The organism is Salegentibacter tibetensis, from assembly GCF_020164485.1.
Lineage (GTDB): Bacteria > Bacteroidota > Bacteroidia > Flavobacteriales > Flavobacteriaceae > Salegentibacter > Salegentibacter tibetensis.
Map to the genome: position 1 here is coordinate 1 of NZ_JAIQZA010000013.1, position 102191 is coordinate 102191.

The window sequence follows — 102191 nt, forward strand, 5'->3', positions numbered from 1 at the left end:
TAGAGATTTTTGATGAAAATCTGAACTTAAGTCTGAATCGAAGTATGAATTTGTAAATTCTGAGTGTCTTTAGGGTACTTAAGTTCAGCTCTCTTCTTTTAATTTAGCTTAATATAAATATATTAATGCAAGTCTAAAGGAGTGGTCCCGATGCAATCGGGATTGTATCGAGAAGTGGTAATCGTATTCCTAACCTATTCTCTATACAGTGCTATTTCGCTAAGAATCAAACCCTGCTACCCAAACTGACCTACTGAATTTTTGAGGCAGGTTATTTATTTTATTACTTTCATCTCAATTTTATATTTTTAGCCTTCAGATATAAACTATGGGTGCGTCAAATCTTAACCAGGATAAAAATAAACTTCATTACGAAAAGCTTTATGCCAACTACAACATAAAGAATATCCTCCATTGGATCAATAATCTTGACGGTTTTCTTGCTTCGGCGACCACTACCGAAACCAGCTGGTTCGCACTTTATCAAAGAGAATTTAAGGAAAGAATAAAAGGAAAGAAAGTTTTAGAAATGGGCTGCGGCGATTGTGTAAATGCAGCGGTAATGGCTGCTCTTGGCGCTGAGGTTTATGCCAATGATATAGCAGATTCCAGCGGTAAGATCGTAGAGGCTTTAAATGAAGCCTATAAATTTGAATTTTCTATTCGCTTTGTAAGTGGGGATTTTTTAGAAAATAACCTGGATTCAAAGCAATTCGATTTTGTGGTGGGAAAAGCTTTTTTGCATCATTTAGAATTACCGGTGGAAGAACAATTCTTAAAAGAAACCGCCCGACTCTTAAAAGAAGATGGGGAAGCCCGGTTTTTTGAACCGGCGGTAAACTCAAGATTACTCGATGAGCTTCGGTGGTATATTCCGGTTAAAAACCGGCCATCAAAATTTTATAAAACCGACTTTGCTGAATGGAAAAAAAACGATCCACACCCCGACAGAAGCTTTAGTTCAACGCATTTTGAAAAAGCAGGCAGGAAGTTTTTTGCTGAAGTCGAAACCATTCCGGTAGGGACCCTGGAACGCTTTAGCCGGTTTTTTAAATGGGGAGCGCCAAAAAATAATTTTAAAAAGTGGGCTTTAAAAACGGAAACCAAACTCCCTCGAATCATAAACAGACCCCTAACCCGCAGTCAATTGATTATCTATAAAAAACCAATATCGTTCTAAATTAAAAAGTGGCGCTTGAAAAATAGTTAGTACGGATTGTATCCTAAGTGTAGTTTTATAAGGGAATAACTCAGGTTCTTTCAGATCCTATTTTGGGATCTCTTTTCGTATGTAGTACAGCGTGTATAAAAACCAAATTGTTTTCTATGGTATAGTAAACTGCAAAAGGAAAATTTTTAGTAAAGAGAAGCCTAACTTCATTATACCTTTTTTGAAAATGTTCAGGATTATGCCTTAGTAATTCAATGGCATTGTCAATTTCCTTAAAAACCGTTCAGGAAGATGAGTAGCACGGGTGTGGTACCAATCAACAGCTTCAGTTATGTCCTTTTCTGCCATTGGTTTTACAATAAGCTTATAGCTCATATTGTTTTTTCAAAGTGTCCTGTATTTCCTCCCAGCTCTTTCCTTCATTTGGATTTTCCTGATGGTATTTTAAACGTTTGTCTAAAACTTCTTTATGGGATTGTGGCAATTCATTCTCATCAGCTTCTATGATTGCATTAATAATCATCAACATACGCTCATCAGCATGTTCAATATATTTTTGGATCCGGTTCTTTATTGCTATTGTATCCATTTTATTACTGCTTTCTTTCAAAAATACAAAATTGTTCTATGCTTTATTATTTTTTAGCTGAAATTAGGTATATACTCTTTACCATATATATGCCTCTAGGATCCTAAATTAATTACAAAACCCCATCTTAAATCTGGACTCCTGAATCTTACATGTTTTAAACCTTAAAACCTTGAACTGACAACTGACAACTGACAACTGACAAACCAACCAACAGACCCCAAACAATAAACAGGCTTAAGCCTAAACTATAGACAAAAGACCCTTTTAGAGTAAACTGAGAACTCCGGAAATAAAAATTCTTTTATCTTGGGCAGGTATTTACCGGTTTGGTTCCGGAGAATAGAAAAAGGATGAAAAAAGCATTAATAACAGGAATAACCGGTCAGGATGGAGCTTATTTAAGTGAATTTCTTCTGAAAAAAGGATATGAAGTACATGGAATTAAACGCAGATCTTCACAGTTCAATACCTCCAGGATCGACCACCTTTACCAGGATCCTCATGAGACAAATAGAAATTTTATTCTCCATTACGGAGACATGAGCGATAGTACAAACCTAATCCGTCTCATCAAGGAGATCCAGCCCGACGAGATCTATAACCTGGCTGCGATGAGTCATGTACAGGTTTCATTTGAAATTCCGGAATACACGGGCAATACCGACGGACTCGGCGCTCTCCGGATTCTCGATGCGGTGAGATTACTGGGACTGGAGAAAAAGGTCAGGGTTTACCAGGCTTCCACATCTGAATTGTTTGGGAAGGTTCAGGAAAGTCCGCAATCGGAAACTACCCCTTTTTACCCCCGCAGTCCCTACGGTGTTGCAAAGCTTTACGCATACTGGATCACGGTTAATTACCGTGAGGCATATGGCATGTTTGCCTGTAATGGCATCCTTTTTAACCATGAATCCCCTTTAAGGGGAGAGACTTTTGTAAGCAGGAAGATTACCAGGGCAGCGGCAAGGATTGCTTTAGGGATTCAGGATAAATTCTACCTGGGGAACCTGGATGCACAAAGAGACTGGGGGCATGCAAAAGACTATGTAAGAATGATGTGGATGATCCTGCAGGCCGAAGAAGCTGAAGATTGGGTAATCGCTACCGGCACCACCACCAAAGTAAGGGATTTGGTTAAAATGGCTTTTTCAGAAGTGGGAATAGAACTGGAGTTCAGGGGGGAAGGAGTAGAGGAAAAGGCCCTGGTGAAATCCTGTAAGGATGAGCGTTTTCAGCTTGAAAAAGGAAAAGAAGTTCTGAATATCGACCCGCGATACTTCAGGCCAACCGAAGTTGATCTGCTGGTAGGTGATGCGTCAAAAGCTCATAAAAAGTTAGGCTGGAAACCGGAATATGATTTAACCGAATTGATAAAAGAAATGATGGAAAGCGATCTGATGCTGATGCAGAAGGAACAACACCTGAAAAAGGGAGGCTTTACCACTTTAAATTATTACGAGTAAATGAAAATAGATTACACGGATTAAAACGGATTAAAACGGATTGCACGGATTAAATGGATAGAAATAAAAAAATATATATAGCAGGTCACAGGGGAATGGCTGGTTCGGCTATTTGGAGAAAATTGTCAGGGGCAGGATATACCAATCTTTTAGGGAGAACCTCAGGGGAACTTGACCTCAGGGACAGGATAGCCGTAAACCGGTTTTTTGAAGAGGAAGGTCCGGAGGTGGTGATTCTGGCTGCGGCAAAGGTAGGAGGCATTTGGGCCAATAATGAATTTCCGTATGAATTCCTTATACATAATCTGCAAATACAAAATAATGTTATTGATGCGGCCCACAGCTATGGTATAAAAAAGTTTATTTTCCTCGGAAGCTCCTGTATCTTCCCCAAATATTCTCCTCAACCCATTAAGGAGGAATACCTGTTGTCTGGCGAGCTGGAACCTACCAACCAATGGTATTCCCTGGCAAAGATCGCCGGGATTAAAGCCTGCGAGGCTTTGCGCCGACAATATCAAAAGGATTTTATATGCCTGATGCCGACAAATTTATATGGCCCGGGAGATAATTTCGACCTGAAAACCTCGCATGTGCTTCCGGCAATGTTGAGGAAATTCCATGAAGCAAAAGGTCGGGACCATGCCCCGGTAAAGCTATGGGGAACGGGAAGTCCTATGAGAGAATTTATGCATGTAGATGACCTGGCCTCGGCGGTTTTGTTTTGTCTGGAGCATCAGCTGGAAGAAACTATCTATAATGTGGGAACCGGAAAAGACCTTCGAATAGATGAACTGGCAGTTATGATTCAGCAGATTACCGGCCACAGCGGAGAAATACTCTGGGACGCCTCCAAACCCGACGGCACTCCCCGAAAGTTACTCGATGTCGAAAAGCTTAAAAACAAAGGTTGGCAGGCAGGGATAGCACTGGAAGAAGGGATTAAGCAGACTTATAAGTGGTATCAGGAATCAGTTTAGAAGTTGTTCCCTGATTAATGTAAACTCTTTCTTATATAAATACACACGTTGACTTCGAGTGTTTTTTATGAAGCGGTAGCAGAATAAAAAATGTATCGAGAAGTCTTTTTTAGTTCGTACTCTTAACCTGTTCTCGATACAAATTCAAAATTGCTCCCGCATTTTGAATTCACCCGCCTGTCGGCCGGGCAGGCTCGAACTCAACGGGCAGGATTTAAACTAACTCAAAATCTTCTTTACTTAATTTTAAATTAGGGTTGTCTATTTTTTTAATAGAGGATCTTATTTTTACTCTTTCATCCTGGGGAAGGAATGTAGGAACAAGTTTAGTTAAATCAATCTTTAATAATCTATTTATTACTATTATATCTCTCAATGAAAATGGTCTAACTCCATTCATTAATTCAGAGATGTATGATTTATTTTTATGACCAAGTAAAACTCCAAAATCTTGTTGAGTAAGACCTATTTTTTTAAGTTTTTCAAGAATTATATCTTTTCTTCTCTGAATGAATTGTCTTTCATTCTCAGCAATTGATTCAGCAACATCACTTTCTAATATTCTCTTATTAGAAATTTTTAAGTCTTGAGACCAATTTTTTGATTCATACTTTTCAATTAAATCTCTTAACTTAGATCTAAGCTGCTTTAAAGAAGGATCTTTTTTTGATAAGATTCTAAGTTTTCTATCAGCAATTAAAGCTCTTTCGACCTCCAATTCATTTTTAATTTCTCCTTTTTTAATGAGTTCTTTTATGTCAAATTGTGTTTCCATATTATTCAATCCAATCGTTTGATTTTAACCAGGCTTTAATAGTGTTTTTGTTGTTCTTAAAAGCTGTAGTGTAATCGTTGTGATTCCCTACCCATATTACAGTTGCTTCATTGTCATCAAATTCTATTAATATCATTGTTCTGTCTGCACGAGTAATATCAAAAAAATAAAACCCTACATTATGAACACAATCAGCGTCAATTCTTGTTTCAGTTAATTCAAGTCCATTCTTCCAGTTATTCGATTCAATAGCATCAATTAAATCAATAATTCCTTTAGAAAGGATTTTGTTGCCTCTATTCTTTCTTTTGAACTTCTCTAATTTCTTCTTGTTGATTAGTCTCATTAGTAAGACAAAAATAACAAAAGTTCTTATATAAACTGAACTTTATTCTTTAATATTCCTGTCGAGGTCTGGCCTAATGACCAGTGGCGCTGTCTTAGGAAAGCCTACAACTTAACAGAGTATGTCTTCAGCTTAACCGTAGTTTCTTCTAAGTTTCTTCGTTTCTCCCCCGTAAATACGGACTTTTTACGGAGAAACTTCGAAGAAGTTACGAGGGAGTTATGGAGAAACATAAAGCAAAGTCAAATGCTGAAACGATTAAAATCTAACTTAGGCATAATTACTAAAGGTGAAAAATTATCTATTTTACCGCAAAAATACTACCGCCTAACGACTGACTCATAAAACCCAATATTCTCCTCCACAACAACCTCCGTAGAAAACCTCTCAACAACTCTTTTCCTCGCTGCTTTCCCCATCTTTTCTGCAAGTTCATTATTCTCAAGAAGTTTCAAGACCTTATTTGCATAAGTAGCGTGGTCTTTAGGATCTACGGTATATCCTGTCTCCCCATCAATCATCACTTCCTTTGCCCAGCCTACATTGGAGGTTACCAGTGCTTTCTCCATTGCCATTGCTTCCAGCCAGGTCATAGGTAAGGCTTCAGCAAAGCTGGGAAGCACAATCACTGCCGCTTTGGAGATTTGTGCTTTTATTTCTTCGTAGGGCAAACTCCCCGTCCAGGTAACTTTTTCCCGACTCTCATCATCCAGGATGTCTTCAAACAAGGCACGGGTAGATTTTTCGGTTTTTATATCGAGTACATCCCTGCCGGCCATGATCAAGCTGGTACTGGGATTTTCTTTATTGATGAGGTTAAAGATTTCCGCCAGCTCCAATACCCCTTTTTTTCTGATGACACTCCCAAAATAAAGAATGCTATCTGGCAGCACCTTTTCTCCTGTTGGTTTAAAAACCTCTACATCTACCGAGTTAGGGATAACCTTTATTTCCTTTTTTAGTTCAAAAATCTCTTTGGTTTTTTTAGCTGTAAATTCGCTGACTGAGAGCAGGTGATCTGCATCTTTTAAAGCCAGTTTTTCAAACCAAAAATTTTTCTTTTTCTGCGGCCGACTCTCCAGCCGACAAAAATAGGAGTCGCTGCCGTTCATTCTTATTACCAGCGGACACTTCAGCTTCATAAAAGCACTTATCCCTGTCCAGTCCGGGGCTTCGAGAGCATCTATTTTCTGCTCTTTTATTACCTTATTAATATAGAATTCCAGGTATTTCCTGTACCGATACCAGCCAAAGAAACTATAATGCAGCTGCTTGATAAAATGAAAGCCTATCCCGTTTTTTTGAAAGACCTGATCTTTTTCCTGTCCGTAAACAAAAACCGTGATACGCACATCCCTTTTTACCAACTGATCGGCCAGGTTTTTAATACTGGTGCCAAGACCGCCGGAAGGGGTGGAGTGGGGGTGGGGGTATTCGGGAGTAAGGAAGGATACATGCATATTAATTAAGTATCAAGTCTTCTGTAATGATTTTTGTAAATTCTTGTGCTCCTTCTTTATTCAAATGACCACAATTGAAATAATTTTCTTCTTTATTGTCAAAGATTGAAATATAATTTTTCCAATTGGGAAGTCGCTTTTCAAGAGAATGGATAATATGACGGTTTTCTACTTCATCGCAGTATGGAGCGGTAAAAAAGAGTAATTTGGTGCCACTTTTTTCACTTAAACTAATCATTTTATCTAAATCATTATTATTTCTCTTTAATTTTGAAGGAAAACTTCCTGATACAGCAGTTCCCTGTCCAATTTTAGGGGTAAAACCTAGTGAAAAATCAAGATTATTTTTTCTATTCATTAAAGAAGCTATTAATTCTCTTGTTCCTAAAACTTTATTATAAATTAAGTATCGGTAAAAAGGAATTTTAAAGTATGCGTCTTTTCTGTCTTGACTTGGAATTAAACTTCTAATATCCGATTTATTAATAAATGGGATGATCCCTGCTTTAAAGAAATTTGTTAAGCCAGTATGATTATAATTGTAATCAATTTGCATAAAAGCTTTATCAAATTTTATGTTGTTTAATTCAGCAAATTCCATTAAGATATACATATCCGTAATTGAAGCACCTGATATCCCTAAATTGATACAGGATTTACCTGTGACTCTTTCTACCAATTCACAATCTATATGATTTTCTGTACGAGAAGATCCAAAAAATGCCACATCGTAATGTGTGTTTTTTAACTGTAAAATCTTCTGAACTTTTAAACGTGGTTTCGAGTTCTGATATATATATGAATAAATATGATCCAGACTTACTGCCAGCACAGTGATTAGAATAAGAATTTGCGCAATATATTTTAGAAATTTTCTCATCTAAAATTGAAAATAAATAAATTCCTGATAATCAGAAAATACTCCCAGGCTTAATATCAATAATAGGATAAGGATGATCTTCAAAAATTTAAATCGACCAATAAATGGATGCTCTTCATTTCTTTGAAACCATTCAAGAACCACGAATAAGAAGATTAATAATATAAGTTCAATATTATACCTTTCAATAGATAAATACTGTAATTTAAAATTTTCAAAAGCTATGATTCGCTTGAGGTAATTAATTGCAGTGGAAAATGAGTCAGCACGAAAAAAAATCCAACCTATACTAACTATTCCAAAAGTATAGAGCATTTGAAATGTCTCTTTGATACCTGGTAAGTATCGATTTTTACCCGCAGTGTCCAGATACTTTCTATTTCTGCTTACCAGCAATATAGGTATAAAAAATAAAGCGTGTAGTCCACCCCAAACTATAAAGGCCCAATTTGCACCATGCCATAAACCACTGACCAGAAATATCACAAAAACATTTCTAATAGTATGAATGCGATTATTTCTGGAGCCTCCCAAAGGGATATATAAGTAGTCCCTAAACCAGGTTGAAAGAGAAATATGCCACCTCCTCCAAAATTCTCCAATGTTTCGTGAAAAGTAAGGATAATTGAAATTTTGCATTAATTTTATTCCAAATAAGCGGGCAGTTCCAATTGCCATATCGCTGTATCCTGAGAAATCCCCATAGATTTGAAATGCAAAATAGACTGCTCCTAAAATCAGGCTTAGCGAATTCATGTCTTCATGGTTATCGAATATTTCATTTACATAAATCGCACAACTATCGGCAATTACTACTTTTTTGAAAAGTCCCCAAATAATTAAATGTACACCTTCCCGGGCCTGATAGAAATTAAAATTTCTTTTTTTATTTAATTGTGGCAAGAGGTTTTGAGCTCTTTCTATTGGGCCTGCAATCAGTTGCGGGAAAAAGGCAACATACAAGCTGAAGTTGAAAAAATTCCTCGTAGGTTGCATCCTTTCTTTGTAAACTTCGATGGTATAACTTAAAGTCTGAAAGGTATAAAATGAAATCCCAACCGGGAGGATGATACTCCAGCTTGAATAGTTCATTTCGAAGCCCATTTTTGACCAGGCCTCAGTCCAACTTTCCAGAAAAAAATTAAAATATTTAAAATAAGCAAGTAAGCCTAAATTGGAAATTAAGCTTATTCCTAACCAGGCTTTGCGGGTTTGTTTTCTGGTGCTATGAACGATTTTTAAACTTAAGGTGTAATCTACTAAGCTACTAAAAATGATTAATCCCAGAAACCTGTAATCCCACCAGGCATAGAAAAAATAACTTGCTGCCAAAAGCAGGTAATTTTGAAACTTAGCAGATTTTGTGAATACCTTCCAGTATAGTATAAAAACGACTGGTAAAAATATTAAATAGGGTATGGAGTTAAATAGCATCCTGATTTATTGATTACCGACCACCTTAACAAAATCCCATATCCTTACCGAAGCCTTATCGGCCGGTTCCTGGTTTATTCTATTAAACCATTCCAGAGCTTTTTGTGCTTTCTCGTTTGGATCTTTTAAGGCCTCTTCTAATTTAGACGGGATTTCATCTTTTGAATTCAGCCAGTAAACCTCCTCCCTGATAGGCATCGATCTAAAATGCACAAATTTATAGACCTTTTTGGGATTCCAGTCAACCTGGATTTTTTTTGTTACCTCATAATTAAGATATAAACAGGGCTTATCGAAGATCGCGAAATCGAAGACCATTGAGGAACCTACATTGACCACGGCTTCTGAGTGAAAAATAGTATTGATCTGTAAGCTCAGATCTTCCCTGGTGGGAAGAATGGTGTTCCATTGTTCGCCGGCCTTTTCCCACTTTGGTGTAATTGGGGTTATTAGATTTTTATATTTTTCTAATACTTTATCATATCTATCGGAAAAATCTACAGGACAACGCCTAAAAATAATCCCCAGCTTATGTCCTCTGGAATTTAGGTGCCTTACAGCTTCCGCCAGGTCTTTAAGGTATTGTGGGTCGTGTGGGGAAGTAGTGATATCATCCCCGCTAAAACATATGTATTTTTTAGAAAGCTCCAACCCATGCTCTTTAAAAAATTCTTCCCGGCTATGTCTTAAACTAAGATCGTAATGCGGTTCGAACTGAGGACTCCCGCTTGTAAAAACCTGTTTCTCATAAATATGTGGATAGTAGGTAAGTAATTCCTTTTTCATATAATCGCTCCAAACAAAATAGTGATCGGTTTCCACTACCATTGTGGCTTTTGGCAGGTTATCCCAGGAAAAAATAAAAGAAGCGGTAGAGATACCCAGGTCCTGTGCAGCAGTCAAAGGAGCGATAGCATTAACCGGGCGTTGATTCGTACAAAATACTAGGTCGGGTTGCTCTTTTTCCAGCACAGCTTTGCAATCCCTATAGAGTTCTCCTTTTCTTTCCGAAAGTCTCATCTTTTTTCTAAGTCTCTGTAAACCAGATTCTCCTTTATGAGTTTTAGTCAGGGACCTGACAATCGTATTTTTAACAATGGCTTTAAAACCTTTTTGGGAGTTAGGAAATTTATAGCTTTGGTAAACCGGATCATTAAACTTCTGGCTAAAATGATCAAGTTCTACTTCTATTTTTGCTCTTTTAAGCAAATCGGTTTGAGACCTGGGTTTTCCTTTTAGTTTTATTTCCTTATAATCTAAACCGGTAAGATCAAAAGGGGTATGATTCCAGAATACTACCTCCCAGCCCAATTCTTCTCCTATTTTCACAAAAGAGGTAAAAGCGAAATTCCTAAGGCCAACGCCATCGGGAAGGAGGATAAATATTTTTTTTAGTTTCAATTCAGAAGTTAATGTTAGGTATTTCCAAATATATCAATTTTGAATTGACCCGAGGTTTGAGAATACTAACCTTTTAATGAAAATAATTTATTTTAAAGATTGGCTGGACGTAAATCCAGTCATTTTTTTTATCATATCATTTATTACAAAGGCGATAAAAAGTAATTCAAGACCCACCTGAGGCATTCTAAATCTAAACCCGGAATAAGTTAGAATGGTAATGCCTACTGTAGATAATATCAGGCCAATAGCAAGAGAATATATGAGTTTATTTCTGGTAAAAATTAGTATATATAACAATGCTAATAAAGCAAAAAACTGGAAAAGCCACCTGCCAGTTTCGAGTATGCCAGGCTTTTCGGTTTCAGGAAAGGGGTTAAAAGCACTAAGCAATTTCTGACTTATGATGGGGAAAATTAAGTCTAGATTTGATTTGATAAAATGAATAGTCGCGTTTTTATATAATTGCATTCTTTCTACCTCACCGTAATTTTTTCTCCTGTCATATTCATAATCCAACAACACCAACTCCTCATCTGCAAGATCGCCTTGTGTATTAGTATGTTCTTCCGAAACTTTTGGATTCCAGCCTTTTGCCAGAACCGCCCCAGAGGAAGTGGTAAGAACAATCTCATTGGTCTCCAGAATCACCAAATTCCTGATGATCCAGGTTGAAACTATAGAAGCACAAATAAGCGATGACAGGATGAATATTTTTAATTTAACCTCTTTTTTAAGGTACAATACCATCCAGATAGAAAACGGTAAGAGAATATAATAGGGATGAGATAAAATAAGCACACCTCCTACCACTGCCTGGGGTAAAAACCCGGACTTATTTCTTGCAAATCGTATTAATAAATACAGCCATAAAGTAATAAAGAAAAGGGTAATTGGTTCTGAAAGGAAAACCCGGGAATAAAGCTGCCAGGCGGGGCTTATTCCATATAGAAAACTTGCCGCAATAATAACTGCCTCCTGAAGTTTTAATAATTTAAGAGTCTTATAAAATATGTATAATCCAAGACTGTGTAGTAAGAACTTAAAAATTATAATATAAGTGAGATTATAACCAAAAATGAGAAATATTCCTGAAATTATTAGTGGCCAAACAGGAGGTCTAAAAGCAGTGGAATTAGTGAAAGAGTAATTTTTGGTATTTATCTGGCCAAGTTTAAAATCTTCCAACAGTGAGTCTCTTGATGCATTTAAATGACCGTAATTACCCGTTTTTGCCAGAGTTAGGCCCAGATGAATATAATCCCACGGATCTCCACCAGCCTCATATTTATAATCATTGGCTATTTTAAAATTATACAATAGTAAGATCAGAAAAATAGACCCTAAAACGATTTTTAATATTAGACTTTTCTTCAAGGGAGATTTTTATAATCTTTTTATTTTCTGCCTACTACTATTGTAGAAAGACCTATCCTATTTTTTAGAAGCCTGTCTACTCTTTTCCATAAAGGCACAAGCTTATTATAGATTCTCATTTGGCTAGATGGGATCGTGTCTTTTTTTAACAATCCTCCACTTATATACCATCCAAATACTCCTATAAAATTAAAATATTTCTTATGAATTATTTCTATTCCATTTTTTTCAAAAAGATCTGAAAGGGTTTCTATAGTATATCTTCTGAAATGCCCCAGTTCTTTATCAAACCTATTATAAAGTTTCTGATAAGACGGAACTAAAATTATTAAATGACCACCTTTTCTTAATAATTTTTTGCAATTGCTTATGGCTAAATCGTCATCCTCAATATGTTCAATGACATTCAAAGCAAAAACGGTATCATACTTTTCCAGGTGATTGCTGTAGGCTTGTTCAAATTCCGGATGAATTAAATTAAGTTTATCAATACCCAGTAGATTTTGTTTGGAGCCAAATTTATGCTGAAGAGATAAACAGTATTCTTCCCGAAGATCGGTGAGCATAATTTCATCTTCATTATTTATGAAAAATTCAGAGATATTCCCCAGGCCACTTCCTATTTCTAATATTTTACCAGTTGAAAACGGGTAGATGGTTTGGAACATCCACTTATTAAAAAGATCTGCTTCTCCAACTACATCAAGAGTGTTTTTACCCACTTTATCTGTCACAGGATTTTTCATTATTTAATTAAGTTGTATCTAAAGACGCAATAGATTGCTTTTACCCCATCTTTCCAGTTTATCTTTTTGCCTTCGGCATAAGTTCTTCCATAATAAGAAATTCCAACTTCATAAATTCTTATCTTGGGAATTCTGCAAATTTTTGCTGTTACTTCCGGTTCAAAACCAAAACGCTTCTCCTTTAAGTTTAAACTTTTTAGAATATCTGCTTTAAATAGCTTGTAACAGGTTTCCATGTCGGTTAGGTTAAGATTGGTAAAGGCATTGTTCAAATTAGTAAGGAATTTGTTTCCTATCGTATGCCAATAAAAAAGCACCCGATGCGGATTTCCACCCATAAAACGGGAGCCATAAACCACATCTGCCCGACCGGAGATGATAGGTTTAAGCAATAAATTATACTCCTCTGGATCATATTCTAGGTCGGCATCCTGGATAATTATATAATCTCCGGTAGCTAACTCAATGGCTTTATGAAGTGCTGCTCCCTTTCCCTGATTGAATTCCTGCCTGAAATAAATAATAGGTAGTTCCGGATTTCTATGAATAAACTCTTCAATTAAATCACCTGTTTTATCACCAGAATGATCATCAATAATCACAATTTCTTTGTTCAGGTGAAAGTTAAGTTTTAAATCTTTTAAGGTTTTTAAAATAGGAATGATAGTTTCCTGTTCGTTATAAGCCGGAATAAGGATAGATATTTTTTTCAAGGATTGGTTAACTTTACTTCAAATATATCTTTTTTATAAATACTTGAAATATTAATTTTTTTTACTCTTTTAAATTATCCATTCAGTTTGCAATTTTTCATTAAGAGTATTTACAGATGCTTTTTGGCCCGTTGTGAAGGTGGAATAATTGCTTACAAAGTTTTAATCTATTAATAGATTTCAATTAAACTTCAGAATATCGTAGTGGGAATTCTATTGAGCAAAAGCTGCCCCTACCAACATAGTTATTAGGTAAATGATGAACTGTAGCCTCGTGTGGCGTGATATAACCTTCAGTATCTTCAAGTAAGGGTACTATGGTTCCTTTATATCTATTCATATTTTTCCCATGCCATCCTATAGCAGCTTTTTCTCTAATACCGTAGGCATCGAATTCCAATTTCCATTCCGGGCTTTTAATGAATGCTTTTAATTCCTTCTTATCCATTATCCAGAAGCCGCAATATGGATTATGTCTATTCAATAAAAATTTTTGTCCCTCGAGCTCTATAATTTCTGTAAGTGGCCTGGTCACGTCAGTTAATAACCTTCTGTTTTTTTTATCTATTTCATGCCTGAAAAATCCTAACTTATAATTATTAGACAGAGCTTTTTTATTGAACTTCAGCCAATATTCAAAGTTTTCTTTTTTAAACTCGATATCATCTTCGAGGTAAATTTGAATATCATAGTCATCAACCATTCTTTCAATATAATTCCGGTTTTCCCAGGCCAAATAAAAAGGATGAATAAACCACTTAATTCCGATCTTATCTAAAAAGCTTTTTTTTGAAAATCTAGATATGAGTGATTTTCTATAAGTGAAAATTTTTAAGTTGATATTAGGGATATTCTTATATAAGAGTATTTTTTTATTTGTATAGATATAGATATCAATCCTAGAGTCAATTTCCAGCAAAGCCTCAATAACTTTTTTAAGGTATTGCAATCTCGAGGGATTATAAAAAAATGTTATATGTGCTGCTAATTTCAATAATTTTTTTTGGGGACTAAAATTACAAAATATCTAGATTAAAACTTAAGGTATGACCTTTTTCCACATAAAACCGGAACACATAAAAGCAGAGGGTAGAATGCTGAGCAAATAATTGATTAACCTTATCCAGTTTGTTTTAGCATGAAATAGCGTTTGCAAATAAATTGGAAGGAATATTTTTTACCAGCTTCTAACACTAAAAAAATTTCTTAATTTCACACACTAAATTCATTTTTGCATTGAAACAACCGGAAGATGACTGGCTTTACGAAATAAGTCCTAAACGCAAATTTATATACCTAAATTTTAAAGAGATTTGGGATTACCGGGATTTACTAATCCTATTTGTAAAGCGTGATATTGTTACGGTATATAAGCAAACTATCCTTGGGCCGCTATGGTACTTTATTCAGCCGCTTTTTACCTCTGTGATCTTTACGTTGGTGTTTAATAACATTGCAAATATTCCCACGGGAAATGTGCCACCTTTTCTCTTTAACCTGGCAGGGATCACCGCCTGGAATTATTTTAATCAAAGCCTCACTCAAACTTCTAATACTTTTACTGCCAACGCGGGAATTTTCGGGAAGGTCTATTTTCCACGAGTGATCATGCCTCTAAAAACAGTAATTTCTGGCTTGTTTAAATTCGGAATTCAATTAAGCATCCTGATTGTCTTTTATATTTATTTCCTATTTCAGGGCTATGATTTGCGGCCTAATTCTAACCTCTTACTGTTTCCAGTTTATGTTTTGATGATGGCACTTTTAGGTTTGGGGGCAGGGATGACTATATCGGCTTTTACTACTAAATACAGGGATCTTACGGTTATGGTGGGTTTTGCCACCTCTTTGTTAATGTATATTTCTGCGGTGCCTTATCCTTTAAGTGAGGTGTCTGAGAAGATTCCTGAGTTGGCATGGTTGGTAAAATACAACCCTTTGGCACAAATTATTGAAGGTTTTAGATACATGATTCTAGACACTGGAATTTTTACCTGGAGTGGTTTTTTCTATACCATGACTTTTTCTATTGTCTTATTTTTGGTCGGCCTTGTGGTTTTTAATGGTACTGAGAAAAACTTTATCGATACAGTTTAAATTAGTTTATTAAACAATAGTCGATAATCCGGGAATCGTTAATTGGTTAATTCGGAAGTGTAAAGGCCAGGTGAATGAAATTATAGAGTCTGAACCTGTCAACCGCAAAAAAAAACCATAAAATTTTCTTATTTTTCCGGCGTCAATCTTAGACCGTCAACTGCTTACTTAAATACTGCGTACTAAATCATGAGTGTAATCCTAAAAGCCGAAAACATTTCCAAACAATACCGCCTGGGTACTGTAGGAACCGGTACGCTTAGTCATGATCTAAATCGCTGGTGGCACATGATTCGTGGTAAGGAAGATCCTTATTTGCAGGTGGGCGGAGTGAACGACCGTAGCGCTGTGGCTACTGAAGACTATGTGTGGGCCTTGAGGGATATTAATTTTGAAGTGAAACAAGGAGAAGTACTTGGCATTATTGGTAAAAACGGGGCTGGAAAATCTACTTTACTGAAACTGCTTTCACGAGTGACAGCACCTACTACAGGGACTATAAAAACTAAAGGGCGTATTGCCAGTTTGCTGGAGATAGGCACCGGCTTTCACCCTGAACTCACCGGGCGGGAGAATATTTTTATGAATGGGGCGGTTTTAGGTATGAAACGGGCTGAGATAAAAGCTAAACTTGAGGAGATTATAGCCTTCTCTGGCTGCGAAATGTATATAGATACCCCTGTAAAACGCTATAGCAGCGGGATGACGGTTAGGTTGGGCTTTGCCGTTGCTGCCCATTTAGAACCGGAAATCCTGGTGGTAGATGAGGTGCTGGCAGTAGGAGATGCCGAATTTCAAAAAAAGGCAATTGGGAAAATGCAGGATCTTTCTATGGGGGAAGGTAGAACGGTACTATTTGTAAGTCATAATATGGGTAGCGTGAGATCTTTATGTACCAGGGGTATTGTTCTAAATAATGGAGAATTATTCTTTGAGGGTGAATCCTCAAACGCAATTGACTTTTATTTGAATCAGGATAGTACAGAAGTAGGTTCTGGTAGAATGAATTTTACGAAGGAGAATTTAGGAAATAAAGAACTAAAGCTTTTAGAAGCCTCTATTACTGATAAAATAGGAAGAGTAAGAACTACCTTTTCCCAATCTGAGGGTATAAGAGTACATATTAAATTTGAAGTTTTTAAATCAATTATTGGAATGCGTTTCAATCTTAAAGTTAAAACTACTAGTGGTGAAGATGTTTTTGTGACAAGTTCTCATTTCGTGACAAAAGGCGGTGTAGAAAAAGGAGTTCATGAACTTCAACTTGAAATACCTGCTTTTTTGCTGAATATGAAGAGGTATGTTTTTAGTTTGAATGCAGGGATTCCTGGACATAAAATAATTATCGAACCGATTGATACACTTTTTGTTGATATCGTTGGTGAAAATGCAGGAGGATCTGATTTTGTTGAAAAATGGCCTGGAATAGTTTCACCTAAAATAAAATGGATTTTAAATGAGAAGAATTAAAAAATCTCTACAAAAATTATTGCGACTAGAAGAGCAAGCTAGTGCGATTTCACTAGAAACATTAGCAAAAGAAAAATTTACTCCAATTATTGAAACAAAAGATCATGATATATTTATTATAGGTTATCCAAAATCAGGAAATACCTGGATGCAAAATTTAATTGCAGGAGTACAATATGGCATTGAAACCTCCCTATTACCAGATACACTTACACAGGAATTAATTCCTGATATTCACGGTAAGTATTATTATAAACGATTCTCTGAATGTATGTTTTTTAAGAGTCATAACTTACCTCAGAAAAATATGAAACGTGTTATTCATTTAGTGAGAGATGGCAGGGACGCTATGGCATCATATTATGCGATGAACAAAGCTATGGGTAAAAATACTACCCTTGAAGAAATGATAGTTTACGGGAAAGATATTTACCCTTCAAAGTGGCATGAACATACTAGACAATGGATAAATAACCCTTATAATGCGGAAACATTAATTGTTAAATATGAAGATTTAATAAAGGATCCTTTTACGCAAATAAAAGCTGTGCTTGCATTTGCTCAATTGGACCGTTCAGATGAGGTTATTAACAAGGCAATTCATGGTAATTCCTTTGGTCAAATGAAAAGAAAGGAAGCGGTATTTGGGTGGAACAATAAAAACTGGGATCCTCAACAAGATTTTATTAGAAAGGGAAAAATAGGCACCTATAAAAAGGAGATGCCGGAAAACTTAATCCACATTTTTGAATTAGAATCAAATAAAGAATTAGAATATTTTAATTATTTGTAATATTAAACAAGAAATAAATGATTATTTAAGACTCAAATAATAACTGATGTTTTGATAAAATTGAAAAGATTTATTGCGCCTGAAATTAAAAGATTTATAAAACGAAAATTAGGCTTGTTAGATAAAAACCTACAAAAAGATTCTTTTGAGGAATTGAAAAAGATTCCTCGTTACACTAAAACAAAACTGCAGTTTAAGAAAGGAGAATTAATTATTCCGGACAGTGCTTCTTTCCTTTTTATGCAAAAAGAGATTTTTGAACAACATATATATAAGTTCCAATCGGAAAACATCAAACCTTATATAATTGATGGGGGTGCTAACATAGGTCTTGCGACAATTTATTTAAAACTTTTATATCCATCTTCTACTATTTTAGCTTTTGAACCAGATGCCGAAATTTTTAATATTTTAAAAAAGAATATAGAGTCCTTTAATTTTAAGGGGGTTGGATTAGTTCAAAAAGGGCTTTGGAATGAAGAAACAACCATTTCGTTCAAGTCTGAAGGTGCAGATGCTGGATTTATTTCCACATTAGATGAAACTGTAACCGCAACAAATTCAATAAATGTTGTTTCACTGAAACCGTATTTAAATAGGACGATAGATTTTTTAAAGTTGGATATTGAGGGGGCTGAAACAATAGTTTTAAAGGATATCGCGAATGATTTAGGAAAGGTGAAAAGAATTTTTGTCGAGTACCATTCTTTTGTGGGACAAGTTCAAACACTAAATGAAATTATCAATATACTTACAAAAGCAAATTTTAGAATTTATATGTCTATCCCAGGAAATAATTCTTTAAACTCTCCTTTAATGGGATTGAAAAGTTATAATAATATGGATTTTCAATTGAATATATTTGGATATAAAGAGGGCAATCAATGAAATTACTCAACTTAGGTTGCGGTCAGAACTATCATAAAGATTGGATAAATATTGACTTTGTTTCCAGTAGTGACTATGTTGTACCTCATAATCTCCTGGAAGGTATTCCGTTAAATGATGAATCTGTGAGTGTAGTTTATCACTCCCATGTTTTAGAACATTTCTCGAAAATGGATGGATTAAATTTTATGAAAGAATGTTTTCGAGTTTTAAAACCTAACGGAATTATAAGAATTGCTGTTCCAGATTTGGAAACGATAGCTAAAGAATATTTAAGGAATCTTGAATTGGCAAGTTTAGGGGACATAGGAGGAAAATATAATTACGAATGGATAAAACTAGAACTTTTAGATCAAATGGTTCGAAATGAAAGTGGAGGAGAAATGAAAGAATATTTATTCCAATCCTCAGTTCCAAACGAAAAATATATTTATAGTCGTATTGGATTAGAAGGCAAAACAATCAGGCAAGCTTTTTTGAAAAATCAAAATTTAGTTTCCACACAAATAAATATAACAGCGCCGAAGACATCCCTCCTAAAACGTTTTATGAACAGAATAAAAAAATATATTTCCAATAAATTAAGAAAATCAAAAAACGAAATTTTAACCGTAGAACAAAGAAGAGCCCTTCGTATTGGTAAATTTAGATTGAATGGAGAGATACATCAATGGATGTATGATAGGTACTCTCTTACAGAACTTTTAGAGAAAGTAGGTTTCAAGGAAATTATACTGTGTTCTGCTTTTGAAAGTCAAATTGATAATTGGGAAAAATATCAATTGGATGTTGTTGATGGCGAAATTAGAAAACCAGATTCTCTTTTTATAGAGGCGAAAAAGTCATGAAAATACTCATTGTAAATTCTATCGATAAAGGAGGGGCAGCAAATGCTTGTTTAAGATTGCACGCTGGTTTATTTCAAGAAGGTATTGATTCTAAGGTGCTATTAAGAGAAAAACAAAAGGAAACACTGCACACTTATACTCTAAAGCCCCAACAAAAAAAAGTATCCAAATCTCAAAAAATAGTAAACAAGTTTATAAAAATTTTAAGATCATACGGAATATTAAAAAAAAGACCAATTCCTGAGAAACTGTCCTTTTTAAAAAACAGGGAAAAGGGATTGGAATTTTATAGCTTTCCAGATTCTTCTTTTGATATTACTGCCTCAAAACTGTATAGGAAAGCAGATATTATAAACTTCCATTGGGTAGCTGATTTTCTTGATTTTCAATCATTTTTTAAAAAAAACACTAAACCGGTAGTGTGGACACTACATGATATGAATCCTTTTACTGGCGGTGAGCATTATAAAGAGGAATATTTGGGGATTGACAATACTGGGCGGCCACTTAAGAGAGAAGTAACCAAAGATGAAAAAATTAGATCTGAATCGAATCTTGAATTGAAAAAAGAAGCCCTAAGTAAAATTAAAAATATGAATATAATTGCTCCCTCTCGATGGCTTGCTGATGAAGCAAAAAAAAGCGAACTTTTTAATGCATACCCTGTTCATCACATACCCTATGGTTTGGACTCCCATACTTATAAACCGCTAGATCAAACTTTTGCCCGACGCTTACTGAGTATTCCAGAAAATAAAAAAGTAATTTTATTTGTTGCCGATTCTATAGATAATCAGCGTAAAGGGTTTATTTATTTAAAAAGAGCCTTTAGACAACTTTCTGACAAAAAAGACCTGGTTTTATGTGCAATTGGAAAAACCTCTGAGACTATAAGTGATGATTTAGATATTATAAATTTAGGAGTCATCAAGGATGAGCGGCTAATGAGCGCTGCTTATAATGCAGCAGACGCTTTTGTTATTCCTTCTTTAATGGATAATTTACCAAACACCGTTATTGAATCTTTAATGTGTGGTACACCTGTAATTGGATTTCCTGTGGGAGGTATACCCGAAATGATCAGAGATGGTGAAAATGGTTTTGTGGCAAAAGAGATAAGTGTAAACGCATTAGTTGAATCGTTAAAAACATTTTTAAATACTATGGATAACTTTAATAGGAAAAATATACGGACAAAGGCAGTAGAAAAATACGATTTAAAGATTCAAGCAGGGTCATATATTAAGTTGTTTGAGAGTATATTAAAGTAATATAACTTATAAGGTATTCAGCTAATCATGAAAAAAGCAATAATCACTGGAATCACAGGACAAGATGGTGCATAATTAGCTGAATTCCTTTTAAAATAGAGATATATAGTTCAAAGGATTAAAAAGGAATAGAAAAAGTGTAAAGAGAAAATATCTATAAAGATGCAGGAGAAGCCACAATTGTCAATCATCACGGTAAACCTGAATAATAGGGAAGGGTTAAAGAAAACCATGCAAAGTGTTTTTGAACAAACCTGGCAGGAGTTTGAGTTTATCATTATTGACGGCGGTTCCACTGATGGGAGTAGGGAATATATTGAGCAACATAAGGAAAAATTAAGCTATTGGGTGAGCGAGCCTGATAAAGGGATTTATAATGCGATGAATAAGGGGATTGATAAAGCAAATGGGGAATATCTTTTGTTTTTAAATAGTGGGGATAGTTTTAATAATAAAGAAGTTTTAAAGAATTTTAGTTTACTTAAACCTTTTGAAGATATAATTTATGGAAATTCCTTAATTATATATCCAGATAGCGAACCAGAATTAAAGGTCATGCCTTCAAATTTAGAAGGAATGACAATTTTTTATAGAACACTTAACCATCAATCTGTATTTCATAATAAAAGAATTTTCGAGAAAGGGAAAAGATATAATGAAGAATATGAAGTTTTGGCAGATTGGGTTTTATACAATGAAGTGGTTTTGTTTGAGAATGGGAGCTATCGACATATTGATTTAGTAATTGCAGATTATGACTTAAATGGTTTTAGCAGTAAACCTGAAAATAAGGCTGTAATGCAAAGAGATAGAAATAAATTTTATGCTGCAAATATTGATTTTTTCATAAACCACTTAATTCAAAATTATGAAGATTTAAAAGGTAAGAACAAAATAGCCAAATCAAATTATAAAAGCAAATATTATAAAGCCTTTGTTTTGTTTAAAAAGTCATTAAGAATGATAATAAAGGGTTATTAATATAGAAATAGTATTATAATGCATAAAGGCGTTTCCATAATCATCTGCACCTATAACGGAAAACCCACTTTGACCAAAACCCTGGAGCACCTGACACACCAGAAGTTTCAATGTGCTGTAGAAATTGTGTTGGTTGACAATGCCTCGAATGATGGCACCAAAACCTTTGCAGACGAATGGTGGAATTTACACGGAACGGAAAAATTAGGATATCGCTCTTATATTCAACCTATACCTGGCAAATCTTATGCTCAGGAATTGGGTTATAATAAAGCAAGCTATGAATATCTACTGATTTGTGATGACGATAATTGGCTCAGCCCTCATTATGTTCAAACGGCATTCGAAATTATGAATTCTTATGCCGAAATTGGTGCTTTGGGCGGTTGGTGCGAAGCAAAGTTTGAAGGCAAAAAACCGAAATGGTTTGATGGTTATAAAAAATATTTTGCCGTTGGAAAACAATCAGATATATCTGGAGATATTACTAAAAAAAAAGGTTGTTTATATGGAGCCGGGATGGTCATTAGAAAAAGCCATTGGGTATATTTAAAAGAGTTGGGATTTAAACCCCTTTTGACTTGTAGAAAAGGGGATTCCCTCAGTTCCGGTGGGGATACAGAATATTGTTATGCATTAAGATTATTAGGTTATAAAATATGGTATGATGATAGGCTACATTTTTTCCATTATATGTTGGCAAGAAGGGTAAATTTGGATTATGTATCTAAAGTAAGGAAAGCAATTTCATTTTCTAATTTTGTTTGTGAAGCTTATTTGGATGAATTGGCTGGGAAAGAAAACAGTGTGAATACATTAAATAAAAAGATTAAAAAAGAATTAAAAAACGATGTTTTCAGAAAAACTAAAAACATAATAATAGGAGATTTTGAGGCAAAAGAGAAAAGTAAAGAATTTTTCAGGAGGTTTTATAATTTAAAATTTAGGCAAGTTGAGTATATTGAAAACAGGGGTTCCATTAAAGAATGGTTGTAAAAATGAACCTTTTCGTTTTTGAAACTTATGTAATCAAAACAATATGAGATTAATAAAAAAAATACTTATCAAAACCAAACTTAAAGAACCCTTTAAAAAATTACTTGGAATTAAAAAATCCCCAGATGGATTTGCAGGATCGAAAATATATTGGGAGAACAGATATTTAAGCAACAGAGATTCAGGTCCTGGAAGTTATGGTCGATTAGCTGATTTTAAAGCAGAAGTGCTTAATGATTTTGTAATCAAAAACAACATCAAAAGTATTATAGAGTTTGGATGTGGAGACGGAAATCAATTGTCATTGGCAAATTATCCTAAATATATAGGTACAGATGTTTCAAAAACGGCAATTGAGCTATGTAAATCCAAATTCAAGACTGATACTTCAAAAAGTTTTTATTTGCTAAAAGACTTTAATGGGGAAAAAATAAAAGCAGAGTTGGTACTTTCATTAGATGTCCTTTTTCATCTTATTGAGGATAGTGTTTTTGAAATCTATATGGAAGATCTATTTAACACATCTACGAATTACGTAATTATTTATTCCAGTAATTATGAAGGAAATATTGCTCCACATGTTAAATGCCGAAAGTTTACCGATTGGGTGGATAAATTTCAAATGAATAATTGGGAGCTAAAACAAACCATTAAAAACAAATACCCATTCAATTCTGACGACCCTAATCAAACATCAATGTGTGATTTTTATATATTCAAAAGAAAACTTACGTAAAATAGATATAAAAAACACTCTAAGTTTAAAAAAAAGATAAATTTTAAGATTAAATTTAAAAAGCTATTAAGGGAAAATTTCTTCTTTTAAAGAGAATTACTAAACTTAGCCTCCAGTTTTTTATGAAAATCCGGAAGAAGTTACATATCAGGTATTAGAGCAAGAAAGAAAAATTTGTGAATTTCTAGCTTTTATTAAAGCTTTTGATAAGTACATAAGAAATAAAAATCAGGTAACACATTTAAGGGCTGAGCATAAAGAATAATAGGATGACCAACCTCAGGATCGCATTTTTAGTAACAACTTTTCCCACGGTTTCTGAGACCTTTATTGTAAATCAAATAATAGATTTAAAAAAGCGTGGCCATGAGGTGAAAATTTTTGCTTTTCAGAAGAATGAGAAGGCAATCGCGCATCGCTTAATTCCCGAGTATAATTTATTAGATCACGTTTATTATCAAAAAATACCGGAATATGGAAAAATAGAGCGCTTTTTTAAGCTTTTTGGTTTTCTTAAACGGAAATCACTACAGATAGATTTTAGCAGATTTCTAAGAATTTTCAATTACAGCAAGTTTGGTAAAAAAGCACTTAATCTAAGTTATTTTACCCGGTATAAATGGATTCTGGATCATGATTTAGACATAATCCATGCACATTTTGGTCCTAACGGAGTTTATGCGGCCGAAATGAAAAATTTCGGATTTTTAAAAAAAACAAAACTTGTTACCACTTTTCACGGTTATGATATTCATCCTGCACGAATAGCATCTTATCAAAACACCTATAAAGATCTTTTTAGGTTTTCAGACGCCATTACCTGTAACACTAAATATACTGCAGATCTACTAGCGAAGTTTGACTGTTTTCAAGAGCCTATGATTCTTCCAGTAGGTTTAGACACAGATTTTTTTAAAAGAGGACATTTTCTAAAATCTTCTAAAAACATTCGTTTAATTTTTATTGGAAGATTAATAGCTTTAAAAGGAGCTGAAATTTTAATAAGCATTTTTTATAATTTATATTCTACAGGCTATAAGGATCTTGAATTGGTGATTATAGGCGAGGGGCCTATACAAAAAAAGCTAGTTGAAAAAGTTGAAAATTTAAATTTAAAGAATAAAGTTTCATTTCTGGGAAGTCTTACACAAGAAGAAATAATAGAAGAATTAAGTAAGGCAGATATTTTTGTATTGCCGGGGATAGTGGATGAATCAGGTCGGTCAGAAACACAAGGTTTGGTAATTCAAGAGGCGCAAGCAATGGAGTTACCAGTGGTAGTTTCGGATGCAGGTGGAATGAAATATGGTTTAATCAACGGTGAAACTGGCTACGTTATAGCGTCAGGGAATATTAGTCAATTTTCTAATAAGATTGAGGGTTTGCTTGAAAATTCTGATAAGCGGGAAAAGATGGGGAAAGCCGGAAGGAAATTTGTTGTTGAAAATTATCATTCTAAGATTCTGGGAGATCAACTAGAGAAGATTTATAGAGATCTATAAGATAATTGATGCTTTATACTATTAAACAACTTTTGGAAGTGCTGGAGCATTTTTACTAAAAACGAATGCCTTTTTCTGTCAAAAGATCTTAAATTGGCGGAATAAATCAGCCTTCATGCAGCCCTTTGTATCTATCATTATACCCACTTTTAATCGGGTTCAATTAATTGGAGAAACCTTAGATTCGGTGCTCGCACAAAACTATACGAATTGGGAGTGTATAGTGGTGGATGATGGCTCAACTGATTATACTGATGAGCTGATGGAGTTTTATTGTAACCGAGATTCACGTATTCAATTCCACTACCGGCCTAAAAACTGCCGCAAAGGGGCTAATGCTTGCAGGAATTATGGTTTTGAGATGAGCAAAGGTGAGTATATTAATTGGTTTGATGATGATGATATCATGTTGGAGGATTTTTTAAAGGTGAAAATTTCCAGTTTTACAGATAAATCCAATATGGTAATTTGTTCAGGGTATTATGTAAATGCAGTTTTATTAAACAAAGATCCTATTTTATTAAATAAAAAAATGGAATTGTTTAAAGACTATGTAAGGTGGAAACAACGTATTTTAACTCCATCGGTTTTATTTAGAAGAAGTTTTTTAGAGCAGGATGAATTATTTTCTGAAGTCCTTACAAGAGGACAAGAGGTTGAACTTTTTTCAAGATTGTTTTTTAAAATATCAGATTCAGATTTTATATTAATAAATGACCTGTTGTTTTTATATCGTCAGCATTTAAATTCGAAAACATTTAGGAATAAAAAATTTCGAAGGAATTTTGTGTACTCCCAATCACTAAATATGGCGGAAAATTATAAACGGGGGATCATATTAAGAGATACTGAAGTTATTGAACATTGTTATAAATATTTAATGAAATTTTTTTTTAGTGCTTTAAAAAATAATGATCGAAAAATTTCATTTGATATTTGGATTAAAATTCTGAAGACCGTTCAATACCAAAAATTAATATATTATTTAGAAGTATTTACAGGTGGACTCTTTCTTATTTTTATTAGGAGATCAAGTGTTAAAGTTGAAAAAAGATGGAAAAACTTCAAAGCTCACAATTTTAAATAATCAAAAAATAAAATTTAAGGAGCAGTAATAGTTAATTATGGTGAAGTAAAGCTGGAAAATAGGATATCTGGTTTTGAGGACAAAACCATTCCTAATGTTTCAAAGGTGTATGCGTGTTAAAAGGGATGAGGGAAGAATGAGACTTACACTAAAGAAGTTTAAACCCAATACCTAAATGGGTAGAAGCTGCGAAACAAGGAGTAGAACAATTTTCTATATATCAAATTCAAATAATAGATAAAAAAGTTAGTATAGGGCTTATTTGATCGAAATTATGAGAAAAAAATTAAAGGAAATATTACATCTGTATAGATTTGGAAAGCGGGTTAAAAATGATCTTTTCCATAAGATGGGGAATGACCTCATAAGGTTAGAATTAACAAAAAGACCATCAAGAACAGATGTTATAAATTATTTAATGAGTATTTCAAAAAGAAATGCATTATATCTTGAAATAGGAGTACGTTTTCCAGAAGAAAATTTCAATAAAATAGGTTATTCGAATAAGTATGGTGTGGATCCTGGCTTGGAAAATAAGACAAACCCAGTAGATTTTAAATTAACTAGTGATGATTTTTTCGAAAAAATCAGAATGGGTGATATTTTGAGGAAATCTATAAAATTTGATGTTATATTCATTGATGGCCTCCATCTTGCAGATCAGGTTGATAGAGATATAAAAAATTCCTTAGAGTTTTTAAAGGATGGTGGTTTTATTGTTTTGCACGACTGTAACCCGCCGTCCACTTTCCACGCAAGTGAAATCCATGATTATAAATTATCACCAGCCAAAGGTTATTGGAATGGAACTACATGGAAAGCTTTTTTTAAATACAGGCAATATAAGAATCTCTTTTCCTGCTGTATTGATTCCGATTGGGGAATTGGAGTGATTTCAAAAAAAATAAATATTGGCGAGCCAACCAGAATTGAAAATCCTTTTTTTGAATATAAAGTATTGGAAAAGTATAGAAAGGAAAGCTTAAATTTAATGTCATTTGAGGAATTTAAAAAAGAAATTGCTAAAAGTAGGGTAGAATATTAGAATTAGAAACAACTTGAAACCTTCACAGAAATCAAGTAATTTACCGTAAAACTTAAAATTTGATAGACCTTTCCATCATATACGTAAATTTTAATACAAGAGAATTAACATTATCCTCAATAGCTTCTGTATATTGCTATACGACTCAATATCGTTTTGAAATCATTGTGGTTGATAATGCATCAAGAGACAACTCCGTTTCTGAAATCCAACAAAAATTTCCGGAAGTAAGAATAATCCAAAATAAAAAAAATATTGGCTTTGGAAGAGCAAATAACAAAGGTCTTGAAATAGCAAAAGGGAAGTATGTTTTATTTTTAAATACAGATACCTACCTTGAAGAACCAGCGATTGATGGCCTTCTGTATGAAATGGAGAAAAAGGAATACCAAAAGGTCGCGGTTGCCGGCGCTAAACTTACAAAACCTGATGGCTCATATAATATTTCTTCGGGGCTTTTACCAAGTTTTCAACACTTCATAAAGGGTTCCTTTTATAAAGTGTTTTTTAAGCCTTATTTTTATGAAAATTTACCTGAACGTACTGTACCCATAGATAATAAATCTTATAAAGTAGATTATGTTTCCGGAGCTGATTTTTTAATCAGACGAAAAGTACTAGATAAAATTGGAGGTTTCGATCCCCGCTTTTTTTTATACAATGAAGAGTCTGAATTAACTTTTAGAATTTACAAATACTTTCCGAAGATGATTTCAATGATTTTTCCACAATACAAGATTGTTCATATCAGCCAGGGGTCAAGTCAAACTGATAAATTAGGAAAGAAATTTAAGCACCGCCAGATTAAAAGCAGAGCTATTTATTATAGTATTACCAGGAATAAATTATCTGGTCTAATTTATTATATAACAAGTGTCAAACGCTTGTATTTAAATTGAGGAGGTTTTTAATAATTCGTTCGCCTGCCTTTCCCTCCCATAAATCTGGCATTTCACCTTTTTTCCATTTATCTAAAAAAAGCTTTTCTAAGGCTTCAGTAATATTTTTAGGATCAGTGCCAACAATTTGATTGGTTCCCAGGCTTACGGTTTCGGGACGTTCCGTATTTTCTCTTAAAGTAAGGCAGGGCACACCCAGTACAGTTGTTTCTTCGGTTATCCCACCGGAGTCGGTGAGGACAGCTTTAGCATTTTGAACGAGGTAGTTAAATTCCAGGTATCCCAGGGAATTAGTTAAGTACAGATTATTAGCCTCGAAGTTTAGTTTTTTTAAAATTACTGCGGTTCGGGGATGAACCGGAAAAATAACAGGTAGGTTTCTGGAGTTTTTTATGATAGCATCTATTGTGTTTTTTAATTGCTTCTCTTCATCTACATTACCCGGCCTGTGAAGAGTAAGGAGCAAATATTGTTGCGGTTTGAGATTGAGGTTTTTCCAGATTTCAGTAGTTCTAAATTTGGATTGAAATCTCAGGAGCGAATCTATCATTGTATTGCCTACAAAATAAACCTGATTTTTATCTTTTCCAGAATCAATTAGGTTCTTTGAAGCTCCAAAAGTAGTTGTAAAAAAATAATCAGCTATACTGTCGATAAGCACCCGGTTGACTTCCTCGGGCATTGACCAGTCATAGGAACGTAACCCGGCTTCCACATGAGCTACTTTAATTCCCATTTTTTTAGCGGTTATGGCGCAGGCCATGCTGGAAGTGACATCGCCCACCACCAGGCATAAGTCCGGTTTTTCATGCCGTAAGAGATTTTCATAGGCCAGCATAATCGCTGCCGTTTGTTCAGCCTGACTCCCACTACCCACCCCCAGGTTAAAGTGTGGTGCTGGAAGTTGCAGGTCTTTAAATATATTACCGCTTAGAGTATCGTCATAATGTTGACCGGTATGAATAAAACGATATGTAATTCCATTTCCATAATTCTCAATGGCGTGAATAATAGCCGCGATTTTTACAAAGTTAGGCCGGGTCCCGGCGATAAGGTCAAGTTGCATAGGGCTAAGGTAATAAAAAAGGGGGAACGCGGGTGCTTCGACAACGCGCTTCGGCAGCGTTTGGACAGCGCTTCGACAGGCTCAGCGTGACAGTAGGTTTTAGAAAGTATGTTTTACCCTTGTTGTCAGGCTGAGCCCGACCAGCGGGAGGAGATGTCGAAGCCGGTTTTATTAGTAAAATTTTATATGAAAGTAGTTAAAGGTGATAATTGTACTGCTCTAGCGGCGCTTCGACAAGCTCAGCGAGACAGCTGTATTCAAAAATATTAGAAAGGTATACTTTCTTTCAACATTACTGTCAGGCTGAAGCCGACGTGAGGAGGAGATGTTGGAGACCTTGTTTGTGGAATAAATGGACTTTGATAGGGCCTGCCAGTTTAGATTAATTAGAAAATTGTAACAGCGCTTCGACAAGCTCAGCATGACAATAATTGTAGAGGAGAAAAAAGGATGTTTGTTTCAATTTTACTGTCAGGCTGAGCCCGACCAGCGGGAGGAGATGTCGAAGCCCGTTTGTTTTAAATTCCTTAAATTTAATTATGAAAACGTATTTCGTGTACATTCTTGAGTGTTCTGATCAATCATTTTATACAGGAATCACCAATAATTTAGATAGAAGATTATCAGAGCATAATTCTGGTTATGATAAAAGTTGTTACACCTATTCAAGAAGGCCTGTGAGTCTACTATGGAGGGAAACATTTACTGATGTAAATGGAGCGATTCAAGCAGAAAAACAAATTAAAGGTTGGAGCAGGAGAAAAAAGTTAGCTTTAATAAATGGAAACTGGGATGATTTAATTAGATTTTCACGTAATTATACTGATTTTGGTAAACCGGAGGAGTAGCGCTTTGGTGACGCTTCGGCAGCGCTTCGACAAGCTCAGCGTGACAGTAAGCAAATCCTTGGTGTCAGGCTGAGCCCGACCAGCGGGAGGATTCAGCCTGACCTGAGCCTAGCCGAAGGATCGAAGCCCGGTTTTTTTAGTAAAACTTTCCTGGTAAATTTTTATATCCATATCTAATTTTAGGTGAAGTTTTATATAAAAGTAGTTCGGTAATAGTTGTATTACTTTGGTAGCGCTTCGACAGCGCTTCGACAGGCTCAGCGTGACATTTCTTGCTTTAACCGCGCTTCGATTCTTCGAGTGCTTTGCGTTCAGAAAGGCGGCTCATCTTGACATACCTGAAAACTTTGATTAGTACTTAAAAAGAAATCAGTTGCAAAACTTTAATCAAAGTAATAGCTTTACCGCAAAGCCCGGCCAATTTGGAAAACAATTCAATTAAAAGAATACTCGTAGTTACTGAATCCATAGATGTGGAAGACAGTAGCGGCACCAAAGGAAGGGTAGCTCTTATCAAAAACCTTCAGAAAGCGGGCTTTGAGCTACAGGTATATCATTACACACGAAAGGATATTAAGCTTCCTGGGATAACTTGTTATTCTCTTAAAGAGAACAGACGCGGCCTTTTATTTTTTTTAAGCAGGCTAGAAAGATATATGAGGTACTGGCTAAAAATTAATCCGAATAAATTTATTGAAAACCAGTTCGGATTTTCATTTACATTTTTTAATGACAGTAATAGCATTGCAGCCGGATTAAATAAAATATCAGATTTTGATCCCGACCTGGTATTGACACTGAGTAAAGGCGCCAGTTTCAGGCCTCATCATGCTCTTTTAAAAATTCCGAAATGGCATTCCAGATGGATGGCATATATACACGATCCATATCCTTTTGCCTGTTACCCCCGTCCCTATGATTACGTAGAGTCTGGTCATCAGCAGAAAAGGGACTTCTTTTTAAAAGTAGCCAGGAAAGCAAAATATGTGGCTTATCCAAGTAAACTGCTTGCCGAGTGGATGGAAGGTTATTACAGGCCATTGAAGGGTAAAAGGATAATTATTCCCCATCAAATTGATGAGGAATATACTTCGAATGCATCCCTGCCAGAATTTTTCAGGCCTGAAAAATTCAATATTCTTCACGCGGGCACATTATTATGGGGCCGTGACCCGATGGGACTAATTAAGGGGTTTTTACAATTTTTAAAAGAAACTCCCGGAGCAAGGGAGAATGCAAAATTGCTATTGATTGGAAATAAAAACCATTATTCAAAGGAACTTGAGAAAATAAGTGAACAACATCCTGAAATCTATGTAAGTGAAGACTATATTTCCTTTGATAGTACGCAATTATTGCAGAAAAACACTTCTGTAAATGTTATTCTGGAAGCAAATGGACCTATTAGTCCGTTTTTGCCCGGAAAGTTTCCGCACTGTGTGCAGGCTAAAAGACCAATTTTGTTATTAGGGCCTTATTATAGTGAAAGCAAAAGAATTTTAGGAGAAAACTATAAATACTGGACTGAGATAGATGACATAGAGGGAGTCGCAAGAAATCTGGAAACTCTTTACAATACCTGGTTAGATGAACCTGATAAACTTTATTTGAAGAAACCTGATTTGGTTGATTATTTGTCTTTGGAGCATTTAAAAGAAACCGTAGCTAATTTATAGAACAAAAAATGAAAATTTTAATGATTTCAATGTTCTCTAATCATTTTTTTAGGTGGACAGAGCAACTGAAAAAATCGAATTATGAGATTTATTGGGTAGATGTTTTCGATTCTAATACTAAAGTAAAAAAAATTGACTTTGTAAATCAAATTATTGGCTGGCGTAATAAGGTTAAGTATCCGGGAAAATATTTTATTAAACAAAACCTACCAGGGGTTCACAACCTAATTATTAAAATAAATCAGCGTGATCTATCGACTACTGTTGAAAAAATTATTAATGAAATTAACCCGGACGTAGTTCATAGTTTCATAATGCAATCTGCCACTACGCCACTTATTGAAACAATGAGGAAATTTCCGGAGATTAAATGGGTGTATTCTGCCTGGGGGAATGATTTGTATTATCGACAACAAAACAAGCAAGATCTGGAGAAAATAAAAAAAACACTTCCTGAAATTGATTACATGTTTGCTGATTGTTTAAGAGATTTTTATGTTGCTAAAGAATTCGGATTCAAGGGAACATATTTAGGTACATTTCCTACAGGAGGAGGATATGAATTTGATATATATGATCCATATATAACACCAATAGAAGAGAGAACCACTATCCTAATTAAAGGTTATCAGGGTAAATTAGGGCGGTGCAATTCAGTTCTAAGATCAATAATACCATTACGTAATGATCTAAAAAAGTATAATATTATTGTTTTTGGGGCAACAAAAGAGGTTAGTGATTTTGTGAAAAAAACTGAACTTAATCACTGGAGCAATTTCAAAATGCTGCTCAATATTTCGCATTTGGAAGTACTCAAATTAATGGGACTGGCAAAAATCTATATCGGAAATAATATTTCTGATGGTTTGCCAAATACTTTGCTTGAAGCAATAATAATGGGTGCTTTTCCGATACAATCAAATCCCGGGGGGGCATCAGAAGAAATTATAAATGAAGGAGTTAATGGTTTTCTTATATCTAATCCTGAAGACAGTGAAGAAATTAAAATGCAGATAATTAAAGCTGTCAACCTGCAACAGGAATTGATTAGTGCTGTTAATTATAATTTAGAAAATATTAAACCGAAATTAGAAAGGGAGAGAGTTAAGAACGATGTTATTAAAAAATATCAGCTGATAGAGAACAGATTATGATTCAAGTGGAATTGCCATCCTTACGTGAAGAAAAGAATTGTGTATTTATCACTTCTGAAATTATTGTTAGTGGAAGCCCTTTTTCATTATGGTATAAATTTCCTTTGAAGCTTAAAAATTTTTTAGTAACTGAAAATTTAGATGCATTTCTTGTCGCTATCTTAACTCTCGGATTAAAAAAAGGAGAAGATATTTATCTCAAGGGAGCGTTATCGGCCAGATTGAATTACAGTTTGAATCATTATCTTATTCCAGCTTTGTGCTTAGCAAATCCTAATTTTTCAAAGATCCGAATTTTTACAGAAGATTTAAATGAAGAAGATTTAAACGTGGGTAATATCGCAGGGACCGGTCTTTCATGTGGAATAGACTCCTTTGCTACATATTTTGATCACATAAATGAAAAAGGAGCTTATAAAATAGAATACTTCACCTTTTTTAATGTTGGTTCACACGGAGATTTTGGTGGAGAGAATTCCCGAAAATTATTTCATCGTCGCCTGAAGTCAGTAAAGGAATTTTCTGAAAAAGTAGGTAAAGAAATAATCGATGTGGATTCAAATTTAAGTGAAATTTTAAAAATGAACTTTCAAGAAGCTCATAGTTTTAGAAATATTTCATGCGCTCTACACTTACAAAAACTTTTTAAGAACTATTACTATGCATCTGCATACAGGTTAGACCACTTTCGCTTAAATTTCGCTGATACGAGTGATTCAGATTTATTATACCTTAGTTTTCTTTCTACAGAATCCACTAATTTTTATTCCTCCGTATCTCAGTATTCAAGAGTAGAAAGAACCAAGCTTATTTCTCAATATACAGAAACCTATAATTATTTAAATGTCTGCACAGAACCTAATGAGAATAAAACTTTTATTAATTGTTCAAGGTGTTATAAATGCCTACGTACTCAACTAACCCTTGATCTATTGGGTAAACTAGACTTTTACAGTAACGTCTTTAACCTTAGAGAATACCAAAAAGCTAAAAATAGTTATATTGGTGACATCCTGGAGAAAAATTCTAAATCGCCTTTAGATATTGAACTTATTGAATACTTAAAGAACACAAAGAGTTTTAATGCTTTTTCTGTTGTGCTCTATACTTGCAAAGCGTTTATTAATCTCAGAAAAAAAGCTCTGAGAAAGTTTTTAAAAGTTAAATTTGGTAGGAAATGAATAAGTTTCAAAAGAAAATCATTAGTCGTGTAATTCAAAGGATTTACAAACATTTCCCCAACGATAGATTTCGACTTTTCTTAACGAATTTAAGTGCCAAATTAATAAGTAAGAATAATAGTGTTGAGTATGATTCGAAGGAAAACTTATACTGGCTGAAAGCCGGAAACAAATTTCTCTTTGCCGTGGAAACTCCGTATTTTGATTTCCATAGAAAAAAAATGGATTCGGTTTATGAAGATATATTTTGTTGCCATTACAAGCCTAAAGAAGGTGATACAATTGTAGATGTTGGTGCAGGTATAGGAACAGAATTAAATTATTTTGTAGAACTTATACAAGGTATGGGAAAATTTTACGGGATTGAAGCAAGTCCCAAATGCTATAATAAATTAGAACTTTTAAGTAAAAAAAACGGTTATGATAATGTATATAACTATAACATTGCCCTCTCAGGCATCAATGGCGTACTATGGATTGAGGAACAAGAAAATTACAGGATAAGTCAAATTAACAATAATTCTAAGGGAGTAGAAATCCCTAGCTATACATTAGACAGGTTTGTTAGTGAAAATCAAATTTCCCAAATTCATTTCCTAAAGGTAAATATAGAAGGTGCAGAATTTGATATTATAGACGGGATGAAAAATTCTATCCAAATTATAGAGAATGTAGCAATTTCATGTCACGATTTCCTTTTTTCTAATGGAAATTATAGAATAAGATCGAAAGTGTCAAAATTTTTAATGACAAATAATTTCGAAATTTACCGAAAAGAAAGCGGTAATGAAATTATGGATAGTTGGATTTATGGAAAAAGAAAAAAATAGAAGTTTAAATGAAGAATTCACTATCGATTATTTATCCGTATAGAAATCGGGAATTAGAACGCGTGAAAAGATCCTTGAATTCTCTACAAATGCAGGCTGTGAAAAATTTCACAGTGCTGTTCGTTGACTATGGATCCGAACCTGAAAAGGCCATTAAAGCTAAAGAACTTTGCTCAAACTTTAGTTTTGCAAATTATAATTATCATCCAACAAGATTTCAACCCTGGAATAAAAGCAGGGCATTGAATTCAGTGATAAAAAACCTTACCTCCGATTTTTGTTTTGTAGCCGATGTGGATATGATCTTTCATCCCGATTTTGTTAAAAACGCCGTGAAACTTCAGCAACCTGAAACAACGGTTTATTTTCAGGTTGGATTTTTAAGTCCGGAGGAAGGAGTGGAAGGAAAGAAATATAATGAATTTACTAATTACCGAAATAGTACCTCAGAGGCTACCGGATTAAGTATGTTTCCGGTTAAGGTTTTACAGGAGTTAAGAGGCTTCAATGAGTTTTATCATTTCTGGGGTGCAGAAGATACCGATATGCACATCCGTTTGAAAAATGCTGGTTACCCGGTTGAATATTATGATAAAGAAATTTTAATGCTACATCAATGGCACCCATCTTATAGAAGCAAAGAATCTAAAAAGCTGACTGAAAATCTTCAAATTAACGGGATAGTCCAGTTAAATCATCAACATCTTAAATTTACAATCGAAAATAAGATCAGGGAAACAAATATCAGGAAATGGGGAGAAATCATGTCAGAAACAGATGAGATCGAACTGGAAAATACATCTGTAAATTTCAGAATTCAAACCGAAAAAAGACAGGTGGATGATTTCCTCTACGGACAGTTGCCTGCTTTAAAGAATAAAGTTTTAAAAGTTGTAATTGAACCCGATCCGTTCCAAAATTCTAAGAAATTTCTTGCCAAAAAACTTTTTAAAAAAAAAGTGCCTGTTTATTATAGTTTAAAGGAAGTAAATGATCTTGTGCTTTTACACCTTATATCCTTTTACCGGGATAAAGCTTATATCTATAAGGTTGAAAGTGTGAAAAAGCAAATTATCCTGGGTATTAAATTATGAATAAACAGGAGCAAATTTTATCTGAATATAAAGAGTTTTGTAATGCCGAGGGCAATCAGCATATCGCCAGTGAATATGCCATTCTAAAGTTACAGGAAATAATAGAAAAATTTGGGACTGAAAATGTCCTTGAAGTAGGTTTGGGGATCGGAGCTATCGCCGGCAGCCTGCTTTCGACTAATTCATATCTGGAATATTCGGGAACCGAGCATAATAAATTTTGCCTGGACGCCCTAAAGACGAACCTTGGTGCAGATTACAGGAAATTAGGAGTGTTTTCTAAACTTGTTAAAGTGCCTCAAAGAAAATTTGACCTGATCATAATCGACGGAAAAGACCCAGACCTTGAAAAAATTCAACAGCTGGTTATGGATCGGGGAATTATCGTTATAGAAGGGGACAGGATACCCCAGCAGGAATTGCTAAGAAAGTATTTTCCCGGTCATAAGTATGTTCACTCGATCAGTAACAAAAAAAATGCCTCCTATAGCCCTTTTCCTCTGGGGCATTGGCAGGGAGGTTTGAAGATTATTTTTGTGAACCCTGATTCCAAGCAATTATTATGGTGGGGTAAGGAAAAAATGAAAACTAAATTGAAATATCATTTCAGAAAATGAAGTAGAGTTAATCTTTAGTGGCATAAATCTTAAGCTAAGGATTTATATCTTACAAAAATTAATTTGATATGTCCTTGAAATTAAGACTTAAAGAACGCCTATTCCTCATCTTAGATCTGCTCCCTGAAAAACAGGGTTTTTATTTTTATCATAAAATTCAGGACACGATAAACGGGGAAAATATGTCACAGCGCGTAAAAACCAACGAGCAAAGCTTTGAAGTTTTAAAAAGATTATTACAGCAAAAAGACTTATCCATAGAGGGAAAGAATATTTTAGAGATCGGTTCAGGTTGGGTACCAATAATGCCATATTTCATGCTTTACCGGGGGAAAGCGAAATCAATCTCCACCTTCGATCTCAACCGGCATTTTAGTAAGAATAAAATCAGCAGATTGAATGAAGTCTTTCAATCGGAATATGGGATAAGGGTAACTCAGGATTCAACAAATCCATACCGGTTGCCAAAAAAAATCACGTATTATCCAAATACTGATTTGATTAATGCCGATTTACCGGAAGCAGAGCTGGTGTTTTCCCGCTTTGTGTTGGAGCACGTAAAGCCGGATGATCTTGCTCTGATGCATGAAAAATTCAAAAGAGAATTGAAGCCCGGCAGCCTAATCGTGCACCTTATTTCCCCAAGCGATCATCGCGCTTATGTGGATAAGAATTTGAGTCTGCAAGACTTTTTACAATACAGTGAAGCTGAATGGAAAGGGAAACAAACCAAATTCGATTATCATAACCGCCTGAGACTTCCGCAATATTTGGCTATATTTAAGGCTGCGGGGCTGGAGCTCTTACATGTGGAATACGATAAACCCGGTGCTGATACATTTAAGAGGTTCAGCTCTGTGCCAATTCACGAAGATTTTAAGAACTTTACTGATGAAGAATTGACGGCCGGATCTATTAATGTGGTTTTAAAGCTGTAAAAGCCCTCCTGTTGTGAAAACAGGACATGCTCCGAAGTCTGACTGCCGACAAGGCTGAGGAAAGATAAATGTAGTACTCAAATAAAATATAGAAAATATGTTTTTAATTGCCGAGATTGGTCAGGCACACGAAGGAAGTCTGGGTTTGGCTTTATCTTATGTAGAGGCCCTGGCCGAAACCGGGGTGGATGCTGTGAAATTCCAGGTGCATATAGCAGAGGCCGAAAGCAGCGAGCATGAAACTTTCCGGGTGAAATTTAGCGAGCAGGACAAAACGCGTTTCGATTACTGGAAGCGGATGGAATTCAGTCTGGAACAATGGAAACTCTTAAAGCAAAGATGTGATAAAAAAGGGGTGGAATTCCTGGCTTCTCCTTTTAGCAATGCTGCCGTTGATCTGCTTGAAGAAGTTGGGGTAAATCGCTATAAAGTAGGTTCTGGAGAAGTGAGTAACTTTCTATTACTGGAAAAAATAGCAAAGACCGGTAAGCCGGTGATCCTTTCTTCCGGGATGAGTTCTTTGGAGGAACTGGATAAAACGACAGAGTTTCTAAAAAAACGCAAAGTGGAGTTTTCAATTTTACAATGTACCACAGCCTATCCCACAAGGCCGGAAGACTACGGATTAAATGTGATTAAGCAGCTTAAAGATCGGTACCTTGTGCCGGTGGGTTATTCCGATCATTCCGCCCGGCTTGAGACTTGCATTGCCGCCACTGCTCTGGGTGCTGAGATCCTGGAATTTCACGCGGTTTTCGACCGCCGCAGCTTCGGTCCCGATGCTACTTCTTCCCTGGAGATCGCTGAGATAAAAAACCTGGTGCAGGCGGTAAAAAGCATTGAAACCTCCCTTCTAAATCCCGTTGATAAATCTGATAACTCACGCTTTAGTGAACTAAAGAATATCTTTGAAAAATCCCTGGCAATAAATAAAGATCTTCCCGCCGGCCATAAACTGACTTTCGAGGATCTGGAAGCAAAAAAACCTAAAGGCTATGGGATTGAAGCTTCCCACTTTGAAGAGGTGCTTGGTAAGGTGTTGAAAAGAGATAAAAAGCAGTGGGAGTTTTTGAAGGAGGAAGATGTTGTTTAGTTGGTCGACTTTGAACACTGTCATGCTGAGCCCGACCAGAGGGAGGAAAGTCGAAGCACTTAGAAGTTTAAATGGCACTACCTCAGTACTACCTAACACTTCGATCCCTTCGACTAAGCTCAGGGCAAGCTCTTCGACTCCGCTAAAGCTGTGCTCAGGGCAGGCGCATCGTCTGCTACCGCCGCCTCCTCAGTGTTACAGCGCGTTTTAAAAGAATATTTATGAATAACCAACATTGTCAGGCTGAGCCAGTATAACCGGCCGGGAGGACGGTTTTACTGATGGTCGAAGCCCTTATTTAAAACTTCTGCTTATTCTTTCGACTTTTTATCGGTCTTTCCAAACCTGCTATAATTGCGTGAAAATTTAATTAAGTCATCCCATTCTTCATTAATCAAGGCCTGTTTTTTCCTTCTACTCCAACCTTTTATCTGCTTCTCTAGCATTATTGCATAATTCGGATCCGTAAATTCTTCAAACCATTTTAATACTACTGGTCTTCTGGTATAGGTATATGATTTTTGATCTGAACCGGAATTATGTTCGGATAACCTTCTATTTAGATTGTTGGTTATACCTGTGTAATAGCTAGCATCGCTACATTCAACTATGTATACATAATATAGTTACATACTTCAATTTAATTAATAAAGACGAATATGGAAAAGGATTTTCTAAACTGCTTACATAGTGGCTGCTTACTACCAAGCACTTCGACCATCGCTTCCTTCGTCAGCGGCTCAGTGTGACTCCGCTTTTTAAAATAATTATCAATAAACCAAGAACCAATCTCCAATCCCGTATTAACCAATTCCCAATCTAGGACTACCAAAACATCAATTCTCGTCTCAAGGTCTTGAGTGGCCAGAAACTAAAGACTAACAACTAAAAACTACCGACTAATCTCTAATTTATTTACATTTGTTTAAACCCAAAATACTTCCATGATCCTCATCATTCATCAACATGCTAAAAAGCTTGTCCGCGTTAGCTACAAAGGGGATGAGCTGAAGGTGAAGGAAACTAATCTATGCCGGGTTTTCTGGAAACTGGCTGAAGAATATCCTGATGAGATCATTGCCTGGTGCGAAGAGCAATTTGAAAGTGATATGAATCTGGATTACTGGAATCAGGTTTTTCATCATGATCTAATTATGGCTTCTTACGCATTAAAGACAGATTATTTGCCTAAAACCATAGGATATATTGACCAACTACCATTTGTAAATGTCAACCGTGAAGTAAAATATCCTACCTGGAGAATGAGTACAGATGTTGGCGGTATAAAAGGCAGGGTCTTGTTTCAGTTCCAGGAGATGTTTGGGGTAATCAGGAATTTTGGCTTTTTGCTTAATTCAATTGCAAAATTGGGTCAGCAGAACGGGCTGTTTTGTTATTCAGTACCGGGACTTGTAAGGGAGGGGGGGCTTTCCTTCGACTTACGCTCAGGACAGGCTACTCAGCCTGACATTCTTGGACTGTTGCTTTCAGGGGAAGCCCAGCCTGATCTAGTAAAAAGTGGGAATAAGGAAGGGCTTCGACCATTGCCTTCCAGGCAAGCTCAGCCTGACAATGGGGAAGGGATAAAAATCGCAGCTTCAAAAGAGGAATTGTTCTCTTTTGTTTACGCACATTATAAAAGCATACGGCTCTGGTTGCTGTTCTGGTGTTTTTTGAGATATGAGAAGGAATTTCCAATTGTAGCCTTTATTACTGCCCTTTTTCGGAAAAAATATTTTAAGAAGAATATAGACCTTTCCGGAATAGAATTGCAATCGAATAGCGCCGGAAACCCGGGTAATTCCATAGATGTGATTATTCCCACGCTAGGACGGAAACCGTATCTGCTGCAGGTGCTGGAAGATCTAAAAGTACAGAGCTTGTTACCAAAAAGGGTGATAATAGTGGAACAGAACCCTGATTCCGAATCTCAAAGTGATCTCCCTGAACTACAGACACAATCCTGGCCTTTTAAAATAGTGCATCATTTTACCCATAAGACCGGAGCCTGTAATGCAAGAAATATTGCTTTGGAAGGAGTGACAGCAGGGTGGATATTTTTTGCCGACGATGATATAAGATTTGAAGCAGATCTGCTGCAAAAAAGCCTGGAAGAATTAAAGAAACTGGGCGCAGATTGCCTTAATATTAACTGTAAGCAGGAAGGAGAAAAAACTGTTTTCCCTAAAACTAAACAATGGGGTAGCTTTGGTTCGGGAACCAGTATAGTAAATGCCAATTACTGTAAACATTTGAGTTTCGATGAGGTCTTTGAATATGGTTTTGGGGAAGATCAGGATTACGGGATGCAGCTTCGCAATAATGGTTGTGATATAATCTATCATCCTCATATTGACATTCTGCATTTAAAGGCTCCCCGGGGTGGATTTAGGGATTTAAGCTTGCCTCCCTGGGAGAAGGACAAACCGAAACCTTCCCCCACTTTATTGGTCTACGCAAAGAAATACTATACTGCGGAGCAATTGAAAAGTTATAAGAATGAGCTTTTCCTCAGGTATTACTCTAGACAGCAAATAAGGAATCCTATTAAATACCTTAAAACTATGAGGAAACGTTGGCGAAGAAGCGAGGAGTGGGCAGATAGGTTGATGCGAAATAGTGTGGTGAAAGATAGAGTGGATCGGAGAAGAGAGAATAAAGAAGAGAGAGAGAAAAGAATCAAGAATCAAGATCATCCTCATGACTTTTAGTCTTATAGTATGTACCTATCAGCGTCCTAAGGCTCTACTTAATTTATTAAATTCGGTGGCACAACAAAGCCTGTATCCACATCAAATATTAATAATAGATGGTTCTGTAGATTCTGCGACCAGGGAATCTGTAAACCAGAGAAAATTCCAAAATCTTGAATACTTTAAGGTAACCGAGCAGGATAGGGGACTCACCCGTCAGCGGAATTACGGGATTAGTAAAACTGCGAAAGATGTTGAAACTATCTGTTTCCTGGATGATGATATCATTTTGGAGCCAGATTATTTTGAAAAGCTAATCTCTACTTATTGCACTTATCCCGATGCCATAGGGGTTGGTGGTTATATAACCAATGAAGTGACCTGGAAAGAGAGTGATAATACACCGTCCTTTGAAGAATTTAAGATGGATGGTTATTTTCGAAACCTGGGCAGTAGGAACCTACTTCGGAAAAGGCTGGGGCTATTAAGCGACCGGGCACCGGGAGTAATGCCTGAATTTTCTAACGGGCTTTCCATCGGCTTTTTACCCCCTTCGGGGAAAACATACCCGGTGGAATTCTTTATGGGTGGGGTGGCTTCTTACCGAAAAGGCTTGTTTCAAAACATAGGTTTTTCTGAATATTTTGAGGGTTACGGACTTTATGAGGACATGGATTTCTGTTTACGCACATCCCGGCAGGGGCAGTTATATGTTAACACCGCTGCCCGGGTGGAGCATCACCACGAACAGTCCGGGAGGCCCAATAAATTTAAATATGGCAAAATGGTGATAAGGAACGGTTGGTATGTTTGGCGTGTTAAATATCCCCGTCCCGATTTAAAGGCGAGGTTAAAGTGGCATGGCATTGCATTTTTATTAACTTTAGTGCGACTAGTAAATGTGTTCACAACGCAAAAACGAAATGAGGCATTTACCGAAAGTCTTGGCAGGATTGCCGGATGGTGGAGCCTGCTGCTAAATAAGCCCACACATGGAGTCTGAAAAACGTAAACTTGTAAATGCGAGGCAGAAAGAATTCTACGACACCAAGCAAAAAAATGTTGCTACCCGGCTGTGGTCTTATTTCAGAAATGGGGCTTTAAACCGCATTAAAAAAAACATTGGGGTTGAGCGGGATATTTACGAGCTTCATAAAAACTGGTTCGGAGACCTTTCCAAAAAGAAAGTACTCGACCTGGGCTGTTATGCGGGGAACTCCCTGAGTTTTTATCTGGCACAAAATGCTAGAGAATACCTGGGAATAGACTTAAGCCCAAAGGGTATTAACGATCTGAGCCGGAGACTGGAGAAAATCTCCGGAGCAAGGGCAGAGGTTGTGGACTTCCTTTCAGAGGAGTTCAGGGAAAAGGATTTTGATTTGATATACGCCTATGGTGTCTTACATCATTTTAAGGATGTGGATGAGCTTATAGTAAAGCTTCAGGAGAAACTGAATGAGGGCGGGGAGATCGTAAGTCACGATCCCCTGCAAACCAGTCTACCTATAAAATTTATCAGAAGCATCTATCGACCCTTTCAAAGTGATAAAGCCTGGGAATGGCCTTTTTCCGAAAAAACTTATTATAAGTTCGCAGAAGCCTTTGAGATAAAAGAACGCAGGGCGGTACTGGGTAAGGCTAAATGGAGCGCATTTATCAGTTTTATTCCGATTTCTGAAGAGAAGAGATTGCAAAAGGCTAAAGCATGGCACAGGGATGACTGGGAAAAATCGCTAAAAGAGGATGAGAAAATGTTCGATTGCATGCATTTAAGTCTTTTAATGCAAAAAAAATCTTAGTGATGCGATTCGCAGTATTTACCCACGTGATCCACCACCAACAGGAAGGCAGATTTTATGCCTACAGCCCTTATGTGCGGGAGATGAATTTGTGGATTAAGTATGCCCAAAAAATTGAGGTGGTTGCTCCTTTGGAAGAGGGAAGAATTGGGGAAAAGGAGATGAGGGAAAAAGGGGAGTTTTATGAGCACCCTTGTATTACTTTTACTAAGATTCCGTCTTTCCATCTACTGAATTTACCGGCAGTTTTAGATTCTTTTATAAAGATTCCGGTTATATTTTTTAGGATTTTGGGTGCGATGCGCAGGGCAGATCATTTACATTTAAGGTGTCCGGGGAATATAGGTTTACTGGCGACGATAGCCCAGATTTTTTTTCCGAAGAAAACCAAAACCGTAAAATATGCTGGAAACTGGGATCCCAAAGCTAAGCAGCCATGGACCTATAAACTTCAGAAGAAAATATTAAGCAATACTTTCCTCAGTCGAAATATAAAAGTTTTGGCATACGGGGACTGGCCGAAGCAGTCAGCTAATATATTGCCATTTTTTACCGCAAGCTTTTCAGAAGTAGAAAAAGAAGGGATTCTGAAAGATTTTAAACCTCCATACAAATTTATTTTCACCGGAAACCTGGTGGAGGGGAAAGGAGTTTTTAAAGCTATCAAACTTATCGAAGCTCTTAATAGCAAAAGAGTGAATTCAGAACTTGAGATCTATGGAGATGGACTTTTAAAAGATGACCTTAATAATTTTATTCAAAAGAAAGACTTACAAAAGTTCGTAATGCTAAAAGGCCGAAAAGGCCTGGAAGAATTAAAAGAAGCCTATAAAAAAGCCCATTTTGTGATTCTGCTCTCAAAAAGTGAGGGCTGGCCAAAAACGATTGCTGAAGGTATGTGGTATGGCTGTATTCCGGTGGCTACGGCTGTAAGCTGTGTGCCGTGGATGTTGGGAAATGGAAGCCGTGGAATAATATTCGCTGATGCAGAAAAAAGAAAAGAGAAAAAAGAGAAGAGAGAAGAGAATAAAGAGGAGGGAGGTATTTTACTGAATGATGAATCTCAGAAAAACCTGTTCTCGATACATCCCGACTCCCGTCGGGACACTCGAACTGACGGTTTTTCTGAAACAGATATTAAAAGAATAGTTAGCCTTTTGAAAAATCCCGTAAGACTAGAGGAAATGTCCAGTGCCGCGCAGGAATGGAGTCAGGAATATACTTTGGAGAGGTTTGAAATGGCGATTCAGAATGTTCTCACGCCTTAGCTGAAGAGGGTTCAACTGTCCCGTTCTTGGTTGAAGGTTTGTATAGATTTATTTTTTCCAGCCTCCCTTTAGGGTTGGGGTAAAGCGGGAAAAATTTTTTCAATACCACCCTGTAAAATGAATTAGCTACCTTTTAGGATATAAGGTGTGGGATGGTTTAATTTTATAAATTTAGTGTGATTATAAAAAATTGGTTATGGCTAAGGTTGAGCATTTTGAGGATTTGGAGGTTTGGCAACTTGGAAGGGAAATTTGTAGTGATATCGAAGAGCTTTTTTTAAATACGACACTCGGAAAACGATATAAGCTAAAGGATCAAATGGATAGTAGTTCGGGGTCTATTATGGATAATATCGCGGAAGGATTTGGAAGGGGAGGAAATTTGGAATTCCGTAATTTTCTAAGTTATTCCCGTGGTTCCTGTGCCGAGCTAAAATCGCAGTTGTATCGGGCAAAGGATAAAAACCTTATATCAGAAAAAGAGCTTAAAAATTTATCTGAAAAATGTGAAAAGGAAATCGCCAAAATTACTTCTTTCATTTCATTTTTAAATCGATCGCAATATAAAGGATCAAAATTTAAGAAATAAAGATGTTCAAGGTTCAACGTTTAACGTTTTTTGCAGTTCGACAGCACGTTAAACATTAAACGTTAAACGGGGAACAAAAGAAACGGGGAACTAAAATAAGAAATAAAAATGTTCAAGGTTCAATGTTCAACGTTATTTGCAGTACGTTATCACATTGAACGTTAAACTTTAAACGGGAAACTAATCAAAGAAGTAAAAGTGATCAATTACCAAAAGAAAAATTTACGAATTATCCAATTGGTCGATAGTTTAAACCCCGGCGGAGCCGAACGAATGGCCATAAACCTGGCGAATTCACTGTTGGGAGAAGTAGAGGCATCATATCTATGCTGCACCCGATATGAAGGAATGTTAAAAGAAGAATTGAATGAGAAGGTAGGGTATTGTTTTTTAAACAAAAAACATAGTTTAGACTTTCGAGCCCTTAATAAATTGAGATCTTTTATAAAAAAAGAACAGATAGATCTGGTACATGCGCATGGAACTTCCTGGTTTTGGGGAGTATTGTTGAAGATATCGGGTTTAAAAATAAAACTGGTTTGGCACGATCATTATGGAAATAGGCTTAAGAATAAAAGCAAAAATTTTGCGTTAATACATTCTTCGGCATATTTTGACGGGGTTTTAGTATTAACTGATGAACTACAGAAATGGGCATTGAGGAAACTAAAATGTCAGAACATAATTAAACTTCCAAATTTTATAGTTGATAAGAATAGGGTATCTTTTAAAAGTAAAGATAAGCATAGTCAAAAATTTCTGATCGTAAATGTGGCGAATTTAAGAAAACCGAAAAATCATCTGAATCTACTTAAGGCCTTTAGGGATTTTTCAAAAAAGAAACCCAATGTTTACCTTCAATTAATAGGAAAGGACTATAATGATAAGTATTCTGCAGAGCTTAAGAGATTTATTAAAAATAATTCACTTAGCAATAGAGTGGAGATAATATCCGGAATCACCAGAGTAATGCCTTATTTAAATAATGCCGATTTAGCTGTTTTGTCTTCCGATTGGGAAGCATTACCGCTAAGTGTACTGGAATATGGCCTGTCTGGCCTGCCTGTGGTAGCTACTAATGTTGGGGAATGTTCTCAAATCCTAAAAAACAGGGGATTATTGGTTACTCCGGGAAAAGTGGGAGAATTAGAAAAGGCTATTAGTGAGTATTATACCAATCCACAAAAAAGGAAAGATGACGCTTTGGCTTTACAGTCACATATAAAAAATAATTACACCCGCGCCGCGGTTTTACCAGAATTGATAGAATTTTATTTTAATGTAAGAGGAGAGAAGGAGTATGGCCACAAGTAAAAAATATAGATTTAATTATATTGAATTGCTTCTCATTCATTTTGGAATAGCGTTGGCTATTTATCTTTATCGCCCGGCTTCCCAGTTTATTTTGTTAGGGGTACTGATATATTTTACTTTCCTCATCATAATTAAAGAAAATCGCAATAATGAAGCCTTAATGGCCGCGGCATATATAGCCGGTGCCGAAGTTTTTTTTAGACAAACCGGAGGAATGGTTTTCTATGAAACCGGGAAATATATGGTGATAATTTTCCTGGTGATAGGTATGTTTTTTAAAGGCACTTCTAATCGTACGGTACCATACTGGACTTATCTTCTTATCCTTATCCCTGGCATTGTTGTAGCTTCTATAACTATGAGTTATGAAGCTGAATTCCGAAAACAAATTGCATTTAATCTTAGTGGTCCAGTCGCCTTGGGTGTCTCGGCACTTTACTGTTATTATAAAAAGATAGCAAAAGAAGATTTTCAAAGGGTGATCTTGATGCTTCTCCTGCCATTGCTGGCTCAGATGTTTTTTTTATACCTCTTTACCCCCAGTATGAATGATGTAAAAATTAATTTACAGGGAAACTATTCAGCTACAGCTGGGTATGGGCCAAATCAAATTTCAACGGTTATGGGGATGGGAGTTTTTTTGGTGGCTACAAGATTATTTACCATTAAACATAAGTTTATCAATGTTATAGATTTGGTTTTATTAGGGATGATAGGTTATAGGGCTTTAATAACTTTTTCCCGGGGAGGAGTTTATACAGCAGTAGTATGTGTAATAGCTTTTATAATCATTTACTATTATAAACAGGGACCAAAAGCACAGACAAAACTAAATTTTAAAATTATTCTTTTAGGGATTGCCAGTCTTGGAATATGGTTTTTTTCTCTTATTCAAACCGGAGGTCTATTAAGTAACAGATATAATAATCAGGATGCAGCGGGAAGATTAAAGGAAGATATCACTACAGGAAGGGTGGAATTGTTTACTACCGAATTAGAGGCCTTTATACATCATCCGGTTATAGGTATTGGGGTTGGTAAGGGCAAAGAATACAGGCAGGAAAATATGGGTTTAGAAATCGCTAGCCATAATGAAATTAGTCGTTTGCTTTCTGAACATGGGCTACTTGGTTTAGTTTCATTATTCATCCTTATCTTAGTGCCCATAATTTTCTGGACAAAGTTTAAGAACAATTATTATTTTTTGGCGTTCTTAGCATTTTGGTTTTTAACCATAAATCATTCGGCTATGCGAATTGCCCTCCCGGCTTTCGTTTATGGACTGGCCTTATTATATATAGTAGATGACAAAAAGCCTCCTGTACATAGGAAACGACTTACAGATTAACAGCTTTACGGCTACCTATATCTCTTTTTTTAGCAAAATGTTGCGCAAGGAAGGTTATAAGGTAAAGACAGCTTCTACCCGAAGCAATAAAGCCCTACGCTTAATCGAGATGCTCGGGCTTATTGTGCGTTATCATAAAACCACCGATATTGTTCTTATCGATACGTATGGGGCTATGAATTTCTACTATGCCTACCTGGTGGCAAAAACCTGCCAGGCCTATAAGGTAGAATACATTCCTATTCTCCATGGCGGCAACCTGCCGGAACGTTTAAGCGCTACCAAAAAATATAGTCAAAGCCTCTTCGGAAAGGCAAAAGTCAATATAGCGCCTTCTGAATTTTTATATAAAATTTTTCAGGCAGAAGGTTTTCATAACACCCGGATTATTCCGAATGCGATTCAGATGGAGAATTATCCGTTTAAAAAGCGGGAGAATTTTCAGCCGAAATTGTTATGGGTAAGACGATTTCAAAGACGCTACAATCCGGTAATGGCTTTGGAAGTGCTTTTATTGCTAAAAAAGGATTATCCCGATGCTGAACTTTGCATGGTTGGACCCGATAAAGACGGTACCATGAAAACCTGTAAAAAGTTTGCTAAAAAACATGAGCTTAACCTCAAATTTACGGGAAAGCTAAAGAAAAAAGACTGGGCGAAACTTTCAAAAAACTACGATTTCTTTATCAATACCACCAATATAGATAATACGCCAATTAGTGTGATTGAAGCAATGAGCCTGGGACTGGCCGTTATTTCCACTAATGTGGGCGGGATGCCGGTGCTGATTAAAAATGATTCCGACGGAGTCCTGGTGCCGGTTAATAATGCTAAAACTATGGCTGCTGAAATTGATAACCTCATAAAACATTCTGAAAAAGCACGATCCCTTACCGAAAATGCCCGCAACAAAGTAGAAGCTTTTGCCTGGGAAAAAGTGAAAACCGACTGGAACAGGGTTTTAAACTCATAAAACCAGCATGATGCCGGACTCGAAAATTGGCAACACATAGTAGCATGATTATAAGCCTGTGTCTAACTCCCTTTTTGAGATAAAAATTATAAACAGATGAAAAACCTGCTTTATATTGGCAATAAACTGGAATCAAGGGGCGGCGCACCCACATCTATAGATCGATTAGCTCCCTTATTTAGACAAGAAGGTTTTGAAGTAAAAACTTCTTCCTCGAAGAAAAGTCAGGTGTTGAGGTTATCTGAGATGCTGAAGGCTATAATTATAAATAAATCCTGGGCAGATTTGGTGCTTATAGACACTTACAGCACCCGAAATTTTTGGTATGCCGTACTTACGGCAGAACTTTGCAATCAATTGAAGTTGGATTATATACTCCTGCTTCACGGTGGTGATCTCCCGGATCGGTTAAAAAAGAACCCACAATTATCAGCTTCTTTATTTAAAAAAGCAAAACTGAATATTGCGCCTTCGCGTTACCTATTTGAAGTATTTCAAAAAGCAGGATATATTAATCTTAAGTATATTCCAAATTCCATTTTCCTGAGAAATTATCCAATTAAATCCAGAAGGGCTTTAAAGCCAAAATTGCTTTGGGTACGTGCTTTTGCTGAAATTTATAATCCAATGCTCGCCTTAAAGCTTTTGGAAGCGCTATTAAAGGAATATCCCGAAGCTGAACTATGTATGGTCGGTCCCGAAAAGGATAAGTCTTTTGAAGAATGTGTGAATTACGCTAAGAAAAATAAGTTACCGGTCAAATTCACCGGGAAACTTACAAAATCTGAATGGATCGAGCTTTCAAAAGACTATGATATTTTTCTCAATACTACCAATGTAGATAACACCCCGGTAAGTTTAATTGAAGCCATGGCTTTGGGATTACCAGTCGTTTCCACCAATGTTGGGGGAATTCCTTATTTACTTCAGCATAAAAAAACCGGCTTGCTGGTACCGCCGGATGATAGTGGTACAATGCTAGCTGCCCTAAAACATTTACTCCAACACCCGGATTCAGCTGAAAATCTAAGCCAAAATGCCCGTGACCAGGCAGAAAAATACGATTGGGAACTGGTAAAGCAGGACTGGAAAAACATTTTGCTTTCTGATTGAAGTTTTAATAAGCCGTTCCTCTGGCTTCTGTTTGACAAAAGGAGCGTGTCTGAAAAGATAATAAGGCGTCATCCTGAATTTATTTCAGAGCCTGTCCCGATCTTTTATCGGGGATCTAAGCTGTTATAAAGTAATTACATGTTAGAAGCTGAACCAAGTTCAGCTTGACGAAGATCTGTTTAACAAGAATTTGATTCACTCTACTGCGCAAAAGTCGGAGGGGTTTTTCCATTTCAAGGAAAAACATAAAAAATATTAGTGTATTCGTGGCCCTTGGCTCATCCTTGTGAAATTAACCCCGGTTTTTTAATTCAATTCCGCTCCTCTGGAGCTCTTCTCCTCTAACACTTATTTTTCACTATAAATATATCGCCTTTCTGAGGCTGACAATTTTAAAAGCTTCTCACCTTTCAAAGGGGAGCCCGCCTGAAGGATAAAATCATGATTTTAAAAGTTGAGATTTTTTTTAAACCGTCATCCTGAACTTGTTTCAGGATCTAACATGATCTAAATTAATATCACCCTAAAATCTAGTACGATTACCTCTCGTCTCTACTCTTCATTACGACTAAGGAGCATGGTAATCTTTTGATTCCTGTTTCTGGTTATCAGTTATCATTTCTCTGTTTTGGTTTTTTTTTTGAAGTATTAATAATTTTTACAATTATCGAATTCACAAAAAAGAACCCCTCCGTCTTTTCGTTTTGCAAACGAAAATCCACCTCCCCTTGAAAAAAGGTGAGGAGCTTTTACTTTGCTAAGACCCGTTAGATCAAGCTACCGTTTAAAGACTAAGGTCTACCGACTAAACAAAAGTGTGATAATCTTTGCTCAGAAAGTTTTTTGGACTTGAACAGATTGCTTCAGTCGTTCCTTCTTCGCAATGAAGAGTTTAGTAGATGTTAGAGCTTATTTTACAAATGATTACCGTCTAATCCATATTAACGAATTAACGAACTCCCAACTCACGAATTAACAGAAAAGAACCCCTCCGTCTTTTCGTTTTGCAAACGAAAATCCACCTCCCCTTAAAAAAAGGTGAGGAGCTTTTACTTTGAATAGGCCGGTTAGATCAAGCTACTGTCTAAAGATTAATATCTACCGACTAAGCACGAGCGTGGTAATCTTTGCTCAGAAAGTTTTCGGATTTAAACAGATTGCTTCAGTCGTTCCTCCAATGACGATTTTTTCGTAATATCAGTTTGAAGAATGAAGAGTTTAGTAGATGTTAGAGCCTATTTTACAAATGAATACCGTCTAATCCATATTAACGAATTAACGAACTCCCAACTCACGAATTAACAGAAAAGAACCCCTCCGTCTTTTCGTTTTACAAACGAAAATCCACCTCCCCTTGAAAAAAGGTGAGGAGCTTTTACTTTGCTAAAACCCGTTAGATCAAGCTACCGTCTAAAGACTAAGGTCTACCGACTAAGCAAAAGTGTGATAATCTTTGCTCAGAAAGTTTTTTGGACTTGAACAGATTGCTTCAGTCGTTCCTCCATCCAATGACGGTTTTTTTGTAACCTCATTTTAAAGAAGTATTTGAGGAAATACAAGCAGTTAGTCGTTAGAAGTATTAAACAAATGACTACCGTCTAATGGCCCCGATTCCATATTATCAAATTAATGAATTAACGAACTCCCAACTCACGAACTAACAAAAAAGAACCCCTCCGTCTTTTCGTTTTGCAAACGAAAATCCACCCTGCCCGACTGCGTCATTCAGGCGGGCTCCCCTTGAAAAAAGGTGAGGAGCTTTTACTTTGAATAGGCCGCCTATAGTTTTTCTTACTTCCAACTGGGATTGCACATAGTAAACCAGAAAGCCACAAATTCACGAATTCTTTTAGTCTTTTCTCTTGATTCTTGTCTCTTTTTATTTTACTGCAAACCGGGACTGCGCACTGTAAACTGAAAAGCCATGAATCCACGAATAACTTTAGTCGATAGTCTTTAGTTGTTAGACGTTAAATCTATAAAAAAATAACTACCGGCTAATGACTAAAGACTTTTTCAACAAAGGTTTTCGCTACGAATCCACGAATTTTTTTAGTCTTTTCTCTTGATTCTTGTCTCTTGTTTCTTTTTATTTGAATCGGCTGTTTTTAGTTTTTATTTTACTGCAAACCGGGACTGCTCACTGTAAACTGAAAGGGCATGAATCCACGAATATTTTTAGTCTTGAATCTTGTCTCGTGAATCTTACCTCCAATTTGAAAACCCACCCGTATTTTCCTCTATTAAAAATTGAATAAATCAAAAAAATTCTATCTTTAACCCGTAAGTAGGTAACCTATGACACAACGGCCACTTCTACATTTTGAAATCTCTGAGCGTAAGATATTGTTGCGTTTGTTAGATTCTTTGTGTATCCTAACCTGCCTTAGCCTGATAGGGATTATCTTTAAATTTGATTATTTTAGAATAGATTCTCAAAACTGGCATTGGACGCTGGTATTACTCCTGTATTTTAACCTTTTTTCCAGTATTTTTGAACTTTACGATCTTCAAAAGGCTTCCAATTTTGACAGTGTTTTACAAAATTCGATATTAAGCTCCGGGGCTACGGTTTTGTTCTATATGCTTACCCCTATATTAACCCCCAGTCTTCCTGAAAATCGCTTGCAAATTCTCTTTTTCTTTCTTGCTATTTTGATTCCATTGCTTTTGTGGCGATTTATCTATATTACTTTAATTTCTTCCCCGCGATTTTATAAGCGTGTTCTGGTGGTAGGGAATTCTTTTGACATAAATCTTATAAGTTCCGATCTTCAGAAATCTGATCCTAATTATATGGTGGTGGGTTATATTAAAACTGAAGACAGGATCCAGTCAGAAATTACCGAAGACAACTTAATAAGGTTTGAGGTGGGGGATCTCAGGGAGGCTATAAAAGAACATCATATCAACGAAATTGTGGTGGCCAGCGGATACAAGAAGGGTTTAATGTTGCCTTTATATAATCAACTTAGTTATTTACTGAAAGCCGGCTTCCCTATTAAGGATTATAACCAGGTTTACGAGGAGGTTACCCAGCGGATCCCCGTGCAACACGTAGATAAGGATTTCTACAGGTATTTTCCGTTTAGTCGAAGCAACAAAAATAAATTTTACCAAATTTTCTTTAGAATATTCGATGTTGTTATCGCTTTAATAGGAATGGCTTTTTTGGTTTTGATCCTACCTCTCATTTTAGTCGCCAATTTCCTTGGAAACCGGGGGACTCTTTTTTACCGGCAGGAAAGAATTGGCAAATTTGGAGAGGCCTTCAGGATCTTAAAATTGAGAACCATGGTGAAAGATGCTGAACCAAACGGCCCTCAATATGCCGAAAAGAATGACCTGCGAACTACTCGCTTCGGAAAATTTTTAAGAAGGTCCCGAATAGATGAAATTCCTCAGTTTTATAATGTATTAAAAGGTGAAATGAGCCTGATAGGACCAAGGCCGGAAAGACCTGTTTTTGTTAGTGAATTATCGGAAATGATCCCCTTTTACGAAACCCGGCACGTGGTAAAACCGGGACTAACCGGCTGGGCGCAGGTTAAAGCCGATTATGGAAATGGCCATACTGATAGCCTGGTAAAACTTCAGTATGATCTCTATTATATAAAACACCGCGGCATCTTTCTAGACCTGAATATTATTCTGAAAACCTTAAGTACCGTCATTTTCTTCCGAGGGCAATAGTTCAGTTGGCAGTTTTCAGTTTGCAGTGGGCAATAGCAGTTGGCAGTTAAAAATTACTGGTTGTTTCCTTAACCTTTAGACTTTGCTCAAAACAGACCAGGCCGGAGGGTTAAACATAAACGTCTCGACTGCGCTCGACGTGACATTTTTTGTTAATTTACCTTTTGCAGCTCTATAGAAAATATTTAAGAGGGCCTGTTTCGCTTATATTTCACCACAGCAAATAAGAAAATAAACAAAGCCAGAAATTGTGCGACTCTCGCTAAATAATCTCCGTATTGCACATAGAAAGTTTTCTCTGAATTCAGGTGAATATCAGCTTTGATACTGCCTTGCTTTTCATAAGCCAGACTTTTGGTAACTTCTCCTTTTTGATTGATGAATGCTGAAATACCTGTATTGGCACTTCGCACTATATCGCGACGGGTTTCTATAGCGCGTAATTTCGCATAACTGAGATGTTGCTGGTGGCCCTGAGTGTCATCCCACCAGGCGTCATTGGTGATAATACTAAGAAAATCGGCGCCGTTTTCTACATAACCGGTTACGTATTCTCCATAGACAGATTCATAGCATATTATAGGACCTGTAGCCGAATTGTTATTTAAGACAAAAGCTTCCCGGTCTTCCTGCGTGGTTTTCATCGCTACGGTGCCGCCAAGATCTATCATAACATCTCCTAAAATAGGTTTTAGGATTTCCTGGTATGGAAAATTCTCCACGCCCACCACGAGTTTAGATTTATGGTAAAGCTGCGGAATGTCTTCAGAATTCATTAAAAAAGCCGAATTATAATCGTCATACCAGTCGTTGGGACCTAACTGATTGCTTTGTTCCCGCACTTTGTCCGGATCCTGAAATCTTTCGTAAAACGAAATTCCACTAAGGAAATTCGTTTGGGGATAGCGATTGATTAATTGCCTTGCGAAGAAAGCGGCTTCAGATTTTTCAAAATTTGGCAACACCGTACCATCCGCAAAAACGGTCTCGGGAGCTACAATAAGTTTGGTGTTTTCACTGACCTTCTCTTCACTTAATTTCAGCAGTAATTCCCCAATCCGGGTATCGGTGGTATTGTATTTTTCGGTATACGGATTAATATTTGGCTGCAGGATCATCACTTCCATAGTCTCTCCTTTTTCCTCTACCTGGCTTAGAATGATGTAAGAAGTCCCTATCGGAATTAAAATCAGTAATCCCATTTTAAAGATTCCGCGGTAAATTAAAGTTTTGTCTTTGAATTCCCTGTAAAGCAATATGGCTTTAAAACAAGCGATGTTGACAAGCCAAATCCAAAGTGTGCCGCCAAAAGTGCCTGTATATTCATACCACTGCACCCAGTTTTGAAATTCAGAAAAAGCATTCCCCAGGTTTAACCAGGGCCAGGAAAATTCCCAGGCAAGGTGCAGTTTTTCAAAAACCATCCAGATACTGATCAAAAAGGCGGATGCCGCACTAAATCCGGTACGTTTTGCTACAATATGATACAGCAAAAATACCAGTGCCATAAGCAGGGAGTTTACCAGCACGGCAAATGCGCCGCCAAAAGCAGTAGAAAAATAGAGCCAGTAAGTCGTGATGAGATTCCAGAGGAAAAAACTTAAATAAGCCAGCCCGAAAATCTTCCATTTTATATACTTCTTTTTAGAATTTCTTATTTTAAATTCCGCATAGAGTAGGGGAACAAAAGCAAAAAATAAAAGTAAAGGGAAGCCATAAGTTGGCCAGGCAAGTGCCAGTAACAGTCCACTTGAAATTGCGTAGAGAAGGTTTTTCATACTCAGGAAATTCTGTTCAAAAATAGCAAACTATTATTTTTTAATGGAATTTCATCAATTTCTTTGAAGTTAAAGCTTTTGTAATTATTTATGCCTGAAACAAAAAACCGGGTTTTATAGTTAAAGAGTCTAGAAATTATATTAGTTCTAGTTTAGAGTAGCTATTGCATTTTAAGATTTATTCTTATCTCAAATTAAATCGTCACCCTGAGACCCGTGATAAAAAATTTTATCTAGCGTAGGTAAATGACGTTTCGAGCATAGCGAGTTTTAAACTCCGTGTGTGAGTGTAGCAAATCAGCAGCGTTAAAAATTTTTGAAGCCCTGGAAAAAATTTAGCTGCTGATTTGCGATTTTTTGGCCTTGTTGCCAAAAAAACACCTCCACATAGGACGCCTTTTTTTGTTTCGTTTTTTGGGCGAGCAAAAAATGAAAAGGAAACTTCCAAACCAGTCAAGTTTCTTTTTGAATTATAAAAATATAAAAAACAAGCCTAAATATCAGGGTTTTAAAAATACGTCAATGGTAACTTGTTTCAGTGCCTGCCCCGATTTTTATCGGGGGTCTAAGTTGAACTGAAATACTTTCATGTTAGATGCTGAAACGAGTTCAGCATGACGTTCTCAATAATCTGTGTTTAACCTATAATATCATTGCCAGATTAAACTAAAGCCATTATATTTTAATTTCGAGGCATCACTGCTGTGTGTCTAAATCTCGATTATCGAGAAAAAAACTTGTAGAAACAAGCGGTAATTGATTAGTTTAGTATTTCAGAAATCCAACCTATGAGTATAAAAAGACATATTCCGAATTTAATCACGCTTTTAAATCTTCTTTGCGGAACCATCGCGGTAATCTTTGCGGTGCAGGGAAGTCTCATTATGGCTGCAATTTTTGTAGCCGCCGGAATTTTCTTCGATTTTTTTGATGGACTGGCTGCCAGAAGTCTGAAAGTATCCAGCGAGATAGGTTTGCAGCTCGATTCCCTGGCCGATGTGGTAACCAGCGGTGTGGTTCCCGGGATTGTGATGTATCAGTTGCTGGATAACGCCCTGCCCGGAAGTTCGGGGGTAGAGAATACCGGCTGGGAGGTTAATCCCCTTTGGTGGGACTGGAATTTCAACCCGCTTGCCTTAATTGGTTTGCTAATTTGCCTGGCCTCGGCATACAGACTGGCAAAATTCAATGTAGATGATCGCCAAACCGATTCTTTTATAGGCGTTCCTACCCCGGCAAATGCAATTTTAATTCTGAGTTTTCCGTTAATTCTGACTTTTCAGCCCGATAGTTTTATCACCGGTCTAATATTAAATGAATGGTTTTTAATCGCGATAACAATATTAAGCTGTTACTTGCTGAACGCCGAAATAAAACTTTTTGCCTTAAAATTTTCAAATTGGGGTTTTGCCGATAATAAGCTGAGGTATTTCTTTTTGCTTTTATGTCTGGTGCTAATCCTGGTGTTTCAGTTTGTAGCTGTACCGCTTATTATTTTAAGCTATGTAATTTTATCGGTAGTTTTTCCGAAGAAGGAGGAGGCGTGATAAACACAAACCTCACAGGTTTTTGAAACCTGTGAGGTTTAGTAATTACTTAAACAATTTTTTTCCTAAGCTCGAAGTTTTATGCGGAAATTTAAATTCGGCTAAACTAATTCCTTTTTGTAATCATATAGGAATTCAGGAGCAAAGTCGGCGCCATTCGGCCATTCTATGGTAAAGTGATTTAAGTTGAATTTCCTGAAATAGTCTATATCTTTTAAGGGTTCAAAGATTTCCCCATAGAGTTCTTTCTCCAGATCAATTTTCTTTTCCAGACCATCATTAAATTTCACTTTAATTTTATAGTCTTCGAGATATTCCGCTGCTATTACTCGAATTGTTTTCATTTTTAATCCAGTGGTTCTATTTTAGAAAGTGGTTTTCTTAACGTCATCTTTGTCCAGTTTTCCATAAGTTCATTTTTATGTAAATCAAGCCACTCATAAATCATTTTTAGCGCTCTTCTCGGAAGCTGTCCCGTTACCATACCATTCTCTGTTTCGATTATAGCATCATATCCCTGATAATTCACATGAAAATGAGGTGGGTTATGATCATTGAAGAACATGTAAATAACTATTCCATAAAATCTACTGATCTCTGGCATAGTCTAATATACGAAAAAAGTAAAAAAATGATGAAATTCAATATGCGTTATTCTTATAATAATTTGATGAATTTTTTGAAATGGGAACTCAATGAAAAAACCTCACAGGTTTCTGAAAAGAATTTTTAGGTGGTAGTTTAGAGTAACTATTACCTTTTACAAATTATTGTAAACTTAAGTTAAATCGTCACCCTGAACTGGTTTCAGAGCCTGCCCCGATTTTTATCGGGGGTCTAAGATGAGCTTAAATACTTTCATGTTAGATGCTGAAACAAGTTACCATTGACGTATTTTTAAAACCCTGATATTTAGGTTTGTTTTTTTATAATTCAAAAAGCAACTTACCTGGTTTGGAAGTTTCCTTTTTCATTTTTTGCTCGCCCAAAAAACGAAACAAAAAAGTGCGCCCTATGTGGAGGTGTTTTTTTGGCAACAAGGCCAAAAAATCGCAAATCAGCAGCTAAATTTTTTCCAGGGCCCTTCGACTCCACTCAGGACAAGCTTTCAAAAATTATTAACGCTGCTGATTTGCTACACTCACACACGGAGTTTAAAACTCGCTATGCTCGAAACGTCATTTCCCTCCGTTAGATAAAGCTTCTTTATCACGGGTCTCAGCATGACGTAATCTCATGCTTCCCTTTCAAAAGTTACGATAATTGCAGGATTTAAGTAGTGCGAGTATTAGAGTAAGTTCTAATTTCTATTTAAACAATTTCTTTTTTCTTAACTCAAAATTCTGGCCCAGGTAAACTTTTCTCACCATTTGGTCTTCGGCGAGTTCCTCGGGTTGGCCATGTTTTAGGATACTTCCTTCAAACATCAGGTAAGTTCTGTCGGTAATAGCGAGGGTTTCCTGCACGTTATGATCGGTAATAAGAATTCCGATATTCTTGTCCTTTAACTGCGCAACAATTCTTTGAATATCCTCTACCGCAACCGGGTCTACTCCCGCAAAAGGTTCATCAAGAAGTATAAAATTAGGGTCGGTGGCCAGGGCACGGGCAATTTCTGTACGCCGTCGCTCTCCACCACTTAAAAGATCACCGCGGTTTTTCCGAATATGGCTTAATCCAAATTCTTCGATAAGGGTCTCCATTTTATGGTGGCGTTCCTCTTTAGAAAGATCGGTAAGTTCCAGCACGCTCATAATATTGTCTTCAATACTGAGTTTCCTGAAAACAGAAGCTTCCTGCGCAAGATATCCAATTCCGTGTTGAGCCCTCTTATACATAGGGTATTTGGTGATATTAACCTGGTCTAAAACAATTTTTCCGGAATTTGGTTTTATAAGTCCCACGATCATATAAAAAGAAGTGGTTTTGCCGGCACCGTTTGGGCCCAGTAAACCAACGATCTCTCCCTGGTTAACTTCCAGGGAGATCCCTTTTACAACTTCTTTTCCTTTGTAGGCTTTAACTAAATTCTCGGCGCGTAATTTCATTCAAAAAGCATTTTAGAGCTAAGTTACATTTTTTATGCCAGCCTGTTAATTGCTGGCATTCTCTAAAGCTTCCCAGTATTCGTGAGCTCTCCTAAGATGAGGAATAACAATTGTTCCGCCTATTAAAGTACCAATACTTAAAGTTTCCATAACCTGTTCCCGGGTTAATCCTTCTTTATAACTGGATTCTAAATGGTATTTTACACAATCGTCACAACGTAAAACCAGCGAGGCAACAAGGCCAAGTAATTCTTTGGTTTTTTTGTCTACAGCGCCCTCTGTAAAGGCATTGGTATCTAAATTAAATATCCTTTTGAGCACTTTATTGTTCTCGCCCAGGATCTTATCGTTCATCTGCTGACGGTAAGCATTGAATTCGTCAACTTTATCAATCATAGCTATCTTTTATTTAATTTTCTTTGTTCTTGTTTGTAGATTACTTTTGAAATAAAAATACTTACCTCATAAAGTATCAGTACCGGAATTGCCACAATTATCTGGCTAACAATATCGGGTGGTGTGATTATAGCTGAAAGAATCAGTACAATAACCAATGCGTATTTTCGGTATTTCTTCAGGAATTGCGGAGTTACGACACCAACCCTGGTAAGGAAATAAATTACGATGGGTAATTCAAAAATAAGTCCGCTGGCAAGGACTGAAGCCCTAACCAGGCCAATATAACTACTCAGGTCAAAATCGTTAAAAACGGCTTCACTAACCTGGTATTTTCCGAGGAAATTAATTGATAATGGTGTTACCACGTAGTATCCAAAAATCACTCCAATAAAAAACAATAAGGAAGTTATAAATATGAATCCTTTGGCGTGTTGCCGTTCATTATCGTGCATTGCAGGAGCCACAAACAGCCAAAACTGATAAATCACATATGGGAATGCGATAATAAAACCAGCTGTTATGGATGTCCAGACGTGTGCAGAAAATTGCCCGCCCATAGTTCTACTTTGAATTCTAAAAGGCATTTCGTCAAAACAAAATCCGGCGTCCAGACCAAGCGAAGTGGAAATTCGGCACAGCATATCGTAGGAGAAAAAATCGCCTCTACTGGGGCCGAAAAGTAAAACGTCAAAGATAAATCCCTTTAAAAGAAAAGCGATAGACCCGGCAACAACTATTGCGACAACCGACCTTATTAGGTGCCATCTTAAATCTTCTAAGTGGTCCAAAAAGGACATCTCTGGTTCAGGGGTGCCAATTTGCTTCATTATAAAATTCCTTCTCTAATTAGGTTATGGATATGTACGACACCCGCATAGGCTTGGTTTTTCAGTGCCAGTAATTGCGAAATTTTGTTTTCTTCCAGCATTTCCAGAGCATCTACCGCCAGGGAGTCCTGGTCTATAGTTTTTGGCGTTGCGCTCATAATATCCCGTGCAGTAAGATCTTTAAATTCGGTATTATTTTTAAGCATTCGCCTAATATCTCCATCGGTGATTATACCTATGATCTTATCATTTTCAATTACTGCTGTTACTCCAAGCATTTTTTCTGAAATTTCTATAATCGCATCGGTAACCGAAGTTTCCGGAGCAACTTGCGGTTTCATGTTTTGAGCGGTGATATCGCTTACCCTTAAATATAACTTTTTGCCCAGAGAGCCACCGGGATGATATTTTGCGAAATCCTTTCGGGAAAAGCCTTTAAGTTTTAAAAGGCAAATTGCTAAAGCATCTCCCATTACCATTTGCGCGGTAGTACTGGTTGTAGGCGCAAGATTATTGGGACAGGCTTCTTTTTCAACATAAGAATTCAATACATAATCAGATTCCTTCCCCAGGAAGGATTCTTTATCGGCTGTAATTCCGACAAGCAGATTTTTAAAATCTTTTATGTAAGGCACCAATACTTTAATCTCGGGACTATTTCCACTTTTGGAAATACATATTACTACATCATCTTTTTGTATGGTTCCAAGATCGCCGTGAATAGCATCTGCAGCATGCATAAAAATTGCGGGTGTACCCGTAGAATTTAGTGTAGCTACTATTTTTGTGGCAATCACAGCACTTTTTCCAATACCGGTTACAATTACCCTTCCTTTAGCTTTATAAATTTTTTCTACGGCTTCAGCAAACTCACTATCGATAAAATTTTCCAGGTTTGCAATTGCTTTGGCCTCAATGGAAATCGTTTCTTTTGCTGCAGTAAGAATTTTTTCCTTCAGTTTCAAATTTAGATAAAATTAAGGATTGTGAGTTTAAAGAAATATGTATCTTTAGTTATGCAAATGTATGTAAAATTGTAACACAATTGAATGAGTTTGACGGAAATTGATTTACACCAACAACTTAAGAAGTACTTTGGCTTTAGCCAGTTCAAAGGGCTTCAGGAAGAGGTGATTACCAGTATTGTGAATAAGAACAATTCCTTTGTGGTAATGCCTACCGGAGGAGGGAAATCCCTATGTTACCAACTCCCTGCGTTGATTGAAGAAGGAACCGCAATTGTGGTATCGCCCCTTATCGCTTTAATGAAAAACCAGGTAGATGCTATACGTAGTATTTCCGAAGAGCACGGGGTAGCCCATGTGCTCAATTCCTCATTGAATAAAACCGAAGTTAGGCAGGTAAAAGAAGATATCACCAATGGTGTGACCAAGTTGCTTTATGTAGCGCCCGAATCACTAACCAAAGAAGATCATGTTGAGTTTTTAAAGCAGCAAAAAATCTCTTTCCTGGCTATAGATGAGGCACATTGTATTAGTGAATGGGGCCACGATTTTAGACCGGAATACCGTAATTTGAGAAGCATTATTAAGCGGATTGGAGATAATATTCCTATTATAGCGCTTACAGCCACGGCCACTCCAAAAGTTCAGGAAGATATTTTAAAGAATCTCGGAATTCCCGATGCAAATACATTTAAAGCGAGTTTTAACCGACCGAATTTATATTACGAGGTACGTCCAAAAACAAAGAATGTAAATGCTGATATTATTCGTTTTATAAAACAAAATCATGGTAAATCTGGGATTATCTATTGTTTAAGTAGAAAGAAGGTTGAAGAACTCGCGCAAACGCTGCAGGTAAACGGAGTAAATGCCGTGCCTTACCACGCAGGGCTGGATGCTAAAACCCGAAGTAAACACCAGGACCAGTTTCTTATGGAAGAAATTGACGTGGTGGTGGCGACTATCGCTTTTGGGATGGGAATAGACAAGCCCGATGTTCGGTTTGTAATTCACCATGATATTCCAAAAAGTATAGAAAGTTATTACCAGGAAACCGGTCGTGCCGGCAGGGATGGTGGAGAAGGCCATTGCCTTGCTTTTTATTCCTATAAAGATATTGAAAAGCTCGAGAAATTTATGAGTGGCAAGCCCGTGGCCGAACAGGAGATTGGGCACGCGCTGTTGCAGGAAGTAGTGGCTTATGCTGAAACTTCTATTTCCCGAAGAAAATTCATCCTTCACTATTTTGGAGAAGAATTTGACGGGGTAAATGGAGAAGGAGCTTCAATGGATGATAATGTAAGGTATCCTAAAAAACAACACGAGGCCGGAGAGGAGGTAGAATTGCTTTTAAAAACCATAAAGGAAACCAAGCAGCTTTATAAGTCTAAAGAGGTGGTGAAAACGCTTATCGGTAAATCTAACGCGGTTATTTTATCACATAAAACCGATGCCCATCCGCTCTTTGGAAAAGGTAAAGACCGGGATGGGAAATACTGGATGGCTTTAATTAGACAGGCCCTGGTTGCCGGTTTACTAAAAAAAGATATTGAAACTTACGGTGTTATAAAACTAACCTCTAATGGAGAGGATTTTCTTAAAAATCCTGAATCGTTTATGATGACCGAAGATCATATTTTTGACAGTACTACTGAAGCTGTTCCTACTGCAAGTCAATCTGGAGGCGGTGGTATAGATAAAACGCTGGTGAAGATGCTGAAAGATCTTAGGAAAAAAGTGGCTGTAAAAAATGAAGTTCCACCTTTTGTGGTATTTCAGGATCCTTCACTGGAAGATATGGCTATCAAATACCCTATAAGCATTGAAGAGCTCACTAATATTTTTGGGGTAGGGGAGAATAAGGCCAAAAAGTTTGGAAAAGAGTTTATAGAGCTTATTCAGCGTTATGTTGAAGAAAATGAAATTGTAAGGCCAGATGACCTGGTAGTAAAATCTACCGGGGCCAATTCGGCTTTAAAATTATATATCATCCAGAATGTAGACCGAAAATTGCCTTTAGATGATATTGCTTCTGCCAAAGGAATGGAGATGAAGGAATTTATAAAGGAAATGGAAGCGATTGTTTACAGCGGAACTAAATTAAATATAGATTATTGGATCGATGATATTTTAGACGATGACCAGCAGGAGGAAATTCACGAGTATTTTCTGGAAGCTGAAACCGATAAAATAGATGAGGCTATTGAAGAATTTGACGGCGATTACGACGATGAAGAACTTCGGCTCTATAGAATTAAATTTATCAGTGATGTAGCGAATTAGAGGATGAAGTGGTTAAGAGAAATGTCTTTTTAACGTCAAGCTGAACTAGTTTCAGCTTCTAAGTCGTTTGGAGTTGTAACAATAGGTTAGATCCTGAAATAAATTACCATTGACGTATTAAAAAACAACCAGACAGATTCTTCCGACTTGATTAGAATGACGTCCAAAAAACAACAGATTCTTCTAACCTGATATTGGGTTATTACGATTTGAAATTTCGTACCCCGTACTTCAAACCTTGTACTTTAGAGAACTATCTTCCCCCGGCGGCTTGCAGGTCTCTGATGCAATGTGAGCCTAAGGCAGGTACGCGGCCACCTTCAATTTCATCAATAATTCCGCTTCCAAATTCAATTGAAGCACGCATCAGGCAATCCTCAATATTGCAATGCCCTGCGTTATCTTCATCTTTATGGTCAGATTGTGGTTCAATGCCAATATCTACCAGGCCAAATAAATGCCCAAATTCGTGGTTTAAAACTGCGGCTTCAATATCGCTTTCACTTGGTGCATTGGGTCTTGCAGCAAAATCCTGTATAGTTTTTGCGTAAATAACCATAGATGTATTTCTAAATGCTGAACCTAAGGTGAACTTATTATCTTCATCTTTTTCACTGCTTCCATCAGCTATATAAATATAAACTGCAATTTCATCTCCCGCGTTATAAATGGTTCGGGTTTCTTTTTCTATTTCCACAATATCTTCTATAGAAAATTCGGTTTTACCCGAAGGTGAAACCGCTCTTAGGCTAATATTAATACCATCGGGTTTAAAAGTGCGTTCTTCCAGAAAATTTTTAAAATTGGCCAGGGCTGCTTCGTTGGGTGCATAACCATTAACATAAACTATTTCGATATTCATTGATGTGAAGCTCACATCGCTTAAAAGATCCTCTGCTGAGTCGCCAAGTCCCTGTAAATTGGCTGTTTTGTCTATACCGGGCTCTACATTATCTTCTTCATTTTCTGAGGAACACGAAACACTAAATACCGAAATAAGGAATATGAGGAGTGCGTATTTATATTTGACCATAAAAAGCGATTTTTTGTAAAAATATAAATTTATTATTTCAAAGCTTGTAATTCAGCTAAATAATCGAAATGCTCCCCTTCTTTTATGCGTTTGCAGCTAAAATTATTGGTTTCAGCGGCAAATTTTAAGGTTTGAAAATCTATGTAGAGCCAGTCAAAAAAGTCAGAACTTTCGCCTTTATAACTCACCTTAAATTCCAGTTCTCCGTAATAAGCAGCTTCAGAATCTATCCAGATTCCGCCATCTTCATCACGATCAAATAAATAGCTTAAATCTGAAGAATCTAATAACAGTTTTCCGCCGGGATTTAGCAGTTCTTTAATTTTTTTAAAAAATTTATCGAGGTTATGGAGCTTTCCAATTATTCCGGTGCCATTCATCAGCATTAATATAGTATCTAATTTTTCTTCTTCTAATTCGAAAAAATTAATGTTTCGGGCGTCTTCAATTCCGCGTAGACGGGAAACCTCTACAGCTCCTTCTGAAGTATCAATAGAAGTAACTTCAAGTTTCTTCTTTTCCTGAAGATAAAGTGAATGGCTTCCAGCGCCACAGCCTACATCTAAAACCCGGCCTGTAGCAAGTTGCAAAGCTTTCTGCTCTAAAGGCGGCATTTCAGCATAACTTCTGAATAAATAGGAAACAGGGATTACATCGTCATCAAAATCGGGGGAATGTACCTGAATATCGGTAATATCTTTTTCGTGATAGTAAGTTGAAATCGCTTTTCCAAAAATGTCTTTTACTGAAGTTTGCTGATTCATTTATGCGGTGTAGGTTCGTTTTATATCTTTGCCCAATGGAAGAAATCCTGAAAAATCTACCTGAAAAGGCCAAAGATAAGCATAAGGAAAATAAAAAGTATTTTGCGAGGCTTAGAAAAAAGCCGCCTAAAGATCTGGACCGTGAGATGCAGGAAATGCACGAAGACGAGTTCTCCAGGACTAATTGCCTGGATTGCGCAAATTGCTGTAAAACTACCGGACCGCTTTTTACCAATAAAGATATAGAGCGTATCAGCAAGCATTTAAAACAAAAACCACAACAGTTTATTGAACAGTATTTGCGAATAGATGAGGATAATGATTATGTGCTGCAGCAAGTGCCCTGCACTTTTTTAGCAGCAGATAATTACTGTTTAATTTACGATGTGCGCCCAAAAGCCTGCCGCGAATTTCCGCACACCGACCGAAAGGATTTTCATAAAATTTCTAATCTCACCATTAAAAACACCGCGATCTGCCCGGCTGCATATAATATCGTAGAGGAGATGAAACGCAGGGTCAAAATCTAGGGCCGTTGCCTGTAATGTCTCAACTTTCTCTTTATAAGATTTACTTTCTTATATTCCTTTATGATTAAGAAATATAATATAGGTCCGAAGAAAGGTAGAAAGACTATGATAAGGACCCAGATTAACCGATGACGACCTTTTAAATTTTCCCTTAGTAAACTGGCAAAAGCCAGTACCGGAAGCACAATTAATGCCACCATAAAAGCCGAAAGCCAAAAGCTGGATGTTTCTAACTGGATCATAGGGAAAATTTTCCCTTAATATAATAAATATTTTTCTCGTTTTTCTGAAAATTTTGCTAATCCCGGCTTCCAGTTTTCCCTTATTTTTTCCGCAGATAGACCTTCCTCTATTTGGGATTGTAATTCTTTAGTACCTGCCAGTTTTGTGAAAAAAGCATTGAAGAATTTATCTTTATCTTCTGTATTTTGATAGGCTTCAATTAACCATTTTAAATTAATTTTATTTAGCCTGTCTATTTCGCTAAGGTCTCGTCCATAACATTCTTTTCCTAAATGTTTTGGACTTTTTGCTCCGGGTTTAGATTCCGGGGTATAAATGAAATTGAAATAATCTTTATTTAAAAACGGTGAGCCAAAAACCTGGAATTGTTTATTGGTTCCACGACCGGCATTTACATTGGTTCCTTCAAAAAAACACAAGCTGGGATACAAATTTATAGATTGAACGTTTGGCAAATTTGGCGAAGGCTTTACCGGAAGATCGTAAGCTTTAGAATGATCGTAATTTTCCATTTCAATTACTTTTAAATCACATTGAATTCCTTCCTTTAACCATTTTTCGCCATTGATCATTTTTGCGTATTCCCCCATCGTTAATCCGTGGACCGTGGGAATGGGATGCATTCCTACAAAACTTTTAAATTCGGTTTCTAGAATGGGGCCGTCTATATAATGCCCGTTTGGGTTGGGGCGATCAAAAACAATAAGTTGCACATTGTTTTCGGCACAGGCTTCCATTACATAATGTAGAGAAGAAATATAAGTGTAAAACCGTGTTCCAACATCCTGTAAGTCAAAAATCAATACATCAAGATCTTTTAGTTGTGCTGCTTTCGGTTTTTTATTGTCGCCATATAGGGAAATTACCGGCAACCCGGTTTGCGCATCTTTGCCATCTTCTACAGCTTCACCGGCATCAGCAGTACCGCGAAATCCATGTTCGGGAGCAAAGCCTTTTACCAGGTTTACATCTAAGGCAAGTAACGAATCTACTACGTGGGTAAATCCGCCATCTTTATTTTTCATGATTGAAGTCTGGTTTCCTACAATGCCTACTTTTTTGCCTTCTAGCATTGGGAGATAAGCTTCAGTGCGATTGACTGCCAGAATAATCTCTTTAACCGCCGTTTCCTTTTGATTATTTACTGCAATTTCTTCTGAAGATTGCTCTTTCTTATTTTGGTTTCCGCAGGAAAGAATACCTATAAAAGCGAATAAAAATGTACTTTTGAATAACCTTTTAAGCATCGTGTTAATTTGAATTTCGAATTTTTTGTTGTTAAACGCCTCATTGGCGGTAAGAGCCATAAAAGTAGCATTTCTGCACCTATAATAAAAATAGCGATTGCAGCAATTGCGATTGGGGTGATCATGATGCTGGTTTCTTTTGCCACTGGCCTTGGTTTGCAGGAAAAGATTAGAGATAAAATCGCGGCCTTTAACGGGCATATCAATATTTCCAACTACGATAATAACAGCTCCCAGGTCACGCTAACCCCTGTTGATAAAAACCAGGATTTTTACCCCGAATTTAATTCGGTTGATGGTATTTTCCACGTGCAGGCGGTAGCTACAAAATTTGGGATAATTAGAACCGAAACCGATTTTGAAGGAATTGTGGTGAAAGGTGTGGGAACCGATTACAACTGGAGTTATTTTGAAGAATTTTTAGTTGAAGGTAAACTTCCTGATTTTGATGATAAACTGAATGATGAGGTTTTAATTTCAGCATATTTGGCGAACAGGTTGCAATTGAATGTTGGTGATAAAGTGCCTACCTATTTTCTACGGGAAGGGAGCGAAAGGCCTTTAACCCGTGGTTTTGTGATCACCGGCATATATGATTCCGGATTTATGGAGTTTGATAAACTTTATTTGTTAGCCGATATTAGACATATTCAACGACTTAATCGCTGGGAAGATAACCAGGTGGGGAATTTTGAGGTTTTTCTGAATGATTTTAAGAAAATCGATAAAAAAGGCCAGGAAGTTTATGAGAACACCGGTTCGTTTTTAGATACTCAAACCATTAATCAGAAGTACTATTCAATTTTTGAGTGGCTTGCGCTTTTCGATTTTAATATCGCACTCATAATTGGGATTATGATCCTGGTAGCCGGTATAAATATGATTACCGCATTGCTGGTTTTAATTTTGGAACGTACGCAAATGATAGGTATTTTAAAGGCCCTGGGCGGAAACGACTGGAGTATTAGAAAGATTTTTCTTTACAATGCAGGTTACCTTATTATTAAAGGACTTTTCTGGGGGAATTTAATCGGATTGGGAATTTTATTGCTTCAGAAGTATTTTAAACTCATTCCATTAAATCCTGAAACCTATTATGTGACCGAGGTGCCGGTTTATTTAAGCTGGGATTATATCCTGGCGGTCAACCTGGGAACATTGATTTTATGTATGCTGATGCTGATAATTCCGTCAGTAATAATTTCAAAGATTTCGCCTTCTAGAGCAATTAAGTTTGAATAAAATATACCTTATCAGGAGTTTTTGGTATTTATGTTGAAATAGATTCAAATTTCTACCTTTGCAACTTCAAAAATAAGACAATGGATTACGTAGAAAATATATTGGGCACTATTGGGAACACCCCAATGGTAAAAATGAATAAAATTACCAGCGAAATTGATGCCCTGGTACTGGCTAAATACGAAACTTTTAATCCGGGAAATTCGGTAAAAGATCGTATGGCGGTCAAAATGGTGGAAGAAGCTGAAGCCAGTGGGAAGTTAAAACCCGGCGGAACTATTATTGAAGGAACATCCGGAAATACCGGGATGGGTCTCGCGCTTGTTGCAATTGTAAAAGGTTACAAAATGGTTTGCGTGCTTTCAGATAAACAGAGCAAGGAAAAAATAGATATTTTAAAGGCGGTGGGTTGCGAAGTAGTGGTTTGTCCAACCGATGTTGCTCCCGATGATCCCCGATCTTACTATTCAACTTCTAAAAGAATGGCTGATGAAACTCCAAATTCCTGGTATGTGAATCAGTATGACAATTTAGCGAATACCAAAGCTCATTATGAAAGTACCGGCCCTGAAATTTGGGAACAAACCGACGGAAAAGTAACCCACTTTGTAGTAGGTGTAGGCACGGGTGGAACCATTTCTGGAGTTGGGAAATATTTAAAAGAGAAAAACCCCAATATTAAAGTTTGGGGAATTGATACTTATGGCTCTGTTTTTAAAAAATACCACGAAACAGGCGAATTTGACGAAAAAGAGATCTATCCATATATTACCGAAGGAATTGGAGAAGATATCCTGCCTAAAAATGTAGATTTTAGTGTGATAGACGGATTCACCAAAGTAACCGATAAAGACGCGGCGGTTTACACCAGGAAACTCGCAGAAGAAGAAGGCTTTTTCCTAGGAAATTCGGCTGGAGCTGCGGCAAAAGGTTTACTTCAGCTAAAAGAACATTTCACCAAAGATGATGTGGTAGTGGTTTTATTTCACGATCACGGGAGTCGTTATGTGGGGAAGATTTTCAATGATGAGTGGATGAAAAAACAAGGCTTTTTGGATTAAGAATAAGCTTGATAAATTTACTGAGGCTGTCTAAAAATTTTTTATCTCGTCATCCTGAATTTATTTCAGGATCTAACATGTTAGAAGCTGAAACTAGTTACCATTGACGTATTTTTAATACCCTGTTATTAGGTTTGTTTTTATATTTTTATAATTCAAAAAGAAACTTACCTGATTTAGAAGTTTCCTTTTTTATTTTTTGCGTGTATTCCTCTCACTGCGTTCGTCGGATACAGGTAAAACGAAACAAAAAAAGGCGTCCTATGTGGAGGTGTTTTTTTGGCAACAGGGCCAAAAAATTGCAAATCAGCAGCTAAATTTTTTCCAGGGCTTCAAAAATTATTAACGCTGCTGATTTTCTACACTCACACACGGAGTTTAAAACTCGCTTTGCTCGAAAACGTCATTTTCCTACGCTAGGTAATTTTTTTATCACGGGTCTCAGCTTGACGGCGTTAGAATTTTTTAGACAGTCTCTTTTTATAAACAATCTCAAGGAAGCCTTTGCAGAAAATAAAAGAGAAAACTTCCAATTAAATAAAGTAATACATCAATAATATCGGCGGTATATCTCCAATGTAAAGGAGGGAGTATAATTTCAAAATAAATAGCATACATTACAAATACGGAAAGTACTGTAATAAGATTTAAGCGTAAAGCTTTGTCTTTTTTGAGATGCTGAACTATAAAAAGACAAATGCTCAAAACGATTGGCATACAAAGAAAATTTGCCAGGTAGAATCTAATAAAATCGGGTAGTGGTTGATCTAAATAATAAAGTAGTTGAAGAGCGACGAAAAGGAGGCAAAAAACAATAAATACTGTTTTAAGACTCTTCATAATACTAACAAGGAGACCAGAAAGGCAATTACACCGCCAATTACCATAACTGCAATCCAAATTGAATAACCTACATTAGAAAAGAATCGCCCCGCGGCAGTTTTGGATTCTTCCTTATCTCCGGGGGGGGTGGAAGTGCTGGTTTTTTTATTTCTAATTTTATTGTTCTGGTTAGATTCCATATTCGATTTCCTAATTCAATTAAAAAAGATAAACAAAAAATTCAAAAAGAAATTTCTGTTTCAAGTTTTAACCTGAATTTAGTATAGCCTTAAAATAAATATGAATCTACTCATCTTCCCAACCCCAGGGAGCATCGGGAGTCTCTACCGGATTTGAGAGATCAAACTCTACCGTAAAATTATTTTTAGAACCTATTCTTTTTAGATTGTAACTAAATATTTCTTCATCCAAAGTGATCCACCACACGTTGGTTGCTGCTGCAGGAATAAGTTCAGCCGTTTCCTCATCTGCAGGAAAAACCTGGATGCTTGCCAGGCCGGTATTAGAAGATGTTCCTCCATATTGAGTGATTTTATCTTCATTTCCATCGGGTTGGCGATGATCGTGCTTAAGCTGAATTTTATCTTCTTTGAGCCTTAAGATCCAGGTTCTTGATTTATTTTCTCCCACAAAAAATGGAATTTTTATCTCGTTCTCATCACAGGATCTTATGTGCATTAATAACTTTTTACCATCAAAATCATCATTTTCCATTCCCTCGGTTATATTGCCTTCATAAGATTTTCCACAATGTTGCTGGAGTTGACTCCAAAAAGTTTCTGCCGGAGTTTCCTGGGCGAATAAGGCGGAACTTAAAAAGAATAAAATGTAGTGTAATTTCATATCCTAAATGCTGTAAAAGTTTTAAATTGCTGCAAAATACACTATTTATCCCCTTTAACAGATTTTGAATGAAAAATTTATACTTGCTTTTATTTGCCTTTTCTTTAATTGGCTGTAGTTCTTCTAATTCTATAACCCGAACTACCGAAACCGATAATCCATCGGGTATGGATTATAGCTATCTCGCGCTTGGAGATTCTTATACTATAGGTGAAAGCGTAGCTGAAAGTGAACGCTGGCCGGTGCAAATGGTGGCTCGTTTAAATGAAGATGGCTACAAAGTTGCACCCCCTAAGATTATTGCGGAAACCGGGTGGACCACGGGAAATCTTCTAAGTGCCATGCGGGCTGAATTAAATTATACCCGCAAATTTGATTTGGTCTCTATTCTTATCGGGGTTAATAATCAGTATCAGGGAAAAAGTATTAATGATTATGAAAAAGAATTGCGGGAAATCTTTAAACTGGCGCTTAATCATTCAAAACTCAGAGAAAAAGGAGTTTTTGCATTGAGTATTCCGGATTATGGCGCAACTCCATTTGGAGAAGAAGACGCGGAAACCATTGGAGAGGAAATTGATGAATTTAATGCTGTTTTTAGACAGGTAGCTACTGAATTTGAAGTAGATTTTTATAATATCACTCCAATTTCAAGGGAAGCAGCCCGGGATGAAGCACTTATTGCTGAAGATGGTTTACATCCCAGTGCATTGATGTACCGCTATTGGGTAGATGAGATTATAGATGAAATCCCCCAAATGTTACCGCAATAGCTGAAATGCTTAAGAATGCATCGCATTTTTTTAATTTTAAAAGATGCGTGAAGACTTTTTACATTACCTCTGGAAATACAAGAAATTCGATTTCACCAATGCTGAAACCACGCAGGGAGAAAAAGTACTTCTTATAGATAGCGGAACTCATAATTTTAATTCTGGCCCCGATTTTTTTAATGCCCGTTTAAAAATAGGGGAGCAGGTTTGGGCCGGGAACGTTGAGTTACATATTAAGGCTTCAGATTGGTATTTCCACCAACACGAAAAAGACAGGAATTACGATAATGTTATTCTACACGTTGTGTGGGAAGACGATGTGGAGGTTCAAAGGCCTGATAAAAGCCAAATTCCTGCTTTAAGCTTAAAAAATTTGGTTGATAAAAACCTGATTAAACGCTACCGGCAACTTTTTGCTTCTTCTCAAAACTGGATTAATTGCGAAAAAAACTTTAAGGATATTGATGATTTTACCTTGCGTCACTGGCAGGAACGTTTATACCTGGAGCGTTTAGAAGAAAAATCGGTGCTTATCCTGGATTTATTAGGAAAGTCTGGGAATGATTGGGAGGCTGTTTTATTCCAGCTGTTGGCTAAAAACTTCGGACTAAATCTTAACGGGGATGCTTTTTTAAGTATGGCGCAGAGTTTAGATTTTACGATTGTTCAAAAAGCTTCCCAGAATAATTTACAGCTGGAAGCTTTACTTTTTGGGCAATGTGGGTTACTGGAAAAACAACTCAATATTTCTTATTTTAATCAACTGAAGCAAGAATACTCTTATCTACAACACAAGTATAACCTGGACAATACCGGCATTATTCGTCCGAAATACTTTCGGTTAAGACCAGATAATTTCCCTAACATCAGGCTGTCTCAATTAGCTTCTCTGTATTTTATTCACCAAAATTTATTTTCAGTGCTAATTGCTTCAAAATCTTTAGATGAGGTCTACGAAATTTTAAACGTAGAAACTTCCTTATTTTGGAGAGAACATTTTACATTTCCGAAGAAACATACAGAGAGACAAAAAAGCTTGAGTACTGCATTTAAAGACCTTGTGTTAATCAATACAATTATCCCTCTGCGATTTTGTTATTCGCGAGCCCGGGGCAATGATGGGGTGGATGACCTGCTTTTTTTGATTGAACAAATACCTTCAGAAGAAAATAAGATCATTCAAAATTTTAGGAAACTTCGAAAAAGTTGTGCTGAAAATGCACTGCACTCCCAGGCTATGGTGCAACTAAAGAATACCTATTGCGAAGCTAATAAATGCCTGGACTGCGCCATTGGGGTGAAATTACTGCAGCAAAAGACTTAAAATGCTATATTTGTAGGGATGAAAAAAATGGTTCACAATATTCGTTATTTTTTCGAGAGACATGGTTTTTATGTGTCTTCCCGTGTAGCCGATAAACTGGGAATGCGTGCTAAAAGTGTTCGCCTGTTTTTTATTTATGCCTCTTTTTTTACCCTTGGGTCCTGGTTTATAGTTTATTTAATCCTTGCTTTTTGGTTGAAGCTTAAGGACTTGGTCTACACTAAAAGAACTTCAGTTTTTGATTTATAAGCGGCTTTTAGCTGCATTTTTATTAAAATAAATGGGGGTTAGGGGAGTTTAATCAAATTTAATTTAACAATACCTTTACAATTTAACTCCCAAAAATTTGAAAAAGCCTAATTTTTTAGCATCTTGCTTCGCGGAAATAATCAATCTAAATTAAACAACCAATATTCTATATGAGAAAGTATCTGCTTTCAGTGTTCTTTTTGTTTTCAATTTTAGCGATTAATGCACAAGAACTGGATGTCCAGGCCAAAGTTGGCAATCCTTCAAATGTGATTAATAATGGGTTTATTGACCTCGAAGTAACGGGTGGTGTACCTCCCTACAAATATCAATGGTCAGATCCTGGAACCTCATTAGATTCTTCCCGGGCTGAAGGCCTTACCGAGGGTATTCCTTATGAAGTTACTGTAACCGATAGTCAGGGGAATTCTGTAACGAAGAGTTTTGAGGTAAAGGCAGAAGCTATTACCGAACATTTTAATGGTACTTTTGTCCCTGTAGTAGAAGCTATGACAGCAATACTTTTCTGGGATCCATTTACCGCTATGGGTATCTACGACCCAAAGGTATATGCTGAAAAAGAATACGTTCCCACTCCCAGTTGGACTGCTGATGCAGAAGACAAATTTACTTTAAAAGAGTGGAGAGTAGAAGAAGGGACTCATGTTGATGAAGGTGACCTTATAGCTATTGTAAGTTCGCAAAACAGTGGTGAGTTAGAGGTTTTTGCTAAGGCTAACGGAACAGTCAATTATTTGGTGGGTGAAGGTGAAATGATTTGGGATTATGAAAATAGTTCAGACCTCATTGAAACAAACGCCCATATGCTGGCTCATATAGAATATGATGAGCCGCAATTGTTAACGAACCCTAACGGGACTCCACAAACCCATAATATTCCTTTTATCGTTGTTTGGCTAATTTTTGGTGCTGCTTTTTTTACGGTAAAAATGGGCTTCATTAATTTTAAAGGATTTAGACACTCTATAGACCTTGCGAGGGGAAAATATGACGAACCTAACGCGCCGGGTAGTATTACTCACTTTCAGGCTTTGGCTACAGCAGTTTCTGCAACTGTTGGTCTTGGTAATATCGCTGGTGTTGCTGTGGCAATTTCCCTTGGTGGTGCAGGAGCTACATTTTGGATGATCATTGCCGGATTATTAGGAATGGCTTCAAAATTTGTAGAATGTACCCTTGGTGTAAAATATCGTTTTATTAATTCTGAAGGTAGAATTTTTGGAGGTCCTATGAATTATTTGCGATACGGCCTTGAAAAAAGAAATATGCGCGGTTTGGGTAAATTCCTTGCTGCTTTCTTCGCTATCCTTGGTATTGGAGCCTCGTTTGGAGGAGGAAACATGTTTCAGGCCAACCAGTCTTTTGAAATCCTTTCCGGCCAGTTTGCTTTCTTAATCGGCAATGGTTTTTGGTTTGGGCTTGGAGTAGCAGTTCTTGTAGGGATTGTAATTATTGGAGGTGTTCAGAGTATTGCTAAAGTTACCGGTAGGGTAGTGCCTTTTATGGCAGTAGTATATGTACTTGGTGCTTTAACAGTAATATTTATAAATATTGAGAACATTGTTCCTGCATTTGGAGCTATTTACGATGGAGCATTTAATGCAACAGCGATGAAAGGTGGAATTATTGGGGTGCTTATTGTTGGTTTCCAACGTGCAGCATTCTCTAACGAAGCCGGTGTAGGTTCTGCAGCGATTGCTCACTCGGCCGCGAAAACAAATCACCCGCCATCTGAAGGTTTTGTTGCCTTGTTAGAACCTTTTATAGATACAGTAGTTGTTTGTACGTTAACCGCATTGGTATTAATATTTACCGGAATGCACGAAGTTGATGGCGTAGGTGGAGTTCAATTAACTTCAGATGCTTTTGCAAGTGTTGTTTCCTGGTTCCCATATGTACTGGCAATGGCCGTTTTCTTATTTGCATTTTCTACAATGATTTCCTGGTCTTATTATGGAATGCGTTCCTGGACTTATTTATTCGGAAAGAGTAAGAAAACAGAGTTGGTTTATAAGGTTCTTTTCCTTGTATTTGTTGTTGTTGGGGCTTCTGTAAGTTTAGGAGCCGTGCTGGATTTCTCTGATATGATGATCCTGGCAATGTCTTTTCCTAATATTATTGGGCTTTATATTATGTCTAGCGAAGTTAGAAGGGATCTTAACGAATATTCCAGAAAGCTAAAAGCAGGAGAATTATTCAAGAAACAACGAGAGGCAAAAGCCAGCTAATCTTGTAATAGATATGAAACCGATAAAATCCCATTTTGTGTTCACAAAGAGCCAACAAAATGGGATTTTTCTTTTGGTATGCATTATTATCATACTTCAGGCAATCTATTATTTTTCTGATTTTTATTCTGAAAATTCAGCTGAAGGTTTAACTCAGGAGGAAATTGAAGGTTTTCAGTCTCAAATAGATTCAATAAAACTAGCCAGGGCTGAAGCAGATTCGGTGAAAATCTTTCCTTTTAACCCAAACTATATTACGGATTTTAAAGGCTATACTTTGGGAATGAGTATGGAAGAAATAGATAAACTTCATCAATTTAGAAACGAAAATAAATGGATTAATTCTGCAGAAGATTTTCAGCGGGTTACCGGGGTTTCAGATACTTTACTTGGCGAAATTTCCCCTTATTTTAAATTTCCAGATTGGGTGATTGAAGCTGCAAGAGAAAAAGCTGCAGCCCAAACTGCAACAAGGGTCTTGGTTTCAGATTTAAATAAAGCAGAAGCAGAAGATTTACAAAAAGTAAATGGAATAGGTGAGGTTCTGGCAAATAGGATAGTTAATTACCGGACTAAAATTGCAGGATTTAGAAGTGAGATTCAGTTAAAGGATATTTATGGTTTAAATTATGAAACCCGGGAAAAGCTGGAGCAGCAATTTCGCGTTTTTAAAAACGAAGAATTCAGTTTAACAAATATTAACGAGGCGAAAGTTTTAGACCTTGTAGAAGTACCTTATATTGAATATGAACTTGCCCGGGAGATTATAGATTACCGCCAACTACACGAAGAGATCAACTCTTTTGAAGAATTATCAAAAATAGAAAGTTTTCCTTCAGATAAAATCGATAGAATTCAATTATATTTGAGCTTAGATTGATTATTCGGAAAATTTGTTAATTAAAATATTAGCTAACCGAATAAGCATAGATTTAAAAATTGATTTTATTTTAGTAAACTGGGAGTCTGCTTCCCTTCAGAATAAAAAAAGAAATTAGCATGAACACAATGTATTTTACAGAGGAACATGAACTTTTTAGAAAAAGTTTTCAGGACTTTTTACAAAAAGAAGTGGTACCGCATATTGATAAATGGGAGAAATCTGGAACAATAGAACGCTTTATCTGGAAGAAGTTTGGTGAGATGGGGTATTTTGGCCTTAACCAACCGGAAGAATACGGCGGGATGGACCTCGATATTTTTTATACCGTCATTTTCCTTGAAGAACTTCAAAAAATTAATAGCGGCGGTTTTGCAGCTGCTATGTGGGCACACGCTTATTTAGCGATGACGCACGTAAATAAAGAAGGTGACGATGGGATTAAGACAAAATACCTGACGCCTAGTATTGAAGGCGATAAAATAGGTTGCCTTTGTATTACCGAACCTTTTGGTGGCTCTGATGTTGCCGGAATGCGAAGCACAGCAATTAAAAAAGGAGATAAATACATTCTAAACGGTTCCAAAACCTTTATTACAAACGGGGTTTATTCAGATTACCTGGTGATAGCTGCTAAAACTGATCCCGAAAAGGGAAATAAAGGAATGAGTATTTTTATAGTAGATAGGGATACTCCCGGAATTTCGGCTTCAAAGTTGGATAAACTTGGCTGGAGAGCATCAGATACGGCAGAGCTTGCCTTTGATGATGTTGAAATTCCTGCTGAAAATCTAATGGGTGAAGAAGGAAAAGGTTTTTCTTATATCATGCAGCACTTTGCTTTGGAGCGTTTAATTATGGGGATCAATTCCCACGCGCGAGCAGAATATGCCTTAGATTATACGTTAGGCTATATGGCAGAAAGGGAAGCTTTTGGTCGTACCATAGATAAATTTCAGGCTTTAAGACATTCGGTTGCTGATATGGCCAGCGAGGTAGAGATGAACAAGGAATTTAATTATTCCATCGCTAAACGCCTGGATGATGGACAATATGTGGTAAAAGAAGCAAGTATGTCTAAATTGCTCTCTACCAAAATGGCTGATAAAGTTATTTACGACTGCCTGCAGATGTTAGGTGGTTATGGTTATATGGAAGATTATCCTTTAGCCAGAATGTTCCGTGATAGCCGTCTAGGCCCAATTGGTGGAGGAACTTCTGAAATCTTAAGAGAGATTATCGCTAAAATGGTAATCGACAAGAAAGAGTACAAGCCGGCGGCAAAATAGATTGAATAATAATTAAAATATTAATTGTAGGTTCTAAGATTTAAATTATCTTTGCGGCCTAAAGAAAGGAGGTGATGACACTATGTTAATAATACCAGTAAAAGACGGAGAAAATATAGATAGAGCGCTAAAGCGTTTTAAGCGAAAATTCGATAAAACCGGAACAATGCGCCAGCTGAGAAGCCGCCAGCATTTCACGAAACCTTCTGTTGCGAAGAGAGCTCAGCATCAAAAAGCCGAGTACATCCAGCATTTGAGAGATCAGGAAGATATCTAGAATATCTTTAATCATTTCCGCAATCTGTACTGAATTTATTTCAGTAAAGGCGGAAATATTTGAACCTGATAATTCTCTTACAGATTCAGAATTAAATCCAGGACAGCTTTGTTTCTTGGTAGTGCAATATAACTGTTGATAGATTAAAGTTTGCTAACTTTGTCTATCAACAGTTTTTTTATGCCCTTTTCACAGTTTTTAGATTACCTGCAGTTAGAGAAAAAATATTCTCCCAATACCCTAACCGCCTATAAAACCGATTTAAAATCTTTTTCAGAATTTATTTTTTTTGAATTTGAAGAAAAAGATCTCAGTAAAGTGCATTATTCCCAGATACGGAACTGGATTGTTGCCTTGGTAGATCAGGGTGTTTCTAACAGGAGTATAAACCGAAAAATTTCTTCTTTAAAAGCTTATTATCGCTTTCTGCAGAAAACCGGGGATATAAAATTTTCCCCTCTTGCAAACCATAAAGCTTTAAAAACCGCTTCTAAGATTCAGGTTCCATTTTCTGAAGCTGAAATCACCCAGGTGCTAGAGCAAATCGATACTTCAGATTTTGAAGGATTGCGTGATCGGTTAATCGTAGAGCTTTTTTATACCACCGGGATTAGACGGATAGAACTTATTGCGATCAAACTTCAGGATGTAGATCTGGCCGGGAAGTACATAAAGGTGCTTGGTAAAAGACAAAAGGAAAGAATTATACCGCTTTTGCCGGGTGTGATTTCTAATTTGGAAAACTATTTAAGCAGACGTGCAGATGTAATGGTAGGCGAGGAGGTGTCTTATCTATTTGTCTCTCAAAAAGGTATTAAATTATACGAAAGTCTTGTTTATAGAATTATAAATAATTATTTTAGTAAGGTGTCTGGCAAAATAAAAAGGAGTCCGCATATCCTGCGGCATTCATTTGCGACACATTTATTGAGCCAGGGGGCTAACCTAAACGCTGTAAAAGAATTGCTTGGGCATTCCAGTCTTGCTGCCACGCAAGTGTATACCCATAATAGTATCTCAGAACTCAGTAAGGTGCATCAAATGGCGCATCCCCGGAATAAAAAGACCGACTAAAATATTGTTTAATTTAATTCTACAGAAGATGAAAGTAAATGTGCAGTCTGTTAACTTCAACGCCGATCGAAAATTAATTGATTTCATCCAACGAAAAATGGATAGGCTTGAAAATTATTATGATAAAATTATCTATGCTGATGTCTTTTTAAAAGTTCAAAATACCAGCGGAAAGGATAATAAAATTACTGAAATTTTATTGAGTATACCGGGCGGGGATATCATGGTTAAAAAAACATGTAAAAAATTTGAAGAATGCGTAGACGAATGTGCTTCATCACTACAAAGACAGTTAATTAAACGCAAGGAAAAATTAAGTGCGCACGTTTAAATATTTTTTTTGCAGAATTGTTTTGTGAAAGGAATAATTTATATACATTTGCAGTCCGTTAGAAATAGCGGACTTTTTTATGCTAAAAAAGTAGCGTAAAGGCCGATGTAGCTCAGCTGGCTAGAGCAGCTGATTTGTAATCAGCAGGTCGTGGGTTCGAGTCCCTCCATCGGCTCTTGAAATTTTGAAGTAAGTATTTTTAAGCTTAAGAAAATTAAGCGGCTAAAAGTTTTATAGAAAAATTTTTAAAAATGCTTTGGATGGTGCTGTAAAATTACGTTTATTTGCAGCCGTTAAAAAAAACAAACCATCATAAAGCTTAGCTGGTGCGCCGGCTACGGTTCTATGAAATAGTGGAAAAATAAATTTGGGGAGATACTCAAGCGGCCAACGAGGGCAGACTGTAAATCTGCTGTTTTCAACTTCGCAGGTTCGAATCCTGCTCTCCCCACAACATTTAAAGTTCAAGATTCAAGGATGTGAAAATTCGGAACTTTAAATTTGAAAGCCTTGAATCGATAATGCGGGAGTAGCTCAGTTGGTAGAGCGTCAGCCTTCCAAGCTGAATGTCGCCGGTTCGAACCCGGTCTCCCGCTCTTAATTGGAGAACAGGAAGTTTTGCTTCTTGTTTTCTTGATTTATTTTTCCGGTTTAAGTAACAATTAAACATCCCCGTAAACCAATGTTGGTTTATGGTTTTTCTTGTTTGAACCGGTGAACCTTGAAAGTGTGAACTTTCGGCTTGCCGACGTAGCTCAGGGGTAGAGCGTTTCCTTGGTAAGGAAGAGGTCACGAGTTCAATTCTCGTCGTTGGCTCTAGATTGTATTAAATTGAACACTAATATATAACTAAGATTAAATAAGTATTAATTATGGCAAAGGAAACATACGATCGTTCCAAACCGCACCTTAACATAGGTACAATTGGACACGTAGATCACGGAAAAACGACTTTAACAGCAGCGATTACTAAAGTAATGGCTGATGCTGGATATTCAGAAGCTAGTGCTTTTGATCAAATTGATAATGCTCCTGAAGAAAAAGAAAGAGGTATTACAATTAACTCTTCTCACGTAGAATATCAAACTGCTAACCGTCACTACGCACACGTTGACTGTCCTGGTCACGCCGATTATGTAAAGAACATGGTTACTGGTGCTGCTCAAATGGACGGTGCAATTCTTGTAGTTGCTGCAACTGATGGACCTATGCCGCAAACTCGTGAGCACATTCTTCTAGGACGCCAGGTTGGTATTCCAAGAATCGTTGTGTTCTTGAATAAAGTTGACCTTGTTGATGATGAGGAGCTTTTAGAGCTGGTTGAAATGGAAGTTAGGGATCTTCTTTCTTTCTATGAATATGATGGTGATAACGGTCCTGTAATTTCAGGTTCTGCACTTGGAGCTCTTGAAGGTGATGAGAAGTGGTCTAAAACCGTTCTTGATTTGATGGAAGCTGTTGATAGCTGGATCGAATTACCTGAGCGTGATGTAGATAAGCCTTTCTTGATGCCTATAGAAGATGTATTCTCTATTACAGGTCGTGGTACTGTTGCAACTGGTCGTATTGAGACTGGTGTTGCAAACACAGGAGATCCTGTAGAGATTATTGGTATGGGAGCTGAAAAACTTACTTCTACTATTACTGGTGTTGAGATGTTCCGTAAGATCCTTGATAGAGGTGAAGCTGGAGATAACGTTGGTATCTTGTTAAGAGGTATTGAGAAGTCTCAGATCTCAAGAGGTATGGTAATTACCAAGCCTGGATCTGTAACTCCTCACGCTAAGTTTAAGGCAGAGGTTTATATCCTTAAGAAAGAAGAAGGTGGACGTCACACTCCATTCCACAATAACTACCGTCCTCAGTTCTATGTACGTACAACTGATGTAACAGGAACAATTAGTCTTCCTGATGGAGTTGAAATGGTAATGCCTGGTGATAACCTTACAATTACTGTTGAGCTTATCCAGACTATTGCAATGAATGTTGGTCTACGTTTCGCTATCCGTGAAGGTGGTAGAACTGTAGGTGCTGGACAGGTTACTGAAATTTTAGACTAATTACAGTTTAGATATAAAAAGATTTCCCGCCTTAGCGGGAAATCTTCCTTTATATTATATTTACGGGTTTAGCTCAGTTGGTAGAGCACTGGTCTCCAAAACCAGGTGTCGGGAGTTCGAGCCTCTCAACCCGTGCAGATAAAGCGAGGCGAGAAGCTTGTCCTGAGCATAGTCGAAGGAAGCCTCTGAACCCGTGCAAATACCTTTAGAATCACATGGCAGGAATTGGCAATTATATATCAGAATCTTACAACGAATTAAGAAACCACGTTACCTGGACAAGCTGGCCCGAAGCGCAAAGGCTTACCATTTTAGTAGCGGTTTTTTCTATAATTTTTTCTCTGGCTATTTGGGGAGTAGATACCGTATTTAGTTCGGCTATCGAAGAATATTTCAAATGGATTAAATCTTAAAAATATTAAGATGGCAGAAGGAAAAGAAAAAAAGTGGTATGTAGTTCGTGCCGTTAGCGGTCAGGAAAACAAGGTTAAAGACTATATTGAAAAAGAAGTTGCTCATCTTGGGATGGAGGACTATCTAGATCAAATCTTAGTTCCTACCGAAAAAGTTATCCAGATTAGAAATGGTAAGAAAGTAAACAAAGAACGTGTTTATTTTCCGGGTTATGTAATGATTCAGGCTAGCCTTGACGGTGAAATGCCACACGTGATTAAAAATATCAACGGGGTTATTGGGTTTTTAGGAGAAACTAAAGGAGGAGATCCTGTTCCGCTTAGAAGATCTGAAGTGAACAGAATGCTTGGTAAAGTAGATGAGCTTTCAGTAAAAACCGATAATGTTGCGATACCTTTTACTATTGGAGAAACCATAAAGGTTATAGATGGTCCGTTTAACGGTTTTAATGGTACAGTAGAAAAGATTAATGAAGAAAAGCGTAAGCTTGAGGTAATGGTGAAAATTTTCGGAAGAAAAACACCATTGGAATTAAGCTATATGCAAGTAGAAAAAGTATAAAGATTTTAGTTACATATTTTTTGATGGTTTTTTAAAGCTTCCACTCTAATAAACCATCACCTTAAAAATTTAGAAAATGGCAAAAGAAGTAAGTAAAGTTGTAAAACTACAAGTTCGCGGAGGTGCTGCTAACCCATCACCACCAGTTGGACCTGCTTTGGGTGCTGCCGGGGTAAATATCATGGAATTCTGTAAGCAATTCAATGGTAGAACTCAGGATAAACAAGGTAAAGTATTGCCGGTTGCGATTACGGTTTATTCAGATAAGTCTTTTGACTTTGTGATTAAAACTCCTCCAGCTGCAGTACAATTGTTGGAAGCATCTAAAAATAAAAAGGGTTCAGGAGAACCAAACAGAAAGAAAATAGCAAGTGTTTCTTGGGATCAGATTAAAACTATTGCAGAAGATAAGATGCAGGATTTAAACGCCTTCACCGTAGAATCTGCAATGAAAATGGTTGCTGGAACAGCTCGTTCAATGGGAATAACTGTAAAAGGTGATGCACCGTTTTAATCCAAAAAGAAATTAAAAATGGCAAAATTAACTAAAAAGCAAAAAGAAGCCCAATCTAAGATCGAGAGCAATAAAGCATACTCGGTTGCAGATGCTTCAGCTTTAATTAAAGAAGTTGCTAACGAAAACTTCGATGCATCTGTGGATTTAGCGGTTCGTTTGAATGTAGATCCAAGAAAAGCCAACCAAATGGTGAGAGGTGTTGTAACCCTTCCACATGGTACCGGTAAAGATGTAAAAGTACTTGCGTTAGTTACTCCAGATAAGGAAGAAGAGGCAAAAGAAGCCGGAGCCGATTATGTTGGTCTTGATGAATATCTAGACAAGATAAAAGGTGGATGGACAGATGTAGATGTAATTATCACTATGCCTAGCGTAATGGGTAAATTAGGACCTTTGGGACGAGTACTTGGACCAAGAGGGCTTATGCCTAACCCAAAGACAGGAACAGTAACTATGGATGTTGCAAAAGCAGTATCTGATGTTAAAGCTGGTAAAATTGACTTTAAAGTTGATAAAACCGGTATTGTTCACGCTGGGATTGGAAAAGCATCTTTTGAAGCTGAAAAAATTGCTGGAAACGCGAGAGAATTATTAACTACTTTAGTGAAGTTGAAACCTCAGGCATCTAAGGGTGTGTATATTAAAAGTATCCACATGTCTTCTACAATGAGCCCGAGCGTTCAGGTTGATACTAAAAGGTTCACTGAGCAATAATAGTATAGATTATGACAAGAGAAGAAAAATCAATAGTAATTGAAGATTTAACTGCCCAGTTAACAGATAATTCTGTGGTTTATTTAGCAGATATATCTGGCCTTGATGCCGGAACAACTTCAAACTTACGTAGAGCTTGTTTTAAAGCTAACGTACAGCTGGCTGTAGTTAAAAATACCTTGCTTGCTAAGGCGATGGAAGCTTCGGATAAGGAATTTGGAGACCTTCCTTCGGTATTAAAAGGTAACACTTCCATAATGTTTTCTGAAACCGGTAATGGACCGGCCAAAGTGATTAAAGAATTCAGAAAGAAAAACGAGAAACCACTACTTAAAGGAGCTTTTGTTGAAGAAGCAGTTTATGTAGGAGATGATTACCTTGACACACTTGTAAATATCAAGTCTAAAGAAGAGGTTATTGGAGATATCGTTGGACTATTACAATCACCTGCTAAGAATGTTATTTCAGCACTTAAGTCTGGTGGCGGTAAAATATCTGGAATCCTTAAGACACTTTCTGAAAAGGAAGAAAAATAGTACGCACTTTTTAACAATTATAAATTAAAGAACTTTTTAAAAACGATAGAAAATGGCAGATTTAAAAGAATTCGCAGAACAATTGGTTAACTTAACCGTAAAAGAAGTAAACGAGTTAGCAGATATCTTGAAAGAAGAATATGGTATAGAGCCTGCAGCTGCTGCAGTAGCTGTTGCTGGTGGCGGTGCTGCTGGTGATGGTGAAGAAGCTGAAGAGCAAACTGAATTTGATGTAATTCTTACAGCTCCAGGTGGATCTAAACTAGCAGTTGTAAAACTTGTAAAAGAACTTACAGGTCTTGGTCTTAAAGATGCTAAAGCATTAGTAGATGGCGCACCAGCTCCAGTTAAAGAAGGAGTAGCTAAAGACGAAGCAGAAGCACTTAAAGCACAGCTAGAAGAAGCAGGAGCTGAGGTTGAGCTTAAATAAGCTTGCCAACAGCAATATTATTTAGGTTTAGACCTCAGGATTCGCTCCTGAAGGTCTAAACCCTTTTGCGTATATAGGGGATTAACCTCTTGCGCGCCCGTTTTTTTATAAATTATAATCCGTCCATTGATGTTAGCAAAGCAAACTGAAAGAGTGAGTTTCTCTTCTGTAAAGAACAGACCTGATTACCCGGACTTCCTGGATATCCAGATCAAGTCTTTTCAGGATTTCTTTCAACTAGAAACCAAATCAGAAGAGCGGGGAAATGAAGGTCTCTATAATACCTTCCTGGAAAACTTCCCAATTACGGACACCCGTAACCAATTTGTACTAGAATTTTTAGATTATTTTGTGGACCCGCCAAGATATTCCATTCAGGAGTGTATAGAGCGTGGTTTAACGTATAGTGTGCCTCTTAAAGCAAGATTAAAACTATATTGTACCGACCCTGAACACGAAGATTTTGAAACCATCGTACAGGACGTTTACTTAGGAACTATACCTTATATGACTCCAAGTGGTACTTTTTGTATCAACGGAGCTGAACGTGTGGTAGTTTCTCAGCTTCACCGTTCACCAGGAGTTTTCTTTGGACAATCGTTCCACGCAAATGGAACAAAACTTTATTCTGCCCGTGTAATTCCTTTTAAAGGTTCCTGGATAGAATTTGCTACCGATATTAACAGCGTGATGTACGCTTATATCGATCGAAAGAAAAAATTACCTGTAACCACACTTTTCCGTGCCATTGGATTTGAGCGCGATAAAGATATTTTGGAAATTTTTGACCTTGCAGAAGAGGTGAAAGTTTCAAAAACAGGACTTAAAAAAGTATTAGGTCGTAAACTTGCGGCCCGTGTATTGAATACCTGGTATGAGGATTTTGTAGATGAAGATACAGGAGAGGTAGTTTCAATAGAACGTAATGAGATTGTTTTAGATCGTGATACTGAACTTGAAAAAGAGCATATAGAAGAAATTCTTGAAACCGGAAGTAAAACTATCCTTCTTCACAAAGAAGATAACTCTACCGGAGATTACGCTATTATTCATAATACATTACAAAAAGACCCTACCAACTCTGAAAAAGAAGCGGTAGAACATATTTATCGTCAACTTCGTAATGCAGAACCGCCAGATGAGGAAACTGCTCGAGGAATTATCGATAAGTTATTCTTCTCAGATCAGCGTTACAGCCTTGGAGAAGTTGGTCGATACAGAATGAATAAAAAATTAGGTCTTGATGTTGCTATGGATAAGCAAGTGCTTACCAAAGAAGACATCATTACCATTATTAAATATTTAATCGAGCTTATTAACTCTAAAGCTGAGATTGATGATATTGACCACTTGTCTAACCGTCGTGTTAGAACTGTAGGTGAGCAATTGTCTCAGCAATTTGGTGTTGGTCTTGCTCGTATGGCACGTACCATTCGTGAAAGAATGAATGTTCGTGACAACGAGGTGTTTACCCCGATAGATTTGATTAACGCGAAGACACTTTCTTCAGTGATCAACTCTTTCTTTGGTACCAACCAGTTGTCTCAGTTTATGGATCAAACCAACCCGCTTGCCGAAATCACGCATAAGCGTAGGCTTTCAGCATTAGGGCCAGGTGGTTTATCTAGAGAAAGAGCAGGTTTTGAGGTACGTGATGTTCACTATACACACTACGGAAGACTTTGCCCAATTGAAACTCCTGAAGGTCCAAACATTGGACTTATCTCTTCACTTTCAGTTTACGCTAAAGTGAATGGAATGGGCTTCATTGAAACACCATACCGTAAAGTTGAAAATGGAAAATTAGATTTTTCAGAAGAAGCTGTTTATTTAAGTGCTGAAGAGGAAGAGGACAAGAAAATTGCCCAGGCTAACATTCCGCTTAAAGAAGATGGCACTATAGATTCAGAAAAGGTAATTGCCCGTATGGAAGGTGACTTCCCGGTAGTAGATCCAAAAGAGGTTCATTATACCGACGTTGCACCAAACCAGATTTCGTCTATTTCGGCGTCGTTAATTCCGTTCCTGGAACACGATGATGCGAACCGTGCCTTGATGGGATCTAACATGATGCGCCAGGCATTGCCATTGTTACAAGCCGATTCCCCAATTGTTGGAACCGGATTGGAGCGCCAGGTAGCTACAGATTCTCGTGTATTGATTAATGCTGAAGGAGAAGGTGAAGTAGAGTATGTAGACGCCAAAAAAATTATAATAAAATACGACAGAACTGAAGAGGAGCGTATGGTTAGCTTTGATAGTGATTCAAAGTCATACAATCTTATTAAGTTCCGTAAAACCAACCAGGGTTCTTCTATTAACCTTAAGCCAATTGTTAGGGTAGGGGATAGAGTAACTAAAGGTCAGGTTTTATGTCAGGGATATGCTACTGAAGCCGGGGAACTTGCTTTAGGTAGAAACATGAAGGTTGCCTTTATGCCCTGGAAAGGTTACAACTTTGAGGATGCGATTGTAATTTCAGAAAAAGTGGTTAGAGAAGATATCTTTACTTCTATCCATATTGATGAATACTCGCTTGAAGTTCGTGACACTAAATTAGGTAACGAAGAATTAACCAATGATATTCCTAACGTTTCAGAAGAGGCTACAAAAGACCTTGATGAACACGGGATGATTAGAATTGGTGCCGAGGTAAAACCTGGCGATATTCTTATTGGTAAGATTACTCCAAAAGGAGAAAGCGATCCAACACCAGAAGAAAAATTACTTCGTGCCATTTTTGGAGATAAAGCAGGTGATGTTAAAGATGCATCGCTTAAAGCTTCTCCATCTTTAAATGGTGTGGTAATAGAGAAGAAACTCTTTGCCCGTGCTATTAAAGATAAGCGTAAGAGAGCTCAGGATAAGGAAGATATTTCAGCGCTTGAGAAAAAGTACGATGCTAAATTCGCCAATTTAAAAGCTGAACTTGTAGATAAGTTATTCGCTATTATAGGCGGAAAAACTGCTCAGGGAGTTCAAAACGATCTTGGAGAAGAGGTAATGCCAAAAGGGAAGAAGTATACGTTGAAAATGCTTAACGCAGTAGACGATTATACTCACTTAACTCACGGTACCTGGACTACAGACGATCACCTGAACACTTTGGTTGCAGACCTTATTCACAATTATAAGATTAAGGAAAACGATCTTCAGGGTAACCTAAGAAGAGAGAAGTTTACCGTCTCTGTTGGAGATGAGCTTCCTTCTGGAATCCTTAAGCTTGCTAAGGTTTACATCGCTAAGAAACGTAAACTAAAAGTTGGTGATAAAATGGCTGGACGTCACGGTAACAAAGGTATTGTTGCAAGAATCGTTCGCCAGGAAGATATGCCATTCCTTGATGATGGTACACCGGTTGATATCGTGTTGAACCCACTTGGGGTACCTTCACGTATGAACATTGGTCAGATATACGAAACTGTACTTGGATGGGCAGGACAAAAGCTTGGTAATAAATATGCAACTCCAATTTTTGACGGAGCTACCATAGACCAGATTAACGAGCTTACCGATGAAGCCGGAATTCCAAGATACGGGCACACCTATCTTTATGATGGTGGCACAGGAGATCGTTTTGACCAACCTGCAACTGTAGGGGTAATCTATATGTTGAAACTAGGACATATGATTGAAGATAAGATGCACGCCAGATCTATTGGGCCATATTCGCTTATTACACAGCAACCACTTGGTGGTAAAGCACAATTTGGTGGACAGCGTTTTGGTGAGATGGAAGTTTGGGCGCTTGAAGCGTATGGAGCTTCAGCAACATTGCGTGAAATCTTAACAGTGAAGTCAGATGACGTGATAGGAAGGGCTAAAACTTACGAGTCTATCGTAAAAGGAGAGCCTATGCCAGAACCCGGCCTGCCGGAATCTTTCAACGTACTAATGCACGAATTGAAAGGTCTTGGTTTGGATATTAAATTAGAAGAATAAAATACTGTTTATAACGGGGTGTTACGGCACCCCAAAAACAGGTTTTTCACAATAATTATAGCAGCAGAGTTATTATGGCTAGAAATAATGATAAGAATACAGTAAAGAGATTTGATAAAATCTCTATCGGTTTGGCTTCCCCGGAATCTATCCTCGCAGAATCTCGTGGTGAAGTTCTAAAACCGGAAACTATCAATTATCGTACGCACAAACCCGAACGTGATGGTTTGTTTTGTGAGCGTATTTTTGGTCCTGTAAAGGATTACGAATGTGCCTGCGGTAAATATAAAAGAATACGTTACAAAGGAATTGTTTGTGACCGTTGTGGGGTAGAAGTAACTGAAAAACAAGTACGTAGAGACCGTGTTGGGCACATTAATTTGGTAGTTCCTGTAGCACATATCTGGTATTTCCGTTCCTTACCTAACAAAATTGGATACTTGCTTGGTCTTCCATCTAAGAAATTAGATATGATCATTTACTACGAACGTTATGTAGTAATTCAGGCAGGTATTGCTAAAAACGAAGAAGGAGAACCAATTAAGAAAATGGACTTCCTAACTGAAGAAGAATATCTAAACGTTTTAGATAGCCTTCCGCAGGAAAATATGTATTTGGAAGACAGCGACCCAAATAAGTTTATCGCTAAAATGGGGGCCGAATGTCTTATTGAAATATTAAGAAGAATAGATCTTAACGAACTTTCTTACGAGTTAAGGCACAAGGCAAATAACGAAACTTCAAAGCAACGTAAAACTGAAGCGCTTAAGCGTCTTCAGGTTGTAGAAGCTTTCCGTGATGCTAACAACAATCGCGAAAACCTTCCCGAATGGATGATTATGAAAGTGGTTCCTGTAATTCCACCAGAATTACGACCTCTTGTGCCTCTTGATGGTGGACGTTTCGCGACTTCAGATTTAAATGATCTTTACAGAAGGGTTATTATTCGTAACAACCGTCTAAAAAGATTAATGGAGATCAAAGCTCCTGAAGTAATTCTACGTAATGAAAAACGTATGCTTCAGGAATCAGTAGATTCATTGTTCGATAACACAAGAAAATCTTCAGCGGTAAAAACAGACTCTAACCGTCCGTTAAAATCGCTTTCAGATTCCCTTAAAGGTAAGCAGGGACGTTTTCGTCAAAACTTACTTGGTAAACGTGTAGATTATTCAGCACGTTCGGTAATTGTTGTTGGGCCAGAATTGAAAATGCACGAATGTGGTCTTCCAAAGAATATGGCAGCTGAGCTTTACAAGCCTTTTGTAATTAGAAAGCTAATTGAAAGAGGAATTGTAAAAACAGTAAAATCTGCCAAGAAAATTATAGATAAGAAAGAGCCGGTAGTATGGGATATCCTGGAGAATGTTCTTAAAGGTCACCCGGTATTACTTAACCGTGCTCCTACGCTTCACCGTTTAGGTATACAGGCTTTCCAGCCAAAACTTATTGAAGGTAAAGCGATACAATTACACCCATTAGCATGTACGGCTTTTAATGCCGATTTTGATGGTGACCAGATGGCGGTTCACTTACCGCTTGGGCCAGAGGCTATTTTAGAAGCGCAGCTATTAATGCTTGCTTCTCATAATATTCTTAACCCAGCAAACGGTTCACCTATTACAGTACCTTCTCAGGATATGATTCTTGGTCTTTATTATATGACCAAGTCCAGAAAATCTACAGACGAGGTTACGGTTAAAGGGGAAGGACTTACTTTCTATTCTGATGAAGAAGTGGTAATCGCTTACAACCAGAAGAGAGTAGACCTTAATGCCGAAATCAAGATTCGCGCAAAAGACTTTAATGAAGCCGGGGAATTAGTTAACCAAATTATAGATACTACAGTTGGTAGAGTACTGTTTAACCAAGCTGTACCAGAAAAAGTAGGTTATGTGAATACAGTATTAACCAAGAAAAACCTTAGGGATATTATTGGTGATGTACTGGCTAAAACCAGTGTTCCAGAAACCGGAGAATTCCTTGATGCTATTAAGGAAATGGGGTATGGATACGCTTTCCGTGGTGGACTTTCCTTTAGTTTAGGTGATATTATTATCCCTGAAGAAAAGCAATCTATGATTGATGAAGCTAACGAACAGGTTGAAGGTATTGTAGGAAACTATAATATGGGTCTTATTACCAACAACGAGCGTTACAACCAGGTTATTGATATCTGGACATCTACCAATGCCGGTCTAACCGAATTGGCGATGAAACGTATTCGTGAGGATAAACAAGGTTTCAACTCTGTGTTTATGATGCTAGATTCTGGTGCTCGTGGATCTAAAGAGCAGATTCGTCAGTTAACCGGTATGCGTGGTCTTATGGCCAAGCCTAAAAAATCTAACTCAGGTGGAGGTGAGATTATTGAAAACCCAATTCTTTCTAACTTTAAGGAAGGACTTTCAATTCTTGAATACTTTATTTCTACTCACGGTGCACGTAAAGGACTTGCCGATACCGCACTTAAAACTGCCGATGCAGGGTACTTAACCCGTAGATTGGTAGATGTTTCGCAAGATGTTATTGTAAATCAAGAAGACTGCGGAACTTTAAGAGGAGTAGAAGTTAAACCACTTAAAAAGAACGAAGAAATTGTAGAATCTCTTGGAGAACGTATTTTAGGACGTATTTCTCTTCACGATGTTATTAATCCTTCAAATAATGAAGTTTTAGTAGCTGCGGACGAAGAAATTACTTCAGAAATTGTTACTAAGATTGAAAACGCTCCAATTGAAAGTGTAGAAGTAAGATCTCCACTAACTTGCGAAGCTAAAAAAGGAATTTGTGTAAAATGTTACGGAAGAAACCTTTCTACTAATAAACTGGTACAAAGAGGTGAAGCTGTTGGTGTTGTTGCCGCGCAATCTATTGGAGAGCCGGGTACACAGTTAACACTGCGTACATTCCACGTTGGAGGTATTGCAGGTAACATTTCAGAAGATAACAAACTTGAGGCTAAATTTGACGGTATTGCCGAAATTGAAGATCTTAAAGTTGTAAAAGGAGAGGCTCCTGATGGTAGCCAGTCAGATATCGTGATTTCACGAACTGCCGAGCTTAAAATTAAAGACAAGAAAACCGGGGTGGTATTGAGTAACAATAACATTCCTTACGGTTCTCAAATCTTTATCGATAACGGTGCTGCAGTTTCCAAAGGTGATGTAATTTGCCAGTGGGATCCTTATAACGGGGTGATTATTTCAGAATTTGCCGGTAAGATCAAGTACGAAAATATTGAGCAAGGTGTAACTTACCAGGTAGAGATCGATGAGCAAACAGGATTCCAGGAAAAAGTAATTTCTGAATCCCGTAACAAAAAGCTTATCCCGACTTTACATATTTTAGGTAAAAAAGATGAAGTAATTCGCTCTTATAACCTTCCGGTTGGTGCCCACCTTATGGTAGACAACGAAGATAAGATCAAGGTTGGTAAGATTTTGGTTAAGATTCCGCGTAAATCTTCTAAAGCAGGGGATATTACCGGTGGTCTTCCAAGGGTAACAGAATTGTTTGAAGCTCGTAACCCATCTAACCCAGCTGTTGTTAGTGAGATTGATGGTGTTGTTTCCTTCGGAAAAATCAAAAGAGGTAACCGTGAGATTATCGTAGAATCTAAATTAGGAGAGGTTAAGAAATACTTAGTGAAGTTATCTAACCAGATCCTTGTTCAGGAAAACGATTATGTTCGTGCAGGTATGCCACTTTCTGATGGATCTGTTACTCCGGAAGATATTCTTAATATCAAAGGACCAAACGCGGTACAACAATATCTTGTGAACGAAGTTCAGGAAGTTTACCGACTGCAGGGTGTGAAGATTAACGATAAGCACTTTGAGGTTGTAGTAAGACAAATGATGCGTAAGGTTAGGATTCAGGATCCGGGAGATACTATTTTCCTTGAAAACCAGCTTGTTCATAAATCAGATTTTATCGAGGAAAACGATAAAGTCTTCGGAATGAAAGTGGTTGAAGATGCAGGAGAATCTGAAAACTTAAAACCAGGTCAAATCGTTTCACCAAGAGAGCTTAGAGATGAGAACTCATTGTTAAGACGTGAAGATAAAAACCTTGCTACTGCAAGAGACGTAACCGCTGCAACCGCTACACCGGTTCTTCAGGGTATTACTCGTGCATCGCTACAAACAAAATCGTTTATTTCTGCGGCTTCCTTCCAGGAAACTACCAAAGTATTGAACGAGGCTGCCGTAAGCGGTAAGATCGATAAACTTGAAGGATTGAAAGAGAATGTAATTGTAGGACATAGAATTCCTGCAGGTACAGGTATGCGTGAGTACGATAGCATTATCGTTGGTTCTAAAGAAGAATTTGACGAAATGATGGAACATAAGCAAGAAGTTAATTATAATTAATGCTTATAAAAGAGGCTGTCTAAAAAGTCTAATTTCGTCAAGCTGAACTTGTTTTCAGCTTCTAACATGTTTTGATTATTAACATCTTAGATTCTGAAATAAATTCAGAATGACGGGTTAAAAACTTTTCAGACAGTCTCTTTCTTTTTATAATATCAGGAATCCCGATCTAAAGTCGGGATTTTTTGTACTTTTATATTACACGCTAACCAAGATACTCCGAAGACTGCTTCGGAAACTTTTAAATAAAATTCAATCTAATATTATGAGTGAAGAAAAAAAGAAACCTAAAAAAGGTCAGATAAACATAGAACTGGATGAAGCTGTAGCCGAAGGAACTTATTCTAATCTGGCTATCATTAACCATTCTGTTTCAGAATTTGTGGTAGATTTCGTGAATATTATGCCGGGCAGACCTAAAAGCAAAGTAAAATCCAGGATCATTTTAACGCCACAACATGCTAAGCGATTATTGAAAGCTTTAAACGATAATATTCATCGGTTTGAAAAAGCCCACGGTGAAATAAGGGATTACGAAAAAGCGCCAATGCCATTAAACTTTGGTCCAACCGGCCAGGCTTAATTTAGCCGAAAAAAATTTTAAAAACCCCATAGATGTATAATTCTGTGGGTTTTTTTATTGCTTTTTATTTCGACTTTATAAACGCTGTAAAATTTTTTAGGAAATATTACCTAACTTAGAAGTATAGCAATCTAGACTGATTTTTTCTTCAGCTTAAAATTTTATATACGATGACCGATAAGGCTACCGATTCTGAACCTAAAAAACGAATAGCAGCAATAGACCTTGGAACTAATTCATTCCACGCGGTATTGGTAGATATTTATCCCGATGGCAGTTTCCGTACGGTTAATAAACTCAAGGAAATGGTTATCCTGGCCGAAAAAGGCCTGGAAGACAGGTTGAGCCGGGAGGCAATGGATCGCGGATTGGAAGCGCTTAAAAGGATTAAGTTTTTATGCGATAGCCATAATGTGGAAAATATTCTTGCTTATGCAACTAGCGCAATTCGTGAAGCAGAAAATGGGGGTGATTTTATTAAAGAAGTGGGGGAGCAGGTTGGAATTAGGGTACGGGCTATTTCAGGAAAAATGGAAGCAGAAATGATTGGTCTTGCCATAAGGCATAGCATCGTTTTAAACGAAGAAATGGTGCTTATGGCGGATATTGGAGGTGGTAGCGTTGAATTTATTATTGGTAACGATAAAGAATTTATTTATTACAATAGTTTAAAATTGGGAGTTGCCAGGATGGCTGCTGCCTTTGTAGAAACAGATCCTATTGAAGAAAAAGACATTAAAAACCTACAAAAACATTTTGAGAAGGAACTGGCAGAAATAAAAAAGCTGGCCAAAAAACATAATGTAAAAACGATTATTGGTTCCTCCGGTACGATGGAAAATATTGGGGAAATGATAGCGGGTAGAAAATCACTTACTGCTAAAATGAGCCTGAATGAACTGGAAGTCGGCGCAGATGATTTTAATGAGTTATATTCTGATTTTATTAAACTGAATAAAAAGAAACGTCTTAAAGAAAAGGGTTTAGAGGAAAAACGGGTTGATATTATAAATCCCGGGATGGTTTTAGTGAAATTTCTGGTAGATAAATTTAAAATTGAAAACATTAAAATTTCTGAAGGCGCACTTCGGGAAGGAATGATCCTGAATTATATCAATAATAAAAAGGAACAGCTTAACCTGGACCTTGTCGCTAATTTTAAGGATCCACGTCGTAGAAGTATTTATGAATTATTGCGAAAGTGCAATTGGCCGGAAGCGCATTCCAAACACGTCTCTAATTTTTCCTTGCAGCTTTTTGATGAATTTAAAGAAGAACTAAAACTAAAAGAATCTGACAGGGAATTGCTGGAATATGCGAGTTTACTACACGATATAGGTTATTATATTTCATACCGAAAACATCATAAACACGCGCTCTATCTTATCAGGAATTCCGATTTACTTGGCTTTAAGGAAGATGAAATAAATGTTATGGCTAATGTAGCGAGATATCACAGGAAATCTATTCCGCATAAGCGACATACACGCTATAAACAATTGAGTAAAAAAAACCGAAAAAGGGTTAAAAAGCTTTCTGCCCTGTTAAGGGTTGCCGATGGTTTGGACCGTAGCCATTATCAAAACGTTCAGAAACTGGAAATCAATAATAAAAAGGAAAATATCAATCTGCTTATCACAACACAAGCCGATCCTGAATTAGAAATATGGGGAACTTTGCGTAAAGGAGAATTACTAGAAAAATTAACCGGCAAAAAATTAAAGGTTTTCAAGGTATTAAAGAAAAAGAAAGCCAAGTCTGAATAGTCGAAAATTAATCTTTGTATTTTTTAAAATAAATTCTTGCAGCCTTCATTACACGGGGAGCAAGAATTAACGTTGAGATCATTGTTGGGATGGCCATTAAGGCAAAAAAACCATCAATGAGATTAATCATCATGCTTAATGAAGTAGTAGCTCCTAACAGTATGCTTACGATATAGAAATAATTGTAATAGTGTTTGTTTTCTGCACCGGCCAGGTAAGAAAGGCATTTTGTTCCGTAGTAAGAAAACGAGAACAGGGAAGAAATACTAAAAGCCGCAATACAAAGCAACAATAGATAATCTCCAACATAGGGGATAGAATCTTCAAAAGCGGCTGCGGTTAAGCTTACCCCGTTTACATCTGAAGTTTGCCAAATTCCCGTAACCAGGATACAAAGTGCTGTTAGGGTACATACCACTAAAGTATCAATTGCCGGCCCCAACATCGCAACAAGTCCTTCCCGAACAGGTTCTGAAGTTTTACTGGCTCCGTGAGCCATTGTCGCAGTTCCTATACCCGCTTCATTAGAAAAAGCACCTCGTCTTACTCCAAGAATAATCAAGCCACCCAGTACGCCGCCGAGCATAGGTTCGCCTTTGTAGTTTTCAGCAGCAAAAGCATCGGTAAAGATTGTAGAGAAATAGTAAGGAACCACATCATAATTGACAATCAAAATAATAATCACCGAAATAAAATAAAGAGCTACCATCGCAGGCACTAATCTGGAAACGGTTTTACTTATGCGCTGTAAGCCTCCAAGGATAACTATCGAAGTGAGGATAACTAAAATAATCCCAATAATAAGATTTGTTCCGAAACCGGTGGGAATATTATTCGGTTCCAGCAAAATGAAGTTTATAGCCTGGGTAAGTTGATTTACATTGAAAACCGGCAAGGCGCCAATAAGCCCTGCGACGCTAAAAAAGACCGCTAAAAACTTCCATTTCTTACCCAGGCCTTCTTCAATAAAATACATCACCCCGCCCTGAATATTCCCCTGGGTATCTTTACCACGGTACATAACAGCGAGGGTATTGGTGAAAAATTTAGTGGCCATTCCAACCACCGCGCTAACCCAAAGCCAGAAAATAGCACCCGGGCCACCTAATGCTATAGCTACGGCTACACCAGCTATATTTCCCATTCCTACGGTAGAAGAAAGGGCAGTTGAAAGCGACTGAAAATGGTTTATTTCACCGGGATCGTTGGGATTATTATATTTTCCGCGTAAGAGATCTAAGGAATGCCCTAAATATCGAAATGGAAGGAAATTAGATAAAATTAGGAGATAAAATCCGCCGCCAATTAATAAAATTACTAAAGGAAGTCCCCAAACCGCCGAGGCGAATTGGGAAACAAATTCATCTAATTCATTCATAAAATCTCAATTATGCTGAAAATATATGAAATTAAGGACTATTAAACACAGCGCGCTATTAGGTTTCTTTTGGCCTAAGCATTATTAGCTTAAAACCAGAAACTTAAAATTCTGAAGTGAAATGGAATTTAATCGAACGATATTTATCCTGGGTCATTTGCAATGAGAATTGCGAATCTGCCAAAAATACCAATTGCCCTTTTTTATCCTTCGCCAGGAACTTTGATTTTAGTCGTTTAAAATCTTTAAATTCTTCACTCTTTTCATCTTCGGCTTCTACCCAGGTGGCTTTGTAAACGTTTAAGTTCTCGTAGGTACATTTAGCACCATATTCGTGTTCCAACCTGTATTGAATAACTTCGAACTGAAGCGCTCCCACGGTTCCTATAATTTTTCTTCCATTTAGTTCCAGGGTAAACAGCTGCGCCACCCCTTCATCCATCAACTGGTCAACTCCTTTGGCGAGTTGTTTTGATTTCATTGGGTCGGCGTTATTGATATACCTAAAATGTTCAGGCGAAAAACTTGGAATTCCACGGTAATTTAAATTTTCTCCTTCGGTAAGGGTATCCCCGATTTTGAAATTCCCGGTATCGTGAAGCCCTACGATATCTCCGGGATAGGAAATGTCTACAATTTCCTTCTTTTCGGCGAAAAAAGCATTCGGACTTGAGAATTTCAGGTTTTTATTATGTCTTACGTGTAAGTATGCTTTATTCCGCTCAAAAGTTCCAGAAACAATTTTTATAAATGCCAGCCTGTCGCGATGTTTGGGATCCATATTGGCGTGGATCTTAAAAACGAAACCTGTGAATTTATCTTCGTCAGGCTTTACCAAACGCTCTTCACTTTGCTTAGGTCTTGGAGTAGGAGCAATATTTATAAAGCAATCCAACAATTCCCGAACCCCAAAATTATTTAAAGCTGAACCAAAAAATACCGGTTGCAACCTTCCTTCAAGGTAAGCTTCTTTATCGAATTCAGGATATACGCCCTGAGCGAGTTCAAGTTCTTCTCTTAAATTATCAGCTGAAGTACTTCCAATGAGTTCATCTAATTGATCAGAAGATAAATCGGAGATTTCTATAGTATCTTCAATATCTTTTTTAGGGTCACCGGTAAATAAGTTTACATTCTTTTCCCAAATATTGTAAATCCCTTTAAAATCGTAGCCCATTCCAATGGGGTAACTTAAAGGTGTTACGGTAAGATTCAGTTTTTGTTCAATCTCATCAAGTAATTCAAAAGCATCTTTCCCTTCCCGGTCCATTTTATTGATAAAAACGATCATCGGAATGTTTCGCATTCTACAAACCTCTACCAGTTTTTCGGTTTGTTCCTCCACACCTTTGGCAACATCTATAACTACAATAACACTATCTACGGCAGTAAGGGTTCTAAAAGTATCTTCAGCAAAATCCTTGTGACCCGGAGTATCCAGGATATTGATTTTTATGTCCTTATACTCAAAACCTAGAACCGAAGTCGCTACCGAAATTCCCCTTTGGCGTTCAATTTCCATAAAGTCACTGGTAGCACCTTTTTTGATCTTATTAGATTTTACCGCCCCGGCTTCCTGGATAGCACCACCAAACAGTAGCAATTTTTCGGTAAGCGTGGTTTTACCCGCATCGGGGTGGGAAATAATTCCAAAAGTCCTTCTTCGTTTTAGTTCTTTTTGAAAACTCTTCATCTATAAAAATATTAATGGGGTCTTAGTCTGCTGTACTTATTATAATGCGGAATCCTTTTTGCTAAATGTAAATCAATAGCTTTTAGGCCAGGTAATTCAGCGCTGCAAAAGTACTATTATTTTGAGGAAAATTAAGGATAATTTAAAAGCTCCTTTTCCTGAACTGGCTCCAGGGTTTTAGCAAAAATCTGTTAAAAACCTCTGGCTGTGAAAACATTCAGTAATTTTACAATTATGGGGCAGTATCTAATAAGATTAATAGTATTTTGGAGTGTGTTGCTAACAGGCTTTGATTTCTTTGCGCAACCCGGCGAGCAACGTATAGCTCCCGGAGCCTATGTAATTAATATGGGCGTAAATCCTCAAACCGCAGAAAATACTTTACAGGCTTACGGGTTGGTCTATGAAATGCTGAAAAATGAAAATATTGAAATTAAATGGGCCATCAACCCGAAGAAAATAAAAGATGGGGCAGATTTCACCTACCGCGATAAAACTTTTAGGGGGAGTGCGTTTATTATCCCGGTTTCTTATTTAACTGAAGATATAAAGAAATTAATTACCTCGTGGGAAGAAAAGGGAATTGTGGGGCTTTATTTAGAGGAATCGATCAGCGTTCCGGTTTTCACCAACTTGTCGGTAGCGCCACGATGGACTTTAGACCGGGAAAATGGCTTTATAGCTTTGCCTTTTTTTAAGGCTGCTGCAATCCCGGAAGACGCTTATGGCGGAAGTAATAAAAGAAATTGGAAATCTCCAGAAGATCTTGGGGTTTGCGATGATATTTTTGTGATGCCTCACGCCGATCCCGGGTTTAACACCCATAAAAACCTTTATCGATGGAATAAAAAGTATAAGGGAGCAATTTGGGCCGGTTGTCATGCAGTGAGTAAATTAGAAAACCTTACAGGAAATATTAAACTTCAGGATAGCGATAGTACAGAATTTATTCAGTTAAACTTTTTGAGTTCCGGGTTTCCGGGAGCACAGAGTGCGGGTCTAATTCCCTTCCGGGAACACCGGCACGGTACACCACCATATCAAAATTTGCTACCTGGAGATCCTGTTGCGCAATATATTGGCAGTCCGGATAAGGCACATTTAAACGGGTCAGAAAGAATTTTCCTTCCGAAGAAAATAAACCGGTGGCGGAAAGAGACGAAGAAAGTTCTAATAGATGAAGATGCACCGGATATCCCTAAAATTGCTGAAGATACAGCTGTTGTTACCGCCTATGGTCATGCTTACGGAAATCTGGATAACGGATTAATAATGTACCAGGCAGGACATAGCATTTACGGGAAGGATCCTCAGAATATTTCTGCTATGCGGGCCTTTTTTAACTGGAGCTTTTATGCTGCAGAATTAAAACGGAGAAAAAACGAGCTGGAATTTGAAAACCTGGAAGGCTTCCCGGTTGTGGACGCTAAAGTTGGTGATGAGCTTACCGGTGTACTTAGGTTAAATCCAATTCATTTTGACATTGATAAAGCTGAAATTAGGCAGGGAGATAAACCGGCCCTGGATAGTATTGCGGCTTTTATGCATAAACAGCCGGCACTTTTGCTTGATATTAGATCTCATACCGATAGCCGTGCTAACGATGCTTATAATCTGGAACTTTCAGAACGAAGGGTTAAGGCAACGATTCAGTATTTAACGGAAAAAGGAATTTCAGGTTCAAGGATTACAGGAAGAGGTTATGGAGAAACCGAATTGGTAAATAATTGTGGCAATAATAGCAAGTGCACTGAAGCCGGGCACGAAAGAAACAGGCGATCTGAATTTATTCTGGCTATAGATTGTGATTTGTATTCACAGGAAGAATTATAATATAAGTGACCTTTATTCGTGGTAAATAATGAAACATAATTTTAGGAAATGTCGACTTGTAAAACCCGCGCTTCATTTCGTACATTTGACATTCAAAAAAGAAAATGGGAACAGATCAGGTAATATTAGTTAACGAAAAGGACGAGCAAATTGGCTTGATGGAGAAAATCGAAGCTCATGAAAAAGCCTTGTTGCACCGGGCATTTTCAGTATTTGTCTTTAATGAAAAAGATGAGCTAATGATCCAGCAGCGGGCGCACTCTAAATACCATTCTCCGGGATTGTGGACCAACACTTGTTGTAGCCACCAGCGGGAAGGGGAAAGCAATGTTGCCGCCGGAAAAAGAAGACTTCAGGAGGAAATGGGCTTTAGTACGGAATTAGAAGAAATTATGTCTTTTATTTATAAAGCTCCTTTTGATAACGGACTTACCGAGCACGAATTCGACTATATTATGATTGGGAATTATGAAGATGATCCCAAGCCCAACCCTGATGAAGTGTCTAACTGGAAATGGATGAGCCTGAATGCGATAAAATCTGATATGGAAGTGAATCCTGGAGTTTATACGGAATGGTTCAAAATTATTTTCGATAAATATTATTCAAGTATTCAAAAATGAGGCTAAGCGTACATAGAAAAGCTCATTTTAATGCGGCGCATCGACTGTATCGCAAAGATTGGAGTGATGAGAAGAACCTGCAGGTTTTTGGAAAATGCAGCAATCCACACTATCACGGGCATAATTATGATCTGATAGTGAAGGTGACCGGCGAGATAGACCCTGAAACAGGTTTTGTTATGGACCTTAAACGGCTTAAAGACCTCATCTACGAAGAAGTGGAAGTACCTTTTGATCATAAAAACTTAAATGAAGAGGTAGCTCCTTTTAAGGAACTTAATCCTACGGCTGAAAATATTGCGGTGGTGATTTGGAATAAAATCAGGGAGAAATTAAAACCTGAGCTCGACCTGGAGATCACTTTATACGAAACTGCTCGTAATTACGTAACCTATAAAGGAGAATAGATGGCACTTAAAATTGGCGATAAATTACCGAGATTAACTTTAAAAGATCAGGATGGAGATAACTACCAATTTTCAAGAGTAGAAGATAAAGCTTTGGTAATATTTTTCTATCCAAAAGATTTTTCTCCGAGTTGTACCAAAGAAGCCTGTAGTTTCAGGGATCATTATGAAGAATTCCAGGATTTGGGTGCTGAGGTAATTGGGATAAGTACAGATAATGAAAACTCTCATAAAAAGTTTGCTACTAAACACAAACTTCCGTTTGTGCTACTTTCAGATAAAGAAAAGCGCGCCCGTAAAGCTTTTGGTGTAAAACCGGGATTACTTGGCCTGCTTCCGGGAAGGGAAACATTTGTATTTGATAAGGACAAAAAATTAATCCACAGATTCAATAGTATGGGAGCTTCCCAGCATATTCCCGAAGCGCTTAATTCACTTAAAGAGATTCAGGAAAAATAATTTTTAAGCATGCTGTAATTTGTATTAAAAAATACTCTAAATTCGCAGCCGAAATTTAAGTGATATGGCAAGTAAGAGATTATTAAAAAGAGATGTTAATTACGTAATGGGAGACATTATTGATGCAGCATACATACATCAAATGGCTAACCCTGAAGACGCATCTAAAACTGAAGCGATTGTAGACGAAGCCATTGCAGAATTTGATGAATTGATCACTAAGATCAACCAAAAGGATGTAGAAAATAAAAAGCAACATTTTAAAGCGGTAGAAAAGGAGCTGGAAGTAAAAGCTGAAGCCCTAATCGTAAAGATAAACGCTTTATAGAGATTACTGGCCGATGTAGCTCAGCTGGCTAGAGCAGCTGATTTGTAATCAGCAGGTCGTGGGTTCGAGTCCCTCCATCGGCTCTAAAAAAAACCTCTCAATTTTTTGAGGGCACTGAAAAACTATCTCCTTTGAGGTAATTTTATGAAGGCGATCAAGCAAAAATATATTTTTTGACTTGGTCGCTTTTTTTATTGGTGATTTTTAAGGTGTAGATATTTTTATTATTCTATG

The 102191-nt window shown here is 37.0% G+C and carries 95 protein-coding genes and 6 tRNA genes; 71 read left to right on the forward strand and 30 right to left on the reverse strand.

Annotated features, from left to right (window positions below; all coding sequences use genetic code 11):
• The first annotated feature begins 328 nt into the window (after positions 1 to 328).
• The gene (locus LB467_RS08465; RefSeq protein ID WP_224473606.1) at positions 329 to 1180 is read left to right on the forward strand and encodes a class I SAM-dependent methyltransferase; all 852 of its coding nucleotides are present in this window, start codon (positions 329 to 331) and stop codon (positions 1178 to 1180) included.
• A 70-nt stretch (positions 1181 to 1250) separates the two neighbouring features.
• On the opposite strand, the gene LB467_RS08470 is transcribed toward LB467_RS08465, so the two are convergent.
• From LB467_RS08470 to LB467_RS08475, 3 genes are read right to left on the reverse strand one after another with little or no spacing between them, the layout of a single operon-like run.
• The gene (locus LB467_RS08470) at positions 1251 to 1439 is read right to left on the reverse strand and encodes a type II toxin-antitoxin system RelE/ParE family toxin (protein ID WP_224473693.1); all 189 of its coding nucleotides are present in this window, start codon (positions 1437 to 1439) and stop codon (positions 1251 to 1253) included.
• Entirely contained in the window at positions 1415 to 1546 is a 132-nt protein-coding gene (locus LB467_RS19175) for a hypothetical protein (RefSeq protein ID WP_262901620.1), read from the reverse strand. Before LB467_RS19175 ends, LB467_RS08470 begins: the two co-directional genes overlap by 25 nt.
• Complete coding sequence (locus tag LB467_RS08475; protein ID WP_224473607.1) at positions 1536 to 1760, reverse strand: addiction module protein; 225 nt, start codon at positions 1758 to 1760, stop codon at positions 1536 to 1538. The genes LB467_RS19175 and LB467_RS08475 overlap by 11 nt, the downstream gene beginning before the upstream one ends.
• Before the next feature lie 353 nt (positions 1761 to 2113).
• On the opposite strand from LB467_RS08475, the gene gmd reads away from it, so the two are divergent.
• Positions 2114 to 3226, forward strand: a complete 1113-nt coding sequence (gene gmd, locus LB467_RS08480) for a GDP-mannose 4,6-dehydratase (protein WP_224473608.1) — start codon at positions 2114 to 2116, stop codon at positions 3224 to 3226.
• 53 nt (positions 3227 to 3279) lie between these two features.
• The gene (locus LB467_RS08485) at positions 3280 to 4206 is read left to right on the forward strand and encodes a GDP-L-fucose synthase family protein (protein WP_224473609.1); all 927 of its coding nucleotides are present in this window, start codon (positions 3280 to 3282) and stop codon (positions 4204 to 4206) included.
• Between the two features lie 214 nt (positions 4207 to 4420).
• Here LB467_RS08485 and LB467_RS08490 read toward each other — a convergent pair whose 3' ends face one another.
• The 10 genes from LB467_RS08490 to LB467_RS08535 all read right to left on the reverse strand — a co-directional run bounded on the left by LB467_RS08490 (position 4421) and on the right by LB467_RS08535 (position 14287).
• A complete protein-coding gene (locus LB467_RS08490) occupies positions 4421 to 4981 on the reverse strand; it encodes a helix-turn-helix domain-containing protein (RefSeq protein ID WP_224473610.1) in 561 nt (186 codons plus the stop codon).
• Between the two features lies 1 nt (position 4982).
• Complete coding sequence (locus LB467_RS08495; RefSeq protein WP_224473611.1) at positions 4983 to 5327, reverse strand: type II toxin-antitoxin system HigB family toxin; 345 nt, start codon at positions 5325 to 5327, stop codon at positions 4983 to 4985.
• A 320-nt stretch (positions 5328 to 5647) separates the two neighbouring features.
• Entirely contained in the window at positions 5648 to 6787 is a 1140-nt protein-coding gene (locus LB467_RS08500; protein WP_224473612.1) for a glycosyltransferase family 4 protein, read from the reverse strand.
• A 1-nt stretch (position 6788) separates the two neighbouring features.
• Positions 6789 to 7667, reverse strand: a complete 879-nt coding sequence (locus tag LB467_RS08505) for a hypothetical protein (protein WP_224473613.1) — start codon at positions 7665 to 7667, stop codon at positions 6789 to 6791.
• The gene (locus LB467_RS08510) at positions 7668 to 8999 is read right to left on the reverse strand and encodes an MBOAT family O-acyltransferase (protein WP_317196357.1); all 1332 of its coding nucleotides are present in this window, start codon (positions 8997 to 8999) and stop codon (positions 7668 to 7670) included. It abuts the gene before it with no gap.
• Positions 9000 to 9107: 108 nt separating this feature from the next.
• On the reverse strand, positions 9108 to 10502 hold the full coding sequence (locus LB467_RS08515; RefSeq protein ID WP_224473615.1) for a glycosyltransferase family protein: 1395 nt from the start codon (positions 10500 to 10502) through the stop codon (positions 9108 to 9110).
• Positions 10503 to 10589: 87 nt separating this feature from the next.
• On the reverse strand, positions 10590 to 11879 hold the full coding sequence (locus LB467_RS08520) for a glycosyltransferase family 39 protein (RefSeq protein ID WP_224473616.1): 1290 nt from the start codon (positions 11877 to 11879) through the stop codon (positions 10590 to 10592).
• Between the two features lie 20 nt (positions 11880 to 11899).
• Positions 11900 to 12625 (reverse strand): class I SAM-dependent methyltransferase, encoded by a 726-nt coding sequence (locus LB467_RS08525; RefSeq protein ID WP_224473617.1) that lies wholly within the window; start codon positions 12623 to 12625, stop codon positions 11900 to 11902.
• Positions 12625 to 13338 carry a glycosyltransferase family 2 protein gene (locus tag LB467_RS08530; protein WP_224473618.1) on the reverse strand — a complete coding sequence of 238 codons (714 nt, stop codon included), beginning with the start codon at positions 13336 to 13338 and terminating at the stop codon, positions 12625 to 12627. Before LB467_RS08530 ends, LB467_RS08525 begins: the two co-directional genes overlap by 1 nt.
• A 184-nt stretch (positions 13339 to 13522) precedes the next feature.
• Positions 13523 to 14287 (reverse strand): hypothetical protein, encoded by a 765-nt coding sequence (locus tag LB467_RS08535; protein WP_224473619.1) that lies wholly within the window; start codon positions 14285 to 14287, stop codon positions 13523 to 13525.
• Positions 14288 to 14574: 287 nt separating this feature from the next.
• On the opposite strand from LB467_RS08535, the gene LB467_RS08540 reads away from it, so the two are divergent.
• The 13 genes from LB467_RS08540 (at position 14575) to LB467_RS08600 (ending at position 27951) form a co-directional block, all read left to right on the forward strand.
• Positions 14575 to 15435 (forward strand): ABC transporter permease, encoded by an 861-nt coding sequence (locus LB467_RS08540; RefSeq protein WP_224473620.1) that lies wholly within the window; start codon positions 14575 to 14577, stop codon positions 15433 to 15435.
• A 189-nt stretch (positions 15436 to 15624) separates the two neighbouring features.
• Positions 15625 to 16905: an ABC transporter ATP-binding protein gene (locus LB467_RS08545; RefSeq protein WP_224473621.1), complete on the forward strand. Its 1281-nt coding sequence runs from the start codon at positions 15625 to 15627 to the stop codon at positions 16903 to 16905.
• Positions 16892 to 17698, forward strand: a complete 807-nt coding sequence (locus tag LB467_RS08550) for a sulfotransferase domain-containing protein (protein ID WP_224473622.1) — start codon at positions 16892 to 16894, stop codon at positions 17696 to 17698. The genes LB467_RS08545 and LB467_RS08550 overlap by 14 nt, the downstream gene beginning before the upstream one ends.
• 60 nt (positions 17699 to 17758) lie before the next feature.
• A complete protein-coding gene (locus tag LB467_RS08555; protein ID WP_224473623.1) occupies positions 17759 to 18586 on the forward strand; it encodes an FkbM family methyltransferase in 828 nt (275 codons plus the stop codon).
• A complete protein-coding gene (locus LB467_RS08560; protein ID WP_224473624.1) occupies positions 18583 to 19434 on the forward strand; it encodes a class I SAM-dependent methyltransferase in 852 nt (283 codons plus the stop codon). The genes LB467_RS08555 and LB467_RS08560 overlap by 4 nt, the downstream gene beginning before the upstream one ends.
• Positions 19431 to 20705: a glycosyltransferase gene (locus tag LB467_RS08565; protein WP_224473625.1), complete on the forward strand. Its 1275-nt coding sequence runs from the start codon at positions 19431 to 19433 to the stop codon at positions 20703 to 20705. Before LB467_RS08560 ends, LB467_RS08565 begins: the two co-directional genes overlap by 4 nt.
• 162 nt (positions 20706 to 20867) lie before the next feature.
• Positions 20868 to 21686 carry a glycosyltransferase family 2 protein gene (locus LB467_RS08570; RefSeq protein ID WP_224473626.1) on the forward strand — a complete coding sequence of 273 codons (819 nt, stop codon included), beginning with the start codon at positions 20868 to 20870 and terminating at the stop codon, positions 21684 to 21686.
• Positions 21687 to 21704: 18 nt separating this feature from the next.
• Positions 21705 to 22682: a glycosyltransferase gene (locus tag LB467_RS08575; RefSeq protein ID WP_224473627.1), complete on the forward strand. Its 978-nt coding sequence runs from the start codon at positions 21705 to 21707 to the stop codon at positions 22680 to 22682.
• Between the two features lie 43 nt (positions 22683 to 22725).
• A complete protein-coding gene (locus tag LB467_RS08580) occupies positions 22726 to 23418 on the forward strand; it encodes a class I SAM-dependent methyltransferase (RefSeq protein WP_224473628.1) in 693 nt (230 codons plus the stop codon).
• A gap of 269 nt (positions 23419 to 23687) precedes the next feature.
• Positions 23688 to 24920 (forward strand): glycosyltransferase, encoded by a 1233-nt coding sequence (locus tag LB467_RS08585; RefSeq protein WP_224473629.1) that lies wholly within the window; start codon positions 23688 to 23690, stop codon positions 24918 to 24920.
• A gap of 115 nt (positions 24921 to 25035) precedes the next feature.
• Positions 25036 to 26007: a glycosyltransferase family 2 protein gene (locus LB467_RS08590; protein WP_224473630.1), complete on the forward strand. Its 972-nt coding sequence runs from the start codon at positions 25036 to 25038 to the stop codon at positions 26005 to 26007.
• A gap of 274 nt (positions 26008 to 26281) precedes the next feature.
• The gene (locus LB467_RS08595) at positions 26282 to 27052 is read left to right on the forward strand and encodes a class I SAM-dependent methyltransferase (RefSeq protein ID WP_224473631.1); all 771 of its coding nucleotides are present in this window, start codon (positions 26282 to 26284) and stop codon (positions 27050 to 27052) included.
• Positions 27053 to 27111: 59 nt separating this feature from the next.
• Positions 27112 to 27951, forward strand: a complete 840-nt coding sequence (locus tag LB467_RS08600) for a glycosyltransferase family 2 protein (protein WP_224473632.1) — start codon at positions 27112 to 27114, stop codon at positions 27949 to 27951.
• Here LB467_RS08600 and wecB read toward each other — a convergent pair.
• On the reverse strand, positions 27929 to 29017 hold the full coding sequence (gene wecB / locus LB467_RS08605; RefSeq protein WP_224473633.1) for a non-hydrolyzing UDP-N-acetylglucosamine 2-epimerase: 1089 nt from the start codon (positions 29015 to 29017) through the stop codon (positions 27929 to 27931). The two genes, LB467_RS08600 and wecB, sit on opposite strands and share 23 nt — an antisense overlap.
• A gap of 539 nt (positions 29018 to 29556) precedes the next feature.
• Here wecB and LB467_RS08610 point away from each other — a divergent pair.
• The 9 genes from LB467_RS08610 (at position 29557) to LB467_RS08650 (ending at position 38448) form a co-directional block, all read left to right on the forward strand.
• Positions 29557 to 29865 (forward strand): GIY-YIG nuclease family protein, encoded by a 309-nt coding sequence (locus tag LB467_RS08610; protein ID WP_224473634.1) that lies wholly within the window; start codon positions 29557 to 29559, stop codon positions 29863 to 29865.
• A gap of 422 nt (positions 29866 to 30287) precedes the next feature.
• The gene (locus LB467_RS08615; RefSeq protein WP_224473635.1) at positions 30288 to 31541 is read left to right on the forward strand and encodes a glycosyltransferase family protein; all 1254 of its coding nucleotides are present in this window, start codon (positions 30288 to 30290) and stop codon (positions 31539 to 31541) included.
• An 8-nt stretch (positions 31542 to 31549) separates the two neighbouring features.
• The gene (locus tag LB467_RS08620; RefSeq protein ID WP_224473636.1) at positions 31550 to 32695 is read left to right on the forward strand and encodes a glycosyltransferase; all 1146 of its coding nucleotides are present in this window, start codon (positions 31550 to 31552) and stop codon (positions 32693 to 32695) included.
• Complete coding sequence (locus tag LB467_RS08625; RefSeq protein ID WP_224473637.1) at positions 32692 to 33876, forward strand: hypothetical protein; 1185 nt, start codon at positions 32692 to 32694, stop codon at positions 33874 to 33876. Before LB467_RS08620 ends, LB467_RS08625 begins: the two co-directional genes overlap by 4 nt.
• Positions 33873 to 34706 (forward strand): FkbM family methyltransferase, encoded by an 834-nt coding sequence (locus LB467_RS08630; protein WP_224473638.1) that lies wholly within the window; start codon positions 33873 to 33875, stop codon positions 34704 to 34706. The genes LB467_RS08625 and LB467_RS08630 overlap by 4 nt, the downstream gene beginning before the upstream one ends.
• 8 nt (positions 34707 to 34714) lie before the next feature.
• Positions 34715 to 35800: a glycosyltransferase family 2 protein gene (locus LB467_RS08635; RefSeq protein WP_224473639.1), complete on the forward strand. Its 1086-nt coding sequence runs from the start codon at positions 34715 to 34717 to the stop codon at positions 35798 to 35800.
• On the forward strand, positions 35797 to 36417 hold the full coding sequence (locus LB467_RS08640; RefSeq protein WP_224473640.1) for a hypothetical protein: 621 nt from the start codon (positions 35797 to 35799) through the stop codon (positions 36415 to 36417). Before LB467_RS08635 ends, LB467_RS08640 begins: the two co-directional genes overlap by 4 nt.
• Before the next feature lie 68 nt (positions 36418 to 36485).
• Positions 36486 to 37355, forward strand: coding sequence for a class I SAM-dependent methyltransferase (locus tag LB467_RS08645; protein ID WP_224473641.1), 870 nt, complete (start codon positions 36486 to 36488; stop codon positions 37353 to 37355).
• 97 nt (positions 37356 to 37452) lie between these two features.
• Positions 37453 to 38448, forward strand: a complete 996-nt coding sequence (locus LB467_RS08650; protein WP_224473642.1) for an N-acetylneuraminate synthase family protein — start codon at positions 37453 to 37455, stop codon at positions 38446 to 38448.
• A 311-nt stretch (positions 38449 to 38759) separates the two neighbouring features.
• On the opposite strand, the gene LB467_RS08655 is transcribed toward LB467_RS08650, so the two are convergent.
• The gene (locus LB467_RS08655) at positions 38760 to 39059 is read right to left on the reverse strand and encodes a GIY-YIG nuclease family protein (RefSeq protein WP_224473694.1); all 300 of its coding nucleotides are present in this window, start codon (positions 39057 to 39059) and stop codon (positions 38760 to 38762) included.
• Between the two features lie 333 nt (positions 39060 to 39392).
• Here LB467_RS08655 and LB467_RS08660 point away from each other — a divergent pair, with 333 nt between their 5' ends.
• The 10 genes from LB467_RS08660 to LB467_RS08705 all read left to right on the forward strand — a co-directional run bounded on the left by LB467_RS08660 (position 39393) and on the right by LB467_RS08705 (position 53238).
• A complete protein-coding gene (locus LB467_RS08660) occupies positions 39393 to 41159 on the forward strand; it encodes a glycosyltransferase family 2 protein (RefSeq protein ID WP_224473643.1) in 1767 nt (588 codons plus the stop codon).
• The gene (locus LB467_RS08665; protein ID WP_224473644.1) at positions 41149 to 42144 is read left to right on the forward strand and encodes a glycosyltransferase family 2 protein; all 996 of its coding nucleotides are present in this window, start codon (positions 41149 to 41151) and stop codon (positions 42142 to 42144) included. Before LB467_RS08660 ends, LB467_RS08665 begins: the two co-directional genes overlap by 11 nt.
• The gene (locus tag LB467_RS08670) at positions 42134 to 42940 is read left to right on the forward strand and encodes a class I SAM-dependent methyltransferase (protein ID WP_224473645.1); all 807 of its coding nucleotides are present in this window, start codon (positions 42134 to 42136) and stop codon (positions 42938 to 42940) included. The genes LB467_RS08665 and LB467_RS08670 overlap by 11 nt, the downstream gene beginning before the upstream one ends.
• Positions 42941 to 42942: 2 nt before the next feature.
• A complete protein-coding gene (locus LB467_RS08675) occupies positions 42943 to 44208 on the forward strand; it encodes a glycosyltransferase (RefSeq protein ID WP_224473646.1) in 1266 nt (421 codons plus the stop codon).
• Between the two features lie 196 nt (positions 44209 to 44404).
• The gene (locus LB467_RS08680) at positions 44405 to 44797 is read left to right on the forward strand and encodes a four helix bundle protein (RefSeq protein WP_224473647.1); all 393 of its coding nucleotides are present in this window, start codon (positions 44405 to 44407) and stop codon (positions 44795 to 44797) included.
• A 198-nt stretch (positions 44798 to 44995) separates the two neighbouring features.
• Positions 44996 to 46111, forward strand: coding sequence for a glycosyltransferase family 4 protein (locus LB467_RS08685; protein ID WP_224473648.1), 1116 nt, complete (start codon positions 44996 to 44998; stop codon positions 46109 to 46111).
• The gene (locus LB467_RS08690; protein ID WP_224473649.1) at positions 46098 to 47459 is read left to right on the forward strand and encodes an O-antigen ligase family protein; all 1362 of its coding nucleotides are present in this window, start codon (positions 46098 to 46100) and stop codon (positions 47457 to 47459) included. Before LB467_RS08685 ends, LB467_RS08690 begins: the two co-directional genes overlap by 14 nt.
• Positions 47416 to 48432, forward strand: coding sequence for a glycosyltransferase family 4 protein (locus LB467_RS08695; RefSeq protein WP_224473650.1), 1017 nt, complete (start codon positions 47416 to 47418; stop codon positions 48430 to 48432). The genes LB467_RS08690 and LB467_RS08695 overlap by 44 nt, the downstream gene beginning before the upstream one ends.
• 96 nt (positions 48433 to 48528) lie before the next feature.
• Complete coding sequence (locus tag LB467_RS08700; RefSeq protein WP_224473651.1) at positions 48529 to 49545, forward strand: glycosyltransferase family 4 protein; 1017 nt, start codon at positions 48529 to 48531, stop codon at positions 49543 to 49545.
• A gap of 2298 nt (positions 49546 to 51843) precedes the next feature.
• Positions 51844 to 53238 carry an exopolysaccharide biosynthesis polyprenyl glycosylphosphotransferase gene (locus LB467_RS08705; protein ID WP_224473652.1) on the forward strand — a complete coding sequence of 465 codons (1395 nt, stop codon included), beginning with the start codon at positions 51844 to 51846 and terminating at the stop codon, positions 53236 to 53238.
• 185 nt (positions 53239 to 53423) lie between these two features.
• On the opposite strand, the gene lnt is transcribed toward LB467_RS08705, so the two are convergent.
• Entirely contained in the window at positions 53424 to 55016 is a 1593-nt protein-coding gene (gene lnt, locus LB467_RS08710) for an apolipoprotein N-acyltransferase (protein WP_224473653.1), read from the reverse strand.
• A 788-nt stretch (positions 55017 to 55804) separates the two neighbouring features.
• Here lnt and LB467_RS08715 point away from each other — a divergent pair.
• Positions 55805 to 56563, forward strand: a complete 759-nt coding sequence (locus tag LB467_RS08715; RefSeq protein WP_224473654.1) for a CDP-alcohol phosphatidyltransferase family protein — start codon at positions 55805 to 55807, stop codon at positions 56561 to 56563.
• Between the two features lie 101 nt (positions 56564 to 56664).
• Here LB467_RS08715 and LB467_RS08720 read toward each other — a convergent pair whose 3' ends face one another.
• The 6 genes from LB467_RS08720 to LB467_RS08745 all read right to left on the reverse strand — a co-directional run bounded on the left by LB467_RS08720 (position 56665) and on the right by LB467_RS08745 (position 60802).
• Positions 56665 to 56907 carry a DUF2442 domain-containing protein gene (locus LB467_RS08720; protein ID WP_224473655.1) on the reverse strand — a complete coding sequence of 81 codons (243 nt, stop codon included), beginning with the start codon at positions 56905 to 56907 and terminating at the stop codon, positions 56665 to 56667.
• 2 nt (positions 56908 to 56909) lie between these two features.
• On the reverse strand, positions 56910 to 57167 hold the full coding sequence (locus tag LB467_RS08725) for a DUF4160 domain-containing protein (RefSeq protein ID WP_224473656.1): 258 nt from the start codon (positions 57165 to 57167) through the stop codon (positions 56910 to 56912).
• 703 nt (positions 57168 to 57870) lie between these two features.
• Entirely contained in the window at positions 57871 to 58611 is a 741-nt protein-coding gene (gene lptB / locus LB467_RS08730; protein ID WP_224473657.1) for an LPS export ABC transporter ATP-binding protein, read from the reverse strand.
• 45 nt (positions 58612 to 58656) lie between these two features.
• Positions 58657 to 59007: a carboxymuconolactone decarboxylase family protein gene (locus LB467_RS08735; protein WP_224473658.1), complete on the reverse strand. Its 351-nt coding sequence runs from the start codon at positions 59005 to 59007 to the stop codon at positions 58657 to 58659.
• A 2-nt stretch (positions 59008 to 59009) separates the two neighbouring features.
• Complete coding sequence (tatC, locus tag LB467_RS08740; RefSeq protein ID WP_224473659.1) at positions 59010 to 59837, reverse strand: twin-arginine translocase subunit TatC; 828 nt, start codon at positions 59835 to 59837, stop codon at positions 59010 to 59012.
• A complete protein-coding gene (locus LB467_RS08745; protein ID WP_224473660.1) occupies positions 59837 to 60802 on the reverse strand; it encodes a KpsF/GutQ family sugar-phosphate isomerase in 966 nt (321 codons plus the stop codon). Before LB467_RS08745 ends, tatC begins: the two co-directional genes overlap by 1 nt.
• A gap of 84 nt (positions 60803 to 60886) precedes the next feature.
• On the opposite strand from LB467_RS08745, the gene recQ reads away from it, so the two are divergent.
• Positions 60887 to 63085 carry a DNA helicase RecQ gene (gene recQ / locus LB467_RS08750; RefSeq protein ID WP_224473661.1) on the forward strand — a complete coding sequence of 733 codons (2199 nt, stop codon included), beginning with the start codon at positions 60887 to 60889 and terminating at the stop codon, positions 63083 to 63085.
• Between the two features lie 253 nt (positions 63086 to 63338).
• On the opposite strand, the gene LB467_RS08755 is transcribed toward recQ, so the two are convergent.
• Both LB467_RS08755 and LB467_RS08760 read right to left on the reverse strand, forming a co-directional pair.
• Positions 63339 to 64118, reverse strand: coding sequence for a hypothetical protein (locus LB467_RS08755; RefSeq protein ID WP_224473662.1), 780 nt, complete (start codon positions 64116 to 64118; stop codon positions 63339 to 63341).
• A 32-nt stretch (positions 64119 to 64150) separates the two neighbouring features.
• Entirely contained in the window at positions 64151 to 64882 is a 732-nt protein-coding gene (locus LB467_RS08760) for a class I SAM-dependent methyltransferase (protein ID WP_224473663.1), read from the reverse strand.
• Between the two features lie 35 nt (positions 64883 to 64917).
• On the opposite strand from LB467_RS08760, the gene LB467_RS08765 reads away from it, so the two are divergent.
• Entirely contained in the window at positions 64918 to 65412 is a 495-nt protein-coding gene (locus tag LB467_RS08765; RefSeq protein WP_224473664.1) for a YkgJ family cysteine cluster protein, read from the forward strand.
• On the opposite strand, the gene LB467_RS08770 is transcribed toward LB467_RS08765, so the two are convergent.
• Both LB467_RS08770 and LB467_RS08775 read right to left on the reverse strand, forming a co-directional pair.
• A complete protein-coding gene (locus tag LB467_RS08770) occupies positions 65409 to 65654 on the reverse strand; it encodes a PLD nuclease N-terminal domain-containing protein (protein ID WP_224473665.1) in 246 nt (81 codons plus the stop codon). The genes LB467_RS08765 and LB467_RS08770 overlap by 4 nt on opposite strands.
• Positions 65655 to 65669: 15 nt before the next feature.
• Positions 65670 to 66902 carry an exo-beta-N-acetylmuramidase NamZ family protein gene (locus LB467_RS08775; RefSeq protein WP_224473666.1) on the reverse strand — a complete coding sequence of 411 codons (1233 nt, stop codon included), beginning with the start codon at positions 66900 to 66902 and terminating at the stop codon, positions 65670 to 65672.
• Between the two features lie 9 nt (positions 66903 to 66911).
• On the opposite strand from LB467_RS08775, the gene LB467_RS08780 reads away from it, so the two are divergent.
• Entirely contained in the window at positions 66912 to 68144 is a 1233-nt protein-coding gene (locus LB467_RS08780) for an ABC transporter permease (RefSeq protein ID WP_224473667.1), read from the forward strand.
• An 80-nt stretch (positions 68145 to 68224) separates the two neighbouring features.
• Positions 68225 to 69205 carry a PLP-dependent cysteine synthase family protein gene (locus LB467_RS08785; protein WP_224473668.1) on the forward strand — a complete coding sequence of 327 codons (981 nt, stop codon included), beginning with the start codon at positions 68225 to 68227 and terminating at the stop codon, positions 69203 to 69205.
• An 836-nt stretch (positions 69206 to 70041) separates the two neighbouring features.
• Here the strand turns inward: LB467_RS08785 and LB467_RS08790 are convergent.
• Entirely contained in the window at positions 70042 to 70227 is a 186-nt protein-coding gene (locus LB467_RS08790; protein WP_224473669.1) for a hypothetical protein, read from the reverse strand.
• 106 nt (positions 70228 to 70333) lie between these two features.
• Positions 70334 to 70891 carry a hypothetical protein gene (locus LB467_RS08795; protein WP_224473670.1) on the reverse strand — a complete coding sequence of 186 codons (558 nt, stop codon included), beginning with the start codon at positions 70889 to 70891 and terminating at the stop codon, positions 70334 to 70336.
• 68 nt (positions 70892 to 70959) lie between these two features.
• Between LB467_RS08795 and LB467_RS08800 the strand changes: the two genes are divergently transcribed.
• The 25 genes from LB467_RS08800 to LB467_RS08920 all read left to right on the forward strand — a co-directional run bounded on the left by LB467_RS08800 (position 70960) and on the right by LB467_RS08920 (position 95236).
• A complete protein-coding gene (locus LB467_RS08800; protein ID WP_224473671.1) occupies positions 70960 to 71664 on the forward strand; it encodes an SGNH/GDSL hydrolase family protein in 705 nt (234 codons plus the stop codon).
• Between the two features lie 43 nt (positions 71665 to 71707).
• Positions 71708 to 72988 carry a DUF2851 family protein gene (locus tag LB467_RS08805; RefSeq protein ID WP_224473672.1) on the forward strand — a complete coding sequence of 427 codons (1281 nt, stop codon included), beginning with the start codon at positions 71708 to 71710 and terminating at the stop codon, positions 72986 to 72988.
• Positions 72989 to 73006: 18 nt separating this feature from the next.
• Complete coding sequence (locus LB467_RS08810) at positions 73007 to 73237, forward strand: PspC domain-containing protein (protein ID WP_224473673.1); 231 nt, start codon at positions 73007 to 73009, stop codon at positions 73235 to 73237.
• Between the two features lie 170 nt (positions 73238 to 73407).
• A complete protein-coding gene (locus LB467_RS08815) occupies positions 73408 to 75486 on the forward strand; it encodes an amino acid carrier protein (RefSeq protein WP_224473674.1) in 2079 nt (692 codons plus the stop codon).
• Positions 75487 to 75523: 37 nt separating this feature from the next.
• On the forward strand, positions 75524 to 76366 hold the full coding sequence (locus tag LB467_RS08820; protein ID WP_224473675.1) for a ComEA family DNA-binding protein: 843 nt from the start codon (positions 75524 to 75526) through the stop codon (positions 76364 to 76366).
• A gap of 119 nt (positions 76367 to 76485) precedes the next feature.
• Positions 76486 to 77655, forward strand: a complete 1170-nt coding sequence (locus LB467_RS08825) for an acyl-CoA dehydrogenase family protein (RefSeq protein ID WP_224473676.1) — start codon at positions 76486 to 76488, stop codon at positions 77653 to 77655.
• An 82-nt stretch (positions 77656 to 77737) separates the two neighbouring features.
• The gene (gene rpsU, locus LB467_RS08830) at positions 77738 to 77932 is read left to right on the forward strand and encodes a 30S ribosomal protein S21 (RefSeq protein ID WP_070055026.1); all 195 of its coding nucleotides are present in this window, start codon (positions 77738 to 77740) and stop codon (positions 77930 to 77932) included.
• A gap of 180 nt (positions 77933 to 78112) precedes the next feature.
• Positions 78113 to 79006 carry a tyrosine-type recombinase/integrase gene (locus LB467_RS08835; protein ID WP_224473677.1) on the forward strand — a complete coding sequence of 298 codons (894 nt, stop codon included), beginning with the start codon at positions 78113 to 78115 and terminating at the stop codon, positions 79004 to 79006.
• Positions 79007 to 79034: 28 nt separating this feature from the next.
• The gene (hpf, locus tag LB467_RS08840) at positions 79035 to 79337 is read left to right on the forward strand and encodes a ribosome hibernation-promoting factor, HPF/YfiA family (RefSeq protein WP_224473678.1); all 303 of its coding nucleotides are present in this window, start codon (positions 79035 to 79037) and stop codon (positions 79335 to 79337) included.
• A gap of 101 nt (positions 79338 to 79438) precedes the next feature.
• Positions 79439 to 79512: transfer RNA gene (locus tag LB467_RS08845), tRNA-Thr, on the forward strand.
• A 194-nt stretch (positions 79513 to 79706) separates the two neighbouring features.
• Positions 79707 to 79788: transfer RNA gene (locus LB467_RS08850), tRNA-Tyr, on the forward strand.
• A gap of 72 nt (positions 79789 to 79860) precedes the next feature.
• Positions 79861 to 79933, forward strand: a tRNA-Gly gene (locus LB467_RS08855).
• A 148-nt stretch (positions 79934 to 80081) separates the two neighbouring features.
• Positions 80082 to 80153: transfer RNA gene (locus LB467_RS08860), tRNA-Thr, on the forward strand.
• Between the two features lie 56 nt (positions 80154 to 80209).
• A complete protein-coding gene (gene tuf / locus LB467_RS08865; protein WP_224470590.1) occupies positions 80210 to 81397 on the forward strand; it encodes an elongation factor Tu in 1188 nt (395 codons plus the stop codon).
• A gap of 62 nt (positions 81398 to 81459) precedes the next feature.
• A tRNA-Trp gene (locus LB467_RS08870) sits at positions 81460 to 81532 on the forward strand.
• 80 nt (positions 81533 to 81612) lie between these two features.
• A complete protein-coding gene (secE, locus tag LB467_RS08875; protein WP_037316423.1) occupies positions 81613 to 81810 on the forward strand; it encodes a preprotein translocase subunit SecE in 198 nt (65 codons plus the stop codon).
• Positions 81811 to 81820: 10 nt separating this feature from the next.
• On the forward strand, positions 81821 to 82372 hold the full coding sequence (nusG, locus tag LB467_RS08880; RefSeq protein ID WP_224470587.1) for a transcription termination/antitermination protein NusG: 552 nt from the start codon (positions 81821 to 81823) through the stop codon (positions 82370 to 82372).
• 76 nt (positions 82373 to 82448) lie between these two features.
• Positions 82449 to 82886, forward strand: coding sequence for a 50S ribosomal protein L11 (rplK, locus tag LB467_RS08885; protein ID WP_224473679.1), 438 nt, complete (start codon positions 82449 to 82451; stop codon positions 82884 to 82886).
• Positions 82887 to 82904: 18 nt separating this feature from the next.
• Positions 82905 to 83603, forward strand: coding sequence for a 50S ribosomal protein L1 (gene rplA / locus LB467_RS08890; protein WP_224473680.1), 699 nt, complete (start codon positions 82905 to 82907; stop codon positions 83601 to 83603).
• 11 nt (positions 83604 to 83614) lie between these two features.
• Positions 83615 to 84139, forward strand: coding sequence for a 50S ribosomal protein L10 (gene rplJ, locus LB467_RS08895; RefSeq protein WP_224473681.1), 525 nt, complete (start codon positions 83615 to 83617; stop codon positions 84137 to 84139).
• A 52-nt stretch (positions 84140 to 84191) separates the two neighbouring features.
• Entirely contained in the window at positions 84192 to 84569 is a 378-nt protein-coding gene (gene rplL, locus LB467_RS08900) for a 50S ribosomal protein L7/L12 (protein WP_224473682.1), read from the forward strand.
• 129 nt (positions 84570 to 84698) lie between these two features.
• Positions 84699 to 88511, forward strand: coding sequence for a DNA-directed RNA polymerase subunit beta (gene rpoB, locus LB467_RS08905; protein WP_224473683.1), 3813 nt, complete (start codon positions 84699 to 84701; stop codon positions 88509 to 88511).
• A 74-nt stretch (positions 88512 to 88585) separates the two neighbouring features.
• The gene (gene rpoC, locus LB467_RS08910; RefSeq protein WP_224473684.1) at positions 88586 to 92887 is read left to right on the forward strand and encodes a DNA-directed RNA polymerase subunit beta'; all 4302 of its coding nucleotides are present in this window, start codon (positions 88586 to 88588) and stop codon (positions 92885 to 92887) included.
• Between the two features lie 265 nt (positions 92888 to 93152).
• On the forward strand, positions 93153 to 93470 hold the full coding sequence (locus LB467_RS08915) for a DUF3467 domain-containing protein (protein WP_093303787.1): 318 nt from the start codon (positions 93153 to 93155) through the stop codon (positions 93468 to 93470).
• Positions 93471 to 93640: 170 nt separating this feature from the next.
• The gene (locus tag LB467_RS08920) at positions 93641 to 95236 is read left to right on the forward strand and encodes a Ppx/GppA phosphatase family protein (RefSeq protein ID WP_224473685.1); all 1596 of its coding nucleotides are present in this window, start codon (positions 93641 to 93643) and stop codon (positions 95234 to 95236) included.
• A gap of 7 nt (positions 95237 to 95243) precedes the next feature.
• Here the strand turns inward: LB467_RS08920 and LB467_RS08925 are convergent, their stop codons facing one another.
• Together LB467_RS08925 and LB467_RS08930 are read right to left on the reverse strand one after the other, a co-directional pair.
• Positions 95244 to 96614, reverse strand: a complete 1371-nt coding sequence (locus LB467_RS08925; protein WP_224473686.1) for an alanine/glycine:cation symporter family protein — start codon at positions 96612 to 96614, stop codon at positions 95244 to 95246.
• Between the two features lie 103 nt (positions 96615 to 96717).
• A complete protein-coding gene (locus LB467_RS08930; RefSeq protein WP_224473687.1) occupies positions 96718 to 98307 on the reverse strand; it encodes a peptide chain release factor 3 in 1590 nt (529 codons plus the stop codon).
• 207 nt (positions 98308 to 98514) lie between these two features.
• Between LB467_RS08930 and LB467_RS19320 the strand changes: the two genes are divergently transcribed.
• The 6 genes from LB467_RS19320 (at position 98515) to LB467_RS08960 (ending at position 102040) form a co-directional block, all read left to right on the forward strand.
• Positions 98515 to 100140: an OmpA family protein gene (locus LB467_RS19320; protein WP_224473688.1), complete on the forward strand. Its 1626-nt coding sequence runs from the start codon at positions 98515 to 98517 to the stop codon at positions 100138 to 100140.
• 104 nt (positions 100141 to 100244) lie between these two features.
• A complete protein-coding gene (gene idi, locus LB467_RS08940; protein WP_224473689.1) occupies positions 100245 to 100763 on the forward strand; it encodes an isopentenyl-diphosphate Delta-isomerase in 519 nt (172 codons plus the stop codon).
• Positions 100760 to 101170 carry a 6-pyruvoyl trahydropterin synthase family protein gene (locus LB467_RS08945; RefSeq protein ID WP_224473690.1) on the forward strand — a complete coding sequence of 137 codons (411 nt, stop codon included), beginning with the start codon at positions 100760 to 100762 and terminating at the stop codon, positions 101168 to 101170. Before idi ends, LB467_RS08945 begins: the two co-directional genes overlap by 4 nt.
• On the forward strand, positions 101171 to 101629 hold the full coding sequence (locus LB467_RS08950) for a peroxiredoxin (RefSeq protein WP_224473691.1): 459 nt from the start codon (positions 101171 to 101173) through the stop codon (positions 101627 to 101629).
• Positions 101630 to 101693: 64 nt separating this feature from the next.
• Entirely contained in the window at positions 101694 to 101957 is a 264-nt protein-coding gene (locus LB467_RS08955) for a hypothetical protein (protein ID WP_224473692.1), read from the forward strand.
• Positions 101958 to 101966: 9 nt separating this feature from the next.
• Positions 101967 to 102040: transfer RNA gene (locus tag LB467_RS08960), tRNA-Thr, on the forward strand.
• Positions 102041 to 102191 lie beyond the last annotated feature (151 nt).

Excerpts from the sequence above, each read along its gene's own strand:
- LB467_RS08465 (WP_224473606.1), top strand. The coding sequence starts at position 329 with ATGGGTGCGTCAAATCTTAACCAGGATAAAAATAAACTTCATTACGAA.
- LB467_RS19175 (WP_262901620.1), bottom strand. The coding sequence starts at position 1,546 with ATGAGCTATAAGCTTATTGTAAAACCAATGGCAGAAAAGGACATAACT.
- LB467_RS08475 (WP_224473607.1), bottom strand. The coding sequence starts at position 1,760 with ATGGATACAATAGCAATAAAGAACCGGATCCAAAAATATATTGAACAT.
- gmd (WP_224473608.1), top strand. The coding sequence starts at position 2,114 with ATGAAAAAAGCATTAATAACAGGAATAACCGGTCAGGATGGAGCTTAT.
- LB467_RS08485 (WP_224473609.1), top strand. The coding sequence starts at position 3,280 with ATGGATAGAAATAAAAAAATATATATAGCAGGTCACAGGGGAATGGCT.
- LB467_RS08490 (WP_224473610.1), bottom strand. The coding sequence starts at position 4,981 with ATGGAAACACAATTTGACATAAAAGAACTCATTAAAAAAGGAGAAATT.
- LB467_RS08495 (WP_224473611.1), bottom strand. The coding sequence starts at position 5,327 with ATGAGACTAATCAACAAGAAGAAATTAGAGAAGTTCAAAAGAAAGAAT.
- LB467_RS08500 (WP_224473612.1), bottom strand. The coding sequence starts at position 6,787 with ATGCATGTATCCTTCCTTACTCCCGAATACCCCCACCCCCACTCCACC.
- LB467_RS08505 (WP_224473613.1), bottom strand. The coding sequence starts at position 7,667 with ATGAGAAAATTTCTAAAATATATTGCGCAAATTCTTATTCTAATCACT.
- LB467_RS08525 (WP_224473617.1), bottom strand. The coding sequence starts at position 12,625 with ATGAAAAATCCTGTGACAGATAAAGTGGGTAAAAACACTCTTGATGTA.
- LB467_RS08545 (WP_224473621.1), top strand. The coding sequence starts at position 15,625 with ATGAGTGTAATCCTAAAAGCCGAAAACATTTCCAAACAATACCGCCTG.
- LB467_RS08550 (WP_224473622.1), top strand. The coding sequence starts at position 16,892 with ATGAGAAGAATTAAAAAATCTCTACAAAAATTATTGCGACTAGAAGAG.
- LB467_RS08560 (WP_224473624.1), top strand. The coding sequence starts at position 18,583 with ATGAAATTACTCAACTTAGGTTGCGGTCAGAACTATCATAAAGATTGG.
- LB467_RS08565 (WP_224473625.1), top strand. The coding sequence starts at position 19,431 with ATGAAAATACTCATTGTAAATTCTATCGATAAAGGAGGGGCAGCAAAT.
- LB467_RS08570 (WP_224473626.1), top strand. The coding sequence starts at position 20,868 with ATGCAGGAGAAGCCACAATTGTCAATCATCACGGTAAACCTGAATAAT.
- LB467_RS08575 (WP_224473627.1), top strand. The coding sequence starts at position 21,705 with ATGCATAAAGGCGTTTCCATAATCATCTGCACCTATAACGGAAAACCC.
- LB467_RS08580 (WP_224473628.1), top strand. The coding sequence starts at position 22,726 with ATGAGATTAATAAAAAAAATACTTATCAAAACCAAACTTAAAGAACCC.
- LB467_RS08585 (WP_224473629.1), top strand. The coding sequence starts at position 23,688 with ATGACCAACCTCAGGATCGCATTTTTAGTAACAACTTTTCCCACGGTT.
- LB467_RS08590 (WP_224473630.1), top strand. The coding sequence starts at position 25,036 with ATGCAGCCCTTTGTATCTATCATTATACCCACTTTTAATCGGGTTCAA.
- LB467_RS08595 (WP_224473631.1), top strand. The coding sequence starts at position 26,282 with ATGAGAAAAAAATTAAAGGAAATATTACATCTGTATAGATTTGGAAAG.
- wecB (WP_224473633.1), bottom strand. The coding sequence starts at position 29,017 with ATGCAACTTGACCTTATCGCCGGGACCCGGCCTAACTTTGTAAAAATC.
- LB467_RS08610 (WP_224473634.1), top strand. The coding sequence starts at position 29,557 with ATGAAAACGTATTTCGTGTACATTCTTGAGTGTTCTGATCAATCATTT.
- LB467_RS08620 (WP_224473636.1), top strand. The coding sequence starts at position 31,550 with ATGAAAATTTTAATGATTTCAATGTTCTCTAATCATTTTTTTAGGTGG.
- LB467_RS08625 (WP_224473637.1), top strand. The coding sequence starts at position 32,692 with ATGATTCAAGTGGAATTGCCATCCTTACGTGAAGAAAAGAATTGTGTA.
- LB467_RS08630 (WP_224473638.1), top strand. The coding sequence starts at position 33,873 with ATGAATAAGTTTCAAAAGAAAATCATTAGTCGTGTAATTCAAAGGATT.
- LB467_RS08635 (WP_224473639.1), top strand. The coding sequence starts at position 34,715 with ATGAAGAATTCACTATCGATTATTTATCCGTATAGAAATCGGGAATTA.
- LB467_RS08640 (WP_224473640.1), top strand. The coding sequence starts at position 35,797 with ATGAATAAACAGGAGCAAATTTTATCTGAATATAAAGAGTTTTGTAAT.
- LB467_RS08645 (WP_224473641.1), top strand. The coding sequence starts at position 36,486 with ATGTCCTTGAAATTAAGACTTAAAGAACGCCTATTCCTCATCTTAGAT.
- LB467_RS08650 (WP_224473642.1), top strand. The coding sequence starts at position 37,453 with ATGTTTTTAATTGCCGAGATTGGTCAGGCACACGAAGGAAGTCTGGGT.
- LB467_RS08660 (WP_224473643.1), top strand. The coding sequence starts at position 39,393 with ATGATCCTCATCATTCATCAACATGCTAAAAAGCTTGTCCGCGTTAGC.
- LB467_RS08665 (WP_224473644.1), top strand. The coding sequence starts at position 41,149 with ATGACTTTTAGTCTTATAGTATGTACCTATCAGCGTCCTAAGGCTCTA.
- LB467_RS08670 (WP_224473645.1), top strand. The coding sequence starts at position 42,134 with ATGGAGTCTGAAAAACGTAAACTTGTAAATGCGAGGCAGAAAGAATTC.
- LB467_RS08675 (WP_224473646.1), top strand. The coding sequence starts at position 42,943 with ATGCGATTCGCAGTATTTACCCACGTGATCCACCACCAACAGGAAGGC.
- LB467_RS08680 (WP_224473647.1), top strand. The coding sequence starts at position 44,405 with ATGGCTAAGGTTGAGCATTTTGAGGATTTGGAGGTTTGGCAACTTGGA.
- LB467_RS08690 (WP_224473649.1), top strand. The coding sequence starts at position 46,098 with ATGGCCACAAGTAAAAAATATAGATTTAATTATATTGAATTGCTTCTC.
- LB467_RS08695 (WP_224473650.1), top strand. The coding sequence starts at position 47,416 with ATGACAAAAAGCCTCCTGTACATAGGAAACGACTTACAGATTAACAGC.
- LB467_RS08700 (WP_224473651.1), top strand. The coding sequence starts at position 48,529 with ATGAAAAACCTGCTTTATATTGGCAATAAACTGGAATCAAGGGGCGGC.
- LB467_RS08705 (WP_224473652.1), top strand. The coding sequence starts at position 51,844 with ATGACACAACGGCCACTTCTACATTTTGAAATCTCTGAGCGTAAGATA.
- lnt (WP_224473653.1), bottom strand. The coding sequence starts at position 55,016 with ATGAAAAACCTTCTCTACGCAATTTCAAGTGGACTGTTACTGGCACTT.
- LB467_RS08715 (WP_224473654.1), top strand. The coding sequence starts at position 55,805 with ATGAGTATAAAAAGACATATTCCGAATTTAATCACGCTTTTAAATCTT.
- LB467_RS08720 (WP_224473655.1), bottom strand. The coding sequence starts at position 56,907 with ATGAAAACAATTCGAGTAATAGCAGCGGAATATCTCGAAGACTATAAA.
- LB467_RS08725 (WP_224473656.1), bottom strand. The coding sequence starts at position 57,167 with ATGCCAGAGATCAGTAGATTTTATGGAATAGTTATTTACATGTTCTTC.
- lptB (WP_224473657.1), bottom strand. The coding sequence starts at position 58,611 with ATGAAATTACGCGCCGAGAATTTAGTTAAAGCCTACAAAGGAAAAGAA.
- LB467_RS08735 (WP_224473658.1), bottom strand. The coding sequence starts at position 59,007 with ATGATTGATAAAGTTGACGAATTCAATGCTTACCGTCAGCAGATGAAC.
- tatC (WP_224473659.1), bottom strand. The coding sequence starts at position 59,837 with ATGAAGCAAATTGGCACCCCTGAACCAGAGATGTCCTTTTTGGACCAC.
- recQ (WP_224473661.1), top strand. The coding sequence starts at position 60,887 with ATGAGTTTGACGGAAATTGATTTACACCAACAACTTAAGAAGTACTTT.
- LB467_RS08755 (WP_224473662.1), bottom strand. The coding sequence starts at position 64,118 with ATGGTCAAATATAAATACGCACTCCTCATATTCCTTATTTCGGTATTT.
- LB467_RS08760 (WP_224473663.1), bottom strand. The coding sequence starts at position 64,882 with ATGAATCAGCAAACTTCAGTAAAAGACATTTTTGGAAAAGCGATTTCA.
- LB467_RS08765 (WP_224473664.1), top strand. The coding sequence starts at position 64,918 with ATGGAAGAAATCCTGAAAAATCTACCTGAAAAGGCCAAAGATAAGCAT.
- LB467_RS08770 (WP_224473665.1), bottom strand. The coding sequence starts at position 65,654 with ATGATCCAGTTAGAAACATCCAGCTTTTGGCTTTCGGCTTTTATGGTG.
- LB467_RS08775 (WP_224473666.1), bottom strand. The coding sequence starts at position 66,902 with ATGCTTAAAAGGTTATTCAAAAGTACATTTTTATTCGCTTTTATAGGT.
- LB467_RS08785 (WP_224473668.1), top strand. The coding sequence starts at position 68,225 with ATGGATTACGTAGAAAATATATTGGGCACTATTGGGAACACCCCAATG.
- LB467_RS08790 (WP_224473669.1), bottom strand. The coding sequence starts at position 70,227 with ATGGAATCTAACCAGAACAATAAAATTAGAAATAAAAAAACCAGCACT.
- LB467_RS08795 (WP_224473670.1), bottom strand. The coding sequence starts at position 70,891 with ATGAAATTACACTACATTTTATTCTTTTTAAGTTCCGCCTTATTCGCC.
- LB467_RS08800 (WP_224473671.1), top strand. The coding sequence starts at position 70,960 with ATGAAAAATTTATACTTGCTTTTATTTGCCTTTTCTTTAATTGGCTGT.
- LB467_RS08805 (WP_224473672.1), top strand. The coding sequence starts at position 71,708 with ATGCGTGAAGACTTTTTACATTACCTCTGGAAATACAAGAAATTCGAT.
- LB467_RS08810 (WP_224473673.1), top strand. The coding sequence starts at position 73,007 with ATGAAAAAAATGGTTCACAATATTCGTTATTTTTTCGAGAGACATGGT.
- LB467_RS08815 (WP_224473674.1), top strand. The coding sequence starts at position 73,408 with ATGAGAAAGTATCTGCTTTCAGTGTTCTTTTTGTTTTCAATTTTAGCG.
- LB467_RS08825 (WP_224473676.1), top strand. The coding sequence starts at position 76,486 with ATGAACACAATGTATTTTACAGAGGAACATGAACTTTTTAGAAAAAGT.
- rpsU (WP_070055026.1), top strand. The coding sequence starts at position 77,738 with ATGTTAATAATACCAGTAAAAGACGGAGAAAATATAGATAGAGCGCTA.
- LB467_RS08835 (WP_224473677.1), top strand. The coding sequence starts at position 78,113 with ATGCCCTTTTCACAGTTTTTAGATTACCTGCAGTTAGAGAAAAAATAT.
- hpf (WP_224473678.1), top strand. The coding sequence starts at position 79,035 with ATGAAAGTAAATGTGCAGTCTGTTAACTTCAACGCCGATCGAAAATTA.
- tuf (WP_224470590.1), top strand. The coding sequence starts at position 80,210 with ATGGCAAAGGAAACATACGATCGTTCCAAACCGCACCTTAACATAGGT.
- secE (WP_037316423.1), top strand. The coding sequence starts at position 81,613 with ATGGCAGGAATTGGCAATTATATATCAGAATCTTACAACGAATTAAGA.
- nusG (WP_224470587.1), top strand. The coding sequence starts at position 81,821 with ATGGCAGAAGGAAAAGAAAAAAAGTGGTATGTAGTTCGTGCCGTTAGC.
- rplK (WP_224473679.1), top strand. The coding sequence starts at position 82,449 with ATGGCAAAAGAAGTAAGTAAAGTTGTAAAACTACAAGTTCGCGGAGGT.
- rplA (WP_224473680.1), top strand. The coding sequence starts at position 82,905 with ATGGCAAAATTAACTAAAAAGCAAAAAGAAGCCCAATCTAAGATCGAG.
- rplJ (WP_224473681.1), top strand. The coding sequence starts at position 83,615 with ATGACAAGAGAAGAAAAATCAATAGTAATTGAAGATTTAACTGCCCAG.
- rplL (WP_224473682.1), top strand. The coding sequence starts at position 84,192 with ATGGCAGATTTAAAAGAATTCGCAGAACAATTGGTTAACTTAACCGTA.
- rpoB (WP_224473683.1), top strand. The coding sequence starts at position 84,699 with ATGTTAGCAAAGCAAACTGAAAGAGTGAGTTTCTCTTCTGTAAAGAAC.
- rpoC (WP_224473684.1), top strand. The coding sequence starts at position 88,586 with ATGGCTAGAAATAATGATAAGAATACAGTAAAGAGATTTGATAAAATC.
- LB467_RS08915 (WP_093303787.1), top strand. The coding sequence starts at position 93,153 with ATGAGTGAAGAAAAAAAGAAACCTAAAAAAGGTCAGATAAACATAGAA.
- LB467_RS08920 (WP_224473685.1), top strand. The coding sequence starts at position 93,641 with ATGACCGATAAGGCTACCGATTCTGAACCTAAAAAACGAATAGCAGCA.
- LB467_RS08925 (WP_224473686.1), bottom strand. The coding sequence starts at position 96,614 with ATGAATGAATTAGATGAATTTGTTTCCCAATTCGCCTCGGCGGTTTGG.
- LB467_RS08930 (WP_224473687.1), bottom strand. The coding sequence starts at position 98,307 with ATGAAGAGTTTTCAAAAAGAACTAAAACGAAGAAGGACTTTTGGAATT.
- idi (WP_224473689.1), top strand. The coding sequence starts at position 100,245 with ATGGGAACAGATCAGGTAATATTAGTTAACGAAAAGGACGAGCAAATT.
- LB467_RS08945 (WP_224473690.1), top strand. The coding sequence starts at position 100,760 with ATGAGGCTAAGCGTACATAGAAAAGCTCATTTTAATGCGGCGCATCGA.
- LB467_RS08950 (WP_224473691.1), top strand. The coding sequence starts at position 101,171 with ATGGCACTTAAAATTGGCGATAAATTACCGAGATTAACTTTAAAAGAT.
- LB467_RS08955 (WP_224473692.1), top strand. The coding sequence starts at position 101,694 with ATGGCAAGTAAGAGATTATTAAAAAGAGATGTTAATTACGTAATGGGA.